100 protein-coding genes, 1 tRNA gene and 1 pseudogene (1 of these 102 running past the window's edge) are annotated in these 114137 nt (G+C 61.2%); 54 read left to right on the forward strand and 48 right to left on the reverse strand.

All coding sequences use genetic code 11. From position 1 onward, the window contains the following. Together DBR46_RS05785 and DBR46_RS05790 are read left to right on the forward strand one after the other, a co-directional pair. On the forward strand, positions 1 to 3997 hold a 3997-nt coding region (locus DBR46_RS05785; protein ID WP_124525379.1), incomplete at its 5' end, for a type I secretion C-terminal target domain-containing protein. Positions 3998 to 4121: 124 nt separating this feature from the next. Continuing rightward, positions 4122 to 4460 (forward strand): hypothetical protein, encoded by a 339-nt coding sequence (locus DBR46_RS05790; RefSeq protein ID WP_017738335.1) that lies wholly within the window; start codon positions 4122 to 4124, stop codon positions 4458 to 4460. A 56-nt stretch (positions 4461 to 4516) separates the two neighbouring features. On the opposite strand, the gene lapD is transcribed toward DBR46_RS05790, so the two are convergent. Continuing rightward, positions 4517 to 6463 carry a cyclic di-GMP receptor LapD gene (gene lapD / locus DBR46_RS05795; protein ID WP_124525380.1) on the reverse strand — a complete coding sequence of 649 codons (1947 nt, stop codon included), beginning with the start codon at positions 6461 to 6463 and terminating at the stop codon, positions 4517 to 4519. An 11-nt stretch (positions 6464 to 6474) separates the two neighbouring features. After that, positions 6475 to 7167: a cysteine protease LapG gene (lapG, locus tag DBR46_RS05800; RefSeq protein WP_124525381.1), complete on the reverse strand. Its 693-nt coding sequence runs from the start codon at positions 7165 to 7167 to the stop codon at positions 6475 to 6477. A gap of 291 nt (positions 7168 to 7458) precedes the next feature. Here lapG and bcsQ point away from each other — a divergent pair, with 291 nt between their 5' ends. Further along, entirely contained in the window at positions 7459 to 8418 is a 960-nt protein-coding gene (gene bcsQ, locus DBR46_RS05805; RefSeq protein ID WP_124525382.1) for a cellulose biosynthesis protein BcsQ, read from the forward strand. Positions 8419 to 8750: 332 nt separating this feature from the next. On the opposite strand, the gene DBR46_RS05810 is transcribed toward bcsQ, so the two are convergent. The 5 genes from DBR46_RS05810 to DBR46_RS05830 form a co-directional block, all read right to left on the reverse strand. Beyond that, the gene (locus DBR46_RS05810; protein WP_124525383.1) at positions 8751 to 9938 is read right to left on the reverse strand and encodes a methyltransferase; all 1188 of its coding nucleotides are present in this window, start codon (positions 9936 to 9938) and stop codon (positions 8751 to 8753) included. Beyond that, positions 9919 to 10608: an ABC transporter permease gene (locus DBR46_RS05815; protein WP_025999969.1), complete on the reverse strand. Its 690-nt coding sequence runs from the start codon at positions 10606 to 10608 to the stop codon at positions 9919 to 9921. Before DBR46_RS05815 ends, DBR46_RS05810 begins: the two co-directional genes overlap by 20 nt. Before the next feature lie 38 nt (positions 10609 to 10646). Beyond that, the gene (locus tag DBR46_RS05820) at positions 10647 to 11342 is read right to left on the reverse strand and encodes an ABC transporter permease (protein WP_124525384.1); all 696 of its coding nucleotides are present in this window, start codon (positions 11340 to 11342) and stop codon (positions 10647 to 10649) included. 72 nt (positions 11343 to 11414) lie between these two features. Next, the gene (locus DBR46_RS05825; protein WP_017738341.1) at positions 11415 to 12167 is read right to left on the reverse strand and encodes an ABC transporter substrate-binding protein; all 753 of its coding nucleotides are present in this window, start codon (positions 12165 to 12167) and stop codon (positions 11415 to 11417) included. Between the two features lie 13 nt (positions 12168 to 12180). Beyond that, a complete protein-coding gene (locus tag DBR46_RS05830; RefSeq protein WP_017738342.1) occupies positions 12181 to 12954 on the reverse strand; it encodes an ABC transporter ATP-binding protein in 774 nt (257 codons plus the stop codon). 553 nt (positions 12955 to 13507) lie between these two features. Between DBR46_RS05830 and gabP the strand changes: the two genes are divergently transcribed. Then, positions 13508 to 14899: a GABA permease gene (gene gabP / locus DBR46_RS05835; RefSeq protein ID WP_124525385.1), complete on the forward strand. Its 1392-nt coding sequence runs from the start codon at positions 13508 to 13510 to the stop codon at positions 14897 to 14899. Positions 14900 to 15019: 120 nt separating this feature from the next. On the opposite strand, the gene DBR46_RS05840 is transcribed toward gabP, so the two are convergent. Continuing rightward, positions 15020 to 15433 carry a hypothetical protein gene (locus DBR46_RS05840; protein WP_124525386.1) on the reverse strand — a complete coding sequence of 138 codons (414 nt, stop codon included), beginning with the start codon at positions 15431 to 15433 and terminating at the stop codon, positions 15020 to 15022. 19 nt (positions 15434 to 15452) lie between these two features. Further along, a complete protein-coding gene (locus tag DBR46_RS05845) occupies positions 15453 to 16418 on the reverse strand; it encodes an alpha/beta fold hydrolase (RefSeq protein ID WP_124525387.1) in 966 nt (321 codons plus the stop codon). Between the two features lie 180 nt (positions 16419 to 16598). On the opposite strand from DBR46_RS05845, the gene DBR46_RS05850 reads away from it, so the two are divergent. The 3 genes from DBR46_RS05850 (at position 16599) to DBR46_RS05860 (ending at position 19508) form a co-directional block, all read left to right on the forward strand. Beyond that, positions 16599 to 16793 carry an antitoxin gene (locus tag DBR46_RS05850; protein WP_124525388.1) on the forward strand — a complete coding sequence of 65 codons (195 nt, stop codon included), beginning with the start codon at positions 16599 to 16601 and terminating at the stop codon, positions 16791 to 16793. Between the two features lie 73 nt (positions 16794 to 16866). Continuing rightward, a complete protein-coding gene (locus DBR46_RS05855) occupies positions 16867 to 17832 on the forward strand; it encodes an arsenic resistance protein (protein WP_124525389.1) in 966 nt (321 codons plus the stop codon). 77 nt (positions 17833 to 17909) lie between these two features. Next, a complete protein-coding gene (locus DBR46_RS05860) occupies positions 17910 to 19508 on the forward strand; it encodes a glycosyltransferase family 39 protein (protein WP_124525390.1) in 1599 nt (532 codons plus the stop codon). A gap of 131 nt (positions 19509 to 19639) precedes the next feature. Here DBR46_RS05860 and DBR46_RS05865 read toward each other — a convergent pair. The 4 genes from DBR46_RS05865 to DBR46_RS05880 all read right to left on the reverse strand — a co-directional run bounded on the left by DBR46_RS05865 (position 19640) and on the right by DBR46_RS05880 (position 23374). Then, positions 19640 to 19715, reverse strand: a tRNA-Phe gene (locus DBR46_RS05865). Between the two features lie 103 nt (positions 19716 to 19818). Further along, positions 19819 to 20091, reverse strand: coding sequence for an oxidative damage protection protein (locus DBR46_RS05870; protein ID WP_017738350.1), 273 nt, complete (start codon positions 20089 to 20091; stop codon positions 19819 to 19821). Continuing rightward, on the reverse strand, positions 20088 to 21155 hold the full coding sequence (gene mutY / locus DBR46_RS05875) for an A/G-specific adenine glycosylase (protein WP_124525391.1): 1068 nt from the start codon (positions 21153 to 21155) through the stop codon (positions 20088 to 20090). Before mutY ends, DBR46_RS05870 begins: the two co-directional genes overlap by 4 nt. Beyond that, positions 21152 to 23374: an AsmA family protein gene (locus DBR46_RS05880; RefSeq protein ID WP_124525392.1), complete on the reverse strand. Its 2223-nt coding sequence runs from the start codon at positions 23372 to 23374 to the stop codon at positions 21152 to 21154. Before DBR46_RS05880 ends, mutY begins: the two co-directional genes overlap by 4 nt. A gap of 326 nt (positions 23375 to 23700) precedes the next feature. On the opposite strand from DBR46_RS05880, the gene DBR46_RS05885 reads away from it, so the two are divergent. The 7 genes from DBR46_RS05885 to DBR46_RS05915 all read left to right on the forward strand — a co-directional run bounded on the left by DBR46_RS05885 (position 23701) and on the right by DBR46_RS05915 (position 29389). Then, positions 23701 to 25362, forward strand: coding sequence for an OFA family MFS transporter (locus DBR46_RS05885; protein WP_017738353.1), 1662 nt, complete (start codon positions 23701 to 23703; stop codon positions 25360 to 25362). Between the two features lie 157 nt (positions 25363 to 25519). Next, a complete protein-coding gene (gene hisB, locus DBR46_RS05890; protein WP_003218037.1) occupies positions 25520 to 26113 on the forward strand; it encodes an imidazoleglycerol-phosphate dehydratase HisB in 594 nt (197 codons plus the stop codon). Next, entirely contained in the window at positions 26113 to 26751 is a 639-nt protein-coding gene (hisH, locus tag DBR46_RS05895) for an imidazole glycerol phosphate synthase subunit HisH (protein ID WP_124525393.1), read from the forward strand. Before hisB ends, hisH begins: the two co-directional genes overlap by 1 nt. Beyond that, the gene (locus DBR46_RS05900; RefSeq protein WP_124525394.1) at positions 26752 to 27009 is read left to right on the forward strand and encodes a DUF2164 domain-containing protein; all 258 of its coding nucleotides are present in this window, start codon (positions 26752 to 26754) and stop codon (positions 27007 to 27009) included. It abuts the gene before it with no gap. Between the two features lie 39 nt (positions 27010 to 27048). After that, positions 27049 to 27786, forward strand: coding sequence for a 1-(5-phosphoribosyl)-5-[(5-phosphoribosylamino)methylideneamino]imidazole-4-carboxamide isomerase (hisA, locus tag DBR46_RS05905; protein WP_078740239.1), 738 nt, complete (start codon positions 27049 to 27051; stop codon positions 27784 to 27786). A 9-nt stretch (positions 27787 to 27795) separates the two neighbouring features. After that, positions 27796 to 28566 carry an imidazole glycerol phosphate synthase subunit HisF gene (gene hisF / locus DBR46_RS05910; protein ID WP_003171107.1) on the forward strand — a complete coding sequence of 257 codons (771 nt, stop codon included), beginning with the start codon at positions 27796 to 27798 and terminating at the stop codon, positions 28564 to 28566. Positions 28567 to 28633: 67 nt separating this feature from the next. Further along, positions 28634 to 29389 (forward strand): ABC transporter substrate-binding protein, encoded by a 756-nt coding sequence (locus DBR46_RS05915; RefSeq protein ID WP_124525395.1) that lies wholly within the window; start codon positions 28634 to 28636, stop codon positions 29387 to 29389. On the opposite strand, the gene DBR46_RS05920 is transcribed toward DBR46_RS05915, so the two are convergent. The 5 genes from DBR46_RS05920 to DBR46_RS05940 all read right to left on the reverse strand — a co-directional run bounded on the left by DBR46_RS05920 (position 29342) and on the right by DBR46_RS05940 (position 35777). Beyond that, on the reverse strand, positions 29342 to 30631 hold the full coding sequence (locus DBR46_RS05920) for a Vps62-related protein (RefSeq protein ID WP_124525396.1): 1290 nt from the start codon (positions 30629 to 30631) through the stop codon (positions 29342 to 29344). The two genes, DBR46_RS05915 and DBR46_RS05920, sit on opposite strands and share 48 nt — an antisense overlap. Before the next feature lie 76 nt (positions 30632 to 30707). Beyond that, positions 30708 to 32291 (reverse strand): trypsin-like peptidase domain-containing protein, encoded by a 1584-nt coding sequence (locus DBR46_RS05925; protein WP_124525397.1) that lies wholly within the window; start codon positions 32289 to 32291, stop codon positions 30708 to 30710. A 65-nt stretch (positions 32292 to 32356) separates the two neighbouring features. Continuing rightward, positions 32357 to 33142: a divergent polysaccharide deacetylase family protein gene (locus tag DBR46_RS05930; protein WP_124525398.1), complete on the reverse strand. Its 786-nt coding sequence runs from the start codon at positions 33140 to 33142 to the stop codon at positions 32357 to 32359. Position 33143: 1 nt separating this feature from the next. Further along, complete coding sequence (locus DBR46_RS05935) at positions 33144 to 34451, reverse strand: S41 family peptidase (protein ID WP_124525399.1); 1308 nt, start codon at positions 34449 to 34451, stop codon at positions 33144 to 33146. A 30-nt stretch (positions 34452 to 34481) separates the two neighbouring features. After that, complete coding sequence (locus DBR46_RS05940) at positions 34482 to 35777, reverse strand: murein hydrolase activator EnvC (protein WP_124525400.1); 1296 nt, start codon at positions 35775 to 35777, stop codon at positions 34482 to 34484. Positions 35778 to 35994: 217 nt separating this feature from the next. Between DBR46_RS05940 and DBR46_RS05945 the strand changes: the two genes are divergently transcribed. Next, positions 35995 to 36585, forward strand: coding sequence for a PBECR2 nuclease fold domain-containing protein (locus tag DBR46_RS05945; RefSeq protein ID WP_256659239.1), 591 nt, complete (start codon positions 35995 to 35997; stop codon positions 36583 to 36585). 215 nt (positions 36586 to 36800) lie between these two features. Here DBR46_RS05945 and gpmI read toward each other — a convergent pair whose 3' ends face one another. Beyond that, positions 36801 to 38327, reverse strand: coding sequence for a 2,3-bisphosphoglycerate-independent phosphoglycerate mutase (gene gpmI, locus DBR46_RS05950; protein WP_124525401.1), 1527 nt, complete (start codon positions 38325 to 38327; stop codon positions 36801 to 36803). A gap of 151 nt (positions 38328 to 38478) precedes the next feature. On the opposite strand from gpmI, the gene DBR46_RS05955 reads away from it, so the two are divergent. The 3 genes from DBR46_RS05955 to secB are packed head-to-tail and all read left to right on the forward strand — an operon-like array spanning position 38479 to position 39659. Then, a complete protein-coding gene (locus tag DBR46_RS05955) occupies positions 38479 to 38892 on the forward strand; it encodes a rhodanese-like domain-containing protein (RefSeq protein ID WP_124525402.1) in 414 nt (137 codons plus the stop codon). A gap of 1 nt (position 38893) precedes the next feature. Further along, positions 38894 to 39145 carry a glutaredoxin 3 gene (gene grxC / locus DBR46_RS05960; protein WP_017734847.1) on the forward strand — a complete coding sequence of 84 codons (252 nt, stop codon included), beginning with the start codon at positions 38894 to 38896 and terminating at the stop codon, positions 39143 to 39145. A gap of 34 nt (positions 39146 to 39179) precedes the next feature. After that, a complete protein-coding gene (gene secB / locus DBR46_RS05965; protein ID WP_003171119.1) occupies positions 39180 to 39659 on the forward strand; it encodes a protein-export chaperone SecB in 480 nt (159 codons plus the stop codon). Positions 39660 to 39791: 132 nt separating this feature from the next. On the opposite strand, the gene DBR46_RS05970 is transcribed toward secB, so the two are convergent. Continuing rightward, the gene (locus DBR46_RS05970) at positions 39792 to 40247 is read right to left on the reverse strand and encodes a tRNA (cytidine(34)-2'-O)-methyltransferase (protein ID WP_003171120.1); all 456 of its coding nucleotides are present in this window, start codon (positions 40245 to 40247) and stop codon (positions 39792 to 39794) included. Between DBR46_RS05970 and DBR46_RS05975 the strand changes: the two genes are divergently transcribed. Continuing rightward, complete coding sequence (locus tag DBR46_RS05975) at positions 40246 to 40686, forward strand: hypothetical protein (protein ID WP_124525403.1); 441 nt, start codon at positions 40246 to 40248, stop codon at positions 40684 to 40686. The two genes, DBR46_RS05970 and DBR46_RS05975, sit on opposite strands and share 2 nt — an antisense overlap. A gap of 554 nt (positions 40687 to 41240) precedes the next feature. On the opposite strand, the gene ntrC is transcribed toward DBR46_RS05975, so the two are convergent. The 3 genes from ntrC to glnA form a co-directional block, all read right to left on the reverse strand. Then, positions 41241 to 42677 (reverse strand): nitrogen regulation protein NR(I), encoded by a 1437-nt coding sequence (gene ntrC, locus DBR46_RS05985; RefSeq protein ID WP_017734849.1) that lies wholly within the window; start codon positions 42675 to 42677, stop codon positions 41241 to 41243. Then, positions 42674 to 43759, reverse strand: coding sequence for a nitrogen regulation protein NR(II) (gene glnL / locus DBR46_RS05990; RefSeq protein WP_017734850.1), 1086 nt, complete (start codon positions 43757 to 43759; stop codon positions 42674 to 42676). Before glnL ends, ntrC begins: the two co-directional genes overlap by 4 nt. A 471-nt stretch (positions 43760 to 44230) precedes the next feature. Continuing rightward, a complete protein-coding gene (glnA, locus tag DBR46_RS05995) occupies positions 44231 to 45637 on the reverse strand; it encodes a glutamate--ammonia ligase (RefSeq protein WP_124525404.1) in 1407 nt (468 codons plus the stop codon). A 334-nt stretch (positions 45638 to 45971) separates the two neighbouring features. On the opposite strand from glnA, the gene thiI reads away from it, so the two are divergent. Then, positions 45972 to 47426: a tRNA uracil 4-sulfurtransferase ThiI gene (thiI, locus tag DBR46_RS06000; RefSeq protein ID WP_124525405.1), complete on the forward strand. Its 1455-nt coding sequence runs from the start codon at positions 45972 to 45974 to the stop codon at positions 47424 to 47426. A 139-nt stretch (positions 47427 to 47565) separates the two neighbouring features. Beyond that, positions 47566 to 49386: a translational GTPase TypA gene (typA, locus tag DBR46_RS06005; protein ID WP_124525406.1), complete on the forward strand. Its 1821-nt coding sequence runs from the start codon at positions 47566 to 47568 to the stop codon at positions 49384 to 49386. A 193-nt stretch (positions 49387 to 49579) separates the two neighbouring features. Here the strand turns inward: typA and DBR46_RS06010 are convergent, their stop codons facing one another. Then, complete coding sequence (locus tag DBR46_RS06010) at positions 49580 to 50014, reverse strand: YkgJ family cysteine cluster protein (RefSeq protein ID WP_017734855.1); 435 nt, start codon at positions 50012 to 50014, stop codon at positions 49580 to 49582. Between the two features lie 239 nt (positions 50015 to 50253). Between DBR46_RS06010 and DBR46_RS06015 the strand changes: the two genes are divergently transcribed. The 6 genes from DBR46_RS06015 (at position 50254) to DBR46_RS06040 (ending at position 59886) form a co-directional block, all read left to right on the forward strand. Further along, positions 50254 to 52704 (forward strand): glycogen/starch/alpha-glucan phosphorylase, encoded by a 2451-nt coding sequence (locus DBR46_RS06015; RefSeq protein WP_124525407.1) that lies wholly within the window; start codon positions 50254 to 50256, stop codon positions 52702 to 52704. 197 nt (positions 52705 to 52901) lie between these two features. Then, on the forward strand, positions 52902 to 56399 hold the full coding sequence (locus DBR46_RS06020; protein WP_124525408.1) for a DUF2339 domain-containing protein: 3498 nt from the start codon (positions 52902 to 52904) through the stop codon (positions 56397 to 56399). Beyond that, positions 56399 to 57748, forward strand: a complete 1350-nt coding sequence (locus DBR46_RS06025) for a DUF3999 domain-containing protein (RefSeq protein WP_124525409.1) — start codon at positions 56399 to 56401, stop codon at positions 57746 to 57748. The genes DBR46_RS06020 and DBR46_RS06025 overlap by 1 nt, the downstream gene beginning before the upstream one ends. 96 nt (positions 57749 to 57844) lie before the next feature. Beyond that, complete coding sequence (locus tag DBR46_RS06030; RefSeq protein ID WP_017734859.1) at positions 57845 to 58855, forward strand: class 1 fructose-bisphosphatase; 1011 nt, start codon at positions 57845 to 57847, stop codon at positions 58853 to 58855. Positions 58856 to 59031: 176 nt separating this feature from the next. Continuing rightward, positions 59032 to 59286, forward strand: a complete 255-nt coding sequence (locus DBR46_RS06035) for a hypothetical protein (RefSeq protein ID WP_017734861.1) — start codon at positions 59032 to 59034, stop codon at positions 59284 to 59286. Positions 59287 to 59316: 30 nt separating this feature from the next. After that, the gene (locus DBR46_RS06040) at positions 59317 to 59886 is read left to right on the forward strand and encodes a lipocalin family protein (RefSeq protein ID WP_017734862.1); all 570 of its coding nucleotides are present in this window, start codon (positions 59317 to 59319) and stop codon (positions 59884 to 59886) included. Between the two features lie 117 nt (positions 59887 to 60003). Here the strand turns inward: DBR46_RS06040 and DBR46_RS06045 are convergent, their stop codons facing one another. Further along, positions 60004 to 61368, reverse strand: coding sequence for a formimidoylglutamate deiminase (locus DBR46_RS06045; protein ID WP_124525410.1), 1365 nt, complete (start codon positions 61366 to 61368; stop codon positions 60004 to 60006). Between the two features lie 78 nt (positions 61369 to 61446). Between DBR46_RS06045 and hutC the strand changes: the two genes are divergently transcribed. The 23 genes and pseudogenes from hutC (at position 61447) to DBR46_RS06165 (ending at position 88246) form a co-directional block, all read left to right on the forward strand. Then, complete coding sequence (hutC, locus tag DBR46_RS06050; protein ID WP_170949823.1) at positions 61447 to 62226, forward strand: histidine utilization repressor; 780 nt, start codon at positions 61447 to 61449, stop codon at positions 62224 to 62226. Next, positions 62223 to 62783 (forward strand): HutD family protein, encoded by a 561-nt coding sequence (locus DBR46_RS06055; RefSeq protein WP_124525411.1) that lies wholly within the window; start codon positions 62223 to 62225, stop codon positions 62781 to 62783. Before hutC ends, DBR46_RS06055 begins: the two co-directional genes overlap by 4 nt. A gap of 16 nt (positions 62784 to 62799) precedes the next feature. Then, a complete protein-coding gene (locus tag DBR46_RS06060; RefSeq protein ID WP_124525412.1) occupies positions 62800 to 63027 on the forward strand; it encodes a hypothetical protein in 228 nt (75 codons plus the stop codon). Between the two features lie 160 nt (positions 63028 to 63187). Next, positions 63188 to 64858, forward strand: a complete 1671-nt coding sequence (gene hutU / locus DBR46_RS06065; RefSeq protein ID WP_124525413.1) for a urocanate hydratase — start codon at positions 63188 to 63190, stop codon at positions 64856 to 64858. Between the two features lie 158 nt (positions 64859 to 65016). After that, positions 65017 to 66462: a cytosine permease gene (locus DBR46_RS06075; RefSeq protein WP_124525415.1), complete on the forward strand. Its 1446-nt coding sequence runs from the start codon at positions 65017 to 65019 to the stop codon at positions 66460 to 66462. Positions 66463 to 66531: 69 nt separating this feature from the next. Continuing rightward, positions 66532 to 67497 carry an ABC transporter substrate-binding protein gene (locus DBR46_RS06080; protein ID WP_124525416.1) on the forward strand — a complete coding sequence of 322 codons (966 nt, stop codon included), beginning with the start codon at positions 66532 to 66534 and terminating at the stop codon, positions 67495 to 67497. Positions 67498 to 67569: 72 nt separating this feature from the next. Next, positions 67570 to 68421 (forward strand): proline/glycine betaine ABC transporter permease, encoded by an 852-nt coding sequence (locus tag DBR46_RS06085; protein ID WP_028615386.1) that lies wholly within the window; start codon positions 67570 to 67572, stop codon positions 68419 to 68421. After that, on the forward strand, positions 68418 to 69242 hold the full coding sequence (locus DBR46_RS06090; RefSeq protein WP_124525417.1) for a glycine betaine/L-proline ABC transporter ATP-binding protein: 825 nt from the start codon (positions 68418 to 68420) through the stop codon (positions 69240 to 69242). The genes DBR46_RS06085 and DBR46_RS06090 overlap by 4 nt, the downstream gene beginning before the upstream one ends. A 206-nt stretch (positions 69243 to 69448) precedes the next feature. Beyond that, positions 69449 to 70957, forward strand: a complete 1509-nt coding sequence (hutH, locus tag DBR46_RS06095) for a histidine ammonia-lyase (protein WP_124525418.1) — start codon at positions 69449 to 69451, stop codon at positions 70955 to 70957. Positions 70958 to 70990: 33 nt separating this feature from the next. Continuing rightward, a complete protein-coding gene (gene hutH, locus DBR46_RS06100) occupies positions 70991 to 72523 on the forward strand; it encodes a histidine ammonia-lyase (RefSeq protein WP_124525419.1) in 1533 nt (510 codons plus the stop codon). A 174-nt stretch (positions 72524 to 72697) separates the two neighbouring features. Continuing rightward, positions 72698 to 74104 carry an amino acid permease gene (locus tag DBR46_RS06105; protein WP_124525420.1) on the forward strand — a complete coding sequence of 469 codons (1407 nt, stop codon included), beginning with the start codon at positions 72698 to 72700 and terminating at the stop codon, positions 74102 to 74104. Between the two features lie 15 nt (positions 74105 to 74119). Beyond that, on the forward strand, positions 74120 to 75325 hold the full coding sequence (gene hutI, locus DBR46_RS06110; RefSeq protein ID WP_124525421.1) for an imidazolonepropionase: 1206 nt from the start codon (positions 74120 to 74122) through the stop codon (positions 75323 to 75325). Positions 75326 to 75336: 11 nt separating this feature from the next. Further along, positions 75337 to 76137 (forward strand): N-formylglutamate deformylase, encoded by an 801-nt coding sequence (gene hutG / locus DBR46_RS06115; protein ID WP_124525422.1) that lies wholly within the window; start codon positions 75337 to 75339, stop codon positions 76135 to 76137. Between the two features lie 198 nt (positions 76138 to 76335). Continuing rightward, positions 76336 to 77271 carry a choline ABC transporter substrate-binding protein gene (locus tag DBR46_RS06120; RefSeq protein ID WP_124525423.1) on the forward strand — a complete coding sequence of 312 codons (936 nt, stop codon included), beginning with the start codon at positions 76336 to 76338 and terminating at the stop codon, positions 77269 to 77271. Between the two features lie 136 nt (positions 77272 to 77407). Then, positions 77408 to 78337 (forward strand): alpha/beta hydrolase, encoded by a 930-nt coding sequence (locus DBR46_RS06125; protein WP_124525424.1) that lies wholly within the window; start codon positions 77408 to 77410, stop codon positions 78335 to 78337. A 103-nt stretch (positions 78338 to 78440) separates the two neighbouring features. Beyond that, a complete protein-coding gene (gene pip / locus DBR46_RS06130; RefSeq protein WP_124525425.1) occupies positions 78441 to 79412 on the forward strand; it encodes a prolyl aminopeptidase in 972 nt (323 codons plus the stop codon). Next, entirely contained in the window at positions 79409 to 79846 is a 438-nt protein-coding gene (dtd, locus tag DBR46_RS06135; RefSeq protein WP_017738823.1) for a D-aminoacyl-tRNA deacylase, read from the forward strand. The genes pip and dtd overlap by 4 nt, the downstream gene beginning before the upstream one ends. A gap of 267 nt (positions 79847 to 80113) precedes the next feature. Next, positions 80114 to 81850 (forward strand): glucan biosynthesis protein G, encoded by a 1737-nt coding sequence (locus DBR46_RS06140; protein WP_124525426.1) that lies wholly within the window; start codon positions 80114 to 80116, stop codon positions 81848 to 81850. Then, positions 81843 to 84451, forward strand: a pseudogene (gene mdoH / locus DBR46_RS06145) (glucans biosynthesis glucosyltransferase MdoH). Before DBR46_RS06140 ends, mdoH begins: the two are co-directional and overlap by 8 nt. 148 nt (positions 84452 to 84599) lie before the next feature. Continuing rightward, complete coding sequence (locus DBR46_RS06150; RefSeq protein ID WP_124525428.1) at positions 84600 to 85400, forward strand: transporter substrate-binding domain-containing protein; 801 nt, start codon at positions 84600 to 84602, stop codon at positions 85398 to 85400. 219 nt (positions 85401 to 85619) lie between these two features. Continuing rightward, entirely contained in the window at positions 85620 to 86417 is a 798-nt protein-coding gene (locus DBR46_RS06155; protein ID WP_026137058.1) for a transporter substrate-binding domain-containing protein, read from the forward strand. Positions 86418 to 86559: 142 nt separating this feature from the next. Beyond that, the gene (locus DBR46_RS06160; RefSeq protein ID WP_017738828.1) at positions 86560 to 87519 is read left to right on the forward strand and encodes an amino acid ABC transporter permease; all 960 of its coding nucleotides are present in this window, start codon (positions 86560 to 86562) and stop codon (positions 87517 to 87519) included. Continuing rightward, entirely contained in the window at positions 87512 to 88246 is a 735-nt protein-coding gene (locus DBR46_RS06165) for an amino acid ABC transporter ATP-binding protein (protein ID WP_017738829.1), read from the forward strand. The genes DBR46_RS06160 and DBR46_RS06165 overlap by 8 nt, the downstream gene beginning before the upstream one ends. Here the strand turns inward: DBR46_RS06165 and DBR46_RS06170 are convergent. The 11 genes from DBR46_RS06170 to ubiE all read right to left on the reverse strand — a co-directional run bounded on the left by DBR46_RS06170 (position 88241) and on the right by ubiE (position 98386). Beyond that, entirely contained in the window at positions 88241 to 90148 is a 1908-nt protein-coding gene (locus DBR46_RS06170; protein WP_124525429.1) for a methyl-accepting chemotaxis protein, read from the reverse strand. The genes DBR46_RS06165 and DBR46_RS06170 overlap by 6 nt on opposite strands. A gap of 106 nt (positions 90149 to 90254) precedes the next feature. Then, positions 90255 to 92171 carry a methyl-accepting chemotaxis protein gene (locus tag DBR46_RS06175; protein ID WP_124525430.1) on the reverse strand — a complete coding sequence of 639 codons (1917 nt, stop codon included), beginning with the start codon at positions 92169 to 92171 and terminating at the stop codon, positions 90255 to 90257. A 234-nt stretch (positions 92172 to 92405) separates the two neighbouring features. Further along, positions 92406 to 93113, reverse strand: coding sequence for a 16S rRNA (uracil(1498)-N(3))-methyltransferase (locus DBR46_RS06180; protein WP_124525431.1), 708 nt, complete (start codon positions 93111 to 93113; stop codon positions 92406 to 92408). Next, the gene (tatC, locus tag DBR46_RS06185) at positions 93110 to 93901 is read right to left on the reverse strand and encodes a twin-arginine translocase subunit TatC (RefSeq protein ID WP_124525432.1); all 792 of its coding nucleotides are present in this window, start codon (positions 93899 to 93901) and stop codon (positions 93110 to 93112) included. The genes DBR46_RS06180 and tatC overlap by 4 nt, the downstream gene beginning before the upstream one ends. Then, entirely contained in the window at positions 93898 to 94308 is a 411-nt protein-coding gene (gene tatB / locus DBR46_RS06190) for a Sec-independent protein translocase protein TatB (RefSeq protein ID WP_124525433.1), read from the reverse strand. Before tatB ends, tatC begins: the two co-directional genes overlap by 4 nt. 10 nt (positions 94309 to 94318) lie before the next feature. Further along, positions 94319 to 94597 carry a twin-arginine translocase TatA/TatE family subunit gene (locus DBR46_RS06195; protein ID WP_017738835.1) on the reverse strand — a complete coding sequence of 93 codons (279 nt, stop codon included), beginning with the start codon at positions 94595 to 94597 and terminating at the stop codon, positions 94319 to 94321. A 25-nt stretch (positions 94598 to 94622) separates the two neighbouring features. Then, entirely contained in the window at positions 94623 to 94955 is a 333-nt protein-coding gene (locus DBR46_RS06200) for a phosphoribosyl-ATP diphosphatase (RefSeq protein ID WP_003209299.1), read from the reverse strand. Between the two features lie 2 nt (positions 94956 to 94957). Next, positions 94958 to 95350 (reverse strand): phosphoribosyl-AMP cyclohydrolase, encoded by a 393-nt coding sequence (gene hisI / locus DBR46_RS06205; RefSeq protein WP_012721796.1) that lies wholly within the window; start codon positions 95348 to 95350, stop codon positions 94958 to 94960. A gap of 41 nt (positions 95351 to 95391) precedes the next feature. Beyond that, the gene (gene ubiB, locus DBR46_RS06210) at positions 95392 to 96996 is read right to left on the reverse strand and encodes a ubiquinone biosynthesis regulatory protein kinase UbiB (RefSeq protein ID WP_124525434.1); all 1605 of its coding nucleotides are present in this window, start codon (positions 96994 to 96996) and stop codon (positions 95392 to 95394) included. Next, the gene (locus DBR46_RS06215) at positions 96993 to 97616 is read right to left on the reverse strand and encodes an SCP2 domain-containing protein (protein ID WP_017738838.1); all 624 of its coding nucleotides are present in this window, start codon (positions 97614 to 97616) and stop codon (positions 96993 to 96995) included. Before DBR46_RS06215 ends, ubiB begins: the two co-directional genes overlap by 4 nt. After that, positions 97616 to 98386: a bifunctional demethylmenaquinone methyltransferase/2-methoxy-6-polyprenyl-1,4-benzoquinol methylase UbiE gene (gene ubiE / locus DBR46_RS06220; protein WP_017738839.1), complete on the reverse strand. Its 771-nt coding sequence runs from the start codon at positions 98384 to 98386 to the stop codon at positions 97616 to 97618. Before ubiE ends, DBR46_RS06215 begins: the two co-directional genes overlap by 1 nt. A 144-nt stretch (positions 98387 to 98530) precedes the next feature. Here ubiE and DBR46_RS06225 point away from each other — a divergent pair, with 144 nt between their 5' ends. The 3 genes from DBR46_RS06225 (at position 98531) to DBR46_RS06235 (ending at position 100296) form a co-directional block, all read left to right on the forward strand. Continuing rightward, positions 98531 to 98806, forward strand: coding sequence for a polyhydroxyalkanoic acid system family protein (locus tag DBR46_RS06225; RefSeq protein ID WP_124525435.1), 276 nt, complete (start codon positions 98531 to 98533; stop codon positions 98804 to 98806). Positions 98807 to 98910: 104 nt separating this feature from the next. Further along, positions 98911 to 99333: a phasin family protein gene (locus DBR46_RS06230; RefSeq protein WP_124525436.1), complete on the forward strand. Its 423-nt coding sequence runs from the start codon at positions 98911 to 98913 to the stop codon at positions 99331 to 99333. 12 nt (positions 99334 to 99345) lie between these two features. Further along, entirely contained in the window at positions 99346 to 100296 is a 951-nt protein-coding gene (locus DBR46_RS06235) for a phasin family protein (RefSeq protein WP_124525437.1), read from the forward strand. Positions 100297 to 100378: 82 nt separating this feature from the next. On the opposite strand, the gene DBR46_RS06240 is transcribed toward DBR46_RS06235, so the two are convergent. From DBR46_RS06240 to DBR46_RS06265, 6 genes are all read right to left on the reverse strand, one after another. Further along, positions 100379 to 100909, reverse strand: coding sequence for a fimbrial protein (locus DBR46_RS06240; RefSeq protein ID WP_124525438.1), 531 nt, complete (start codon positions 100907 to 100909; stop codon positions 100379 to 100381). A 15-nt stretch (positions 100910 to 100924) separates the two neighbouring features. After that, a complete protein-coding gene (locus DBR46_RS06245) occupies positions 100925 to 101863 on the reverse strand; it encodes a fimbrial protein (RefSeq protein ID WP_124525439.1) in 939 nt (312 codons plus the stop codon). Between the two features lie 65 nt (positions 101864 to 101928). Then, on the reverse strand, positions 101929 to 104394 hold the full coding sequence (locus DBR46_RS06250) for a fimbria/pilus outer membrane usher protein (protein WP_256659248.1): 2466 nt from the start codon (positions 104392 to 104394) through the stop codon (positions 101929 to 101931). Between the two features lie 241 nt (positions 104395 to 104635). After that, positions 104636 to 105403, reverse strand: coding sequence for a molecular chaperone (locus DBR46_RS06255; RefSeq protein ID WP_124525441.1), 768 nt, complete (start codon positions 105401 to 105403; stop codon positions 104636 to 104638). A gap of 8 nt (positions 105404 to 105411) precedes the next feature. Next, on the reverse strand, positions 105412 to 106188 hold the full coding sequence (locus DBR46_RS06260) for a molecular chaperone (protein ID WP_124525442.1): 777 nt from the start codon (positions 106186 to 106188) through the stop codon (positions 105412 to 105414). Positions 106189 to 106282: 94 nt separating this feature from the next. Beyond that, entirely contained in the window at positions 106283 to 106864 is a 582-nt protein-coding gene (locus tag DBR46_RS06265; RefSeq protein ID WP_124525443.1) for a fimbrial protein, read from the reverse strand. A 331-nt stretch (positions 106865 to 107195) separates the two neighbouring features. Between DBR46_RS06265 and DBR46_RS06270 the strand changes: the two genes are divergently transcribed. After that, positions 107196 to 107891 carry a response regulator transcription factor gene (locus DBR46_RS06270; protein WP_256659240.1) on the forward strand — a complete coding sequence of 232 codons (696 nt, stop codon included), beginning with the start codon at positions 107196 to 107198 and terminating at the stop codon, positions 107889 to 107891. 37 nt (positions 107892 to 107928) lie between these two features. Here DBR46_RS06270 and DBR46_RS06275 read toward each other — a convergent pair whose 3' ends face one another. The 6 genes from DBR46_RS06275 to hslU form a co-directional block, all read right to left on the reverse strand. Then, a complete protein-coding gene (locus DBR46_RS06275) occupies positions 107929 to 108549 on the reverse strand; it encodes a TetR/AcrR family transcriptional regulator (RefSeq protein WP_124525444.1) in 621 nt (206 codons plus the stop codon). Positions 108550 to 108576: 27 nt separating this feature from the next. Then, positions 108577 to 110259 carry a class II poly(R)-hydroxyalkanoic acid synthase gene (gene phaC / locus DBR46_RS06280; RefSeq protein WP_124525445.1) on the reverse strand — a complete coding sequence of 561 codons (1683 nt, stop codon included), beginning with the start codon at positions 110257 to 110259 and terminating at the stop codon, positions 108577 to 108579. 88 nt (positions 110260 to 110347) lie between these two features. Continuing rightward, complete coding sequence (gene phaZ / locus DBR46_RS06285) at positions 110348 to 111193, reverse strand: poly(3-hydroxyalkanoate) depolymerase (protein WP_017738853.1); 846 nt, start codon at positions 111191 to 111193, stop codon at positions 110348 to 110350. Between the two features lie 165 nt (positions 111194 to 111358). Beyond that, positions 111359 to 113038 (reverse strand): class II poly(R)-hydroxyalkanoic acid synthase, encoded by a 1680-nt coding sequence (gene phaC, locus DBR46_RS06295; RefSeq protein WP_124525447.1) that lies wholly within the window; start codon positions 113036 to 113038, stop codon positions 111359 to 111361. Between the two features lie 251 nt (positions 113039 to 113289). Then, positions 113290 to 113667 (reverse strand): gamma-butyrobetaine hydroxylase-like domain-containing protein, encoded by a 378-nt coding sequence (locus tag DBR46_RS06300; protein WP_017738855.1) that lies wholly within the window; start codon positions 113665 to 113667, stop codon positions 113290 to 113292. 148 nt (positions 113668 to 113815) lie between these two features. Next, positions 113816 to 114137 carry the end of an ATP-dependent protease ATPase subunit HslU gene (gene hslU, locus DBR46_RS06305; RefSeq protein WP_017738856.1) on the reverse strand. The gene runs 1016 nt beyond the window's last position, so 322 of the gene's 1338 nt are visible here — the last part of the coding sequence; the start codon falls outside the window, past its right edge; the stop codon is at positions 113816 to 113818.

The raw sequence follows: 114137 nt of genomic DNA on the forward strand, positions 1-114137 counted from the left end.
TACTGTCGCCGGTACCTTCGTTGCGAAAGACGAAGAAACTCCACGTGCCGGCCTGACCATCACCTTCACGGGCAACAGCAACGCGGCTGGCTACTACAGCATCTCCGGCAACAACGTAGTGCTGACCAAAGCAGGTGCTGACTTCGTCAACGCGGGCAACCAGCTGCCGAAGATCGACCTGACTGTCGCTGACCCAGAAGGCCTGAGCTCCAGCAACAACGCTCAGCCAGTGGTCAACCTGCACAACGACGTGCCAGTGATCACCATCACGCCGACCACCATTGTCGAAGACACTGCCAAGGTCGGTACCGTGGCCGGTACCTTCGTCGCGAAAGACGAAGAAACCCCACGCGATGGCCTGACCATCAGCTTCACGCCGGGCACCAACACGCAGGGCTACTACAGCATCTCCGGCAACAACGTTGTGCTGACCAAGGCAGGCGCGGACTTCGTCAACGCGGGCAACCAGCTGCCGAAGATCGACCTGACCGTCACCGACCCAGAAGGCCTGAACTCGCATAACGTTGCGCAGCCGACGGTGACCTTGGTCGACGACACCCCAACCGCCACCAACGGCTCCATCCAGAGCAACGAAGACACCCCGATCGAACTGACCTGGGCCACCTTCGGCGTCAAGGATGAGGACTCGGCGAACCCGAAAGTGGTGTTCACCGCGCTGCCTGCCGGTTCCATCGAGTACAACGTCAACGGCGTGTGGGTCAAACTCACCACGGCAGATCTGGCCAGCGCCACTTCGGCCGGCAAGGCCTTCAGCCAGGCGGACTTCGATAACCACAACGTGCGTTACAGCCCGGCGGAGAACGAATCCGGCGACAGCAGCTTCGGCGGCACCGGCGTGGGCAACAAGCAAGGTCACTACACCGAGCTGAAGTTCCAGGCCACCGACGGCAACACCAACAGCGAGACCAAAACCATCACCGTGGATATCCATCCGCTGGCGGATGCTGGGGTTGTGACGGTGACTCAGGCCGGCGCTGCGGCGCAGGGCCTGGTCATCCAGACCTGGACGGGTGGCAACTTGCCGACCGCGTTGGGCACCAACGGTAACGGCGTGGTCAAATCCGACGACCTGATCAAGGTCATCGACGCCAAAACCGCCGCCAGCGCTGTGTCCACCGGTGTGATCCACACCGTGGCCAACGACAATGTGACGGCCACCACCGCGACCAAGGTCTCGGGCCTGATCTACCTGGAAGCGGGCAAGAGCTACACCTTCACCGGGACTGCCGACGACAGCCTGGCAATCACCGTGGGCGGGAAGCTGGTTGCGACCGAAACCTGGAGCAGCGGCAGCGCGATTACCGGTTCGGCCTACACGCCGACCGAGTCGGGCTACTACACCCTCGACATCTACCACTACAACCAGGCTGGCGCAGGCAACTACAACGTCAATGTGTCGATCAACAACGCCCCGTCGGTGTCATTGGGCAGCAGCGGCATCCAGACCTACACCAGCATCGAGGCGTTGAAAGCCGCCGGTGCGGTGCTGGGCGACAGCCATGTGGTCAATGGCGAGGGTTACTACACCGGGTACGTCTACAACAGCGGCCTGGAAGACACTGTCATCAAGGTCAGCCCGATTACCGCCACGTTTGCCGATAACGACGGTTCGGAATTGCACAAGGTGGAAATCAGCGGCCTGCCGAAAGGCACCGTGATCACCGACGGCACCACTGGCCACACCTACACCTCGACCGGCACGGGCACGCTCTACGATGTCAGCACCTGGAACCTGAAAACCCTGACGGTCACACCGGTCAAGGATTCCACCGGTACCTTCGATCTGACCGTGAAGGCAACCTCCACCGAGCAGAGCACCGGTGAAACCGTGACGTCGAGCGGCAAGGTGAGCATCGTGATCACCCCGGTCAACGACGCACCCGTGCTGGACTTGAGCACTGCGGACGGCGCTCTCGCCACCGGCTACAGCACCTCGTACACCGAGCGTTCCGACGCTGGCGTGGCGATCACCGCCAGCGTAGGCATCGCCGACGTCGACAGCACGCAGATGCAAAGTGCGACCATCACCCTGAAAAACGCCAGCTCGGGCGATCAGCTCAGCTCCAGCCTGATTGCGGTGGGTGGTACTTACAAAGGCGTGACCTTGACCAGCGTCGGCACCGACGTCAGCGGCAAGATCGTGCTGACGCTCTCGGGCGCAGCGGATTCGGCCACTTACAAGGCGCTGCTGGAGTCGTTCCAGTACTCCAGCACCAGCAAGTACCCGACCACCGGTGATCGTCTCATCGACATCTCCGTGAAGGACAGCGCCGGTTCCGACAGCCTGAGTTCGTCGGTCGCCACCAGCACCATCACGGTCAAGCCGCAGGTTTACACCTTGAACCAGGAAGGCGGCGCGGGTGTCGATACCATCGACCTGGGTTCCAGCTCGGCGAACAACATTGTGGTCGGCGACAAAGGCGGTATCACCACGCCAGGTACCAACTACAACATTGCGTTCCTCGTCGACACCTCGGGCAGTATCGGTTCGAGCGCCATGAAGTCGATCAAAGACCAGCTCTCGAGCATCTTCGATACCTTGATTGCCAATGCCGCCACTAAAGATTCGGGCGTTGTGAAAGTGCTGCTGGTGGACTTCGACACCCGCGTCCAGTCTGAAGTCTCGGTCAACCTGGCCGACAAGACCGCCGCCAAGGCTGCCTTGCAGGCCGTGTTGAACCAGATGGTGTCCAATTCCAGCGACATGACCAACTACCAGGACGCGTTCAAAGCGGCCTCGGATTGGTTCAAGAGCAGCGACGCCACCAGCAACGCCGGTGCGAAAAACCTCACGTACTTCATCACCGACGGTTCGCCGAACGTGTACACCGACGTGCAGGGCAACCCGAACCTGAACAGCGGCCGGGGCTCGTCCGTTTACTTCGACAACGTCGTGAACAACTCCAATTACGTCCTGGGCCAGAGCGATTCGGTCTACGCCGTGATCAATGGCAGCTGGCGGGTGGTTGTCGATGGCAGCGGCAAGGTCTACTCCTACGACAGCCGTGGCTACTCGACCTATGAAGGCATGGTTGTGGCCAACAGCAATGGCGGCTTCGACGTTGCTGCGGTCTACCAGAGCTCCAATACCGCACTGGCAAACGCCAAGACGGCCTACAGCGACCTGGTCAACTCGGTGCCCGACAAAGTCGTGGTCGAGGCCATCGGCTTGGGTTCGAACATCGATAGCACCGTGCTCAAGCAGTTCGATACCGACAAGGTGGTTTCCACCATCGACACCGCGAAGCTGGCAGACGCCATCACCGGCCACACCGCCGATGCTGGCGCGGACAACGTGTCCGGTGGTTCGGGCAACGACATCCTGTTCGGTGACCTGATCAGCTACAAAGGTCAGGAAGGCAATGCGGCACTCAAGGCCTTTGCTGCCGAGAAGCTGTCCATTGCGGTTGATCAGCTGGACGATCGCACCTTGCACCAGTACATCACCGAGCACGTGCAGGACGTCGGGGCCTTGGCCAACGCGTCGAACATCTACGGTACCAACGATGGCGCCGACACCCTGCTGGGTGGCGCAGGCAACGACATCCTGTTCGGCCAGGGCGGCAACGACACCCTCAATGGCGGTGCCGGCAACGACATCCTGGTGGGCGGCAAGGGCAATGACGTGCTGACCGGCGGCGCAGGTGCCGATACCTTCGTCTGGCTCAAAGGCGATACCAACACCAGCGGTGGCTTTGATCGCATCACGGACTTCAAGCACAGCGAAGGCGACAAGCTGGACCTGTCTGACTTGCTGCAAGGCAATACCGACAGCAACTTGGATAAGTATCTGAAGCTGACCACCGACTCGACGGGCAACTCGACACTGAGCGTGAGCAGCAGCGGTTCGTTCACCACCAGTGGCGGTACGGCCGATGTGACGATCAAGGTCGATGGCGCGAACTGGGGCAACGGCAGCAGCGCGATCAACAACCTGATCGCCGGTGGCGACCTGACCGTCAAGCACCACGACTGATCACCACCGGGGCGGCAATCTTTCGGGATTGGCGCCCCAGTGGCATCGGCTTCGGGAAAATGTGTGTAATCTCTGTGGGCGTCGTGCGCGGCGCCTGCAGGGATTTTTTATTGGGAGAACGCTGATGTTCTACGTGCAACGCGATCAAAACAACGCTTTGGTACGCGTCGAGGCGCAGGCCTACGCGGAAGCCACCGAGACGCTACCGGCTGACCATCATGAGATCCAGGCGTGGTTTGCCGGCGATGAGATCGAAGACAGCCTCAAGCAGCTCAAGAACAGTGACCTTGAGATGATTCGAGTGCTGGACGACTTGATTCAGGTGCTGACATCCAAAGGCGTGATCCGCATCACCGACTTGCCGCCGGCAGCACAGGCCAAGTTTCTGGAGCGAACCCAGGCCCGGGCGGCGCTGGGCGGCTTGAGTGAACTGATCAATGACGATGAAACCGGCCTGATCTGAACACGCCACACCTCCTTCACGGCATCAGCGTCAAGGAGGCATGAGGGTTCGACGTTTTACTTCCAGGGCGCCGGTTCACCGACCAGTTGGCCTTGCACCCCTTCTATGCCCATCTCGCGGATTACCCGCAACTCACCCTCGGTTTCCACGCGCTCGGCAATCAACGGCAGATCAATGCTGTGGGCGGCCCGCTGGATGGCTTCGATAAAGATGCGCTTGTGGCTTTCCTGGTCAATGGCGCGGATGTAGCTGCCGTCGATCTTGAGGTAGGCCAGGCCCAGGTTCGCCAAGTTGCCGATCATGCTGAAACGCCCACCGAAACGTTGCAGGCCAAGGCTGTAGCCGAGGCTGCGCATGCGCCGCAGCATCACCTCAAGCTGGGTTTGCTCGGGCACTTGCTCTTCGCCGATTTCCAGGGTCAGGCGCGGCCCCAGCGCCGGGTGCTGGGCCAGTCGCTCGAAGATCTGCTCCATGGCCTGAGGGTCGTTCAACGTGGCGGCGGAGAGGTTCAGCGCCACTGACTGGTTGTGCTGGGCCAATTGCTTGATGAGCAGATCAAGCATCACTTGGTCGAGGCGCGCGGTCCAGCCGAAGCGTTCCAGCCACGGCAGGAAGTGACCCGCCGCGATGGTCTGGTCCTCGTTGTCGAGCAGGCGCGACAACACCTTGTAATGCAGCACGCGCTGGGTGTCGCTGCTGCTCACCACCGGCTGGAAGAACAGGCGGAAACGCCCCTGTTTCAGGGCGTTGTCGAGCAGGGTATGCCAGCTGTGCGGGTCATCGCTGACGGTGCCAGCGGTGTGGTGTTCCAGGCACACCCAGCTCTGGCCGCTGCTGGCTTCTGCCTGGGTCAGGGCCTGGTCGGCCAGTTTCAACAGGTCGGCCGAGGCGTCGCCGGGGTTGTAGGGCGCCAGGCCGATGTAGGCCACGGTGGGCATGTCGGTGGCGCCGGTTTCGTGCAGGCTTTGCAGGGTGGTTTCCAGTTCCTGGGCCAGTTGCAGCGCTTCGTCACGCACCAGGCCTGGCGCGAGCACTGCGAACTCACCGCCGCGGCTGCGGGTGATCAGGTTGTGGGTTTCCGGGTATTTGGCGCAGGTGCGCACCAGTTGCTGGCTGACGGCTTGCAGCAATTGGTCGGTGCGTTGCCCGCCGAGGCGCTGGTTGAGGCCGCCGAGGTCGTTGACGCGCAGCATCAGCAGGTAGCCGGAGCTGGGCTCTTCCAGGTTGCTGACGCGGGAGCTGAGCTGCATCTCGAAATAGCGCCGGTTGGCCAGGCCGGTCAGGCTGTCCTGGTAGGACTCCACACGCAGCTTCTCGCTGCGTTCGGTCTGCTCGTGGAACAGCGCCTTGAGCTTTTCCACCATCTGGTTCATGGCCTGCACCACGCGACGCAATTCCGGGGTGCGCGGCAGGTCGGGCAGGCTGAGGAATTCACGACGGGCAATCGCATGGGATTGCTCGACCATATAGTCCAGCGGCTTGAGCTGGCGGCGCAGCAACAAGGCCCCGAGGATGGCACTCGCCGCACCGCACAGCAGCAGCCAGCCGAGGCTGCCCAAAGCGCTCTGCCATAGTTTGGCCAGGGCGAACATCGGGTGGCTGACCACCTCCACGCGCGCCGCCTGCTGCCAGCCACGGCTGACGATGGCATCGCCGCCGGCCGGCGCAAGGCCGATCATCTTCACGAACCAGGCCGGCACGCCGTTGGCGTCGGGCTCGGCGGAGCGCTCAACCAACACCTGGTCATTGCTCAGGTCGATCACGCGGATGCTGGCGTAGTAGCCACTGTCAAAGATCGAGCTGACCATCAGCTCGGTCATCGCCGGGTCATCGATGTTCGGCGTCAGCGACAGCGCCAGTGCGGTGGCCGCGTCCTGGGCGTGGGAGCGCAGCTGGTTGACGTACTGGCTACGCGAGCTTTCCAGGCTGACCACGAAGCTACCGCTGAAGGCGACCACGAGAAACACACAGATAGCGATCAGCAATTGTTTGAACAGTGACATCGTAGCTCCTGTTAATTATCCGAACTGGCCGGAAACCCTTCGGCGGTCATTTTCTTCAAGACATCCTGCCAGCGCGACAGGCGCTTGGTGTCACCGACTTTCTTGTTGCCCGCAGCCCCGGTCAGCCACAGCCCTTCACCATTGAACGCGTAGACCGGCAGCAGGTCGGTGCGCTGGCTGGCGGGCAGGATCGGGTCCATCAGGCTGTCCAGGACCAACGGCATGGCTTCGGGGCTGGCGTAGTAGGTCAGCACCATGTGCGCACGGTTCTGGCGCAAGGCCTTGACGTAGGTAATGCGCAGCTTGTCGGCCGGAATGCCGAGGTTACGCAGGCTGAAGTATTTGGCGATGGCGTAGTCTTCGCAGTCACCGGCGCCTTTCCACAGGGATTGAATGGGGGTCGCCCAGTAATCAATCTCGTGCCACAGGTCGATATCTTCTTCGTACTTCATCTGCCGGTTGAAGAACAGGTTGACCACTTTGAGTTGCTCAAGCTCGCTGATTTGCTTTTGCGTCGACAGCAATTGTTGCCAGGCATCGATGCGTTGGCGGCCGGCTCCGAGCGGGCCATAGAGCGCCTCGGCACGGCGGCTGATCTGGTTGAAATCCCAATCGGCATGCAACTCGCCCAGCAGCCCGCCACCCAGCATCAGCGTGATGGCAAAACCGAACAGAATCCGGGGGATTTTAAAGCGTATCGCCACAGCTATACCCGAGCTTGCAGCCTGGAAGGTGCGGCAATGGTGCGGTGATAGCGGGCAAAAAACAATGGCACGGTGGAATCACGGGGCCATAAATAACGGGATTTAATCGTCATTAAATTGGCTATTTTCCGCTCGTCCGAAAGAACGCTGAGAATAACATCAAAATAATGACACTCCCTGATCTCTGTCACAAAATGGCCCAACGAAAGCGCCTACAAAAAGACTGCGGTAAGCCCCTTGTTTCTTGCCGACCTCCCACGTCTTTAAAAGCGCCGTGAAGGAGCTCCGGCCATGAGCCGCACTGATGATCTGTTTGCCCTGTTCGGCAAGGGCGTGTCCCGCGACCCTGAAGGGCGCAACGCTCGACTGCACTTTTTCGGCACCATCCCCTTCGATGATGGCACTCGCGTGAATGCGAAGGACGGTTCGCGCTTCAGCGCCAACACGCCTTATGCCTACGAACATTCCCTGCCTTTTGATGCGAACGCGCCGCACCCGACCGTGATGGCTGTGGTCTCCGTCAATGGTGGCGTTGGCCGCAGTACCCTGGTCACGGCCCTGAGCAGCGGCTTGCAGCGCCTGGGCGAGTCGGTGGTGGCATTGGACCTCGACCCGCAGAACGCCTTGCGCCAGCACTTTGGTGTGGGCCATGAGCTACCGGGCATCGGCCGTACCAGCCTGATCAATGGGCAATGGCAGAGCGTCTTGCAAACCGGGTTTGCCGGTTGCCAGGTGATGCCCTTTGGCGACACCGATGTACAGCAGCAGGAAAACCTCCAGCGCTGGCTCACACGTGAGCCGACGTGGCTGGCGCAGCGCCTGTCGGTGCTGGGCTTGAGCGAGCTCCAGACGGTGATCATCGATACCCCCGCAGGTAACAATGCGTACCTGCACCAAGCGTTGAACGTCGCCGACATTGTGCTGGTGGTGGTGCAGCCCGACGCCGCCTGCCTTGGCACGCTGGACCAGATGGAGGCCTTGTTGGCGCCCTACCGTGAGCGCCATCACCCGCCGCGTTGTCACTTCGTGATCAACCAGTTGGATGAACATTCGGCGTTCAGCCTGGACATGGTCGAAGCATTCAAGCTGCGCCTGGGCGAACAGCTGCTGGATGTCGTGCACCGCGACCTGTCCTTCAGCGAAGCCCTGGCCTTTGGTTCGGACCCGCTGGATAACGTGGGCCAGAGCCTCGCCAGCGACGATATCAACGAGCTTTGCCGTGCTCTGACCCGGCCAAAAAACGCACCCTGAGCCGAACTACAAAGCCTAGAACCTAACCTGTGGCGAGGGAGCAAGCTCCCTCGCCACAGTTACAGTGTTCGTCCTTGACTGGCGCCTTGAGCGGTCGCGTTATAGGCAGGATGCTAGATGCTTATGCACAATTGGTTGGTTGCTGCCGGGATTAAACAGCGATTTTGTGGATCTGTTCTCAACACGTCGCAACTACCTGTTTTGCGTGTGTTTTATTTTATGAACAAAAAATGATCAGCCTGGCTTTTGGCCTGTAACGCAGACGGCTACAGGCGCTGTAAAAAATTCATCAACAGAGTTATCCACAGGCTTGGGTGCGACAATTTTGCCCTTTAATCGCGCTCGGCGAGCACCATCAAGTTGCGCGGCGTCAACGTAGCGTCGCAGAAACTGCCCACCTCAATCCTGTAGCCGTTTTCGTGCAGGAACAGTGCCCGATCCAGCACCAGCCATAGCTCCAGCGGGCGCCGAAACAGACCACGCACCAATTCCAGGTTCCTGACCTCGGCCAGCCGCCGCCAACCGTGCGCCTCCAACGCCAGCCAATCCTGCCCGCCTGTGGATAACCCTTTGAGTGCCGCCAATTCCCGGCAGTAGTCGGCGAAGGGCTTATCCAGCCAGGCGCTGGGCAGTGATGGGGTGGGCAAGTAGTCGTCGCAGCCGCGCAGTTGCCGTTGCAGGTGATCGAAGCCCAGGCGCCGCGCCATGGAGATGTCGCGCTGGCGGCGCACGCGGGCGCCGGCAGTGACGGTTTCGCTGAGGGGCAGGCCAAGGTCATCGATCGACAACTGCAATGCCGACGCCTGGCCTGCGCTGGACAGGGCTTGATAACGCTCTGCGCCGATGCGGTTGTAGCAGCAGGGCGCCAGGGCCAGTTGTTTGCAGCCGGCGCTGCTGGCCAGTTGCAGCAAGCGCACGTGCAGGTCGCCGCAGGCGTGCAGGGCAACGGGCGTGTGCTCGGCGCTGAGCGCGACGTCGGCCATCACATCTTGCAGGCGGTGGGTCACGGGCAGGCCGTGGTGTTCGCTCAAGGCCTGGCCGGCGGCGATCAGTGCGGGGTCATATTCCAGGCAGGTCAGGTGTTGCCCGCTTTGCAGCAAGCGGCGGCCGAGGTGACCCTTGCCGGCGCACCAATCCAGCCAGTGCTTGGGTGTTTGCGCAAATCGCAGCGCCGCGCCGAAGGCTTCGATCTGTTGCCATTTGCGCCCGGGCACATCGACATTCAGGCGATGGCGAGCCGGTTCAAGGGGCATCGTCGGTAACTTATCCACAGCTCCGAGCGCCAACGCCTGGCTGGCCAGTTGTGGAAAAGGTGCGGGGGCGGGCAGGTCATGGGGATGGTTGTGGGCGGTTTCGGCGTCGGCCAACGAGCGTTGGCGCAGCCACTGGGAGAGCGCGGGGTGTTCGGCTTCCCAGGGCAGTTGCCGGTGAGTGAAGGGCCGTGGTCGCCACAGCCCTTGGTGTTCGATCAGGAAGGTATCCAGCGCTTTAAAGCGCGCTTCAACGTCCCTGGCACGCATCGACGCGCAGCCAGCGTTCCAGCAGCTTGAAGCCGCGCACCAGGATGTAGGCCATCAACAGGTAGAACAGCCCGGCGGCGAAGAAGATTTCCACCGGCAAGTAGGTGCGGGCAATGATGGTGCGGGCCATGCCGGTCAGCTCCAGCAAGGTCACGGTACTGGCCAGGGCGCTGGCCTTGAGCATCAGGATCACTTCGTTGCTGTACGCCGGCAGGCCGATGCGCGAGGCGCGTGGCAGGATGATGTAGAACAGCGTCTTCGGCTTGGACATGCCCAGGGCACGCGCGGCTTCGATCTCACCGGGCGGGATGGCCTGGATCGCGCCGCGCAGGATCTCGGCGATATAGGCGGCGGTGTGCAGGGTCATGGTAGCGGTGGCACACCAGAACGGATCACGCAGGTACGGCCACATGAAACTCTCCCGCACCGCATCGAACTGCGCAAGGCCGTAGTAGACCAGGAACAACTGCACCAGCAGCGGCGTACCACGGAAGAAGAAGATATAGGCGTAGGGCAGGGCACTCACGTACCAGCGCCGCGAGGAACGGGCGATACCCAGCGGAATCGCCAGCAGCAGGCCGGCGATCACGGCGATGGCCACCAGCTCCAGGGTCAGGATCGCGCCCTGGGCCAGCTTGGGCAGCCACTTGATGATCACGGCCCAGTTCAGGCCCAGATCGAAATGCGCCAGCCAGCTGTAGTCGCCGCTCATTGGGTGCTCCTTGCAAAGCCGCGGGCGGCGCGTTTTTCCAGGAAGTGCATGGCGGTCATCGCCAGGACAGTGAGGCCCAGGTACATGAAGGCCGCGACCATGAAGAAGGTGAAGGGCTGCTTGGTCACGGTTACGCCGATCTGCGCGTGGCGCATGATTTCTTCCAGGCCGATCACCGACACCAGCGCGGTGTCCTTCATCAGGATCATGAACAGGTTGCCCAGGCCCGGCAGGGCGATACGCCACATCTGCGGCATGATCAGGCGGGTGAAGATGCGAAACTTCGACAGGCCCAGTGCTACACCGGCTTCGCGGTGGCCCTTGGGAATGGCGAGGATCGCGCCACGGAACACTTCGGTGGCGTAGGCGCCAAAGCACAGGCCCAGGGCGATCACCCCGGCGGCAAAGGCGCTGAGGGACAGGTCGGGGTTGCCGAAGAACTCGCCCAGGGCACGCATCAGGTTGACCGTGCCGAAATAAATCAACAGTACCCACAGCAGTTCGGGAATGCCGCGAACGAGGGTCGAGTAAGTGCCGCCAAGCCATTGCAGCGGCTTGTACGGGGACGTCTTGGCCAGGGCGCCGGCCAGGCCGAGCACCAGCCCCAGGCACAGGGCCGTGAGCGCCAGTTTGACGGTCATCAGCGCGCCAGCGGCAAGCGCCGGGCCGAATCCGTAGAGATCGAAATTCATGGTGTTTTCATATCGCAAGGCATTGCTAAAAGCCGACGCGCTCAGCTGAGCGCGCCGGGCATACCGTTCAGATCATTCGATGCTGAAAGGGAAGTACTTGTCGTTGATCTTCTTGTAGGTGCCGTCTGCCTTGATCTCTGCCAGGGCTTTGTTCAGGCGCTCGCGCAGCGGGTCGCCCTTGCGAACGGCGATACCGATCTTGTCGCTTTCCACCACCGGGTCGCCCTTGAACTCGTAGGCGGAACCGTCTTTGCTCTTGAGCCATTCGTACTGCACGTACTTGTCGGCGAGCATGCCGTCGAGGCGCCCGGACGTCAGGTCGAGGTAGGCGTTTTCCTGGGTGTCGTAGAGCTTGGCGGTGGTGTCCGGCAACTCGTCTTCCAGGTACGTACCGGCCAGGGTCGCGCGTTGTGCACCGATGATCTTGCCCTTCAGGTAACCGGCGTCGGTCTTGAAGTCTTTGGTGGCTTTGGGTGCGATGAACTGCAGCTTGTTGGAGTAGTACGGGTCGGTGAAGTCGACGGCCTGCTTGCGTTCATCGGTGATGGACAGCGAGGACACCAGGAAGTCGAACTTCTTGGCGTTCAGGGCCGGGATGATGCCGTCCCAATCGGACACGTACACTTCGCACTTCTCGACTTTCATCTTGGCGCACAGGGCGTCGCCGATGTCCTTGTCGAAGCCCACGACATTGCCGCTGGCGTCTTTATTGTTGAAGGGCGGGTAGGCCGCTTCGATCCCCATTTTCAAGGTTTCTGCCATGGCCGTGGCGCTGAATGCCATCGAGACGGCGGCAGCCAGAAGGAATTTTTTATAGTTCTGCATGCATGTTGCTCCGTTAGCGGTTGCTGGACATGAATTGTTTGCAGCGCGCCGAAAGCGGGTTTTCAAACACCTGCTGTGGCGATCCTTGCTCTTCGACCAGGCCCTGGTGCAGGAACACCACTTCACTGGACACCTGACGGGCGAAGCCCATTTCATGAGTGACCAGCAGCATGGTGCGGCCTTCTTCGGCCAGTGCGCGGATCACATTAAGTACTTCCTGAACCATTTCCGGGTCAAGGGCCGATGTGGGCTCGTCGAACAGGATGACTTTAGGCTGCATCGCCAGGGTGCGCGCGATGGCGGCCCGTTGTTGTTGGCCACCGGACAATTGCGCGGGGTAGGCGTGGCGCTTGTCGCTGATGCCGACCTTGGCCAGCAGGGCTTCGGCCACCTCGATGGCTTCGGCCTTGCTCTGGCCGAGCACACGGCGAGGCGCCTCGATGATGTTGTCGAGGATGCTCATGTGCGGCCACAGGTTAAAGTTTTGAAACACAAAACCGATTTCGCTGCGCAGGCGGTTGATCTGCTTGCCGTCGGCGGCCATCAGCTCGCCGTTTTTCGCAGCCTTGAGCTTGAGCTCTTCGCCGGCGACCAGGATCTGGCCCTGGTGCGGGTTTTCCAGCAGGTTGATGCAGCGTAGGAACGTGGACTTGCCGGAACCGGAGGAACCCAGGATCGAGATCACATCGCCGTCGCGAGCGGTCAGCGAGATACCTTTGAGTACCTCCAGCTCACCATAGCGTTTATGCAAGTTGCGGATTTCAAGCGCGGGCGTGGCCTCGGCCATGTGCGGTCCTCATTGTGTTCGTTGCGTGCTTGCTGTTGGGCCGCCTTCCTGGCGAGGCGCCAAGCTAGCATAGCGTTTAGATGACAGCCAACAGCACTGCGGACGGTTAACAGGTGGTCTGCGGCAGGGTGTCGCATCGGCACAGTAGCGTGTCGCGCCATCTACAACCGAACAGACGTTTGAACCCGTAAACCGGCAGGCTTCGCGTAAAAAAGGGCGCGATGGTGCCAGCTTTGGCCGGGGGTTGGAAGGGTCAATGGGGCAAACGGTGCATATCAGCCCCGTTATGGCGCGTCACGTACTTTTTGTGTGTGTTTTTGGTGCGTGCTTTGGTTTAAAAGTGAGTCGCACGGTAACGCTATAGCGGAATTTCATTGTTCTCAATGAGTTGCGATGGCTGTTGAATTGTCCTACAGGCCGCGTCAATTGCGGACTTGTAACATTTTGGCGCAAATATTGCGTAAAAAATAAAGAACGCCCCGTTGGTTTCTTTTCACGAGAAAGAGCGCAGGCCGGGCGGACCGTTTTCGCAATTCCTCGCAAAGGTGTGTCAATGAGTAGTACGCAAAGCTCCAATGACCTCGAACAGGGGCTCAAACCGCGTCACGTCACCATGCTGTCGATTGCCGGCGTTATTGGCGCCGGTTTGTTTGTTGGCTCCGGCCACGCGATTGCTGCCGCCGGCCCTGCTGTGCTGCTGGCCTACGCCGCCGCCGGTACGCTGGTGGTATTGGTGATGCGTATGCTGGCCGAAATGGCCGTGGCGTCACCGGACACCGGTTCGTTCTCGACATACGCCGACCGCGCCATCGGTCACTGGGCCGGTTTCACCATCGGCTGGTTGTACTGGTGGTTCTGGGTCTTGGTGATCCCGCTGGAAGCCAACGCCGCCGCGACCATCCTGCACGCCTGGTTCCCGGATATCGCCATTTGGGCGTTTACGCTGGTGATCACCTTGCTGCTGACCGCGACCAACCTGTTCAGTGTGAAGAACTACGGCGAGTTCGAGTTCTGGTTTGCGCTGATCAAAGTCGTGGCCATCGTGGGCTTTGTGATCCTCGGCCTGGCCGCGATCTTCGGCTTCCTGCCGACCAGCCAGGTCAGCGGCGTTTCGCACCTGTTCGACACCCAAGGCTTCATGCCGAACGGCATGGGCGCGGTATTGGCCGCGATCCTTACCACCATGTTCTCCTTCATGGGCACCGAGATCGTCACCATCGCCGCCGCTGAATCGAAGAACCCTGGCCAGCAAATCACCAAGGCCACCAACTCGGTGATCTGGCGGATTGGTTTGTTCTACCTGCTGTCGATCTTCATTGTGGTGTCCTTGGTGCCATGGAACGATCCGACTCTGGCGGCCGTAGGTTCCTACCAGACCGTGCTGGAACGCATGGGCATCCCGAACGCCAAGATGATCGTTGATATTGTGGTCTTGGTTGCCGTGACCAGCTGCCTGAACTCGGCGCTGTACACCGCATCGCGCATGCTGTTCTCCCTGGGTCGTCGCGGTGACGCACCGGCTGTGGCCAAGCGTACCAACAAGAGCGGCACGCCTTACTGGGCGGTGATGCTGTCCACCGGCGCGGCGTTCCTCGCGGTGTTCGCCAACTATGTGGCTCCGGCTGCCGTGTTTGAATTCCTGCTGGCCAGCTCCGGCGCGATCGCGCTGCTGGTGTACCTGGTGATCGCGGTGTCGCAACTGCGTATGCGTCAGAAGCGTACGGCGGCGGGTGAGAAGATTGTCTTCAAGATGTGGCTGTTCCCGGGCCTGACCTACGCGGTGATGGTGTTCATCGTCGGTACGTTGACCATCATGCTGTTCCAGGAAGCGCATCGGGTCGAGATTATTGCGACTGGGGTGTTGAGCTTGCTGGTGGTGGCGGCGGGGTTGATGGTGTCCAGTCGTCGCAAGGCGCAGAGAGCGGGCGCCGCAGTACTTAGCTGACGGAATGCGTTAAAAAAATGTGGGAGCGGGCTTGCTCGCGAATACGGAGTGTCAGTCACTGAATCAGTTGGCTGATACACCGCATTCGCGAGCAAGCCCGCTCCCACATTTGGTTCTGTGTCAGTCTGCTGAGCTAGTCAGGGCCTGGGACGCTGCCAAGTAATCCGCCTGGAACTCTGGCGATTCAATCCACGCCAGCGCAACCGCTTCATCATCACTGTCCGTGGCCCACTGCCGATACTCGATCAGCGCCGCCAGGATAAAGTCGGTGGCTTCCTCTTCGCCTTCCTGCTCCAGCACCAGCGCCAGCAATGGGTGCGACAGGAACGCTGCGCACAATGCCTGCTGGCTGATCTCGCCCGCGGCGCGCATCTCGACGAACAGCTCGGTCAGATCCACTGACTCAAGGTCAATGCGACTGTCATCGCCGGCAAAGGCGTCCGGTTTGCTCGCGACGGCGCGCTGGGTGCGGTTTTGCTTGGCCTTGGTCTTTGCCCGTTGGGCGCGTTTTTGCTGCTTGTTTGGCGAGGCCATGGGTGTGACGTCCTAGGGTTCAGAGTGGGGTATTGAAGCGCAGCTTGGCGCAAATCCCAAGGGTATCTGTCGGTAATTGGCCGTTTCGCAGCCACGCCAATGCTATCGGCCACAATCGGTCCTGATACTCGCTGCGGAAAAAGGCGAAATGCCCGACCTGTTTCTCGCCGATGTCCTCAGGCGCAATCCGCAGATGGCTACGCTCGCTGTTGACGAAGTAGCCGAGTAGCCGCTCGATGGCTGACACGGTGCCGAATGGGTCATCGGTGAGGCTGATGGCCAGGAGTTGCGCCGTCACTCGGCTGAATGGCAGCTCACCCAGGTCTCGTCCGCTGGGCCGCGTTTCATAGTGGGGCGTCGGAGTGCTCCAGTCCCGCACCACGCCTGCTGGCGTGTCTTCCAGCCAGCCCAGGCGCTTGCCGGGGAAGTATCCGCAGAGGGCCGTTAGCAATGGCATCAGCACATGCCATTTGGCAACCATCTGCCAGCGCCCACGTGCTGCGTAGTCGCGCCAATAGGCAAACTGTGCACCGACGGTAACGATGCGCCGGATCACCGTGCCCGACGCGCCAAGGCCAGCCGCGCAGCCGCCGAAGCTGTGGCCCACCACGTCGATGGGTTGCCCGGGAAACTCCCGTTGGGCGCGCCGCAGGATCGCCTCGAAGTCCAGCGTGCCCCAATCCGACCAGGAAGCCTTGAAGCCGCGTAGCGAGCCACTGCGGGACTCGCCGATGCCACGGTAGTCGTAGGTGATGACGTCAAGGCCGTTGGCAAACAGGTAATCAGCGAAGCGCGAGTAATAGCGGCAACGCAGGGAGGTGGCGGCGTTGATGATGACGATGGGGCGGTCGAAGTCGGTACGCAGGTGGCGCCAGGTGAAGCCGCCGAGGAGGTGGTTGTCGGCGGTGGGTTCTTTGAATGGGGTGCTTTGACTTGGCGTGCGTGTCACGTCGGGCATTCGCGAAGAGGCGTCATTCAAATTCATTGAGGCTCTGCCTTTAATCGTTTTTATTTTTTTAGTAACAGTTGGCCAGTTTGCCAGTACTTGTCCTGCTTTTGGTGGGTTCACTAATCTCGGCGTTCACTGATGGAGCCATACATCCGAGAGGAACGACACCCGACCATGGACCGATTAGACTGGCAGGCACCCAACCCGGAGGTCTCTATGAGCATCCCACTTTCTCCCATCGTTTCAGAGTTTGAAACAGAAGAGCAGGCTGCCAGCTACGACCGTTGGTTTCGGGCCAAGGTGCAGGCATCCATTGATGATCCCCGTCCAAATATTCCGCATGAGCAGGTTATGGCTGAAGTCGAGAGAATGCTGGAGGAGAGGCGCGAGGCTCGCCGTACAGCTCGCTAAGCCGTTGTAAGGCTCGACCTTGCGGCAGTTGATGCATAGGCTTGTTGCCTTTGCGATCAGCTAGGGCGCTGTCATGACCCGCGACACCCTCGAACACCATCAGATCCCCCTCTACTTCGTCGCTGTCCTCCTAGCAGCCGGCTTGGGTCTGCTCGCGCCCCTATCGGCCAGCGGCCTGGGCATTCTGGTCACGCCCGCCATCGCCGTGCTGATGTACGCAATGTTCCTGCAAATTCCGTTTCTGGACCTGCGCCAAGGCTTGGGTAACAAGCGTTTCCTATCGGCCTTGCTGCTGGCCAACTTTATCTTGGTGCCGTTGCTGGTGTGGGCGTTGACCCGTGGCCTGGTGGAGCACCCGGCGTTGCTGGTGGGGGCGTTGCTGGTGTTGCTCACACCTTGCATCGACTATGTGGTGGTGTTTACCCATATCGGCAAGGGCGATTCGCGGTTGATGCTGGCGGCGACGCCGGTGTTGTTGCTGCTGCAGTTGGCGCTGTTGCCGGTGTACCTGGGGTTGATGCTGGGGGCGCATTCGGGTGTGGTGGTCGAGGCGGGGCCCTTTGTCGAGGCGTTCCTGATGTTGATTGTGCTGCCGATGATCCTGGCAATGCTGACCACCTCCCTGGCACGGCGGTCATCGGTGGTCAGTGCGTGGAACAACGCCTGGGCCTGGCTGCCGGTGCCGGGGATGGCGTTGGTGCTATTCGTGGTGATCGCGTCGCAAATCACCTCGGTGGTGCGTGATATCGGCCTGTTGGTGCCGGTGATCCCTGTGTATGTGGGCTTCCTAGTGTTGGCGCCGCTGATGGGCATGTTGGCCGCGCGCCTGTTCGCTCTGCCTGCGACGACGGCGCGCGCGGTGACGTTCAGCGCATCGACGCGCAACTCGTTGGTGGTACTGCCCTTGGCGCTGGCCCTGCCTGAGGATGTGCGCGGGTTGGCGGCGACGGTGGTGATCCTGCAAACCTTGATCGAGCTGGTGGGTGAATTGATCTACATCCGCCTGATCCCGGCGTTGGTGTGGCCCGCGCGGCGGTAAGTGTGTGTCTGTTCAGGCGCTATTCAGCAGGAGGGTCGGCAACATAGGTCGGCGCCCTTCACCTGACAGGTCAACCGATGGATCACCGCAACCGTTTTCGCCTGGAGTCCCTGGGCATTTTCCTGCTGGCCTTATTGCTGTTTACCTTGGGCATCTGGGACCAGCAGCCCCAGGGCTTTGACGGGCGCTGGGCGCTGTTCCTGCAAGAAATGTTTCGCCACGGTATAAGTTTTTTCCCGACGACCTATGGCCAGCCTTACGCGGACTATCCTGGCACCGCGACCTTCTTCAGTTTTGTAGTTGCCCGGCTGTTCGGTGCGCCCAATCACCTGGCGAATATCCTGCCCACAGCCCTGGCGTCCGCCGGGGTGGTTGCCTTGATCTATCGCCTGCTGGTCCCGTCGAGTCGCCAATGGGCGCTGCTGACGGTGCTGCTGACGCTGCTCACTGCGCAGTTGCTCGATAAGTCGCGCTCGGTGTGCCTGGATCAGATGGTGTCGCTGTTGTGTGTCGGTAGTTTCTACCTGCTGCACACGGGCGAGCGCCTGGGATCGCGGTGGCGCCAACTGGCAGTGTTCCCCTTGTTCATCCTCGGCTTTGCCATTCGCGGGCCGCTGGGGTTGATCGAGGTCTGTGGGGTGGTGTGCGTGTATTGGGCGTTGAGCCACCCCGGGCGGCGGGTCAGGCAGGTGCTGATCCACGGCGCGGTTGGCCTGCTGTTGTTGGCCGCGTGCTGGTGGCTGCTGGTGAAGCTGGCGCGGATCAGCGGTGGTGATGCCTTTGCCGACGAAGTGTTCAAGATGCAGGTCGGCGGGCGCCTCGATGAAAGTGGCGAGCCGTTCTACTTCTACTTCCAGTTGAGTGTGTACCGCTACTTCCCTGTAGTGCCGCTGGCGCTGGCGACGTTGATTGCGCTGCGCCATCGCTGGGCCGAGCGCTTTGTGAATGACGATGTGCAGTTGGTGGTGCGGCTCGGTGCTTGCGGCCTGATGATTTTGCTCGGGCTGTCGGTGCCGCACTTCAAGCGTGCTTATTACATATTGCCCATGGTGCCGCTGTTTGCTGCTGTCGCCGCCTATGGGCTGCTCCAGGCGCAAGGTTGGCTCGTTGGCGTGCGCAGGTGCTACGAAGGGCTTGTCGCGGCGCTACCGACGTTGTGCGTGGTTGTAGTCTTTGTCTGTCGGCATGGGTGGCAGAAGCACGGTTACTGGCCGGACGTTTCGTTGCCGCTGTTGATTGGCGCGTTGTTGATCCTGCAAGTGGCGGCAGTAATCGCCTGGCGTCGGCTGGTGTGGCTCAGTGCAATCGCCTTGGTCGCGCAATGGCTGGTGCTGGTGACTGTAGTGGATCGCTCCAAGGACCTGCAATTTGACACCCGCACCTTTGTTGGCCAGGTGGAGGCGCTGCGCGTCACGCAGCCGGGGCCACTGGTGTTTCTCAATCTGGGTCGTGACACCTGGGCGGTGCGCTACATGATGAACCTGGACCACGATGAGCAGCCGCTGTTTGTCAGTGCCTCCGAGGTAGAGCGGTTGGGCGCGTTGCCACGGCCTTCATGGGTGATCGTGGCGCGCAAGGAGACGGCGTTGCTGGCGGGGACGCCGCTGGAGCATCAGGCGCCGGTGTTCAGTGGGCGATTGAATGACAATCCGTTGATGGTGTTTTTGCTTAAGTGACGATGCAGTCTGCTTCAGGGTGATGGAGGTCACCCTGAAGCGACTCACTAAATCGCAGACAACAAAAAACCCGCACTAGGCGGGTTTCTTGTGTGTTTCAGATGATGTTTGCACCACCTAAAACTAATTAGTGGTGCCCAGAGACGGAATCGAACCGCCGACACGGGGATTTTCAATCCCCTGCTCTACCGACTGAGCTATCTGGGCAACGGGGCGCATTAAACGGGTTTTTCAGGGGGTCGTCAAGCAAGTTTTCAAAAAATATTTAATTATTACCGTCGCTTACGTGCCGACCCCGGTTTTTGATCAATTATTGAGCAGGCGGCACGTAGCCGTCGGCCTTGGCGTAATCCTCGCCGGAAAAGAACTTGTCCATTTCGCCCGCGAGGTATTTGCGATCTTCGGCGTTCATCATGTTCAGGCGTTTTTCGTTGATCAGCAGGGTCTGGTGTTTCAGCCAGTCGCCCCAGGCGTTGGCAGAGACGTGCTCGAAAATGTCCTGGCCCTTGGCGCCCGGATACGGAGGGCGTTCCAGGCCTGGCAGTTCTTCTTTGTACTTGCGGCACATTACGGTGCGGGTCATGACGACACTCCTGCATTCAAAACGTCGGCCGCGCGCTTCAGCAGTTTCTTGACCGGGGCGGCAAGGCCCAGGCGCGGCGGGGTGGCGAGGTTATACCAGAGCCAGTCGGCCTCGGCCACGTGATGGGCGGATTCCTCGACCTGCACCAGCCAGGGTTCGATGGCCAGCTGGAAGTGGCTGAAGGTATGGATCAGCCCCGGCAATGCCTGTTGCTTGCCCAGTTCCAGCGCGTGCTGGTGGGCGAGGTGTTCGAGGTCTTGCAGGTCGTCCAGCTCCGGCAAGCTCCACAGTCCACCCCATAGCCCCGTCGATGGGCGGCGATAAAGCAGGATTGCGCCCTCGGCGTTCGCCAGCATCGGCATCAGCGTGCGCTTCTGCGGGATGGTTTTGCGCGGCTTGGGGATTGGGTAACGCGTCTCCAGGCCGAGCATGTGGGCTTCGCAGCCTTTTTCCAGCGGGCACAACAGGCAGCTGGGTTTGCTGCGGGTGCAGAGGGTGGCGCCCATGTCCATCATCGCCTGGGTATAGGCGTTGACCCGATCATGGGGCGTGAAGCGCTCTGCGGTGGCCCACAGCTGCTTGGCCACCTTGGGTTCGCCCGGGTAGCCCTCTTGCGCGGTAAAACGCGCCAGCACGCGTTTGACGTTGCCGTCGAGGATCGGCGCCCGCAGGCCCATGCTCAGGCTCGCAATCGCGCCAGCGGTAGACAGGCCGATGCCCGGCAGCTCGGTGAGTTTTTCCACGTCCCGGGGAAACTCGCCGGCATAGTCGGCCACGACAATCTTCGCGGTCTTTTGCAGGTTGCGTGCGCGGGTGTAGTAACCCAGGCCGGTCCACAAGTGCAGCACTTCGTCTTCCGGTGCGGCGGCCAGGGCTTCGACCGTCGGCAGCGAGGCCATGAAACGGTCGAAGTAGTTGAGCACGGTGCTCACCTGGGTCTGTTGCAACATGATCTCCGAGACCCACACCCGGTACGGCGTGATGCCCTGTTGCCAGGGCAGGTCATGGCGACCGTGGCGGTCGTACCAGTCCAGCACCGCCGTTGAAAACTGCTCGTTTCTCATCGTTTGAACAGGCCTTTGAGCGCGTCTTTGAGCTGCGGGTTGACCTTGTCGAGCTTCTCTTCAAGTTTGTCGCTGAGCTTGTTGCCAGCCGCCTTGATCGCGACCTGGCCGAGGCCGTCCTTGTCCAGGCGGCAGGCCTTGGCGCCCAGTTCCAGCGGGCCACGGCAGCGCAACGGTACTTCGATGCCCTGGAAGTTACTGCCCACTTGGCAGGCCGGGTCTGGCACTGCGCGTTGGTCGCCTTCGACGAGAATGCCCACGCGGTAGTCCATGCCCAGCACACGCAGGTCGATATCACCATTGCCGTTGACCGTCAGGCCCGGGATACGCACTTTCAGGTCCGGGTTGCTGGCCACGCCGTTGCGGAAGGTCAGGTTGCCGCGCAGTTCCTGGAACGGCGTGTCCTTGCCTTGTGGCGTGCTGCTCAGGGTCTTGCGGTTGAGCAGGGCGATGCCGGTGCACAGCTGTTGCTCAAGGTTGGCGTTGAGCAGCATGCCGTTGTTGATCACAAAGCTGGCGGTGCCGTTGAGGCTGTCGATCAGGGCTTTCTGGCTGTTGCCGCGGCCGCTGAGGTTGCTGTCGAGGGTGATCTGGCCCTTCACCGGTGGCGTTTGCCCCTGGGCTTGCAGGATGCGTTCGACCGGCACTTGCTTGATCTGGCTTTGCAGCGCCAGCAGCGGGATATCCTGGCGTACGTCGAGGCTGCCGTTGGCCTGGAAGGTGCCGTTGTAGAGGCCGCCGCTCAAGGTGTTGAGTTTGAGTTGGCCGTCGATGCCGGTGGCTTTGAGCACGGCGTTCTGGATCGGCAGCTTGCTCAGGGTCAGTTGCCCGAAGGCCAGGTCGGCATCCACGTCCAATGTACGCAGGCGCGTCAGGGGCAGCAGCTTGTCGGTGCTCCACGCGGCCTTGGTGGGTGCGTCCGGCAGCGGCGTGGTGCCGCCGGCGGCCATGGCCCCGGCTTCGCTGTTCTGCACTTCGGCCTGGCGTGCGGCGGATGCGCCTTTGGCGGCTTCGGACTTGGCCGGCAAGTAGTTGTCGGCGTTGAAGGTGTCACCCTTGAGTTGCACGCGCAGCGACTGCTTGGCGAAGTCATCCACGGCTATGCGGCCGGTGAAGGTGCTGCCGTCGACCTTCAGGTTCAGGTCGTCCAGGGCCACGCGTGTGGGCGTGCCGCTGAGGCGGCTGACCAGCTCGACCTTGCTCAGGCTGCCCTCGGCCATCGGCGGCAACGGCTGGCCTACGCTGTCGAGGAACTTGGCCAGGTCAAACTGGGCGATGGACAGGGCGCCGCTCAGTTGCGGGGTCTTGTCGAGGTCGTTGACCTTCAGCTCGCCCAAGGCGCGCAATTGGTTGGCCGACAGCTTCAGGTTGGTCCATTCGGCGACGTTCGCCGCCAAATCCACCAGCAACTGCCCCTGTGTGGAGAAGGTCACGGTCTTGCCTTGCAGTGGCTCGCCGGTGGCTTCGCCGCTCAGGCGCATGTCTTCGAACTGGTAGCGCTTGAGCGCACGCTGGATGCGCAGGTTGCCGTTTAGCTCAGTCTTGACGCGCATCACCGGCTGGTTGCTGCCGAAAAATGCGGTGAGCTTCACGGGGATGCTCGCGCCGTCGTGGATCGCGCCGGAACTCAGCTGGATGCTTTCGGCGCTGAATTGCTTGCCGGTCTGCTCGTCGTTGTATTCGACGCGGGCGTTGTTGATGGTCAGGCTGTCGATGTCCAGGCGGATCGGCTGTGGCGGCTTCTCCGGCTTGGGCTCGGCAGCGGGCTCGGCCGGCGCAGAGGCTGGCGCGGTTGTCTCGGTGGACGCGACAGGCGCGTTCTTGCCGATATCTTCCCAGTTGCCATGGCCCTGCTTGTCGCGGTTGAGGCGCAGGTTCAGGCCTTCGACGCGCACGTCGCTCATCTGCACTTCGCGGCGCAGCAGCGGCAGCACGCGTACCGACAGGCCGAGCATTTGCAGGTCGGCGAACGGTTGCGTCGGGGTGGTCAGGGTGGCCACGCTGGCTTCGTGCAACTCAAGGCCGAGCCAGGGGAACAGGCTCCAGCCGATGTCGCCATTGAGCGTCAGCTCGATGTGGGCCTTGTCGCGGGCAATCTGGCGAATCTCGTCTTTATAGTCGTTGGGATCGAAGAGGTGGGTCAGGGCAAAGCCCAGCGCCACAATGATCAGCAACAGCCCGAGAAGTACCAGACCCAGGATTTTGCCGAACGCTTTCATGGGCGAGTCCTTGTATGTCGATTTCAAAATTTAGCCGCAGAGTATAACGCCCGTAACCGTACGTCAGTTCCCTCATCGTTACATTGTATCCAGGCCCAGCAAAACGGGATTTTGGCGTCAAACAAAACAGATATCCCGAAAAAGGTGATGTCAGTTTGGTTTTTCTGTCATCCACAGGTGCTAATCTTCGCCGGTTCGTCTGCCTTCTGCGACATAGCGTCGCGCTCAAATGGAGCTTTACTCAACAACAACGGCCAACGCTCTGCGTGCAAGGCCGAGGGAGAGAGCGCCTGACGAACACATACTAATAACTGGGGGAAACACCAATGAGCACTAGCACTGCGGCAGCTTCAACTGCCGCACAGCCTGCGTTCCTGTCCAAGGAGCGCATCATCGCCAAGCCCGGCTTCAACCGCTGGCTGGTTCCGCCGGCCGCGTTGGCCATCCACCTGTGCATCGGCATGGCCTACGGTTTCTCGGTGTTCTGGCTGCCGTTGTCGAAGGCGCTGGGCGTCACCAAGCCGCTGGCCTGTGCGCCAGACATGAGTTTTATCGCGCAAATCTTCTCGTCCCAATGTGACTGGCCCATCTCCATGCTGGGCTGGATCTACACCTTGTTCTTCATCTTCCTGGGCTGCTCGGCAGCGATCTGGGGCGGCTGGCTGGAACATGCCGGGCCACGCAAGGCTGGTGTTGTATCGGCGCTGTGCTGGTGTGGCGGCCTGTTGATCTCGGCATTGGGTATCTACACCCACCAGATCTGGCTGATGTGGATCGGCTCCGGGGTCATTGGCGGTATCGGCCTGGGCCTGGGTTACATCTCGCCCGTGTCGACCCTGATCAAGTGGTTCCCGGACAAGCGCGGCATGGCCACTGGCATGGCGATCATGGGCTTCGGCGGCGGCGCGATGGTTGGCGCCCCGCTGGCAGCGGCATTGATGGGCCACTTCGCCACGCCGGACAGCGTGGGGGTATGGCAGAGCTTCCTGGTGATGGCTGCGATTTACTTCGTGTTCATGATCGGTGGCGCCTTGTCCTACCGCGTACCGCCGACCGGCTGGAAGCCTGAGGGCTGGACCGCGCCGGCGAAAAAAGCCAGCAATGCGATGATTACCCACCGTCACGTGCATGTGAATGTGGCGTGGAAAACCCCGCAATTCCGCCTGGTGTGGCTGGTGCTGTGCCTGAACGTATCCGCCGGTATCGGTATCCTCGGCATGGCTTCGCCCCTGCTGCAGGAAGTGTTCGGCGGCAAGCTCCTGGGTGTGGATGTGCCGTTTGGCCAACTGGATGCCGGTCAACTGGCCTCTATCGCGGCGATCGCGGCGGGCTTTACCGGTCTGTTGAGCCTGTTCAACATCGGCGGCCGCTTCTTCTGGGCGTCGTTCTCGGACTACCTTGGCCGTAAAAACACCTACTTCGTGTTCTTCGCCCTGGGCTTTGCCCTGTATGCGCTGATCCCGAATCTGGGCCACCTGGGCAACGTGTCGCTGTTCGTGGCGGCGTTCTGCATCATCCTGTCGATGTACGGCGGTGGTTTTGCCACGGTTCCGGCTTACCTGGCCGACCTGTTCGGTACGCAGATGGTCGGTGCGATCCACGGTCGCCTGCTGACCGCCTGGGCAGCGGCGGGTGTATTGGGCCCGGTGTTGGTGAACTACCTGCGTGAGTATCAGCTGAGCATCGGCGTTGAACGCGCTGCGGCTTACGACATCACCCTGTACATCCTCGCCGGCCTGCTGGTGCTGGGCTTCATCTGCAACCTGCTGGTGCGTCCGGTGGCCGACAAGTACTTCATGACCGACGCCGAACTGGCCGCCGAACAGGCGCTGGGCCATGACAAAGGCGCCGACGCCAGCACTTCCCTGGAGTGGAAAGCTGCGCCAGGTACTGTGCCATTGGCGATTGCCGCCTGGTTGGTGGTGGGTATTCCGTTGGCGTGGGGTGTGTGGGTGACCCTGCAGAAGACGGCGGTACTGTTCCACTAAGTTGAATACAGGCAGGTGCCCCATCCTGGAGCACCTGCTTGTATGCACATGTCTATCCCCGACACTCCATCAGTCTTATCCCCTCCGATGTTTCTGTTTAGCGCCCGCGCCCCTATAATGGCTGCCTTTTTCGCCCAATGATTTTGCGGAGCTGGTGATGGCCGAACGTAAGGCGTCCGTCGAGCGCGACACTCTGGAAACCCAGATCAAAGCCTCGATCAACCTGGATGGCACCGGAAAGGCCCGATTTGATATCGGTGTACCTTTTCTTGAGCACATGCTGGACCAGATCGCCCGTCACGGGCTGATCGACCTGGATATCGTCAGCAAGGGCGACCTGCATATCGACGACCACCACACTGTGGAGGATGTCGGTATCACCCTCGGCCAGGCGTTTGCCAAGGCCATCGGCGACAAAAAAGGCATCCGTCGCTACGGCCACGCCTATGTCCCGCTGGACGAAGCGCTGTCGCGTGTGGTCATCGACTTCTCTGGCCGCCCAGGCCTGCAGATGCACGTGCCGTACACCCGCGCCACCGTGGGCGGCTTTGACGTCGACCTGTTCCAGGAATTTTTCCAGGGTTTCGTCAACCACGCCCTGGTCAGCCTGCACATCGACAACCTGCGTGGTACCAACACCCACCACCAGATCGAAACCGTGTTCAAGGCTTTCGGCCGCGCCCTGCGCATGGCCGTGGAGCTGGATGACCGCATGGCCGGGCAAATGCCCTCGACCAAGGGCGTCCTGTAATGCAGACGGTCGCGGTTATCGATTACGGCATGGGTAACCTGCACTCGGTGGCCAAGGCCCTCGAACACGTAGGTGCCGGCAAGGTGCTGATCACCAGCGATGCCAACGTGATTCGCGAAGCCGACCGGGTGGTATTCCCCGGCGTTGGCGCGATTCGCGATTGCATGGCCGAGATCCGCCGCCTGGGCTTTGACAGCCTGGTGCGCGAAGTCAGCCAGGATCGTCCGTTCCTCGGTATCTGCGTGGGCATGCAAGCCTTGCTCGACCGCAGTGAAGAGAACGACGGCGTGGACTGCATCGGCCTGTTTCCCGGCCAGGTGAAGTTCTTCGGCAAGGACTTGCACGAAGACGGCGCCCACCTGAAAGTCCCGCACATGGGCTGGAACGAAGTCAGCCAGACGGTGGATCACCCGCTGTGGCATGACATCCCGGACCTGGCGCGCTTCTACTTCGTGCACAGCTACTACATCGCCGCCGGCAACCCGGCCCAGGTGGTGGGCGGCGGGCACTACGGTGTCGATTTCGCCGCCGCGCTGGCCGAAGGTTCGCGCTTTGCCGTGCAGTTCCATCCGGAGAAGAGCCATACCCATGGCCTGCAATTGCTGCAGAACTTCGCCGCCTGGAACGGACGCTGGTAAATGGCCAAGAAGCCGAAGTTACCGCTCTTGAACCTCACGCCCGAACAGGAGAGTGAGGCTACCCTCAAGATCAAGCGGTTCATGGAAGATCGCTTCGAGCTGAAGCTGGGTTCGTTCGAGGTCGCCGAGATCCTTGAACTGTTCACCGCTGAAGTGGCGCCGCACTATTACAACCGGGCGATTTTCGATGCGCAGACGCTGCTCAAAGAGCGGTTCGAAAGCATCGAAAGCGACCTGTGGTCGCTTGAGAAACCCTGATTTCCCAAGCATTGCTGAATATCGAATAAGGTTTGCCAGATGCTGATTATCCCCGCTATCGATCTCAAGGACGGCGCCTGCGTACGTCTGCGTCAAGGCCGCATGGAAGACTCCACCGTGTTCTCCGATGACCCGGTGAGCATGGCTGCCAAATGGGTGGAAGGGGGCTGCCGTCGCCTGCATCTGGTGGACTTGAACGGCGCCTTCGAAGGCCAGCCGGTCAACGGCGAAGTGGTCACTGCGATCGCCAAGCGCTACCCGCACCTGCCGATCCAGATCGGTGGCGGTATCCGCTCCCTGGAAACCATCGAGCACTACGTCAAGGCCGGCGTGAGCTACGTGATCATTGGCACCAAGGCGGTCAAAGACCCGGCCTTCGTTGCCGAAGCCTGCCGCGCGTTCCCGGGCAAAGTGATCGTGGGCCTGGATGCTAAAGACGGTTTCGTCGCCACCGACGGCTGGGCTGAAATCAGCACCGTGCAGGTCATCGACCTGGCCAAGCAGTTCGAAGCCGACGGCGTGTCCGCCATCGTTTATACCGACATCGCCAAAGACGGCATGATGCAGGGCTGCAACGTGCCGTTCACCGCCGCGCTGGCCGCTGCGACCAAGATCCCGGTGATCGCTTCCGGCGGTATCCACAACCTGGGTGACATCAAGTCGCTGCTGGACGCCAAGGCCCCCGGCATCATCGGCGCCATCACCGGCCGCGCGATCTACGAAGGTACCCTGGACGTCGCCGAAGCCCAGGCTTACTGCGACGCCTACAACGGCTGAGGACTGACCATGGCGCTGGCCAAACGCATCATCCCTTGCCTGGACGTCGACAACGGTCGCGTGGTCAAGGGCGTCAAGTTCGAGAACATCCGCGACGCCGGTGACCCGGTGGAAATCGCCCGTCGCTACGATGAGCAAGGTGCCGACGAGATTACCTTTCTCGACATCACCGCCAGCGTCGACGGCCGCGACACCACGTTGCATACCGTCGAGCGCATGGCCAGCCAGGTGTTCATCCCGCTGACCGTGGGCGGTGGCGTGCGCACCGTGCAAGACATCCGCAACCTGCTCAACGCCGGCGCGGACAAGGTTTCCATCAACACCGCCGCCGTGTTCAACCCGGAGTTCGTCGGCGAAGCCGCGCAGCACTTCGGCTCGCAATGCATCGTGGTGGCCATCGACGCCAAGAAAGTCTCCGGCCCGGGCGAAACCCCGCGCTGGGAGATCTTCACCCACGGCGGTCGCAAGCCTACCGGCCTCGACGCGGTGGAGTGGGCGATGAAGATGGAAGGCCTGGGCGCCGGTGAAATCCTGCTGACCAGCATGGACCAGGACGGCATGAAGAACGGCTTCGACCTCGGCGTCACCCGTGCCATCAGCGACGCGCTGGGGATTCCGGTGATCGCTTCCGGCGGCGTCGGCAACCTGCAGCATTTGGCCGACGGCGTGATCGAAGGTCACGCCAGCGCGGTGCTGGCGGCGAGTATTTTCCACTTTGGCGAATACACCGTTCCTGAGGCAAAAGCCTACATGGCGGCGCGCGGTATCGTCGTTCGTTAAACGCTGCTGGACACCATGGCAAGTGCGCGGCACTCTCTGCGCTTGCCATGGATTCCGGTATCCCTTCATGTTCAAACAGCTGCTGCTCGCCCTCGCCAGTACGTCCATCCTGTTGACGGGCTCGGCCCGTGCCGAGGAACCGTCTGGCACCGCCCTGGTGCTGCTGACGGAAAACTTCCCGCCCTACAACATGGCGAAAAACGGCAAGAACTTCGCCAAGGAAGACAACATCGAAGGCATCGCCGTGGACATCGTGCGCGAAACCTTCAAGCGTGCCGGCATTTCCTACAACCTCACCCTGCGTTTTCCTTGGGAGCGAATCTACAAGCTCGCCCTGGAAAAACCCGGTTATGGCGTGTTCGTGATGGCGCGCCTGCCGGACCGAGAGGCCTTGTTCAAATGGGTCGGCCCCATCGGCCCGGACGACTGGGTGCTGTTGGCCAAGGCTGACAGCAAGATCCAATTGGCTGACCTTGAGCATGCACGCCGCTACAAGATTGGCGCCTACAAAGGCGATGCCATCGCCGAGACCCTGGAAAAACAGGGCCTCAACCCGGTGGTGGTATTGCGCGACCAGGACAACGCGCAAAAGCTGCTGGATGGCCAGATCGACCTGTGGGCCACCGGTGATCCAGCCGGGCGCTACCTGGCGCGCCAGGTGGGGGTGACAGGCCTGAAGACCGTGCTGCGCTTCAACAGTGCCCAGTTGTACCTGGCGCTCAACAAGCAGGTGCCGGATGAGGTGGTGACCAAGCTGCAAGCGGCGCTTGATCAGTTAAGGCGCGATGGGCACATCGACGAGATCATGGCTCGCTACCTCTAGTTCGGATGATGCCTGCGGGGGCTGTACCGCAGGTTCCTCGCTGTGTACCGGTTCATCGTGGGGAAACTCGCTCATGTAAACCTGATCACCGTTGGTGTAGGTGACGGTGGTCGAAACTTGGCCGCCGTCCTGGCGCAGCAAGCGGTATTCACTTTGAATCAGGTAGGCCGCGACAGCTTTTTTTGCCGGAACGTAGGTGATGATTTCCAAGGGAGATGAAACATTCCAGCCCTTGGCGGAACGCTGGGTATGCGTAAAGGCCGGGTCCAGGTTCGCTGAAAATTTCAATTCGAAATGGCGTGCGTTTGCGGACCAACTGCTGTGCAGCGAAACAGAAGAGGTGTGCGCAAGAGCGAGCGAGTGATTTCCGACCTCGCCTTTGAGTGCGGTCCAGGCATGCGGCTGTATGGTGGCGGTGGTGTTGTGTCCGAAGCCGGCGGGCAGGTGGCGGTCAGTACGTTCCAGGCGATAGATCGGCGAAGAATCCAGTTGCTCGACAGGACTCAGTTCCGGGTCTCTCACACAGAACCATGGCAATTGACAGACCTGCGGCGCCGCCGAGGTGGGTGTTACGGTGGGGCTTTCAAAGCCGGTGAGCGGTGGCGGGGGCGCAGGTTCACTCAGTTGCGTCGAGAGTGCCAGGCGCAGAGCGTAGGCCGGCAGAGTTGGCTTGGTGTAGCCTGCGATACCCGTGAAAGTGCCGGGGGCCAAGTTGATTTCTCCCGGTACGGCTTCTGGTGCGGCAATGGCCCAGGCACTGAAATCACTGGATGCCCCGCTGCCGGAATCACTCCAAATCAGCTCGGCGGGCTGCGCGCTTACCACCAGGTCGCTGCGCACACAGCGTGCGGCATTGCGCGATGGTTTTTCATAACCTACGCCACTCACCAGACCCATTGCGACATAGCCTTCAGGCGCCAATGGTTGCCAGATGGACAAGTCGGTCCGCGCGCCTGAGCCCGCGTCCCGCCATACCAGTTGGTAGTCATTCGGCGGGCGCAACGCAGTGCCATTTACCTTATTGGCATCACTGACGACTGCGACAATTTTGCGCTGGTTGATATTCAGATAGTTGCTCGTCGCGATGTCGCCCAAGGGGAAGAACTGGCCAAGGGCGTCGGAGGCGGTACTGGGGCGCCACAGGCTGACGGCGTTATACGCGCCAGACCCCTTGTCGTTCCACAGTGGCAGAAACTCGCAGGTGAAGCTGATGAGCAGGTCATTGAATTGCAGGGGATTCATCGGTGAACTCTCCAGAGGGTTGGAAGGCTCACTATCGACGACTCCAGGCCAGTACAAGCGGTAGCTATTTAAGGGGTCAACGAGGTTTCAGCAGATCGATCCGCAGGGTCGAGGGCTGGTCTGCCTGGTCGTATGCGTAAGTGCAGATCTTGATTGGCGTGGACCTGATGCTGATCAATTGGGCGAACTTTTCCCGCGCGGGGTCAGAGGCGTCATTGAGTGGGCGGACCAACTCGATGGGCTCGTCATCTTCATCGAGCAAGGGCTCGGGCGGGATCGACGAGAAGCCGGCAGGGCGCAAACAGTCGGTAGTGGCTGCGGGGCCATATTTATAGGTGTAACGATGCATGAACGGCGGGGCCAGATTCCAGATCACGGTGTAGGCGCCGAGACCGTATTTGTCGAGGCTGATGGTCAAGTCAGGCGTTCGCGCCGGGCCGGGTTCGGCGAGTTCGACCGCAAGGGTCAGGGCATTTCGCATCATGCCGTTGGTCACCGCTTGTTCGGCGGATGCCACACCGACAATGCACAGCATATGCATGCCGGTCTGTGGGCCAATTGCGTTGTTGATGTAGGCGTTTTCGGCGTTGATCGGTGAGCTGTAGTTCACCGGGTTTTCGCATTCAATGGCGCGTCGTGTGGTTTTGTAGCGGTAGAACGGGGTATTGGTGGTGAACGTCAAGTTCCAGCGGGGCACGATATCTTTGCTTTTGCCCCCTGGCTTCTTCACGAAGTACTGCTGGATCGGTTCCGGGTTTCTGAAGGTGATCGAGGTGATCGGGTAGAGGTCGCAGTATTCGTTGTCGGCGTTTAGCACCCCGCCGGCAAAGCACTGGTTGAGAAAAACCACGGGGCTGCCGTAGTTGGTGTCGGGATGCCAGGTGGGCTGCCCGTTGTTGATTTCGCAGGGTGCGTCCCGCTGGCATTTGCGCTCCTCGGGCTGGCCTGTGGTGCTGGTGCTGAGGATCCCGAACACCGTATTGGTGGCCCGGTCGAGCAGCGGCCCGCCAAAGCTGCCGCGTGCGATGCCTTGGCATTGGTTTTTCATGGTGACACGCCATACGAACGGTTGCTCCACCAGTTCCCGGGAGCTTTGCTGGACGCATGCCGAGAGGTGCAAGGTGTCCCATTCGGGAGCGGCCAGGGCGAGGATGTCATTGCCATCGGCGGGGACTTCATCGGCGAGTTTGAGTGGGGTAATCCCATCTTTGAGCAGGTCTGCTAACGGGGCCTGTAACTCGATAATCGCGAGGTCAACGCCTTGGCTGCTGCCCCATTTCAAGGTTTTCAGCGGGTAGGTCTTGATCGACTCCAGGGTGTCGTCGAAATAGTTGAAGCTGATGCTGCCCTTGATCGGCAGGTCTCTTTGCACCGCGCCATTTAGGCGATGCAGGCAATGGCTGCTGGTGAGTGCGTACGCCGGGCCGGACTTACCGCTGGCGTCACGGGTGTCCAGCAAGGTGGCCGTACACAGGGTCTGGGCTTCGTTGCGGATGCGGCCGACGCCGTTCCACTGCGCGTGTTCTTGGCGGGCATTGGTGAGCAGGCGCGCGGCGCTGGTGTTGACCAGGCCTTCGCCGAAGTCCTTGGGTGCGGCAATTAGCGCGCCTGGCAGGCTGCCAAGCAGCAGCCCGGAAAGGGCAATATGGGTGATGTTCATGGGGCGTCCTGAATCGTGAGGTGAAGGGCTCACTATTCAGGGTTGGCACAGGGCTCAAGCGGTACTTATCTAGCAGCGGGCCGGTAGGTGCCGTCCTTGCCATGCCCCGCCATCGCCTGGTTGCTGCGCACACTGATCATCAGCTTGATATCGATCCAATCCACACCCTGGGCCTTGAGCTTGGGCAGTTCGCGTTCCAGCACCGCGAGGGTTTGCGGATACGGGTGGCCGATCATCACTGCAGAGCCCTGCTTGTGGGCTAGCTTGATTGCGCTCTGCAACTGCGTGGTGATGGCTGCTTCAGTGCGCTCGTCATCGAGGAACACGTCCCGCGAGACGCTGGCCAGGCCGATCTTCTGCGCCTCGGCGGCGGCGACGGTCTGCGCGCTGGTGCGGCTATCCACAAAGAACTTGTTGCGCCGTTGCAGCTCGGCCATCAGCCAGGCCATGGCCGCGGGCTGAGCGGTCATGCGGCTGCCCATGTGGTTGTTGATGCCGGCGGTGTAGGGCACGGCCTTGAACGCGGCGTCCAGGCGCTTGCCGAGTTCTTCGATGGGCAGCTCGGGGTGCCAGGCGAACGGGCCGGTGGCCGGGTCCATGGGCATGTGCAGGATGACGATCTTGCCGGCCTTGTGCGCCTCGCGGGCGAATTCGGCGGCGTGGGGCGTGTCGGGCATGATCGCCGTGGTCACTGGCCCAGGCAGGGCCAGCACGCGACGATCCCGGGGCAGGTTTTGCCCAAGGTCGTCGATGATGAGGGTCAGGTAGGCTTTATGCGATTCGCTGGCCGGGGCCGCGTGAGCGACCCCGGCCAGGCTGCACAGCACAGCGATGATCAGGGCAAGACGCATATCAACGGCTGCGGGTGATGCTCAGGCCCTTGAGCAGGCTCAGCGCCTGGGCCAGTTGGTAGTCATCGTCCTGCGGCATCGGCTTGGCTTTGGCGCCGCTGCCGGTTGGCTGGTCGGCCCCACCGTTGCCATTGCCCAGGTGACCTTGCAGGTCCGCCTCTTTGTAGTACTCGCTGTCGGCCTCGTTGGTGATCTTGGCCTTGCGCACTTCGATGTCCGGCACGATGCCCTGGGCCTGGATCGAGCGACCGTTCGGCGTGTAGTACAGCGCGGTGGTGATCTTCAAGGCACGGTCGTTGTTCAGCGGCAGCACGGTTTGCACCGAGCCTTTGCCGAAACTGGTGGTGCCCATCAGCACGCCGCGCTTCTGGTCTTGCAGGGCGCCGGCGACGATTTCCGACGCCGAGGCGCTGCCGCCGTTGATCAGCACGGCCAATGGCACGTTTTCGCTGAGATCGTTGCCGGTGGCCGAGAAGCGCAGCTCGGAGTTGGCGATACGGCCCTTGGTGTACACGATCAGGCCCTTGGTGATGAAGTGATCGACCACTTCCACCGCCGCCTGCAACACGCCGCCCGGGTTGTTGCGCAGGTCAAGCACGATGCCGTTGAGCTTCTTGCCGTTGTCCTTGCGCAGCTTGGCCAGGGCCTTGGCCACTTCGTCGCCGGTCTTGACCTGGAACTGGGTGATGCGGATGTAGCCGTAGCCCGACTCCAGCAGCTGGCTCTTCACGCTCTTGACCACAATGGTCGCGCGGGTCAGCGTCACGTCGAACGGCGTGCCGCCATCGCGCACCAGGGTCAGGGTGATTTTCTGGCCGATCTTGCCGCGCATCTTGTCCACGGCTTCGGTCATGGTCTGGCCACGGGTTGGCTGGCCGTTGATCTTGACGATAAAGTCGCCGGCCTGGATGCCAGCCTTGGAAGCCGGGGTGTCGTCGATGGGCGAGACCACCTTGACGTTGCCATCTTCGGAGCCGACTTCAATGCCCAGGCCGCCGAACTCACCGCTGGTGCTTTCCTGCAGCTCGGCGAAATCTTCCGGGCCGAGGTAGGCGGAGTGCGGGTCAAGGTTGCTGAGCATGCCCTTGATGGCATTTTCCAGCAGGGTCTTGTCGTCTACAGGGTCGACATAAGCTGCCTTGATCCGGTCCATGACCTCGGCAAAGGTGCGCAGCTCGTCCAGCGGCAATGGCGCCTTGGTGGTCACTGCGGGTGCAGCCGGTGCGGTCGGTGCGGCGAAAGCCAGGGGCGCGCCGATCACCAGGGCGATGGTCAGGGCCAGCGAAGTGAGGCGGGACAAATGCAGCATGTCGAACGAACTCCTAATGTAGATGCGGCCCTATCCTTGGGAACGGCACCATTGTGCAGGATCGCTCGGGCGACCCTGCTGACGAATAGCGAAGTACAGCGCCGGGGTGTCCTGGCCACCACTGTTACCGACAGTGGAGATGGATTCACCGGCTTTTACAACATCACCTGCCGACTTGAGTAAAGTCTGATTGTGGCCGTAAAGGCTCAAATAGCCATTGCCGTGGTCCAAAATCACCAACAAACCGGCGCCCCGCAGCCAATCGGCAAACACCACACGGCCACCGTGGACGGCGTGGACCTGGCTGCCGGAAGAGGCGCTGATCATCACCCCGTCCCACTTGGCGCGGGTGTCATCGCCACGGGTTTCACCGAAGCGTGCCAGTAATCGACCATCAACTGGCCATGGAAGTTTGCCGCGGGCCGAAGCAAAAGGGCCGCCGAAGTTCTCGCCGGCGCTGGAAACCAGCGGGCCAGGGGCTGCATGCGCCGGTTTACGGGGCGCCGGGGCGTCCGTGGTGGCTGCCAGTTCGGCCTCACGCTGGCGCTTTTTTTCGGCTTCCTGCTGGGCGATCAGCGCTTTCTGGCGCGCTTCTTCAGCCTCACGTGCCTGGCGGGCCAGGGTTTCTTCGATGGTCTTGAGGACTTTGCCCAGGTCGGCCTGGTCCTGCTCGCGGGCCTGGAGCTTGGCGTCGCGGGCCTTCACGTCGTCATTGAGCTTGGCCAGGGCCTGTTGGCGTTCCTTGCGTACTTGTTCCAACTGATCGCGTTGGGTGTCGAGGGCGGTTTTCTGGTCGAGCAGCTGTGATTGCTGGTCGGCAATTTCCTGTTCGACGTTGGCCAACTGGCGCAGGGTTTCGTTGAAACCCTTCAGTTGCGCGAGACGCGCCTGGCTCAGGTAATCGTAATAGGTGAGGGTGCGCGCAAATTTTTCCGGGTTCTGCTGGTTCAGCAGCAGCTTGAGGTATTCCTGGCGACCACTCTGATAAGCGGCGCGGGCCTGGATGGCGATCAGGCGTTGCTGTTCAACGCGTGCGCCCTGGAGTTTTTTTTTCTCAGCGTCGAGTCGCTCCAGTTCCGACTCGCTCTTCTTTAATTCTTTTTGCAGCTCCTGGACCTGCTTCTCCAGCTTGCCCATCTCGGTTTCCGTACCGCGCAGGTCTTTCTGCACCCCGGATTTTTCTTCCTGGAGCTTGCCGAGCAGCTTTTTCAGCTCGGTAATGTCCTGACGCGTAGCGTCCAACTGTTGTTGGGTTTGTGCGCGCTCATCGGCAAACGCCGGTTGGAGCAGGCAGACAAGGGCAAGGGAAATCAAGGCGCGAAGCATAGAGGCGGGCGACACCAGGGAAAGGGACGGCCTAGTATGCCCGCCAACTGCTGCAAAAAAAACGCCCAATTCGGGCTGGGGGGCAAGTTGGGCGCCCTATGGCCGCAATATGCATTTGAATTTGGGTCGGCGCGTGGTGTGCCCTGGCCGACGAATGGTCGTTAATGTGTTGGTCCAGGTGAATGCCTGGGATTTGGTGCGGTAGAAACGCTTTGAAATGCTCCTGCTGCGCTGGTTTTTGCTCTCTGAGAATAGACTCTCGGGCCAATCAATCAGCGAGTCGGCGCGATGGGCAATGCCCGCTATTTATGAGTCAAAAGGCCAGCAAACCTGGCTTGATTACGGTTTGCCAGATTTGCGCAGCCTCGACAGGGCGCTTCGTTCCTGCCCGATTGAGGAGGTGGCTGCGGGCGAGGATGTTGCCGAAGCTGTTGAGGTCGTGGCTTCTAACTTGGGGCTCATTGACGCGGCGTGTTCCGAAGTTTGTATAACGTCTCCTTTGGGAGGGGTTCGGATTCGGCGTGCAACGCTGCGGCATATAGTTGAGAAGCGACAGGACGCGAGGGAGCGGTATGTCAGGGTTGCACTGGACACGCTGACGGGCCCCTTGGAAATTTGGCGTGTCGCGTACAGCGATGGTTCGGCTCGGCTGGCATTCATTGGTGCTTACGAGAGCAGGCGGCAAATGCTGGTTGTCGTGAATATCCAGGCTGGCAATGTGTTGTGGAATTTCATGCAGACCGATGCCAAGGCACTGAACAAGCATCGCCACGGCGAACTGCTATACCAGCGCTACCACCTTTTTTAGCAGGCAAAGAAAAGGGCAGCTCTCTCGAACTGCCCTAAGTTAACTGCTTGATATTCATATACACACCCTCAAGCGGGGGTGTGGAGGTCTCACCCTACGCTGATGTCCAACCATCAACGGGGTTCCTACGCCAGTTATTGCCGCTGGAGGCAACTGGTTTCGCGCTCGGGACCATTATTGGCGGGCAGACCGCTTTGAGCAACCCCTAAAGCGTTTCAGACCAGGATCGAAGTCCCAGTCATCTCAGCCGGCTTCTCCAGCCCCATCAGCTTCAGCATGGTCGGCGCCACATCTGCCAGTACGCCACCTTCACGCACTTTCAGATCACGCTTGCCGACATAGATGAACGGCACCGGCTCGGTGGTGTGGGCGGTGTGGGCCTGGCCGGTGGATTCATCCGACATCTGCTCGCAATTGCCGTGGTCAGCGGTGATCAGCGCTTCGCCGCCGACTTTTTCCAGCGCCTCGGCGATACGGCCGACGCATTCGTCCAGGCATTCCACGGCCTTGGTCGCGGCGGCGAGGTTGCCGCTGTGGCCGACCATGTCGCCGTTGGCGTAGTTGACCACGATCACGTCATAACGCTGGTGTTCGATGGCATCGACGATCTTGTCGGTGACTTCCGGCGCGCTCATTTCCGGTTGCAGGTCGTAGGTGGCGACTTTTGGCGACGGGATCAGGATGCGCTCTTCGCCTGGGAACGGTTCTTCACGACCGCCGGAGAAGAAGAAGGTCACGTGGGCGTATTTCTCGGTTTCGGCGATGCGCAGCTGGGTCTTGCCGTTTTTCGCCAGGTAGTCGCCCAGCACGTTTTCCAGGCTGCCCGGCGCGAACGCGGCAGGGGCCGGGATGCTGGCGGCGTATTGGGTCAGGCCGACGTAGTGGACTTTCGGCTGGCGCGCGCGTTCGAACTCGCTGAAACCGTCTTCGACAAACACACGGCTCAACTCGCGGGCGCGGTCGGCGCGGAAGTTCATGAAGATCACGGCGTCGCCGTCTTCCACTTTGACCGGCTCGCCGATGGTGGTGGCTTTGACGAACTCATCGCTCTCGCCGCGGGCATAGGCGGCTTCCAGGCCTTCCTGGGCAGTGGCGGCGTTGAATTCGGCCTGGCCGTCGACGATCAGGTTGTAGGCCTGGGACACGCGGTCCCAGCGGTTGTCGCGGTCCATGGCGAAATAGCGACCCACCAGGCTGGCGATGCGGCCTTTGCCCAGGGCGGCAAAGGTGGCGTCGAGCAGTTCGATGGACGATTGCGCGCTTTTCGGCGGGGTGTCACGGCCGTCGAGGAAGGCGTGCAGGTAGATCTTGTCGGCGCCGCGCTTGAAAGCCAGTTCGGCCATGGCGACCAGGTGGTCCTGATGGCTGTGTACGCCGCCATCGGACAACAGGCCCATGAAGTGCACGGCCTTGCCGGCAGCCACGGCTTTATCGACGGCGGCGCAGATGGTCGGGTTCTCGAAGAACTCGCCATCGCGGATCGCTTTGGTCACGCGAGTGAAGTCTTGATAGACCACTCGTCCGGCGCCGAGATTCATGTGGCCGACTTCCGAGTTGCCCATCTGGCCGTCCGGCAGGCCTACGTCCATGCCGGAGCCGGAGATCAGGCCGTTGGGCATCGTCGCGGTCAGGCGGTCGAGTACGGGCTTCCTGGCCGCGTATACCGCGTTGTCGTGGTGGCTTTCACTGTGTCCGAAGCCATCGAGAATTATCAGGACCAAAGGTTTAGGCGTAGTAGTCATAGATCCTCTCGTGGCGGTAATAAAGGAAGGCGATTGAAAAGGGAGTGGCAGTTTAAAGCGAAGTTCCGACCGCGTCACCGCTTTACGGGGGTTGGCCGCCCCTGACGGCTGTGTATACTTACCGCCATTTTAACGCCCTGGAACCTCCTTGATGGTTGATCACCTGATTGCATTTGCCACTGCCCACTATCTGCTCGTGGGTGCCTTCGTCATCCTGCTGGCGCTGCTGATCGCTCACGAGATGAGCCGTGGTGGCCGCAGCCTGAGCACGTCGGAGCTGACCGCGCTGGTCAACAAGGATGAGGCCGTTGTCGTGGACATCCGTCCGGCCAAGGATTTTGCCGCCGGCCATATCGTCGGTGCCCTGAATATTCCACAGGACAAGCTGATCGCGCGCCTGGCCGAGCTGGAAAAACACAAGGCCAAGACTATCATCCTGGTCGATGCCCAGGGCCAGCACGCCGGCACCCACGCCCGCGAAATGCTCAAGGCCGGTTTCACCGCCGCCAAACTGTCCGGCGGTATCGGCAGCTGGAAAGCCGATAACCTCCCGCTGGTGAAGTGATATGAGCCAGGTTGTCGTGTACTCCAGCGATTGGTGCCCTTACTGCATGCGGGCCAAGGCCTTGCTGGAGAAAAAGGGCGTTGCCTTCGAAGAAATCAAGGTCGATGGCAAACCCCAGGTGCGTGCCGAAATGGCCCAGAAGGCGGGGCGCACGTCCGTGCCGCAGATCTGGATCGGCGCCAAGCACATCGGTGGCTGCGACGACCTGTTTGCCCTGGAGCGCGCCGGCAAGCTCGATGCGCTGCTCGCCTAACCCCTAAAAGACCCCAAGATCACAAGGATCTGCGATGACTGACCAACAGAACACCGAAGCTGCGCAAGACCAAGGCCCACAGTTCTCGCTGCAGCGCATCTACGTGCGTGACCTGTCGTTCGAAGCGCCGAAAAGCCCGGCGATCTTCCGCCAGGAATGGACCCCAAGCGTTGCGCTGGACCTGAACACCCGTCAAAAGGCACTGGAAGGCGACTTCCACGAAGTCGTGCTGACCCTGTCGGTGACCGTGAAGAATGGCGAAGAAGTGGCCTTCATCGCTGAAGTGCAACAGGCCGGTATCTTCCTGATCCAGGGCCTGGACGAAGCGTCCATGAGCCACACCCTGGGCGCGTTCTGCCCGAACATCCTGTTCCCGTATGCCCGTGAGACCCTGGACAGCCTGGTCACCCGTGGCTCGTTCCCAGCGCTGATGCTGGCACCGGTGAACTTCGATGCCCTGTACGCGCAAGAGCTGCAGCGCATGCAACAGGAAGGTTCGTCGACCGTTCAGTAAGCGGTTCTGAACAGCGACACCGATCAAATGTGGGAGCGGGCTTGCTCGCGAATGCGGTATGTCAGTCGATATCTTCAGTGACTGGCACGCCGCTTTCGCGAGCAAGCCCGCTCCCACATTTTGTTTTGTGTGTTACTTGAAGCCCAGTTGGCGCCAGCCTTCGTAGACAGCGACGGCCACAGTGTTGGACAGGTTCAGGCTGCGGCACCCTTCACGCATCGGCAATCGCAAGCGATGGCCATCAGGCAAGGCATCCAGCACCTCGGCCGGTAGGCCGCGACTCTCGGGGCCAAACAGGAAGGCGTCGCCTTCGGCAAAGCTGGCATCATGAAACGGTCGCGAGCCCTTGGTGGTAAACGCGAACAGCCGTGGGTGCCCCAGGCTTTCCAGGCAGCTGGCCAGGTCGGCGTGGCGCTTGAGCGTGGCGTACTCGTGGTAGTCCAGCCCGGCGCGGCGCAGGCGCTTGTCGTCCATGTCGAAGCCCAAAGGCTCGATCAAATGCAGGTGGCAGCCACTGTTGGCGCACAGCCTGATAACGTTGCCGGTATTCGGCGGAATTTCTGGTTGAAAAAGGATGACGTGAAACATGCACGGCTCCGAAGGTAAAGATGCGCTGCATTCTACCCCCGAAGAGGACCCAAGACCGAAGCTAATGCCGAGGGTCATGGGCTCTTTGGCGATTGTCGGCATGATGGTGGGGCTGATGATCGGTCGCCTGACCACGGCGGACCCGGTGGAGCTGCAACAGCTTGATACGGCGGCGGATGGCGTGGTGGTGTGGTTCAACAGCGAACCCAAGCTGCACGGTGAACATATCGATGGCACCGTGGCGCTGCTGTTCGACGCCCAGGGCAAGGCGGCCAGTGGGCAGCTCAAGGTCAATGACAAGGATGTGAATTGGCGCATCCGCAAGACCGATGGCGGCCTGCTGCTGAACCTGGTGGCGGCTCGGCCGTTACGCGGGGAGTGGAAGGGCGAGAAGGCCGAGGGCCGCTGGCGGTTGGAGATCCATCTCCAGGAGCAATAAAAGAGGGAGTTCCCGGCCTGCCTGTACCAGGGCTCCCAAAACGGGCTGAAGCCGCAAGGGCTTCGGTGTTAAAGAGGGAATCCCCGGCCTGCCTGTACCAAGGTTCCCCAAAGCGGTGTGGAGCGCGACGCGGTTCGCATCAAGCACCCCGGGTGTAAAGAGGGGATTCTCGGCCTGCCTGTACCAAGGTCCCCGAAACTGGGTTGTACAAGGGTTATTGCAGGGCGCGTGCCAGAGTGGCCAGGTTGTGCAAAAAACTTTTTACAGAAAGCGCAAAGCCCCGGAATACGGGGCTTTGGTGTTTCCGGACTTCGAAGAGTTTTCAATCAGGCCGATACTCCAGGCCTTGAGTCGGTGCCCGATGCCGGTTCACGGTGCATTCAAGCGGTGCACAGTCTCCAAACCTTGTGCGGAACCAAATGTGGGAGCGGGCTTGCTCGCGAAAGCGGTGGGTCAGACAGAACATCTGTGCCTGATACACCGTATTCGCGAGCAAGCCCGCTCCCACACAAGCCCGCTCCCACATTGGATTTTCGGTGGAGGTTAGAGAGATGTCAGGCGTCGTCGCCCTCGTCATCATCGCCACCGTCGACCTTCATCCCCAATTCCTTGATCTTGCGCGTCAGGGTGTTACGCCCCCAACCCAGCAACACGGCAGCATCGCGACGGCGACCAGCGGTGTGCTTCAAGGCCGTCTCGATCATGATCCGCTCAAACGCCGGCACGGCGCTGTCCAGCAGGTTCGACTGGCCGCGAGCTAGCGCCTGGTCGGCCCACTGACGCAGCGCCTGCTCCCAGTTGGTCACTGGCGCCGAATCCTGCGGCAGGCTCAACAGCTCGGGCGGCAGGTCGCTGATGTGCACTTCGCGCCCGGACGCCATCACCGTGATCCAGCGGCAGGTGTTCTCCAGCTGGCGCACGTTGCCCGGCCATGGCAGGTTCTTCAGGTACTCCTCGGTCTCGCTTTTCAGCAGCTTCGGCTCCACGGCCAGCTCCTGGGCAGCGCGGCTGAGGAAGTGGCGGGCCAGGGTCGGGATGTCTTCGCGACGATCCGACATGCGCGGGATGTGGATGCGGATCACGTTGAGGCGGTGGAACAAGTCCTCACGGAACTTGCCCGCGTGTACCAGGGTTTCCAGGTTCTGGTGGGTCGCCGCGATGATGCGCACGTCGACCTTGACCGGCGTGTGCCCGCCGACGCGATAAAACTCGCCGTCCGCCAGTACGCGCAACAGGCGAGTCTGGGTGTCGGCCGGCATGTCGCCGATTTCATCGAGGAACAACGTGCCGCCGTCGGCCTGTTCAAAGCGCCCGCGCCGCAGGTTGGCCGCGCCGGTGAACGCACCTTTCTCGTGGCCGAACAGCTCGGATTCCATCAAGTCCTTGGGAATCGCCGCCATATTCAGCGCGATGAATGGCGAAGCAGCCCGGGGGCTGTGACGGTGCAGGGCGTGGGCCACCAACTCTTTACCGGTACCCGACTCGCCGTTGATCAGCACTGTGATGTTGGAGTGGCTCAAGCGTCCGATGGCGCGAAACACTTCCTGCATCGCCGGCGCTTCGCCGATGATTTCCGGGGTGCGGGTCAGGGCCGGTGGGGCTTCCTGGCTTTGCTGTTCCTGGGCGTGCTGGTTGGCGCGCTTGACCAGCGCCACCGCCTCGTCCACATCGAACGGCTTGGGCAGGTATTCAAACGCGCCGCCCTGGTAGGACGCGACAGCGCTGTCCAGGTCCGAGTGCGCCGTCATGATGATCACCGGCAGGCGCGGGTGCTGCTCGCGAATGCGTGCCAGCAGGTCCAGGCCGCTGGCGCCGGGCATGCGGATGTCGGAGATGATCACGTCGGGCTGCTGGCGCGCGAGGCGGCTCATTACGCCGTCGGCGCTGTCGAAGCTCTGCGTGGTCATGCCTTCCTGTTGCAAGGCTTTCTCGAGGACCCAGCGGATAGAACGGTCGTCATCGACGATCCAGACAGTTTCACTACGGCTCATGTCGATGGGGCTCCTTGTTCCAGTGGCAGAAAGATCGAGAACGTGGTGTGGCCAGGATGGCTCTCACATTCGATCAGACCCTGGTGCTGGCTGATGATGTTCTGGGTGATGGCCAGGCCGAGCCCGGTACCGTCCGGGCGGCCGCTGACCATGGGAAAGAAGATGGTTTCCTGAAGTTCCGCAGGAATGCCCGGGCCGTTGTCGATGATCTCGACCTTGGTCACCAGGCGATGGCGCACATGGCCGATGGTGAACTGGCGCAGGGCGCGGGTGCGCAGGCTGATGCGGCCCAGGCGCAATTCGTTCTGGCTGCTGATGGCTTGCATGGCGTTGCGCACGATATTGAGCACCGCCTGGATCATCTGCTCGCGGTCGATCAATACGTCGGGAATGCTCGGGTCGTAGTCGCGCACCAAGGTGATGCAACCCTGGCTTTCGGCCTCGACCAGCTGGCAAACACGCTCCAGCACCTCGTGCACGTTGGTCATCGCCAGCGACGGCAGCTTGTTGGAGCCGAGCATGCGGTCCACCAGGTTCCGCAGGCGGTCGGCTTCTTCGATGATGACGTTGGTGTAGTCCTTGAGGTTCTCGTCGGGCAACTCGCGGGCCAGCAGCTGCGCCGCGCCACGAATGCCGCCGAGCGGGTTCTTGATCTCATGGGCCAGGCCGCGCACCAGCATCTTGCTGGTCTCCTGCTTGGACAGCTGCGCTTCTTCCTTGGTGATGCGCAGCAGGCGGTCGCGGGGATGCACTTCAAGCAACAGCAGGGTCGTGCCGTTGCTGAGGATCGGGGTCACGGCGTAATCGACGGTCAGCGTCTGGCCGGTGAGGGCGGTGAGCATCGCTTCACGCTTGGTAAACGGGTGTGCCTGCTCCACCGCCTGGCGCAACGAGCTCAAGGCTTCGGCCGACTCGGTGAACAATTCGCTGATGAACTGCCCATGGCTGCGCTGGCCGCTGATGGCCAGGAGCATCTCCGCCGCCGGGTTCATGTACTCAAGACGCAGGTCGTCATTGAGCAGGATGGTCGCGGTGGTCAGGTTGTCGAGTAGCAAACGGTGCAGTGCATCGCTGATGGTCATCAGGACCTCTTTTGGAGCAAGGCGCGGGCTTGAGGCACACGCTGATACAAGGAAAATGCAAAAACCAAACCAAGGCTCCGAAAAGAAGCGTAAATGCCCTGGAATGGGGGTTTAGGGCGCGAATCTGTAGCGTTCTGCCAGCTTGCTCGGGAAGTTTCGAACCAAAATGGGCTGGCGGGTGGGAAGGGTGCGGCTTGTCGCACCAATATAGTGCGGTTTTGTGAAGCTTGTTCAGGAAGCTATAAATTCACTGGATGTACACAATTCAACTGTGGGAGCGGGCTTGCTCGCGAATACGGTGGGTCAGACAGAACATCTGTGCCTGATACACCGCATTCGCGAGCAAGCCCGCTCCCACATGTTTAATTGGATTCGCAGATTGGATGCGGCGTAAGCCCAAAATGTTGGGCAAAAAAAAGACCTCCCGAAGGAGGTCTTTTTTGTCACGCCACGTTAAGCGGCGCTACCGGATCAGCAGCTGTAGTACAGCTCGTATTCCAGTGGGTGTACGAAGGTGCGGACCTTGATTTCTTCTTCGCTTTTCAGGGCGATATAGGCATCGATAAAGTCGTCGCTGAACACGCCGCCTTTGGTCAGGAACGCACGGCCCTTGTCCAGCTCTTCCAGGGCTTCTTTCAGGCTGCCGCACACTTGTGGGATCTCTTTGGCCTCTTCAGGCGGCAGGTCGTACAAGTTTTTGTCGGCGGCGTCGCCTGGGTGGATCTTGTTCTGGATACCGTCCAGGCCAGCCATCAGCAGTGCTGCGAAAGCCAGGTATGGGTTGGCAGCCGGGTCCGGGAAACGTGCTTCGATACGACGGCCACGTGGGCTGTTGACGTAAGGAATACGGATCGAGGCGGAACGGTTACGGGCCGAGTAGGCCAGCATGACCGGCGCTTCGAAGCCTGGTACCAGACGCTTGTAGGAGTTGGTCGCCGGGTTGGTGAAGCCGTTCAGGGCCTTACCGTGCTTGATGATACCGCCGATGAAGTACAGGGCAGTTTCCGACAGGCCGGCATAACCTTCGCCAGCGAAGGTGTTCTTGCCATCTTTGGCGATGGACATGTGAACGTGCATGCCCGAACCGTTATCGCCGTACAGCGGCTTCGGCATGAAGGTCGCGGTGCGGCCGTAGGCGTCAGCAACGTTGTGGACAACGTATTTCAGGGTTTGAACTTCGTCGGCTTTCTTCACCAGGGTGTTGAACTTGACGCCGATTTCGTTCTGGCCAGCAGTTGCCACTTCGTGGTGGTGAACTTCAACGACCTGGCCCATTTCTTCCAGTGCGTTGCACATGGAGGTACGGATTTCGTGGTCGTGGTCGAACGGAGGTACTGGGAAGTAGCCGCCTTTGACGCCTGGACGGTGGCCTTTGTTGCCGCCTTCGATGTCTTGGTCGGACATCCACGAGCCTTGCTCGGAGAAGATCTTGAACATCGAACCGGAGATGTCGGACTTGAACTTCACTTCGTCGAAGATGAAGAACTCAGGCTCAGGACCGCAGAAAACGGTGTCACCGATACCGGTGGTCTTCAGGTATTCCTCGGCACGGTGGGCGATGGCGCGCGGGTCGCGATCGTAGCCTTGCATGGTCGAAGGTTCGATGATGTCGCAGACCAGGATCAGGGTCGGCTCTTCGGTGAACGGGTCCAGAACGGCAGAGTCGTCGTCCGGCAGCAGGATCATGTCGGAGGCTTCGATGCCTTTCCAGCCAGCGATGGAGGAACCGTCGAACATCTTGCCGACTTCGAAGAAGTCGTCTTCCAGCGCGTCACGAGCCGGCATGGTCACGTGGTGCTGAGTGCCTTTGGTGTCCGTGAAGCGCAGATCAATCCATTTAACGTCATGATCTTTGATGAGTTGAACCGACTTCGACATAGTGTCCTCCGGGTGGCTTCGGGCTGGGGTAGTGGAGTTAGCCCTTAGAATGTGGGTGATGCCGGCGCGGATAGTCCGCCATGGCAACCTGCCTCACAAGAGAGCAAATTGCATGCCAGTGCGCCAACATGGGTTTTCTGGTCCAAAAACGCCCCTATAAAGGTGCAAAGCGACAAAAGCCCGGAAATGGCGCACCGCAATGTGGCGTCAGCGCCCGAAAATGCACTGCTTTAGTGCGCGCGCAGTCCGATGCATATTAACTGGTTAAACCTTGAGCGATTTCCGCTATAATCCGCGCCCCCCTTTTTCAGCAGGCCCGGCGCGCGCTGTTTCCATGAAATTAATCGTTAAAGTCTTCCCCGAGATCACCATCAAAAGCCGACCGGTACGGACGCGTTTCATCCGTCAGTTGGCCAAGAACATCCGTGCCGTGCTCCGTGACCTGGACCCGGCTGTGGTGGTGAACGGCGTGTGGGACAACCTCGAGCTGGAAACCCGCATCACCGACGCCAAAGCCTTGAAGGACATGACCGAGCGCCTGAGCTGCATGCCGGGCATCGCGCATTTCCTGCAGGTGGATGAGTACCCGCTGGGCGACTTCGACGACATCACTGAGAAGTGCAAGCAGCACTTCGGCAGCGAGATCGAAGGCAAGATCTTTTCGGTGCGCTGCAAGCGCGCCGGCAAGCACACCTTCAGCTCCATGGACGTCGAGAAATACGTCGGCAGCAAGCTGCGTCGCGAGTGCGGCGCCGCCGGAATTTCCCTGAAAGCGCCGCAAATTGAAGTGCGCATGGAAATTCGCGACCAACGGTTGTTTGTCATCCACAGCCAGCACAACAGCATCGGCGGCTACCCGCTGGGCGCCTTGGAACAGACCCTGGTATTGATGTCCGGCGGTTTCGATTCCACGGTGGCGGCCTACCAGATCATGCGCCGCGGCCTGATGAGCCACTTCTGCTTCTTTAATCTGGGCGGGCGTGCACACGAATTGGGCGTGATGGAAGTCGCGCACTTTATCTGGAAGAAGTACGGCAGCTCCCAACGCGTGCTATTTGTAAGCGTACCGTTTGAGGAAGTGCTGGGAGAAATTCTCGGTAAAGTCGATAACAGTCATATGGGCGTGGTATTGAAGCGTATGATGTTGCGCGCTGCGTCGCGGATCGCCGATCAATTGCAGATCGACGCCCTGGTGACCGGTGAAGCCATCTCCCAGGTCTCCAGCCAAACGCTGCCGAACCTGTCGCTGATCGATTGCGTCACCGAGAAGCTGGTCTTGCGCCCGCTGATCGCCAGTCACAAGCAGGACATCATCGACCTGGCCGAAGAAATCGGCACGGCCGACTTTGCCAAGCACATGCCTGAATATTGCGGGGTCATCTCGGTGAACCCCAAGACCCACGCCAAGCGCAACCGCGTGGAGTACGAAGAACAACAGTTCGACATGGCCGTTCTGGAGCGTGCGCTCGAGAACGCCAAGCTGGTGCCGATCGATCGCGTGATCGACGAATTGGGCCAGGACATCAAGATCGAAGAAGTCAGCGAAGCCCTGGCCGGCCAGATCGTCATTGATATCCGTCACCCGGATGCCGCTGAAGATGAGCCGCTGGAAATCGCTGGCATCGACGTACAAACGCTGCCGTTTTATGCATTGAACGCGCGTTTCAAGGAACTGGATAACAGCCGTCAGTACCTGCTGTATTGCGACAAAGGCGTGATGAGTCGCCTGCATGCCCACCATTTGCTCAGTGAGGGGCATGCCAATGTGCGCGTTTATCGACCGAGCTAAGAGCCCGGGGCTGTTTGCCTGTGGCCTGCGTCACCGGCCCCCCGACTCTGCCGTCAAGCTGTAACGGCAAGGCCTGACTCTACTGTTAATCGCTGCCACGACCTGTCAGCACACCGAATCCTCTGATCGAGATACACAAGTGATCGAAAATCTACGTAACATCGCCATCATTGCTCACGTTGACCATGGTAAAACCACCCTGGTAGACAAACTCCTGCGTCAATCCGGCACCCTGGAGCGCAACGAGCTCAACGACGAGCGCGTGATGGACTCCAACGACCAGGAAAAAGAGCGCGGTATTACCATCCTGGCTAAAAACACCGCTATCAACTGGAACGGCTACCACATCAACATCGTGGACACCCCGGGCCACGCCGACTTCGGCGGCGAAGTAGAACGCGTAATGTCGATGGTCGACTCCGTTCTGCTGCTGGTTGATGCCCAAGACGGCCCTATGCCGCAAACCCGTTTCGTGACCAAGAAGGCTTTCGAAGCCGGCCTGCGTCCAATCGTGGTGATCAACAAGGTTGACCGTCCAGGCGCGCGTCCGGACTGGGTTCTGGACCAGATCTTCGACCTGTTCGACAACCTGGGTGCCACCGAAGAACAGCTGGACTTCAAAGTCGTCTACGCCTCGGCCCTGAACGGTATTGCCGGTCTGGACCACACCGACATGGCTGAAGACATGACCCCGCTGTACCAGTCGATCGTCGACAACGTACCAGCGCCGGCTGTTGACCGTGACGGTCCGTTCCAGATGCAAATTTCGGCACTGGACTACAACAGCTTCCTGGGCATTATCGGCGTTGGCCGTATCGCTCGTGGTCGCGTCAAGCCGAACACTCCGGTTGTGGCTATCGATGCTGACGGCAAGAAGCGTAACGGCCGTATCCTGAAGCTGATGGGTCACCACGGTCTGCACCGTGTAGACGTTGAAGAAGCTGCTGCCGGCGACATCGTGTGCATCAGCGGTATGGACTCGCTGTTCATCTCCGACACCCTGTGCGACCCGCTGAACGTTGAAGCGATGAAGCCGTTGACCGTTGACGAGCCAACCGTTTCCATGACCTTCCAGGTAAACGACTCGCCATTCTGCGGTAAAGAAGGCAAGTTCGTGACTTCCCGTAACATCAAGGAACGTCTGGACAAAGAGCTGCTGTACAACGTTGCACTGCGCGTTGAAGAAGGCGACTCGGCTGACAAGTTCAAAGTATCGGGCCGTGGCGAGCTGCACTTGTCCGTACTGATCGAAACCATGCGTCGCGAAGGCTTCGAAATGGGCGTTGGTCGTCCAGAAGTGATCATCCGCGTTGTTGACGGTAACAAGCACGAACCGTTCGAAAACGTCACCATCGACACCCCTGAAGAATCCCAGGGCAAGGTCATGGAAGAGATGGGCCTGCGTAAGGGCGACCTGACCAACATGGTGCCGGATGGCAAAGGCCGTGTACGTCTGGAATACAACATCCCTGCTCGTGGTCTGATCGGTTTCCGTAACCAGTTCCTGACCCTGACCAACGGTGCTGGCATCCTGACCTCGATCTTCGACCGTTACGACGTGATGAAGTCCGGTCAAATGTCCGGTCGTCAGAACGGCGTTCTGGTATCGGTAGAAACCGGCAAGGCGCTGACCTACTCCCTGGAAACCCTCCAGGCGCGTGGCAAGCTGTTCGTTGAACACGGTCAAGAGATCTACAACGGTCAGATCGTTGGTCTGAACAGCCGTGACACCGACATGGGCGTCAACCCAACCAAAGGCAAGAAGCTCGACAACATGCGTGCTTCGGGTAAAGACGAAACCATCGCTCTGGTTCCACCTGTTCGCTTCACCCTGGAACAGGCCCTGGAATTCATCCAGGACGACGAGCTGTGCGAAGTTACGCCTAAGTCGATCCGCCTGCGTAAGAAGATCCTGGACGAAGGCGAGCGTACCCGCGCTGCCAAGAAAGCCAAGAACTGAGTTAACTCAGGCTGAATGAAAAACGCCCCCGGTCGAAAGGCCGGGGGCGTTTTTTTGTGCCTGCAGTTTGTGTGTTGGCTCTGCTGGCCCCATCGCAGGCAAGCCAGCTCCCACCTTTGAATGTGTTCACAAATCAAAATGTGGGAGCTGGCTTGCCTGCGATGAGGCCCTAAAGGCCACTACAGAATCTGGATCAGAACTTATCGAGCGTCTTGAACTTGGTCTCGCGCACCACTTCCTTCGGCTTATACGCGCAATACCCCGGCCGCGGCCCGATCTTCGGGTGGTTGCGGCAGGTATCCGGGCGCTTGTCATAAATAGTGCAGAAGCGCGTCTTACGATCCAGGAACAGGCAGTCGTTGTTGCTCATGCGCTGCAGGGTAAAAATTTCGGACTTGGAATTGAAGCGCTCAACGATGCCTTCCTTCTGCAAGCGCTTGGCGATGTTCTTCGCCGGGTCGCCGAGTTCGAACTCATCGACGAGGCCAATGCGGATCAGGTCCTTGACCTTCACTTCGACCGGCAGCGTGCAGCAGCTGGACACGCAGCCACCGCACATGTGCGCGGAGTATTTCTGCCACGTTTCAAGACGGTCGAGTTCCGCGGCGGCGATCAGTTGAGGCTTCATCAGGGTTCCAAAAGGTGGGGCTGTATCCGGGCGCGCGATCATACCGGGATTGGTGATTTTTTGAACAATATTTTCTGGGTTTCAGCCAGAAGGCGCGCCTGAGCCAAAGCAGGCACGGCCAATGCATCAAAAACCAGCAAAGGTAAATGCGTTAAAAAAGTGCCGAACCAGAGCGGTCACCGTCTGTCAGACCGTCTAGGCTCTAGCAACTCCTTCTATCTCGCCCGAGGTCGCATCTGATGTCTCAGGAACCACTTGCACGAGAAGCAGAGGTAGCCGCATTCCGCGATGCCGTCTTGACCAAACTCACCTACGCGGTGGGCAAGGACCCGGATCACGCCTTCGACCACGACTGGTTCGAAGCCATTGCCCTGGCCGCGCGCGACCAGATGGTCGATCACTGGATGGACCACACGCGGCGCATCTACCGCAAAGGCCAGAAGCGGGTGTACTACCTCTCCCTGGAGTTCCTCATCGGCCGTCTGCTCTACGACAGCCTGAGCAACCTCGGCGTGCTGGAGATTGCCCGTGAAGCCCTGGCGGAGCTGGGCGTGGACCTTGAGCGCATCCGCCTGCTGGAGCCCGACGCCGCGCTCGGCAATGGTGGCCTGGGCCGTTTGGCGGCGTGCTTCATGGAAAGCATGTCGACCTTGGGCATTGCCGGCCACGGCTATGGCATCCGTTATGAACACGGCCTGTTCCGCCAGGCGATTGTCGATGGTTGGCAACAGGAACAGACCGAGCACTGGCTGGATTTCGGCAACCCGTGGGAGTTCGAACGGCCCGAAGTGGTGTACCCGATTGGCTTTGGCGGCAGCGTCGAAACCAAGCCTGACAGTTCCGGCAAGCTGATCCAGGAATGGACCCCCAACGAAACCGTGCGCGCCATCGCCTACGACACCCCGGTGGTCGGCTGGCGCGGTGCCAGCGTCAACACCCTGCGCCTGTGGCGTGCCCGCGCCGTGGAAGACCTGCACCTGGAACGCTTCAACGCCGGTGACCACCTCGGTGCCGTCGCCGAAGTGGCCCGCGCCGAAAGCATCTCCCGGGTGCTTTACCCGGCCGACAGCACCGAAGCGGGGCAGGAACTGCGCCTGCGCCAGGAATACTTCTTTGTCGCCGCCTCCCTGCAAGACCTTTTGCGCCGCCACAAGAACATGCACGGCTCCGTCCTCAGCCTGGGCGAACACGCCGCGATCCAACTCAACGACACTCACCCGTCCATCGCCGTGGCCGAATTGATGCGCCAGTTGGTGGACCTGCATGACATCGCCTGGGACGCGGCCTGGCAGGTCACCGTCGAAACCCTTTCCTACACCAACCACACCCTGCTGCCCGAAGCCTTGGAAACCTGGCCTGTCGGCTTGATGGAGCGCATGCTGCCCCGGCACATGCAGATCATCTACCTGATCAACGCCCAGCACATCGACTCGCTCCGCGCCAAAGGCATCCACGACTTTGACGTGCTGCGCGCCGTATCGCTGATCGAAGAAGACAATGGCCGCCGCGTGCGCATGGGCAACCTGGCGTTCCTCGGCTCCCATAGCGTCAACGGCGTGTCGGGTTTGCACACTCAGTTGATGCGCAGCACGGTGTTCTCCGAACTGCACAAGCTCTACCCCGAGCGCATCAACAACAAAACCAACGGCATCACCTTCCGCCGCTGGCTGTACCAGGCCAACCCCAAACTCACCGAGATGCTGGTGGAAGCCCTTGGCCCGGACATCCTCGACAAGCCCGAACAGCGCCTGATCGAGCTCGAACCGTTTGCCGACAAACCGGCGTTCCGCAAGGCCTTCGCCGAGCAACGCCTGCACAGTAAAAGGGCACTGGCCGAAATCATCCACGAACGCCTGGGCATTTCGGTCAACCCGGCGGCGATGTTTGACGTGCAGGTCAAGCGCATCCACGAATACAAGCGCCAACTGCTCAACCTGCTGCACACCGTGGCGCTGTACCAGGCGATCCGCGCCGAACCGGGCACCGACTGGGTGCCACGGGTGAAGATCTTCTCGGGCAAGGCGGCCGCCAGCTATCACCAGGCCAAGTTGATCATCAAGCTGACCAACGACATCGCCCGCACCGTCAACAACGACCCCACCGTGCGCGGCCTGCTCAAGGTGGTGTTCCTGCCCAACTACAACGTCAGCCTGGCGGAAAGCATCATTCCGGCGGCGGACTTGTCGGAGCAGATCTCCACCGCCGGCTTTGAAGCCTCGGGCACCAGCAACATGAAGTTCGGCCTCAACGGTGCGCTGACCATCGGCACCATGGACGGCGCCAACGTGGAGATGCACGAGCGCGTCGGTGCCGAGCACATGTTTATCTTCGGCCTCAGCGCGCAGCAGGTGGAAGCGCGTAAACATGCTGGCGAATTCAACGCCGGGCCCGATATTGCAGCGTCCCATCGCCTCAACGATGTGCTGCAAGCGATTCGTGGCGGGGTGTTCTCGCCGGATGATCCGGGGCGTTATGTGGGCTTGATCGACGGGTTGGTCGATTACGACCGCTTCCTGGTGTGTGCCGACTTCGATTCCTACTGGGACGCCCAGGCGCGGGTCGAAGCGCATTGGCACGATTCCAAGGCGTGGTGGCGTTCGGCGGTGCTCAATACGTCGCGGATGGGCTGGTTCAGTTCCGACCGGACCATCCGCGAGTACGCCACCGAGATCTGGAAAGCCCTCGACTAAACACCACGCTACCCTGTGGGAGCGGGCTAGTGTGGGAGCGGGCTTGCTCGCGAAGACGGCGTGTCAGGCAACTCATCTGCGCCTGACCCACCGCTTTCGCGAGCAAGCCCGCTCCCACATAAGCTCACACAAGCTCTGCTCCCACATTGCTCTTGCGTCGATATACTAGGCCTCGGTTTGCCTAGGGATTCTCGACCATGCAATGGATTTTCATGCTGATTGGCCTCGCGCTCGGCTGGACACTCGACGAGTCGTTCAGTGACGCCGGCATCGGTGCGCTGCTGGGCTTGGGTATTGGCCAGGCGATCCGCCTCACGCAACTGTCGGCCCAGGCAGACAAGCAGGCAACCCAGCTGGAAACCACGCAAAAGGCGCTGATCGCCCTCGGTGAACGCCTGCGGCAACTTGAAGTGCCCGCGCCACCAAGCAGTGTCATTGTCGAACCCCCGATCCCAGAACCAACCCCCGTAGCCAAGGCGCCCGAGCTTGTCTGGGAGCTGCCGGCCGAATTGGCACCCGTCGCCGTGGTTGCCGAAACGAGCCGGCCACTGCCGGAAGACGCCTGGGCCCCGACCCCACGCCCAGAAAAAGAACCGGCAATCCCCCGTGGCCCCAACCTGATCGAACGCGCCATCAGCGGCGCGCGCAATTGGTTGTTTGGTGGCAACACCGTGTTGCGTGTGGGCGTGGTGCTGTTGTTCCTCGGCCTGGCGTTTCTGCTGCGTTATGCCACCGAAGGCATGGTGGTGCCGATTGAGGTGCGCTACGCCGGTGTCGCCGCCGCGGCCATCGCCCTGTTGGGCCTGGGCTGGTGGCTGCGCCTGCGCAACAGCAACTACGGCTTGATGCTGCAAGGCACCGGGATCGCGGTGCTTTACCTCACGGTCTTCGCGGCGATGCGCCTGCATCCGCTGATCGATCCGGGGGCGGCGCTGGGTTTGCTGGTGGCGGTCACGGTGTTTTCGGCGATCCTGGCGATTACCCAGGATGCCTTGGGCCTGGCCTGCGCCGCCGCGCTCGGCGGCTTTGCGGCGCCGATCCTCACGTCCACCGGCGCCGGCAACCATGTGGCGTTGTTCAGCTACTTCGCCTTGCTCAACGCCGGCATCCTTGCCATTGCCTGGTTCAAGGCGTGGCGCCTGCTCAACCTGATCGGCTTCGTCGGCACCTTCGGCATCGGCTTCGCCTGGGGTATGCGCTCCTACACGCCGGAACTGCTGTGGAGCACCGAGCCGTTCCTGATCCTGTTTTTCCTGATGTACCTGGCCATCGGCCTGTTGTTTGCCCGGCGCAAGTTGCTGGAAATGGGTGACGCGCCTGAAGGCCGTGACGCGTTGCTGCGCTGGTCGGCTGCCAAGGGTGATTATGTCGACGGCAGCCTGCTCTTTGGCCCGCCGCTGGTGGGCTTTGGCTTGCAGTTCGCGCTGGTGCAGCACCTTGAGTTTGCCGCCGCGTTCAGTGCGCTCGGCCTGGGCATTATCTATATGGGGCTGGCGCGACTGCTCAGGGGTGGCCGCGCTTTGTTGTTGGCCGAAACCTGTCTGGCACTGGGTGTGATCTTTGCCAGCCTCGCGATCCCTTTGGGCCTCGATGCACGCTGGACCGCTGCCGCCTGGGCCGTGGAAGGCGCCGGGATCTTCTGGCTGGGCTTGCGCCAGCAGCGGCCATTGGCGCGGGCGTTCGGCTTGCTGCTGCAACTGGGCTCGGCGCTGGCCTTCCTCAGCGAGCTGCGCGTCGGCGAACACACTTTGCTCGATGGCGCACCGCTGGGCGCGCTGCTGCTTGGCGCGGCGCTGCTGTTCAGCTTCGATCAACTGCGCAAGGCCGCTCCCGAACAGGCGGCAGGCTGGGAGCGCAAAGGCGTTCCAGTGCTGGCATGCCTGGGTTTGAGCTTCTTGTATTTGCTGGAGCCGTTGCTGTTGCAGGCCCAAGGCACCGCTATCAGCTGGGCCCTCGCCGGGCTGCTGACGCTGTTTGTCGGCCTGCGCATCGGCTCGCGCACCTTCCTCTTCACCGCGTTTGCCGTGCAACTGTTGGGCGGCGCGTTGTTCCTGCTGCGCTTGCAAGGCGGTGAAGGCGCAGCGGTGTTCAGTGCGGGCTGGAGTGGTTTGCTCACCGCGTCGCTGATCGGCCTGGCCTTGATCGGCGGCATGCTGCTGGCGGCACGCGATGACATGGTGCGCGGTGATGTGCGCTTGCTGCGCGGGCTGTCGGTGGTGCTGCTGGCGGGTTTGGTGTTGATCAATCTTGCGGTGCTGTTTGTGCTGCCGTGGGAAAGCGCCAGCGGCGTGTGGGCGGCCAGTGGTCTGTTGATCATCTGGCTGAGCCTGTACCTGCAGCAGCGCGTCAGCTTTGTATTCGGCTTGCTGCTGCAATTGATCGGCGGCGGTTCATTCCTGCTGTCGGTGCCGGAACTGCTGGGGCCGTTGACCAGCGAAGGCTTGCGGCCACTGGCCCACAGCGGTTTCTGGACGCCGTTGGTGCTGGGCCTGGCCGCGCTGGTCGGCGCCTGGCGCTTGCAGCGTGAACCCCATGCGCCGGTGTTTGATGTGTTGAAACTGCAACGCCTGTCCGACCTGCTACTGGTGTGGGGCGCGGCGTGGTGGACGTTGGCGCTGGTCGGCGAAGTACTGCGTTTTGTCCCGCGCGAACTGCAAGGCGCGTTCCTGTTGGCGATCGCCGCCGTAAGCGTGGCGATCTGGACGCTGCTGGCCGCCCGCCTGAACTGGGCGGCGCTGGGCATGCTGTGCACCTTGTTGATGCCAGCGGCGGGCGTGGTGTTGCTGGCGTCTGCCCACGCCTATTACCACCCGGCAGCGCAGTTTGGCTGGCTGGCGTGGTTGGCGGTGTTCGCCGTGCATTTCATCTCGCTGCGGCGCTTGGCGGCGACCGTGCCCGGCAAGGTGTTGAGCGCGGCCCACGTGTTGGGCTGCTGGATGCTGATCGGCGTGCTGGCGCTGGAGCTGCGTTACGGCCTGTTGCTGCTGTCGGATCAGTACAACGCCTGGCGCTGGCTCGGCTGGGCGATTCTGCCCAGCCTGTACCTGGTGCTGGCCGCTGCGCCGCGCAACTGGCCGTGGCCGGTGGCGGCGTACCCACGGGAATACCGTGTGCTCGCCGCGCTGCCATTGGCGGTGCTGATGCTCGGTTGGTTCTGGTTGGCGAATATGTTCAGCGACGGCACGGCCGAGCCGCTGCCTTACGTGCCGCTACTCAATCCACTGGACCTGGGCCTGCTGTTTGCGCTGCTGGGCATCTACCTGTGGTCGCGCAGTGCCGCACCGGAGCGTGGGCCGCATGTGGAGTTGATCGCCCAGGGCGTGGCGGGCATTTCGCTGTTCGCATTCTTTACCGCGCTGGTCATGCGCGCTGCGCACCATTGGGGCGGTGTGCCGTTCCAGTTGGATGCGTTGCTCGAATCGATGCTGGTGCAGGCCGGCCTGTCGATCGTATGGACGCTGATCGCCCTCGGCCTGATGATCGGCGGCCACCTGCGCCATCGTCGCGAAGTGTGGCTGATCGGCGCGGCGCTAATTGCGCTGGTGGTGGCCAAGCTGTTTTTTGTCGAATTGAGCAACCGTGGCGGGCTGGCGCGGATCGTGTCGTTTATCGGCGTGGGCGGCTTGTTGCTGGTGGTGGGCTACTTTGCGCCGCTGCCGCCCAAGCGTGTGGGAACTGAGGGAGCATCGTCTTGATGGGCAAGCTGAGTCTGAGTGGGTTGGCGTTGTGGCTGCTGTGTTCGGCGGCCTACGCCCAGGAAACGCCGGCCGACTTCGCGGTCCAGGTGCCGCTGGCGGTGAGTGGCGCCGGCCCCTGGTATCGCCTGGAGTTGCCGTTGGCGGTGCAATTGCGCGCGCGGCAGGCCGATCTCAGCGACGTGCGGGTGTTCAGCGCCGCCGGGGAGGCGCAGGCCTACGCGCTGTCCCGCCAACCCGCGCAGCGCAGCGAAAGCCGCCATGTGGCGGATGTGAAGTGGTTCCCACTGTACGCCGCCGACACCCATGAAGCCTTGCCGGGCGTGGTGATGAAATCCACCAGCGAAGGCACGTTGCTGGAAATCCGCCCCTCCACGCCCCAGGCGCAGCAGGTGTTGCGCGGCTGGGTGCTGGATGCCAGCGCGATCAAGGCGCCGTTGCAGCAACTGAGCCTGGACTGGAGCCGTGAGCAAGAGGGTTTCCAGCGTTTCAGCATCGAGGCCAGCGATGATTTGCAACACTGGACACCGTGGGGCGACGGGCAAGTGGCGCGCCTGTCGTTTGCCGACGAGCGGGTCGAGCAGCATGACGTGAACCTGCCGGGGCGGTCGGCGCGTTACCTGCGCCTGGTGTGGCAAGGCCAGGCCGCGCCGCAGTTGACCTCGGCCAAGCTGGTCAGCGCCACTAGCAGCAGCCTGCCAATGCCGCTGGTGTGGTCGCAGCCGTTGGCGGGCACGCGGCTCAAGGCGGGCGAATACAGTTGGCAGTTGCCGACCGGGCTGAACATCGAGCGCTTGCGTGTCGCATTGAACCAGCCCAACACCTTGGCGCCCGTGACGCTGTCCGGGCGTCGCGACAGCCAGCAAGCCTGGCAACCGTTGAGCAACGGTTTGCTCTATCGCCTGGCCCAGAACGGCCAGGACGTGGTGCAGGATGAGTTGCCGCTGCCGGGGCAGGTGGTCACTGAGCTCAAGTTGCAGGTGGACGAACGCGGCGGCGGCCTGGGCGTCGAGGCGCCGGCCCTGCGCTTTGCGGTGCGCGCCACGCAGTTGGTGTTCCTGGCGCGGGGTGAGCCGCCGTTTACCCTGGCGCTGGGCAACGCGTCGGTGAAGGCGGCGAACCTGCCGTTGACCACGCTGATCCCGGACTACAGTGCCGAGCGCTTCAAGACGCTGGGGCAGGCGAAGGTAGCAGGGGAGGTGGTGGTCAAAACAGCCGCCGTTGCCGCTGCGCCTGAAGCCGGTGCCGACTGGAAGAAACTCGGCCTGTGGGCCGTGCTCCTGCTCGGTGTGGCGGCGCTGGGAGGCATGGCCTACAGTTTGTTGCGCAAGCCCCAGGCCAAACCGTGAACTCTATTGGCGTTAAATCCTCTGATTAGAGGAAATCAGCCCCGACTCGCGTTAAACTGCGCGGGTTTTTAAGCCCCCCATTCTCCGGAGCCTTACATGTCCCGCGTTACCTTGAGTCGCTATTTGATCGAGCAGACCCGCAGCAACAACACGCCTGCCGATCTGCGCTTCCTTATCGAAGTGGTGGCGCGTGCTTGCAAGGAAATCAGCCACGCCGTGTCCAAAGGCGCACTGGGTGGTGTCCTGGGCAGCATGGGCACTGAAAACGTGCAGGGCGAAGTGCAGAAGAAGCTCGACGTGATCTCCAACGAGATCCTGCTCGAAGCCAACGAATGGGGCGGTCACTTGGCCGGCATGGCGTCCGAAGAAATGGACAATGCCTACCAGATCCCGGGCAAATACCCGAAAGGCGCGTACCTGCTGGTGTTCGATCCACTGGACGGTTCGTCCAACATCGACATCAACGCCCCGGTTGGCACCATCTTCTCGGTACTGCGTTGCCCGAACGAATACCTGAGCCAGAACGAGCCGCTGAACGAGAAAGCGTTCCTGCAGCCAGGCACCCAACAGGTTGCTGCCGGCTACGCGATCTACGGCCCACAGACCATGTTGGTGCTGACCCTGGGCGACGGCGTCAAAGGCTTCACCCTGGACCGCGAAATGGGCAGCTTCGTGCTGACCCACGAAGACATCACCATTCCTGCCGCTACCCAGGAATTCGCGATCAACATGTCCAACCAGCGCCACTGGGAAGAGCCGGTGACCCGCTACGTTGGCGAGCTGATGGCGGGCGAAGAAGGCCCGTTGAAGAAAAACTTCAACATGCGCTGGGTGGCCGCAATGGTTGCCGACGTGCACCGTATCCTGACCCGTGGTGGCCTGTTCATGTACCCTCGCGACAGCCGCGAGCCGTCCAAACCGGGCAAGCTGCGCCTGATGTACGAAGCCAACCCGATGTCGTTCCTGGTTGAGCAAGCGGGCGGCGCGTCCACCGACGGCCACCAGCGTATCCTCGACATCCAGCCGGAAGGCCTGCACCAGCGTGTGGCGGTGTTCCTGGGTTCGAAGGAAGAAGTTGAGCGCGTGACGGCGTATCACAAGAAGTAAATTGCTGCGATAAGTGATCGGCAGTGTTGTGAGCCGGTTCACCCTAAAAGAAGCCCCGAAACGTTTCAGCGTTTTCGGGGCTTTTTTGTTTTTGCTCGTCGGGAACCAGAAACCCCTTTTCCCTTCTAAGCTTCTGGCAGACCCCCATGCTGCTTCGTCCCTCCAGGAGTTTTTCCATGTCGTTACGCCGTCTCGCCCTGCTGACTTTTTGCGTGCTGTTGGCCGCTTGCAGCAAGGTCAACCAAGAAAACTACGCAAAGCTGTCGGCTGGCATGGCCAAGGCCGAGGTGGAGTCGCTGTTGGGTAAGCCGACCGATTGTTCCGGCGCACTGGGCATGTCCAGCTGCACCTGGGGCGATAAAACCAGCTTTATCAGCGTGCAATATGCCGGTGACAAGGTTCTGATGTTTTCCGGGCAAGGCCTGAAGTAAACCGGGGCGCGAGCCTGCGGGAGAAGAAGAATGATGCGTTTTGTTTTATACCTTTGCGCCAGCCTGTTTTTGGCAGGCTGCGCCAGCCATTCTGGCGATGATCTGCAACCCAAGACCGCGAGCAACGTCAACCTCAAGCGTTACCAGGGCACCTGGTACGAGCTGGCGCGATTGCCGATGTACTTCCAGCGCAACTGCGCGCAGTCCGAAGCCCGTTACACCTTGTTGCCGGATGGCGACATGTCGGTGTTCAACCGCTGCCTGACGACTGAATGGAAGTGGGAAGAAGCCAAAGGCACCGCCACCCCGCAAGTGCCGGGCAAGACCGACAAGCTTTGGGTGGAATTCAACAATTGGTTCACGTCGTTGCTGCCGGGCGTCGCCAAGGGCGATTACTGGGTGTTGTATGTCAGCGATGACTACAAGACCGCCATTGTTGGCAGCCCGAGCCGGCGTTATATGTGGATCTTGTCGCGTACGCCGACGGTCAATGCGGACACCCGTGAAGATCTGCTGAGCAGGGCGCGACAGCAGGGGTATGACACCACGCGGTTGATCTGGCGTACGTCGGACAAGCAGATGGCGAAGACTTCGCAGTAACCCTGAATCAACGCGGATCAAAAATGTGGGAGCGGGCTTGCTCGCGAAAGCGGTATATCAGCACCAGATGCAGTGACTGACACACCGCTTTCGCGAGCAAGCCCGCTCCCACATGTTTTAACCGAGTAGGTCCTTCAGGACTTGGGTGAATGCGCGATTGCTGTCTTCTTCGCTGGCATGGTGCCCATCCCGTACCACCCACTTCCCGTTCACCAGCACATCCCGCACCTGCCGATCCCCGCCCGCGAATAACCAGCGGTTGAGAATCCCATCCTCGCTAGCCGTCGCCAGGTACGGATCATTGCCATCCAGCACAATCCAGTCTGCGCGTTTGCCCACTTCCAAGCGCCCAATCGGCTGGCCCAACGCCTGGGCACCACCGTCTAGGGCGGCGTCAAACAGCGTACGTCCGACCATCGGCTGGTCACTGCGATACAGACGATTGCGCCGTTGATCGCGCAAGCGCTGGCCATATTCCAGCCAACGCAATTCTTCCACCACGCTCAACGACACATGGCTGTCAGACCCAATCCCCATGCGCCCGCCCTGGGCCAGGAAATCCACCGCCGGGAAAATCCCATCACCCAGGTTCGCCTCGGTGGTCAGGCACAACCCCGCAATCGCCCGGCTCTTGGCCATGCGCGTGACTTCATGCGCATCGGCGTGGGTGGCATGCACCAGGCACCAGCGCTCATCCACTGCCACATTGTCATACAGCCATTGCAGCGGGCGTTTGCCGCTCCAGGCCAGGCAGTCGTCGACTTCCTTTTGTTGTTCGGCGATGTGGATATGCACCGGGCAGGCCTTGTCGCTGGCCGCCAGCACTGTGCTGATCTGTTGCGGTGTGACCGCGCGCAGGGAGTGGAAGCACAGGCCCAGCTGCTGCGCCGGTTGCGCGGCAAGGATCGGCTTGAGGCGCGCTTGCAGGTCCAGGTAGTTTTCGGTGCTGTTGATAAACCGGCGCTGGCCCTCGTTCGGCGCTTGCCCACCAAAACCTGAATGGGTGTAGAGCACCGGCAACAACGTCAAACCGATCCCGCTGCTGGCCGCCGCCTGGCTGATCTGCCGCGACAGCTCGGTGCGATCGGCATAGGGCTGGCCGCTGACGTCATGGTGCACGTAATGGAATTCGGCCACCGAGGTGTAGCCGGCCTTGAGCATCTCGATATACAGCTGGCGCGCGATCACCTGCAATTGGTCCGGGCTGATCTTGCCGACCATGCGGTACATCAGGTCGCGCCAGGTCCAGAAGCTGTCATTCGGGTTGCCCGCTACTTCGGCCAAACCGGCCATGGCGCGCTGGAAAGCATGGGAGTGCAGGTTCGGTATGCCCGCCAACACCGGGCCTCTCAGCAGCTCGGCGCCCTCTGCACTGGCGTTGGCCGCAACCTGTGTCAGCAGGCCATCGGCGCTGACTTCAAGACGTACATCATTGGCCCATCCATTAGGCAGCAGTGCGCGTTCGGCAAAGAAAGCGGACATGATCAAGGCACCCCGGTCGTGTGTTTATTTGTATATACATATACAGACGTTTGCCTGCTCGGTAAACTCCGGCAATCTATGCATCTTTTCCCCCTGCAAGGATTCCCTGTGCCGACTCCGCCTGCCAAGTCTTCGCTGGCTGCCCACATGGACGAAAGTCCGGCGCCCTTGTATGCCCGCGTCAAACAGATGATCAGCCAGCAGATTCTCAACGGCAACTGGCCGCCTCATTACCGCGTGCCGTCGGAGAGCGAGCTGGTCAGCCAACTGGGCTTCAGCCGCATGACCATCAACCGCGCCCTGCGCGAGCTCACCGCCGAAGGGTTGCTGGTGCGCATGCAAGGCGTCGGCACCTTTGTCGCCGAACCCAAGAGCCAGTCGGCGCTGTTCGAAGTGCACAACATTGCCGATGAGATCGCCTCCCGCGGTCATCGGCATACGTGCCAGGTTATCCACCTGGGCGAAGAGGCCGCCGGTTCCGAACGCGCCGTTGCTCTGGAAATGCGTGAAGGCGGGCGGGTGTTCCATTCGCTGATCGTGCACTTCGAAAACGATATTCCCGTGCAAATCGAAGACCGCTTCGTTAACGCCCTGGTCGCCCCGGAATACCTGCAACAGGATTTCACCCAGCAGACCCCTTACGCCTACTTGAACCAGGTTGCGCCGCTGACCGAAGGCGAGCACGTGGTGGAAGCCATCCTCGCCGACGCCGCTGAGTGCAAGCTGCTGCAAATCGAACCCACGGAGCCGTGCCTGTTGATTCGCCGCCGCACCTGGTCCGGTCGCCAACCGGTGACTGCCGCACGGTTGATCCACCCCGGTTCCCGTCACAGCCTGGAAGGACGTTTCAGTAAATGAGTGCAGTGAAAGTCTGGCGCGCCACTGACTACGTGCGCATGCCGTGGAAAAACGGCGGCGGCAGCACCGAAGAAATCACCCGTGACGCCGGCAGCGGCCTGGATGGTTTTGGCTGGCGCCTGTCGATTGCCGATATCGCTGAGTCGGGCGGGTTCTCCACCTTTGCCGGCTACCAGCGTTTGATCACCGTGATCCAGGGCGCGGGCATGGTGTTGACTGTGGATGGTGAGGAACAGCGCGGGTTGTTACCGCTGCAAGCGTTCGCGTTCAAGGGTGACAGCCAGGTGGCGTGTCGCTTGATCACCGGGCCGATTCGCGATTTCAACCTGATCTATTCGCCAGCGCGTTATCACGCGCGGTTGCAGTGGGTGGATGGCGAGCAGCGGATTTTCACTACGGCGCAGACGGTGTTGGTGTTCAGCGTGGCGGATGAAGTGAAAGTGTTGGGCGAGAAGCTCGGCCATCACGATTGCCTGCAAGTGGACGGTAACACTGGCTTGCTGGATATCTCCGTGGCTGGCCGCAGTTGCATCATCGAACTGACCGCGCGCGGTTAAAAATGTGGGAGCGGGCTTGCTCGCGAAAGCGGTGTATCAGTACCAGATGAGCTGGCTGACCTACCGCATTCGCGAGCAAGCCCGCTCCCACATTGGTTTTGTGGTGTTCACAAAACTTGTTTCCAACCCGCGCACCACTTTGTTACCGAACGCCCCAGCATGGCGCAAAGCCATGCCGACGCAACAAACATCCCCCGCGACAAAACTCCCTCGTAAGAAATTTCATCAACCCCCGAAGCCTTAATTTCCAAGGCTCGCACGCCCTTTCCCGAAAAATATCAACAGCCCCCTCCGCAAGTTGGCCGCTTGATTGCATATGCTTGTATGTACAAGTAAAGATGTGTGCGTAAGAGTCCACATCGCACCAATCAAGTATGCGCATCGATCGCTGAGGAGTCTGAGTTGTGACCAAGCCTACTAAATACCGTGACGTAGAAATCCGCGCCGCCCACGGTAACAAGCTCACCGCCAAAAGCTGGCTGACTGAAGCGCCGCTGCGCATGCTGATGAACAACCTCGACCCACAAGTGGCCGAGAACCCGAAAGAGCTGGTGGTGTACGGCGGTATCGGCCGTGCGGCGCGCAACTGGGAGTGCTACGACCAGATCGTCGAGAGCCTGACCAACCTGAACGACGACGAAACCCTGCTGGTGCAATCCGGCAAGCCGGTCGGCGTGTTCAAGACCCACAGCAATGCACCGCGCGTACTGATCGCCAACTCCAACCTGGTGCCGCACTGGGCCAGCTGGGAACACTTCAACGAACTGGATGCCAAGGGCCTGGCCATGTACGGCCAGATGACCGCCGGCAGCTGGATCTACATCGGCAGCCAGGGCATCGTCCAGGGCACCTACGAAACCTTCGTCGAAGCCGGTCGCCAACATTACAACAGCGACCTGACAGGGCGCTGGGTGCTCACCGCCGGTCTCGGCGGCATGGGCGGCGCGCAGCCATTGGCCGCCACCCTGGCCGGTGCATGCTCGCTGAACATTGAATGCCAGCAGGTCAGCATCGATTTCCGCCTGGCCAGCCGCTATGTCGATGAGCAAGCCACCGACCTCGACGACGCCCTGGCGCGCATCGCCAAGTACACCAAGGAAGGCAAGGCCATCTCCATCGCCCTGCTGGGTAACGCCGCCGAAATCCTGCCGGAGCTGGTCAAGCGCGGCGTGCGCCCGGACATGGTCACCGACCAGACCAGCGCCCACGACCCGCTCAACGGCTACCTGCCCGCCGGCTGGACCTGGGACGAATACCGTGCCCGTGCCAAGACCGAGCCTGCCGCTGTAATCAAGGCCGCCAAGCAGTCGATGGCCGTACACGTTAAAGCCATGCTGGATTTCCAAAAGCAAGGCATCCCAACCTTCGACTACGGCAACAACATCCGTCAGATGGCCCAGGAAGAAGGCGTGGAAAACGCCTTCGACTTCCCGGGTTTCGTCCCGGCCTACATCCGCCCGCTGTTCTGCCGTGGCATCGGCCCGTTCCGCTGGGCGGCGCTGTCCGGCGACCCGCAGGACATCTACAAGACCGACGCCAAAGTCAAAGAGCTGATCCCCGACGACGCCCACCTGCACAACTGGTTGGACATGGCGCGCGAGCGCATCAGCTTCCAGGGCCTGCCGGCGCGTATCTGCTGGGTTGGCCTGGGCCAGCGCGCCAAGCTCGGCCTGGCGTTCAACGAAATGGTCCGCAGCGGCGAGCTGTCGGCGCCGGTGGTCATCGGCCGTGACCACCTCGACTCCGGCTCGGTATCCAGCCCGAACCGTGAAACCGAAGCGATGCAGGACGGATCTGACGCCGTGTCCGACTGGCCACTGCTCAACGCCCTGCTCAACACCGCGAGCGGCGCGACCTGGGTTTCGCTGCACCACGGTGGCGGCGTTGGCATGGGCTTCTCCCAGCACTCCGGCATGGTGATCGTCTGCGACGGTACCGACGAAGCGGCGGAGCGCATTGCCCGCGTGCTGCACAACGACCCGGCGACCGGGGTGATGCGTCACGCCGATGCCGGTTACCAGATCGCCATCGACTGCGCCAAAGAGCAGGGTCTCAACCTCCCGATGATCAAGTAAGGCGATGTGGGAGCGGGCTTTTGTGGGAGCGGGCTTGCTCGCGAATACGGTGGGTCAGCTACAGATGCATTGACTGAAAGTCCGCTTTCGCGAGCAAGCCCGCTCCCACATTTGATCTGCGCTGATCTAGATAACAATCCACCAGAGGTTGAACCGACATGGCTGCAAATGACACCACCCCGTTGATCGAGAAACGTTCGATCGACTACATCCCGGAAGCGGAAAGACACGGTCGTCTATTTAGCCAGTTCACCCTGTGGATGGGCGCCAACCTGCAAATCACCGCGATTGTCACCGGGGCCTTGGCCGTGGTGTTGGGCGGTGATGTGTTCTGGTCGTTGATCGGTCTGTTCATCGGCCAGCTGCTGGGCGGTGGGGTCATGGCGTTGCATGCGGCGCAAGGGCCCAAGTTGGGCCTGCCGCAGATGATCTCCAGCCGGGTGCAGTTTGGTGTGTATGGCGCGGCGATTCCGATCGTGCTGGTGTGCCTGATGTACCTCGGGTTCACCGCGACGGGCACGGTGTTGTCCGGCCAGGCGCTAGGCCAGTTGTTTGGTGTCAGCGACAGTGTTGGCATCCTGATTTTCGCCAGTGTCATTGTGCTGGTGACGGTGCTCGGTTACCGGGTGATCCACTTCATCGGCCGCGTCGCCAGCGTCATTGGGGTGATTGCCTTTGTGTACCTGTTCAGCCGTCTGATGAGCCAGACCGACGTGGGTGCGCTCCTGCAAATCCGTCACTTCAGCTGGAGCAGTTTCCTGCTGGCGGTGTCGCTGGCGGCGTCCTGGCAGATCGCATTCGGCCCGTACGTGGCGGACTACTCGCGCTACTTGCCGAGCAGCACGTCGTCAGTGAAAACCTTCCTCGCGGCAGGCGCGGGTTCGGTGATCGGTGCCCAGGTGGCGATGGTGCTCGGCGTGTTTGCCGCGGCCATGTCCAACGGGCAATTCGCCGGTCATGAGGTGGCCTACATCGTCGGTTTGAGCGGTACGGGTGCTACGGCTGCGTTGCTGTACTTCAGCATCGCGTTTGGCAAGGTGACCATCTCTACGCTGAACTCCTACGGCAGCTTCATGTGCATCGCCACCATCGTCAGCGGTTTTCGCGGGCGTATGGAAGTCACGCGCATGCAGCGCCTGGTGTTCGTGCTGGCGATTGTCGGTACGGCGACCCTGATCGCGTTGCTCGGCCAGCACTCGTTCCTCGGTGCGTTCAAGTCGTTCATCTTGTTCCTGCTGGCGTTTTTCACGCCCTGGAGCGCGATCAACCTGGTGGACTACTACTGCATCACCCGCGACCGCTATGACGTGCCGGCGCTGGCCGATCCGAACGGTCGTTATGGCCGCTGGAACCTGCTGGGTATCAGCGTCTATGTGTTCGGTGTGTTGGTGCAGTTGCCGTTCATCTCCACCAAGTTCTACACCGGCCCTTTGGTGGCCGCCCTGGGCGATGTGGATATTTCCTGGATCATCGGCCTGGTACTGCCCGCCGCCCTGTACTACGTGTGTGCGAAAAAATGGCACGGCAGCGTGCCCGCTCAACTGATCCTGCCAACAGAGCAGGGCGCTGTACCAACAACAACCGGGCTGGCGGCACAAGCCTGATGGGACGTGGACAGGGCAGGATGCCTACTGACTGCCGTAATCCATTTCAAGATTGGGAGCGTCACAACAATGAAAATGCATAAAACCCTGATGGCTACCTTGCTTTCTGCAGGTTTGCTGGCCAGCGCTGGCGCTCAGGCGGCCGGCTGGTGCGAGTCCGGCAAACCGGTGAAATTCGCCGGCCTGAACTGGGAAAGCGGCATGTTGCTTACCGACATCCTGCAAACCGTGCTGGAAAAAGGCTACGACTGCAAAACCGATAGCCTGCCAGGCAATTCCATCACCATGGAAAACGCCCTGAGCAGCAATGACATCCAGGTGTTCGCCGAAGAATGGGTAGGCCGCAGCGAAGTCTGGAACAAGGCCGAGAAGGCCGGCAAAGTCGTCGGCGTTGGTGCGCCGGTGGTGGGTGCCATCGAAGGCTGGTACGTGCCGCGCTATGTGATCGAGGGCGATGCCAAACGCAAGCTGGAAGCCAAGGCGCCGGACCTGAAAACCATCGCCGACCTGGCCAAGTACGCCGCCGTGTTCAAGGACCAGGAAGAACCGTCCAAAGGCCGTTTCTACAACTGCCCGGCCGGTTGGACCTGTGAGCTGGACAACAGCGAAATGCTCAAGAGCTACGGCCTGGAAAGTTCCTACACCAACTTCCGCCCAGGCACCGGCCCGGCGCTGGATGCGGCGGTATTGTCGAGCTACAAGCGTGGCGAGCCGATCCTGTTCTACTACTGGTCGCCAACGCCGCTGATGGGCCAGGTCGATCTGGTCAAGCTGGAAGAAAAAGCCGGTGTGGATAAGAGCGTGACCATCAAGGTCGGCCTGTCCAAGACCTTCCACGAGCAAGCCCCGGAACTGGTGGCCGTGCTGGAAAAGGTCAACCTGCCGATCGACCTGCTGAACCAGAACCTGGGTCGCATGGCCAAGGAGCGAATTGAGTCGCCAAAACTGGCGAAAATTTTCCTCAAGGAACATCCTGAAGTCTGGCACGCATGGGTGAGCGACGACGCAGCCAAGAAAATCGACGCGGCCTTGTAGGTCAAGTGTGCCCGGCTACCCTGAGGGGTCGGCCGGGCGCCTGGCCACAACCCATTGGATCGAGAGCACGATATGTTTCCTGAGAGTTTTACGTTTTCCATCGCCGACTGGGTCAACGGTTGGGTGGACTCACTGGTCACCAACTACGGTGATGTGTTCCGGCACATTTCCGACACCCTGTTGTGGGCCATCGTTAACCTGGAAGGGCTGCTGCGCGCGGCGCCCTGGTGGCTGATGCTGGCCATCGTCGGCGGCGTCGCCTGGCACGCCACCCGCAAGGTGGTGACCACGGCGGTGATCGTCGGTTTGCTGTTCCTGGTGGGCGCGGTTGGCCTGTGGGACAAGCTGATGCAGACGCTGGCCTTGATGATGGTCGCCACGGTGATCTCGGTGCTGATCGGCATCCCGCTGGGCATCCTCTCGGCGCGCAGCAATCGCCTGCGTTCGGTGCTGATGCCGCTGCTGGACATCATGCAAACCATGCCGAGCTTCGTGTACCTGATCCCGGTGCTGATGCTGTTTGGCCTAGGCAAGGTCCCGGCGATTTTCGCCACGGTGATCTACGCCGCGCCGCCACTGATTCGCCTGACCGACCTGGGCATTCGCCAGGTGGACGGCGAAGTCATGGAAGCCATCAACGCCTTTGGTGCCAACCGCTGGCAGCAACTGTTCGGCGTGCAACTGCCGCTGGCGCTGCCAAGCATCATGGCCGGCATCAACCAGACGACCATGATGGCGCTGTCGATGGTGGTGATCGCCTCGATGATCGGTGCCCGCGGCTTGGGTGAAGACGTGTTGGTCGGCATCCAGACCCTCAACGTCGGGCGCGGCCTTGAGGCCGGCTTGGCGATCGTGATTCTCGCAGTGGTCATCGACCGCATTACCCAGGCCTATGGTCGTCCACGGCATGAGGCGAGCAAATGACTACTGTCAGCAAAATCGAAGTCAAAAACGTCTTCAAGATCTTCGGCGCCCGTTCCAAGGAAGCGCTGTCGCTGATCGGCCAGGGCAAGACCAAGGACCAGGTGCTGGCCGAGACCGGCTGTGTGGTCGGCGTGAACGACCTGTCCCTGAGCATCGGCACCGGTGAGATCTTTGTGATCATGGGCCTGTCGGGCTCCGGCAAGTCCACCCTGGTGCGCCACTTCAACCGCCTGATCGACCCCACCAGCGGCGCGATCCTGGTGGACGGCGAAGACATCCTGCAACTGGACATGGAAGCCCTGCGCCAATTCCGTCGGCACAAGATCAGCATGGTGTTCCAGAGCTTCGGCCTGTTGCCCCACAAGAGCGTGCTCGACAACGTCGCCTACGGCCTGAAAGTGCGCGGCGAAAGCAAGCAGGTGTGCGCCGAACGCGCGCTGCACTGGATCGAAACCGTGGGCCTCAAAGGCTACGAAAACAAATACCCGCACCAGCTCTCCGGTGGCATGCGCCAGCGCGTTGGCCTGGCCCGGGCATTGGCGGCTGACACCGACATCATCCTCATGGACGAAGCGTTCAGCGCCCTCGACCCGCTGATCCGCGCCGAGATGCAGGACCAGTTGCTGGAGCTGCAAAAGACCCTGCACAAGACCATCGTGTTCATCACCCACGACCTTGATGAAGCGGTGCGGATCGGCAACCGCATTGCGATCCTCAAGGACGGCAAGCTGATCCAGGTCGGCACGCCCCGCGAGATCCTGCATTCGCCGGCGGATGAGTATGTGGACCGGTTTGTTCAGCGGCGGGCGGCGGTGGTCTGAGCCAAAAGGTGTGGTGCGGCTGCTGGCCCTTTCGCGAGCAAGCCAGCTCCCACATTTGGAATGCATTCCCCTGTGGGAGCTGGCTTGCCTGCGATGAGGCCAGTGAAGCTGCACCAAAATTGAAGAAGGTATGAATCCCCCTGTGGGAGCGGGCTTGCTCGCGAAGAGGCCGGCAAAGCTACGCAAGAATTAACGAAGGTATGAAGATGTCCCAGCCAACCAAAATCATCATCGCCAACACCCCATTACGTTGGCAGGACGTGGTCGCCGTCGCTCGTCACGGCGCGGTCCTCGAGCTCTCGGGCCAAGCCTGGGCCCGCATCGACAATGCCCAGGCCATCGTGCAACGCATCGTCACCAGCGGCGAACGCGCCTACGGCGTGAACACCGGCCTGGGCGCGTTGTGCAATGTCTCGCTCAAGGGCGAGCAACTCAGCCAGCTGTCGCGCAACACCCTGCTGAGCCACGCCTGTGGCGTCGGCCCGGTGCTCAGCGACGAACAGACCCGCGCCATCATCTGCGCCGCTGTCATCAACTACAGCCACGGCAAATCCGGCCTGCACCCGCAGGTGGTGCATGCGTTGCTGGCGCTGCTCAACCACGGCATCACGCCGCAAGTACCGTCCCAGGGCTCGGTGGGTTACCTGACCCACATGGCCCACGTCGGCGTGGCCTTGTTGGGTGTGGGCAATGTGAGCTATCGCGGTCGGATCGTTACGGCGCAAGAGGCATTGAGTGCCGAAGGTTTGCAGCCGGTGGTGCTCGGCGCCAAGGACGGCCTGTGCCTGGTCAACGGCACGCCGTGCATGACCGGCCTGAGCTGCCTGGCCCTGGCCGATGCGCACCCTTTGCTGCAATGGGCCGACGTGATCGGCGCCATGAGTTTCGAGGCCCAGCGCGGCCAGATCGATGCGTTTGACGAAGAAATCATCGCCCTCAAGCCGCACCCGGGCATGCAGCACGTCGGTATCAACCTGCGTGCGCTGCTGGACGGCAGTGAAGTGATCGCCAGCAGCAAAGGCATCCGCACCCAGGATGCGTTGAGCATCCGCTCGATCCCGCAGATCCACGGTGCGGCCCGCGACCAGGTGGAACACGCCACGCGCCAGATCGAGACCGAACTCAACAGCGCCACCGACAACCCGCTGCTGCTCGGCACGCCGGACAGCTACCGCGTGGTGTCCCAGGCCAACCCGCACGGGCAATCGGTTGCCCTGGCGGCGGACCTGCTCGCCATCGCCATGGCCGAGATCGGCTCGGTGGCCGAACGCCGCCTGGACCGCTTGATCAACCCGCATGTCAGCGGCTTGCCGGCGTTCCTCGTCAGCAACCCCGGGGTCAACTCCGGGATGATGATCGTGCAGTACGTCGCCGCGTCCCTGTGTGGGCAAAACCGCCAACTGGCGCAACCGGCGGTGCTCGACAACTTCGTCACTTCGGGCCTGCAGGAAGACCACCTGAGCATGGGCACCAACGCCGCGCTCAAGCTGCACCAGGTGTTGGCCAACGTCACGCAGATCCTCGCCATCGAGTATTTGCTGGCGGCCCAGGCGTTCGAATTCCTGAAGGACCAGCGTTTCGGCGCCGGCACCGACCGCGCCTGGCGCTTGTTGCGCGAAGTGGTCCCCGCCTACGAACAAGACCGCTGGCTGGCGCCGGACATTGCCGCCGCCGCCCAGTTGCTCAAAGACACCGCGTTACCCAATTTGCACTGATCGTCAAAAGAACAATTCAAAAGGAGTAGGAATGTGACTGCGCTAAATCTGATTCCAGGCCAACTGAGCCTTGCCCAACTGCGGGCTATCTACCAGCAGCCGGTGACACTCAGTCTGGATGACAGCGCCACGGCGCAGATCGAAGCCAGTGTGGCCTGCGTGGAGCAAATTCTCGCCGAGAACCGCACCGCCTACGGCATCAACACCGGTTTCGGCCTGCTGGCCTCGACCCGCATCGCCAGTGAAGACCTGGAAAACCTCCAGCGTTCCCTGGTGCTGTCCCACGCCGCCGGCGTCGGCGAGCCCATCAGCGATGCGCTGGTGCGGCTGGTCATGGTGCTCAAGGTCAACAGCCTCAGCCGTGGTTTCTCCGGGATTCGTCGGCAGGTGATCGACGCGTTGATCGCGCTGATCAATGCCGAGGTGTACCCGCACATTCCGCTGAAAGGTTCGGTGGGTGCCTCCGGTGACTTGGCGCCGTTGGCGCATATGTCCCTGGTGCTGCTGGGCGAAGGCAAGGCGCGCTACAAGGGCGAATGGCTGGAAGCCACCGAGGCGCTGAAAGTCGCCGGCCTGACGCCGCTGACCCTCGCCGCCAAAGAAGGCCTGGCGCTGCTCAACGGCACCCAGGTCTCCACCGCCTACGCCTTGCGCGGCCTGTTTGAAGGTGAAGACCTGTTCGCCGGTGCCCTGGCGTGCGGCGCGCTCACCGTGGAAGCGGTGCTCGGTTCGCGCTCGCCATTCGACGCGCGTATTCACGCCGCTCGCGGCCAGCGCGGGCAGATCGACGCCGCCGCGGCCTATCGCGACCTGCTCGGCGAAAGCAGCCAGGTGTCGCAGTCGCACCAGAACTGCGACAAGGTACAAGACCCGTACTCCCTGCGTTGCCAGCCGCAAGTCATGGGCGCCTGCCTGACCCAGTTCCGCCAGGCTGCGGAAGTGCTGGTGGTCGAAGCCAACGCCGTGTCGGATAACCCGCTGGTATTTGCCGCCGAAGGCGACGTGATCTCCGGCGGTAACTTCCACGCCGAACCGGTGGCCATGGCCGCTGACAACATGGCCCTGGCCATCGCTGAAATCGGCTCCCTCAGCGAGCGCCGTATCTCGTTGATGATGGACAAACACATGTCCCAACTGCCGCCGTTCCTGGTGGGCAATGGCGGGGTCAACTCCGGTTTCATGATCGCCCAGGTGACCGCTGCCGCGCTCGCCAGCGAGAACAAGGCGCTGGCCCACCCCCATAGCGTGGACAGCCTGCCAACCTCCGCCAACCAGGAAGACCATGTGTCGATGGCCCCGGCGGCGGGCAAGCGCCTGTGGGAAATGGCCGAGAACACCCGTGGCGTGTTGGCGGTCGAGTGGCTTGCGGCCTGCCAGGGCCTGGACCTGCGTGAAGGCCTGAAAACCTCGTCGAAGTTGGAAAAGGCCCGCGGCATCCTGCGCGACAAAGTGGCGTTCTATGAGAAGGACCGTTTCTTCGCCCCGGACATCAACGCCGCCAGCGAGTTGCTTGCCAGCCGCTGCCTGAATGAACTGGTGCCGGCCAAATTGCTGCCGAGCCTGTAAACCAAAGGGCACTGAGTACTTTCTGTGGCGAGGGAGCTTGCTCCCGCTGGGCGGCGTAGCGGCCCCAAAAATCTGGGGAGCGCTGCGCACTCCAGCGGGAGCAAGCTCCCTCGCCACAGAGGTCCATTGCCTGGCTTTGAATTTTCTCAGGATAAAAATAATTAGGGACGAGAAATGCATCAGGAACAAGGTTTGAAACGCGGGCTAAGCGCCCGCCATATTCGCTTCATGGCACTGGGGTCGGCGATCGGCACCGGGCTTTTCTACGGCTCCGCCTCGGCCATCCAGATGGCCGGCCCCGCCGTGCTGCTGGCGTACCTGATCGGCGGCGCCGCAGTGTTCATGGTGATGCGCGCCCTTGGCGAGATGGCCGTGCACAACCCGGTGTCTGGCTCGTTCGGCCAGTACGCCAGCACCTACCTGGGCCCTATGGCCGGCTTTATCCTCGGCTGGACCTACGCGTTTGAAATGATCATCGTCTGCCTCGCCGACGTCACCGCGTTTGGCATCTACATGGGCTTCTGGTTTCCCGAAGTGGCGCGCTGGGTCTGGGTGCTGGGCATTGTGTTTTTGATCGGCGGCCTGAACCTGTGCAACGTCAAAGTGTTTGGCGAGATGGAGTTCTGGCTGTCGCTGCTCAAGGTCGGCGCCATTGTCGCGATGATCCTCGGCGGCTTCGGCATCATGCTGTTTGGTATCCACACGGCCGGTGAAACCCAGGCCAGCGGCCTCAGCAACCTGTGGGCCCACGGCGGCTTCATGCCCAACGGCATCGGCGGCCTGATCGCCTCGTTTGCCGTGGTGATGTTTGCTTTCGGCGGTATCGAGATCATCGGCATCACCGCCGGTGAAGCCAAGGACCCGCAACGCGTGATCCCCAAGGCGATCAACGCCGTGCCGCTGCGCATCCTGCTGTTCTACGTGCTGACCCTGTTTGTGCTGATGGCCATCTACCCGTGGCCGCAGATCGGCAGCCAGGGCAGCCCGTTCGTGCAGATCTTCAGCAACCTCGGCATCGGCTCGGCGGCGACCATCCTCAATATCGTGGTGATCTCGGCGGCCGTCTCGGCGATCAACAGCGATATCTTCGGCGCCGGCCGCATGATGTACGGCCTGGCCCAGCAAGGGCAGGCGCCCAAAGGCTTTGCGCAACTGTCCAAACAGGGCGTGCCGTGGATGACCGTGGTGGTGATGGCCGCCGCGCTGCTGGGCGGCGTGGTGCTCAACTACCTGATCCCGGAAAACGTATTCCTGCTGATCGCCTCGATTGCCACCTTCGCCACCGTGTGGGTGTGGCTGATGATCCTGTTTACCCAGGTCGCCATGCGCCGCTCGATGACCCGCGAGCAGGTGGCCGAGCTGAAATTCCCGGTACCGTTCTGGCCCTATGCGCCGGCGGCGGCCATCGTGTTCATGCTGTTTGTGTTTGGTGTGCTGGGTTACTTCCCGGACACCCAGGCGGCCTTGCTGGTCGGCGCCGTGTGGATCGTGCTGCTGGTGCTGGCCTACCTGCTGTGGGTCAAGCCCGCTGCCGGGCAAGCGGCCAAGGTCCATTACGACCCGGCTTTGTCTCATCGTTAATTTAGGGAGGCGTTGATGAAAACGCTTTGGCAACACTGCCACGTCGCAACCATGGCGGGCGGCAAGTATTCGATCATCGAGGATGCTGCCCTGGTCACCGCAGGTCAGCTCATCGAGTGGATCGGCCCCTTGGCCGAACTGCCCCAGGGTGACTATGCGCAGGTTCATGACCTGCAAGGCGCGTGGGTCACCCCCGGGCTGATCGACTGCCACACCCACACGGTGTTCGGTGGCAATCGCAGTGGCGAATTCGAGCAGCGCCTGGAAGGCGTGAGCTATGCCGACATCGCGGCCAAGGGCGGCGGGATTGCCAGCACCGTGCGCGCCACCCGCGCGGCGAGCGAAGATGAACTGTTCGAAAGCGCCCACAAACGCCTGCGCAGTTTGCTGCGCGACGGCGTGACCACGGTGGAGATCAAGTCCGGTTATGGCCTGGACCTGGCCAACGAACGCAAGATGCTGCGCGTGGCCCGTCGCCTGGGTGAAGCGCTGCCGGTCAGCGTGCGCGCCACATGCCTGGCCGCTCATGCGTTGCCGCCGGAGTACAAGGACCGCGCCGACGATTACATCGAACACATCTGCCAAGAGATGCTGCCAGCCCTGGCAGCCGAAGGGCTGGTGGACGCGGTGGACGCGTTCTGCGAATACCTGGCGTTTTCTACCGAGCAGGTCGAGCGCGTGTTCAAGGTCGCCCAGCACTTGGGCCTGCCGGTGAAACTGCACGCCGAGCAACTCTCGTCGCTGCACGGCTCCAGCCTGGCGGCGCGGTATCACGCGTTGTCGGCGGACCACCTGGAGTTCATGACCGAAGCAGACGCCATCGCCATGGCCGCCTCCGGCACCGTCGCCGTGTTGCTGCCGGGGGCGTTCTACTTCCTGCGCGAAACCCAGCTGCCGCCAATGGACGCCCTGCGCAAGCACGGCGTGAAGATCGCCATCGCCAGCGACCTCAACCCCGGCACCTCGCCGGCGTTGTCGGTGCGCCTGATGCTGAACATGGCCTGCACCTTGTTCCGCATGACCCCGGAAGAAGCCCTGGCCGGTGCCACGCAACATGCTGCGACGGCGCTGGGCATGGGCGACACCCACGGCTCCCTGGAAGTGGGCAAGGTCGCGGATTTTGTCGCCTGGCAGATTGATCGTCCCGCCGACCTGGCCTACTGGCTGGGCGGCGAACTGGATAAACGCGTCGTGCGCCACGGCGTCGATGTCACCGTCTGAGGAGTAGGGTTGTGGATAAGGTTCTGAACTTCAAACAAGGCCGGGTGCCGCTGCTGATCAGCATGCCCCACGCGGGTCTGCGCCTGACGCCTGCGGTCGAGGCCGGGTTGATCCCCGAGGCACAAAGCCTGCCGGACACCGACTGGCATATCCCCACGTTGTATGACTTTGCCGAGGCGCTGGGTGCCAGCACTTTGTCAGCCGAATACTCACGGTTTGTGATCGACCTGAACCGGCCATCCGACGACAAGCCGCTGTATGTCGGCGCCACCACCGGGCTGTATCCGGCCACGTTGTTCGACGGCGTGCCGTTGTTCCGTGAGGGGCTGGAGCCGAACGAGACAGAACGCGCCAGTTACTTGCAGAAGATTTGGGGCCCGTATCACCGCACGCTGCAGGAGGAACTGGCACGGCTCAAGGCCGAGTTCGGCTACGCGTTGCTGTTTGATGCGCACTCGATCCGCTCGGTGATCCCGCACCTGTTCGACGGCAAGCTGCCGGACTTCAACCTCGGCACCTTCAATGGCGCTGCCTGTGATCCCGAGTTGGCCAGCCAACTGGAAGCCATCTGCGCCGGGCATACGCAGTACAGCCATGTGTTGAACGGGCGCTTCAAGGGCGGGCATATCACCCGCCATTACGGCAACCCTGCGCAGGATATTCATGCGGTGCAGCTGGAGTTGTGCCAGAGCACCTATATGGAAGAGGTTGAGCCGTTTCGTTATCGGGCGGATCTGGCTGAGCCGACGCGGGTGGTGTTGAAGCAGTTGTTGGAAGGGGTGTTGGCCTGGGGGCAGAAGCGTTACGGCTGAAATCGCTTTCGCGAGCAAGCCCGCTCCCACAGTTGACTGCATTCCAGAGTTGGAACTCGGTCAAGTGTGGGAGCTGGCTTGCCTGCGATGACGGCCCCACAGTCGCCCCAGTGCAACTGCCGGTCGCCCCAGTTCGTGTTCACCCCGGCCCCACTGGTTAAGGTTGTTGAATAACAACAGCCGAGTGAGACCGCCCCCATGCAAAAAACCTTGTTGAGCCTCATCGGCGCCGCACTGTTCAGTGCACACGCCATGGCCGCCGAACCCGCTTCCTGCAAAAGCATCCGCATGGGTGTGGTCAGTTGGACCGACGTGGTCGCCACCTCCGGCATGGCCGACGTGCTGCTCAATGGCCTGGGCTACGACAGCAAGCAGACCAGCGCCGTGCAGCAGATCATCTTTGCCGGCATCCGCGACAAGCGCTTGGACATCTTCCTCGGCTACTGGAAACCGGCGATGGACAACAACATCGCGCCGTTCCTCGCCGCCAAACAGGTCAAGGTCTTTGATAAACCCAGCCTCGCCGATGCCCAGGCGACCCTGGCCGTGCCGCAATACGTGGCCGACGCGGGCTTGAAAACCTTTGCCGATATTGCTCGCTTCAAGGACAAGCTGGGCGGCAAGCTCTACGGCATCGAGCCCGGCAGCGGCGCGAACACCGATATCCAGAAAATGATCGACACCAACCGCTTCGGCCTTGGCGGCTTCAAGCTGGTGGCCTCCGGTGAGGCGGGCATGCTGGCGGCAGTGCAGCGTGCGGTGAACCGCAAGGAGTTCGTGGTATTTGTCGGTTGGACCCCGCACCCGATGAACATCAATATGAAAATGGCCTACCTCACCGGCAGTGAGGACGTGTTCGGCCCCGACGAAGGTCGCGCCACGGTGTCCACCGTCACCGCGCCGGACTTCGCCGAGCGCTGCCCCAATGCCAACCGCCTGCTGGAAAACCTCACCTACACGGCCGCCCAGGAGAGCCAGTTGATGGTGCCGATCATGGAACGCCAGTCGCCGCAGGATGTGGCCAGGCAGTGGTTGCGCGACCATCCCGAGGATTTGCAGCGCTGGCTGGCGGGAGTGACGGCGTTTGATGGCAAGGATGGCGTGGCGGCTGTACAGGCTAGCCTCAAACCCTGAAACACCACCTACCAATGTGGGAGCGGGCTTGCTCGCGAATGCGGAGTGTCAGTCACTAAATCTCTTACTGACCCACCGCATTCGCGAGCAAGCCCGCTCCCACATTTTAGATCTCCAGCGTTAGGGATATTTACTTATGTATCCAATTTCTCCGCAGCTTGCCGCCTTCGTCGCCAAGACCGAATCCTTCACCACCACCGATACCTCCCTGGCCAGCCTGCGCCAGAACTACAACCGCATGTGCCAGGCCTTCACCCCGCCACCGCCGCAAGGCCTGCTAATCGAAGATTTTTCCCTGGGCGGCGTAGCCGTGCGCAGTTACCGACCCACCACCCCCACCCCTCCCAACGGCTGGCCCTGCCTTCTATATATGCACGGCGGTGGCTGGGTGGTCGGCGGGCTGGATTCCCACGACTTCATCTGCTTTGAACTGGCCACTGCGCTGCAGGTGCTGGTGATCGCCATCGACTACCGCTTGGCCCCTGAGCACCCGTTCCCGGCGGCGTACGACGATTGCCGCAGCGTGTGGCAGGCGATCCAGGCGGGGCAGGGGCCGCATGCCATCAACCGCCAGCGCCTGGTGGTGGCGGGCGACAGTGCGGGGGGCAATCTGGCGGCGGCGTTATGCCTGGGGTTGCGTGACGACGGGCAGCCGTTGCCCTTGGCTCAAGCGCTGATCTACCCGGGGCTGGGCGGCCCGGCGGATTTACCGTCGCGGCGTGATTGCGCGGATGCGCCGTTGCTGAGTACGGCAGATACCTTCGATTACCTGGCGTTGTATCTGTCAGACGACGGGACATCCTCGGCCTACGCCAGGCCGTTGTTGGCTGAAACATTCAGCGGTTTACCCAAGGCCTTCATCGCCGTAGCCCAGTTCGACCCCTTGCGTGACGACGGCCGGCTGTACGCCGAACGCTTGCAGGCGGCCGGCGTCGACACGCTGCTGTATCCCGGCAAAGGCCTGGTGCACGGCTGCCTGCGGGCGCGGCGGCAGGTGGCGGAGGTGGATCAACTCTACGACTACTTGCTGCGCTACCTGAGGAGCGAAGGGCTGACACAGGTCTAAGCGCTCAAGGACATGCTCATTGCACAATTCGGGTTTATAGTGCCAGACGGCAAAATAAAAGACGTCCCCCCAGGGATGAACCCGACCCCTTACGGAGCGCGCAATGCAGACTTGGTTTCCACAGATCAAACCCTACGCCCGGCACGATCTGGCCGTCGATGACACGCACACCCTGTACGTCGACGAAAGTGGCTCCCCCGAAGGCTTGCCCGTCGTCTTCATCCACGGTGGCCCTGGTGCCGGTTGCGATGCCAACAGTCGCTGCTATTTCGATCCGAACCTGTATCACATTGTCACCTTCGACCAGCGTGGCTGCGGGCGCTCCACCCCGCGTGCGAGCCTGGAAAACAACACCACCTGGGACCTGGTCGCCGACCTTGAGCGCATCCGCGAACACCTGGGCATCGACAAATGGGTGCTGTTCGGCGGTTCCTGGGGCTCGACCCTGGCCCTGGCCTACGCGCAAACCCACCCCGAGCGTGTGCTTGGCCTGATCGTGCGCGGCATCTTCCTCGCCCGCCCGCAAGACATCGAATGGTTCTACCAGGCCGGTGCCAGCCGCCTGTTCCCGGATTACTGGCAGGATTACCTCGCGCCCATTCCTGCGGAGGAGCGCCACGACATGATCGCGGCCTACCACAAGCGCCTCACCGGCAACGACCAGATTGCCCAGATGCACGCGGCCAAGGCCTGGTCCGGCTGGGAAGGGCGCATGCTCGGCCTGTGCCCGAGCCCGCAGCATGTGGAGCGTTTCTCCGAGCCGCAGCGCGCGCTGTCGATTGCGCGGATCGAGTGCCACTACTTCACCAACAACTCCTTCCTGGAGCCCAACCAGCTGATTCGCGACATGCACAAGATCGCCCATCTGCCTGGCGTAATCATCCATGGCCGCTACGATATGATCTGCCCGTTGGATAACGCTTGGGAGCTGCATCAGGCGTGGCCCAACAGTGAATTGCAGGTGATTCGCGAGGCCGGGCATGCGGCATCCGAGCCCGGTATTACCGATGCGTTGGTGCGTGCGACCGGCGAGATGGCCCGGCGCCTGCTTGACCTGCCGCCCGAAGAAGCATGAAAGGTTTGTTACAAAGGGTGCGCGGCGCCCGGGTCGAAGTAGCTGGGGAAATTGTCGGGGCTATCGACCAGGGTTTGCTGGTGCTGGTGGCGGTCGAACCAGGCGATACGCCTGAGAGCGCCGACAAACTGTTGCACAAGCTGCTTAACTATCGGGTGTTCAGCGACGATGAGGGCAAGATGAACCTGTCGTTGAAGGACATCGACGGCGGTTTGCTGCTGGTATCGCAGTTCACCCTGGCAGCGGACACCAAGAGCGGGTTGCGGCCGAGCTTCTCCACGGCGGCCCCTCCGGCCTTGGGCGCGGCGCTTTTCGAGCATTTGCTGGTACAAGCGCAACAATTGCATGGCAAGGTGGGGTCGGGGCGTTTTGGTGCCGATATGCAGGTGCATTTGGTCAATGATGGCCCTGTGACCTTCCTGCTCCAGACATGAATGTATTAAAAACGACTTTTAATGCCTAAAAACGCAGGTTTTCACTACAAATACTTCGTTGCCCCTGATGCGTTGTCTCGCGGGCTACTAGATAATCGCGCGCTACGGGGATCAGCGTTGTTTGGTCCATTTTTGACTTAGGTAGAGACTTGTCCGACTGCCAATGGGGAATCATTTTGCCCCAGGGGAGTCGGAACAATGCTCGCCAACCTGGCATATAGATAGCTGGCCGTTGGTTTTTTGATCTGTTTTCGGCGAGGGTTGCTCGTGATTGTTAGTCCCTGTAATGCACCAAAATTGTCTGCCAAACGGTTACGAAACGCACTGGTGACGGGCTCTGCCCTGTTTTGCCTGTTCGGCGCGGGTCAACTGTGGGCATTCAGTCTGGATGATGTGTCGGCCAAGGCTAAAGAGCTGGCCGGGCAGAAATACGAAGCGCCGCGCAGCAATCTGCCGAACGAATTCCGCGAAATGAAATTCGCTGATTACCAGAAGATTCGTTTCCGCAACGAAAAAGCTGAGTGGGCCGATCAGAACACCCCATTCAAGCTGTCCTTCTATCACCAGGGTATGCACTTCGATACGCCGGTGAAAATCAACGAAGTCACGGCCGACAGCGTCAACGAAATCAAATATGACGCATCGCGTTTCGATTTCGGCGACATGAAGCTTGATCCAAAAGCCACCGAACAACTGGGTTATGCCGGTTTCCGTGTGCTGTACCCGATCAACAAGGCCGACAAGCAAGACGAAATCATGACCATGCTCGGCGCCAGCTACTTCCGCGTCGTCGGCAAGGGCCAGGCCTATGGCTTGTCCGCCCGTGGCATGGCGATCGACACCGCGTTGCCGTCCGGCGAAGAATTCCCGCGTTTCACCGAGTTCTGGATCGAGCGTCCGAAACCGGGTGAAAAACAGCTGGTGATCTTTGCCCTGCTGGATTCCCCGCGTGCGACCGGCGCCTATCGCCTGACCCTGCGTCCGGGCACCGACACCATTGTCGATGTGAAATCCCAGATGTACCTGCGCGACAAGGTCAGCAAGCTGGGCGTGGCCCCGCTGACGAGCATGTTCCTGTTCGGTGCGAACCAGCCGTCCAAGGTGCTCAACTACCGTCGTGAGCTGCACGATTCCAGCGGCCTGTCGATCCATGCCGGCAACGGCGAGTGGATCTGGCGCCCACTGAACAACCCTAAACACCTGTCGGTCAGCAACTTCACCGTCGAAAACCCGAAAGGTTTCGGCCTGCTGCAACGTGGCCGCGATTTCAGCCACTACGAAGACCTCGACGACAACTACGACAAGCGCCCAAGCGCCTGGATCGAGCCTGAAGGCGACTGGGGCAAGGGCTCCGTTGATCTGGTAGAGATCCCGACCGCCGACGAAACCAACGACAACATCGTTGCCTTCTGGAGCCCGGCCGAGCTGCCTAAACCGGGCGAGCCGCTGGACGTCGCCTACCGCCTGCATTGGACCATGGACGAAAAATCCCTGCACCCGGCCGACAGCGCCTGGGTCAAGCAGACCCTGCGTTCCACCGGTGACGTGAAGCAGTCCAACCTGATCCGTCAGCCGGACGGCAGCGTGGCCTATCTGGTGGACTTCGAGGGCCCGTCCCTCAAGGCGCTGCCGGCGGACGCCCCGGTGCGCAGCCAGGTGAGTGTTGGCGACAACGCTGAACTGGTTGAAAACAGCGTGCGCTACAACGAGCACACCAAAGGCTGGCGCCTGACCCTGCGCATGAAGATCAAAGACGCAGGCAAGCCGACCGAAATGCGTGCGGCCCTGGTGCAAGACATCGTCAAGCCTGAGCCTGAGAAGGATTCGAGCCACGTGCTCAAAGCCGACAAAGTGCTGGCCAAGCAACACGAGAAGCAGGCCAAGAAAGACGCAAAAGACGCGAAAGACAAGCAGCCAGAAGCTGCCCCAGCCACACCGGAGCCGATCAAGACCGAACAAGTCCTGACCGAGACCTGGAGCTATCAGTTGCCTGCCGATGAGTAATTCCCAAGCCACGCCAGAGACTCTGCAAGAGTACCTGGCGCACCTCCCGATGACTGCCGAGCAGCGCGCCGAGCTGGCGGGCTGCAAGTCTTTCAGCGAGTTGCATGAACGCTTGTCGTCGTCCACCTTCGACGCCCCGACCGACGCCGCCCAAGCGTCGGTGGGCCCTCGGTTGCTGCTCAACAGCGCCGAAGAGCTGCAAGACGCCGAAATGCTCGTGCTCGATGCCGAAGGTCGCGTGTGCCTGAAAGCCACGCCGCCGATTCGTCGGACCAAAGTGGTGCCCGAGCCTTGGCGCACCAACATCCTGGTGCGCGGCTGGCGCCGGATGACCGGTCGCACCAACCCGCCGAAGCCGCCGAAAGACGAACGTGTACTGCCGGCTGCGCGCTGGCGTACCGTGGGTTCGATCCGTCGCTACATCCTGCTGGTGTTGATGCTCGGCCAGACCATCGTTGCCGGCTGGTACATGAAAGGCATCATGCCGTACCAGGGTTGGTCGCTCGTCGACTTCGACGAAATCCGCAACCAGACCCTGCTGCAAACCGCCACCCAGGTCCTGCCTTACGCCCTGCAAACCAGCATCCTGATCATGTTCGGGATCTTGTTCTGCTGGGTCTCGGCCGGTTTCTGGACCGCGTTGATGGGCTTCCTGGAACTGCTGACCGGTCACGATAAATACCGCATCTCCGGTAAAAGTGCCGGTGACGAGCCGATTCCGAAGGACGCCCGCACCGCGCTGGTGATGCCGATCTGCAACGAAGACGTGCCCCGCGTATTCGCCGGCCTGCGCGCCACATTCGAATCGGTGGCCGCCACGGGCGACCTGGACCGCTTCGACTTCTTCGTGCTCAGCGACAGTAATGACGCCGACATCTGCATCGCCGAACAGCAAGCTTGGCTCGACGTGTGCCGTGAAGCCGGTGGTTTCGGCAAGATCTTCTATCGCCGCCGTCGCCGTCGCGTCAAACGCAAAAGCGGCAACCTCGACGACTTCTGCCGTCGCTGGGGCGGTGACTACAAGTACATGGTCGTTCTCGACGCCGACAGCGTGATGAGCGGCGAGTGCCTGACCAGTCTGGTGCGCCTGATGGAAGCCACGCCGGATGCCGGGATTATCCAGACCGCGCCGCGTGCGTCGGGCATGGACACCCTGTATGCGCGCATGCAGCAGTTCGCCACCCGCGTGTACGGCCCGCTGTTCACCGCTGGCCTGCACTTCTGGCAGCTGGGTGAATCCCACTACTGGGGTCACAACGCGATCATCCGCATGCAGCCGTTCATCGAGCACTGCGCCCTGGCGCCGTTGCCGGGCAAAGGCGCGTTCGCCGGTGCGATCCTCTCCCACGACTTCGTCGAAGCCGCGCTGATGCGCCGTGCCGGCTGGGGCGTGTGGATTGCCTATGATCTGCCGGGCAGCTACGAAGAACTGCCGCCGAACCTGCTGGACGAACTCAAGCGTGACCGTCGCTGGTGCCACGGTAACCTGATGAACTTCCGCCTGTTCCTGGTCAAAGGCATGCACCCGGTACACCGCGCGGTGTTCCTGACCGGCGTGATGTCGTACCTGTCGGCGCCGTTGTGGTTCTTCTTCCTGGTGTTGTCCACCGCGTTGTTGGCGGTAAACACCCTGATGGAGCCGCAGTACTTCATGGCCCCGCGCCAGTTGTACCCGCTGTGGCCGCAATGGCATCCAGACAAGGCGGTGGCGCTGTTCTCCACCACCATCGTGCTGCTGTTCCTGCCGAAGTTGCTGAGCATCATCCTGATCTGGGCCAAGGGCGCGAAAGAGTTCGGTGGCAAGTTCAAGGTGACCCTGTCGATGCTGCTGGAGATGCTGTTCTCCATGTTGCTGGCGCCGGTGCGGATGATCTTCCACACCCGTTTCGTCCTGGCCGCGTTCCTCGGCTGGGCTGCAACCTGGAACTCGCCGCAGCGTGACGACGACTCCACGCCGTGGAGCGAGGCGGTCAAGCGCCACGGTCCGCAAACCGTGCTGGGCTTCCTGTGGGCGCTGTTGGTGGTATGGCTGAACCCGAGCTTCCTGTGGTGGCTGGTGCCGATCGTCGGTTCGCTGATGCTGTCGATCCCGGTCTCGGTGATTTCCAGTCGGGTCAAGCTGGGCCTCAAGTCCCGCGACGAGAGCCTGTTCCTGATTCCTGAGGAATACAATCCGCCGCAGGCGCTGCTGTCCACCGAGAAGTACACCCACGAAAACCGTTGGCATGCACTCAACGACGGCTTTGTACGCGCCGTGGTCGACCCGCAGCAGAACGCCCTGGCGTGTGCCCTGGCGACTTCGCGTCACCGCGAAGCGGAGCCGATCGAGTACCTGCGCGCCGAGCGTGTGCGCCATGCGTTGAAAGTCGGCCCTGCCGGCCTCAACAACGGCGAGCGTGTGGCCTTGCTCAGTGACCCGGTCGCCCTGGCCCGCCTGCACGAGCAGGTCTGGAGCGAAGGGCATGCCGAGTGGCTGGGGGCGTGGCGTGAATCGATCAAGGCTGATCCGCACGCACCGTTGCTGCCGCTGCAACCGCAAGTCTCCCAGGCCCAGCCGGCCTGATTCAGACGCCCCCGGGGGTTCACTCCGGGGGCATTTGAAACGCTGGTCCTACAGCGTTTCGCGCTTCTTCCTGTTAGCGCTAACTCCTTGTTATTTCGAAACAAAAGACCCTTGATCGAGGCGTATTGCCGTGCCTGTGGCTGGGTTAGCATCGCCCCGCACATTTGATTCGTCACGGGGATATTCATGTTCAAGAGGTATTGTTCGGCGTTGCTGGTTGGCGCTGTCGCATTGATGGAGAGTGGCCCGCTGTTTGCCGGCGCCCTGGATGACGCGGTGCGGCGCGGCGTGCTCAAGGTGGGTACCACGCCCACCTATGTGCCCTTTGAAATGACCGACCGGCAGGGGCGTATCGTCGGCTTTGAAATCGACTTGCTCCACGCCATGAGCCGGGCCCTGGACGTTGAGCTGGAGTTGGTTGCGGTGCCCTACACGGAGCTGCTGCCGGGGCTGCTGGCGAAACGCTTCGACCTGATCGGTAGCGGCATGACCGTTACCCAGCAACGCAATCTCAAGCTGAATTTCAGCGATGCCTTCATGGTGGTGGGCCAGACCGTGTTGCTGCATCCCAGCCTGGCGGGCAAGGTCACCAGCATCGAAGAGCTGGATGAAGCGGGCTACCGGATTGCGGCCACCGAAGGCACCACCGGGGAGCTGGCGGCGCAACGCTTCCTGGGGGCGGCCCGGCTCAGCAGTTTCACCACGCCGGAAGAAGGCGTGCGGCAAGTGGTGGAGGGCAAGGCTGATGCGTTTGTCCACGACGCGCCCTATAACCTGATCGCCATCAGCCGACCAGAAAACGCCAGTCTGTTTGCCCTTGAACAACCCTTTACCTACGAGCCCCTGGCGTTCGGCCTGAAAAAGGGCGATTACGACAGCCTCAACTGGATCAATCACTTCCTCAATCAGGTGGCCCAGGACGGCACCTATGATCGGCTGCACGACAAGTGGTTCAAGGACACGGCCTGGATGGCAGACGTTGAGTGAAAGTCATAACTGCTTACATATCAGCCGATTGCCGAGCGCGGTCGCTGAAGCGTCTACCCCTGCGGTTCCCCCGGCGTTTGTGGGGCTTTTCTGACATACACCGACAACAAATACCCGTGAAACCTTTGTGACGGGCAGCGAGTGGGTTAAGATCGCACCCCGTTATGGTGCAGCCCTTTTGTGCGCCAACCTTATAAGAATCGTTCAGGGGACTTGATGATGAAAAAGTATCTTTCGATGCTGCTGCTCGGCGTCACCGCGCTGGTCGCGGCCAATGCGGCCCAGGCCGGCGCGATTGACGATGCGGTCAAGCGCGGTACGCTGAAAGTCGGCATGGACCCGACCTACATGCCATTCGAAATGACCGACAAGCGCGGTGAAATCATCGGCTTCGAAGTCGACATCCTCAAGGCCATGGCCAAGTCCATGGGCGTCAAGCTGGAGCTGGTGTCCACCGGTTACGACGGCATCATCCCGGCCTTCCTGACTGGCAAGTTCGACATGATCGGCAGCGGCATGACCCTGACCCAGGAGCGCAACCTGCGCCTGAACTTCAGCGAACCGTTCATCGTGGTCGGCCAGACCCTGCTGATCCGCAAGGACCTGGAAGGCACCATCAAGTCCTACAAAGACCTGAACGACGAGAAATACCGCCTGACCTCCAAGCTGGGCACCACCGGTGAGATGGTCGCCAAGAAGCTGATCTCCAAAGCCAAGTACCATGGCTATGACAATGAGCAAGAAGGCGTGCTGGACGTGGTCAACGGCAAGGCCGATGCCTTTGTGTATGACGCGCCGTACAACGTGGTCGCCGAGAAGAAAGTCGGTAACGGCAAGCTGGTGTTCCTCGAAGAACCGTTCACCTTCGAACCCCTGGCGTTTGGCCTGAAAAAAGGCGATTACGACAGCATCAATTTCATCAACAACTTCCTGCACCAGATCCGTAACGACGGCACCTACGATCGCATCCATGACAAGTGGTTCAAGAGCTCCGAGTGGCTCAAGGACATGGAATAAAGGTTTAGACCGAGTCGCGCCCTTCGCGAGCAAGCCCGCTCCCACATTTTGACCGCATTTTCATGTTGGAACTCGGTCAAGTGTGGGAGCGGGCTTGCTCGCGAAGACGGCCTGACAAGCAACACAAATCGCGGAATTTGAAATGAAACAGAAAAAAGCCCAATGGCCCTGGCACCTGCTGACCGTGGTCGTGCTGGTTGGCCTGGCCGGCGCCTTGTACTACGCCACCTCCTTGATGTCCTACGAGTGGCGCTGGAACCGCGTACCGCAGTACTTCGCCTACCAGGCTGAAACGTCCCAGCGCGCGGCGGATATTTCCACCGTGGTCGAGTTGGTGCGCAAAGGCGACGTTGCCGAAGTAACCCTGCGCAACGACGCGGGCGCCGAGCAAAAGCTGACCGTGGCCGATAACAGCCTGCAAGTGGCGCGCGGCGATGACGTGGCCGAAGGCGATGTGATCGGCGTGACCCGGCATTGGGCGTTGGGCCCGTTGATGTGGGGCTTGTGGACCACGCTGTGGCTATCGGTGGTGTCCGGCATCCTGGGGCTGGCGATTGGCTTGGCGACCGGTTTGTGCCGGCTGTCCAACAACCCCACTTTGCGCGATCTGTCGACGATCTACGTCGAACTGGTGCGCGGAACGCCGCTGTTGGTGCAGATTTTCATCTTCTATTTCTTTATCGGCACGGTGCTCAACCTGTCCCGGGAATTCGCCGGGATCGCCGCGCTGTCGCTGTTCACCGGTGCCTACGTGGCAGAGATCGTGCGCGCTGGCGTGCAGTCCATCACCCGTGGCCAGAACGAAGCCGCCCGCTCCCTGGGCCTGAGCGCCAGCCAGTCGATGCGCCATGTGGTGTTGCCGCAAGCGTTCAAGCGCGTACTGCCACCGTTGGCCGGGCAATTTATCAGCCTGGTGAAAGACACCTCGCTGGTCTCGGTGATCGCCATTACCGAACTGCTCAAAAGCGGCCGCGAAGTGATCACCACCTCGTTTTCGCCGTTTGAAATCCTGTTCTGCGTTGCAGGGTTGTACCTGTTGATCAACCTGCCGCTGTCGAAAATGGCCAGCCGGCTTGAGCGGAGGCTCGCGCAAAGTGATTGAAGTCCGCGATCTGGTAAAAGTCTTCGACACCCGTGGCCATGTGGTGCGCGCGGTGGACCACGTGACCACCCAGGTGGCCAAGGGCGAAGTGCTGGTGGTGATCGGCCCGTCGGGCTCCGGCAAGTCCACCTTCCTGCGCTGCCTCAATGGCCTGGAAGAGTTCGACTCGGGCTCGGTGAGCATCGACGGCCTGCAACTGGCCGACCCGAAGACCGACGTGAACGCCTATCGCCGCGAAGTCGGCATGGTGTTCCAGCACTTCAACCTGTTCCCCCACATGACCGTGCTGGAAAACCTCTGCCTGGCGCAAAAAGTCGTGCGCAAGCGCGGCAAGAAAGAGCGCGAGGCCAAGGCCCTGGCGTTGCTGGAAAAGGTCGGCATTGCGCAAAAGGCCAATGAGTTCCCGTCGCGCCTCTCTGGCGGCCAGCAGCAACGGGTCGCGATTGCCCGCGCGCTGGCCATGGAACCCAAGGTGATGCTGTTTGATGAGCCCACCTCGGCGCTGGACCCGGAAATGGTCGGCGAAGTGCTGGACGTGATGAAGACCCTGGCCCTGGAAGGCATGACCATGGTCTGCGTCACCCACGAAATGGGCTTTGCCCGTGAAGTGGCCGACCGGGTGTTGTTCTTCGATCACGGCAAACTGCTGGAAGACGCGGCTCCGGCCGAGTTCTTCGACGCGCCGAAAGACCCGCGTGCCCAGGCCTTCCTGCGTCAGGTTCTATAACCTGAACTTGCCCACCAGCGCCTGCAAGTCCACGCTCAATCGCGTCAACTGAACACTCGCCGCCGCCGTTTCTTCACTGGTGGCGGCGGTTTGTTCGGACACATCGCGCACCTTCAACACACTGCGATTGATCTCTTCGACCACCGCGCTTTGCTCCTCGGCCGCGGCGGCGATCTGCGGGTTCATTTCCTGGATGATCGATACGGTGCGGGCGATCTCGGCCAGTGCATCGCCGGCATCGCGGGTCAGGCTGACGCTGTTGTCGGTCAGGTTGCGACTGCTGTCCAGGCGGCTGGCCACCTGCCGCGTGCCGTTGTGCAGGCGCTGGATCAGGCCTTCGATTTCCTCGGCGGATTCCTGGGTGCGTTGGGCCAGGCTGCGAACCTCGTCGGCCACCACGGCGAAGCCTTCACCGGCACTGCCGGCACGTGCCGCCTCGATGGCGGCGTTCAGGGCCAGCAGGTTGGTTTGCTGGGACACCGACTTGATCACATCCAATACGCTGCCGATCTGCTCACTCTCTTGCTGCAACGCCGCCATCGCCTGGCTGGACAGCGCCATTTCGTTGGCCAACTGGCCGATCTGGTCAACCGCCCGCGCGACCACCTTGTCGCCAGCATCGGCCTGGCGGTCCGCCTCGGTAGCGGCGACGGAAGCCTGTTCGGCATGCCGCGCAACTTCCTGGGCCGTGGCGAGCATTTCGTTCATGGCGGTGGCGACCTGATCGGTTTCGTCTTTTTGCTTGTTGATCCCGTCGCGGGTCTGCTCAGTGACGCTGGATAGCTGCGTCGCTGCACTGGCAATCTGCCGGGCGCTGTCGCCGATACCGCTGATCAGGGTGCGCAGGTTGCCGGTCATTTGCCCGATGCTCTGTTGCAGCCTCCCCAGTTCGTCGCGGCGCTCTACGTGGATGTCGTGGCTCAGGTCGCCCTTGGCGATGCGATTGGCCGCCGCCAGGGTTTCGCGCAGGGGTACGGCAATCTGCCGGGCGATCCACCAGGCCGCCACGGCGCCCAGCAGCAGGGCGGCGGCGGTCACGCTGATGAGCAGCGTACGGGTGTGTTCGGCTTCCCGTTCGCGCTTCACCATCTGGCCCTGGCTGAGCAGGTCGCTGTGTTCCAGCAGCTCGTCGAGCTGGTGTTCAAAACGGTTCTGCACGGCTTCCGTGGTGAGCTGGATCTCTTTGAGTTTGAGCAGTTGTTCGCGGTAATTGGCCAGGTCGGTCTTGAGCAGTACGGCGTCTACCGGCAGTTGGGTGACTGCGGCCTGTGCGGCCTCCAGGACGGCGAGCGACTGGCTGACCTCATCGGCATAGGCATCCAGCGAGGACGCTGCCCAGGCAGGGCTCTGGGCGCGGTCTTCGGCCTGTTCCATGGTTTGGCGCAGTTTCTCGATGGCATCCAGGGCGTTCTGGTCGTTCTGGTCAGGCAATTCGCTAGCGACCTGGGCGAGCGTGTCGCTGGCCTGGAGGCTGATTTTCTTCAGCGGGCCACGGCTGCCTTCGCGCTGCTGGATCAGCGGGGGCAGTTCGGCGAGGGCACTCTTGAACCCCTCGACCAGGCGCAGACTGTCCTGCACGCGTTGCAGGTCTGCCGGGTCCTTGAGGTGGCTGGCGAGGTAAGCGAGGTGCTGTTCGACCTTGTCGATCCGGGCAGCGACTTTGCCCAGGCTGGCAGAGTCCGTCAGGGTGCGATACACGATACGGTCCGCGCGCATGCCCTCGGCGACAGCTGCCAGTTGCCCCAGGGCCGCGAGGTTGCTGGAGCGAAACAGCACGGCATTCAAGGCTTGCCAGCCGGTCACAGCGATGACGAGGCTAAGTATCAGGACTTGCCCGAAACCCAGGGCAAGCTTCAGGCGGACATTGACGTTGTCCAGCAAACGGGTCAGCCGAGGAAACATGATTAACCTCCGAATCTGAAAAAGCGTTTCGTAACAAGACAAACGCTAATTCGATTCGGAGTGATGCCGGGCTGATAACTACGTAGGAAATTTCACAAATGATTGGTTAGGTGCGGAAGCGTCCGACTAAGGTTTGTAGGTAAATACCCAGGCGAGCCAGCTCGGCACTGGACGCGGCGGTCTCTTCGCTGGCCGACGAGGTCTGCTCCGACACATCCCGGACGTTCAGCACGCTGCGGTTGATCTCTTCGGCCACGGCGCTTTGTTGCTCGGCGGCGGTGGCGATCTGCGAGTTCATCGCCTGGATCGTCGAGACGGTGCGGGTGATATTGCCCAGTGCGGCGCCGGCGCGGCGGGTCAGTTCGACACTGCTGTCGGTGAGGCCGCGGCTGTTGTCCATGATGGTCGCCACCTGCTGGGTGCCGCTTTGCAGGCCGACGATCAGCTCTTCGATCTCTTCGGTGGACTTCTGCGTGCGCTGGGCCAGGCTGCGCACTTCATCGGCCACCACCGCGAAGCCACGGCCGGCCTCACCGGCGCGGGCGGCTTCGATCGCGGCGTTGAGGGCCAGCAGGTTGGTTTGCTGGGCCACGGACTTGATCACATCGAGCACACTGCCGATCTTGTCGCTTTCGCGCTTGAGGTGGCCCATGGCCTCGGTGGAGTTGCCGACTTCGGTGGCCAGGCGTTCGATCTGGGCGATGGCTTCGCCGACCACCTTGTCGCCTTCGCGCGCCTGCTGGTCCGCAGCGACGGCGGCTTCGGAAGCTTCCTCGGCGTTGCGCGCCACTTCCTGCACGGTGGCGGCCATTTCATTCATGGCGGTGGCGACCTGGTCGGTCTCGACTTTCTGGCTGTTGACCCCGGCGCTGGTTTGTTCGGTCACGGCCGACAGTTGCTCGGCGGCGCTGGCGATCTGGGTGACGCCGTCGCTGATGCCGCCGATCAACTCGCGCAGGCCCACGGTCATGCTTTGCATGGCACGTTGCAGTTGGCCCAGTTCGTCCTGGCGTGCGGAGTCGAGGTTGTGGCTCAGGTCGCCGGAGGCCACGCGCTCGGCGACTTTGAGGGTCTGGTTCAGCGGGATGATGATCTGGCGGGTGATGGCCCACGCGGCGATCAGGCCGAAGACCAACGCCAGCACGGTGGCGAGCGCCAACAGTTGCTTGGCTTGTGCGGCATCGGTGTCGCGGACCACGGTCTGCGACGCGGTGAGTTTTTTGCTGCGGTCGAGCAGGATATCGCCCTGCTCGGCCATGATTTTCATCGCCGCTGCGGTGGCCACCTGGGAGTCGCGGTACTGGCTGACAGCCGCGCGGTAGGCTTGCAGCGAAACGCTGGCCTGTTGCAGGTTGGTCGAATATTGATCAGGGATTTGGCCGTTCAGGCTGGTGATTTTCTTCAGGGCGTTGTCGATGGCATCCAGCGCGGGCTGCTCGGCTTCGACCTTGCCGCTGTAGGTGTAGCCGCGCACCTGGAAGCGCGCCTGTTGAATCAGCTTGCTCAGGTCCACCACGCTGTTGAACTGGCTGACGCTGTCGCCTTGCAGCAGGGCTTTCTCGATCTCGCCGACCTTGACCACCGCGTTGTCGGCGGTGTCGCCCAGCTTGCTGCGCGCGTTTTCGCGGTTGGCGCCGGCTTGGACCATGGCCTCGAAGGCGCGGCGGTATTGATCGACGGCGACCAGTTGGTCGTCCACCAGGAGGTTGTCGGCGGGCTGATCGATCAGGCTGTCAGCGGTTTTCAGGCCAGCTTCCAGTTGCACCAACAGCGCGTTGACGGCGGTGGGGCCTTGTTCGCCACGGCGCATTTCGTAGTCCAGGCGCGCCAGGCGCAGGTCCTTGGTCAGCTCATTGAGGCTGGAGATGAAACCCAGCTTGTCACCACGGCTAATCACACCGCTCAGGCCGCTCCAGCCGGTGAAGGTGATCATGAGTGTGAGCAGTAATACCAGGCCAAAACCTACACCCAGCTTGGATTTGACGCTGACATTCCCCAGCTTTTCGGCTAACCAACGATACATGCTGCGAACTCCCCTGGAACAAGGCTTGGACTTATTCAGAGAGTATCGGCATGTGTCGGGGATTCTGTAGCGACGCAGGTCAAATGTGGGAGCGGGTTTGTGTGGGAGCGGGCTTGCTCGCGAATGCAGTGTGTCAGTCAAAGCTGTTCTAGCTGATCCACCGCCTTCGCGAGCAAGCCCGCTCCCACACAAGCCAGTTCCTACATTGGATTTGTGGTGTTGTTTGGGTGTGGGTCAGAAGAGGCGGGCGAGCAGGGCAGTCACGGCGGTTTCAACCCGAAGGATGCGCGCGCCCAGCTGTACCGGTTGCAGGCCAGCCTTGGCCAGCAGGTCCACTTCATAGGGAATCCAGCCACCTTCCGGGCCAATCGCAAGGGTCACCGGCTCATCCAGCCCGCGCGGGCACGGCGGGTAGTCACCGGGATGGCCGATCAAGCCCAGGGTGCCTGCGGCCATGGCCGGCAGGCGGTCTTCGACGAACGGCTTGAAGCGCTTCTCGATAATGATCTCGGGCAGCACCGTGTCCCGCGCCTGTTCCAGGCCGAGGATCAGTTGCTCGCGAATCGCCTCGGGCTCCAGGAACGGGGTCTGCCAGAAGCTTTTTTCCACACGATAACTGTTGAGCAGCACGACTTTGGGCACACCCATGGCCGCCACGGTTTGCAGGACCCGGCGCAGCATTTTCGGACGGGGCAGGGCCAGCAGCAGGGTCAGCGGCAGTTTTGCCGGGGGCGGCAGGTCGAAGCTGACTTGCAGCTCTGCTTCGCTGGCCTCCAGGCGCAGCAACTGGGCATTGCCCATCAGCCCGCCGATGCGGCCGACGCGCAGGCTGTCGCCTACAGCGGCGCGGTGGACTTCCTGCATGTGCACCAGGCGCCGGTCACGCAGCACCACACGGTCGGCTGCGATGAAATCGGCCTCCTCAAGCAGCAGCAGGTTCACGGCTGGGTCGCTGGCGGCTGGTCGTCGTCGGCAGGCTGGTCATCCGGGTGTTCGCCACGCTTGCTGATCAAGCCGCTGAACAGGATGCCGATCTCGAACAGCATCCACATCGGCACGGCCAGCAGGGTCTGGGAGAAGATGTCCGGCGGCGTGAGGATCATGCCGACCACAAAGCAGCCAATGATCACGTACGGGCGGATCTTCTTCAGGTACGCCACGTTGACCACGCCGATCCACACCAGCAGCACCACGGCCACAGGAATTTCGAAGGCTACGCCAAAGGCGAAGAACAGCGTCATCACGAAGTCGAGGTAGCTGGTGATGTCGGTCATCATTTCCACGCCGGCCGGGGTGGCGGCGGCGAAGAACTTGAAGATCAGCGGGAACACCAGGAAGTAGGCGAACGCCATGCCGGTATAGAACAGGCAGATGCTCGACACCAGCAACGGCACCGCGATGCGCTTCTCATGCTTGTACAGGCCCGGTGCGATAAAGCCCCAGATCTGATGCAGGATCACCGGGATCGCGAGGAACAGCGAGACCATCATCGTCAGCTTCAACGGTGTGAGGAACGGCGACGACACGTCGGTGGCGATCATCGTCGCGCCGGCCGGCAGGTACTGGCGCAGGGGCGTGGAGACGAATGTGTAGATCTGCTGGGTAAAGGCGAACAACCCGGCAAAGATGATGAAGATCGCCGCTACGCAACGCAGCAGGCGGGTACGCAGCTCGGTGAGGTGCGAGACCAGCGGCATATGCTGGTCGTTTTCCGGTTTATCAGCGCTCATGGGGCTCGCGGCGGCAATGTAGGGTCATGGGGGGCAGGCGCCGCGACGGGCGCCGGTGCTGGCTCGGTGGGCGCAACGGGCGTGGCTTCGGCAGCGGGTGCGGCGGGTGCAGGCGCGATGCTGTGTTCGGCCACAGGCTCGACCGGCTTGGCCGGCTCCTGTACCGGCGAGAGGATCTTGCGGGCCTCTTGCTCCAGCGACAGGATGTGTTCGTTGTGCAGCTGCCGGCGGATTTCGTCGGCGCCGATTTCCCGTTCAACTTCCTGTTTGATCGCGTTGAAACTGCGTTTCAGGCGCCCGATCCACAGGCCGGCCGTGCGTGCGGCACCGGGCAGGCGTTCCGGCCCCAGTACCAGCAGGGCCACGAGGCCGACGAGCAGCAGTTCAGAGAAGCTGATACCAAACATTAGTCAGTGCTCACGAGTCTTTGCGGGTCGGCTCTTCGACTTTCTCAGCCTGCACGTCGAAGGTACGACGCTCGGTGATCGGCTGGGCGGCCTGCGGATGCACAGGCTGCGCCGGTGGCACTGGGTTGGCGGCCGGGTCGGCAGGTTTTTCGTCGTCGTTCATGGCTTTGCGAAAGCCCTTGATCGATTCGCCTACGTCAGTACCGAGATTCTTGAGTTTCTTGGTGCCGAATACCAATACCACCACCACCAGAATGACGATCCAGTGTTTCCAGTCAAAAATACCCATGCTGCAAATCCTCAGTAAAAGTTATTCAGGCGGACGGGCGTGATGCCTTTTCGGCATGCCCGGACAAGCCGAAGCGACGGTCCAGTTCATCCAGCACGGCCTGCGGATGCTGCCCCAGTTGGGCGAGCATGACCAGGCTGTGGAACCAGAGGTCGGCGGTTTCGTAGATCACATCGCTGCAATCGCCGCTGATTTGCGCGTCCTTGGCGGCGATGATCGTCTCGACGGATTCTTCGCCGAGCTTTTCCAGGATCTTGTTCAGGCCCTTATGGTACAGGCTGGCGACATAGGAGCTGTCGGCGTCCGCGCCTTTGCGGTCTTCCAGCACCTGGGCCACGCGGTTCAGGGTATCGCTCATGTCTAATGTCCTGCGGAATAGATGGCGTGCGGGTCTTTGAGCACCGGTTCGACAACCTTCCACTCGCCGTTCTCGAACACGCGGTAGAAGCAGCTGTGACGGCCGGTGTGGCAGGCGATATCGCCGATCTGCTCGACCTTGAGGATCACCACGTCGGCGTCGCAGTCGATGCGCATCTCGTGCAGGGTCTGCACGTGCCCGGACTCTTCGCCCTTGCGCCACAGTTTGCCACGCGAACGTGACCAGTAAATGGCGCGCTGCTCAGTGGCGGTGAGGCTCAGGGCCTCGCGGTTCATCCAGGCCATCATCAGTACGCGCCCGGTCTTGTAGTCCTGGGCAATGGCCGGCACCAGGCCGTCACTGTCCCACTTGATCTCGTCCAGCCAGTCTTTCATGTTCGGCTCCGGCAATTTGCGACAGTGTATAACCGGATCGGCTATCGACGCACGATCAGATAAACACCCACGGCGACCATGATGCCAGCCGGCCAGTAGCCCAGCGCATTCAACGGCCCGCCGAGGGCGAGCACGATGCCGCCGGTCAGGTGCGCGGCGCCGAGCAGGCGCAGGAACCAGTCGTCCTTGCGTGTGTGCCACGGCGGCGCGGGGTCTTTGGCGTGGGGCTGGGACATGCGTTCCAGCAGGTCGCGGGTCATGTTGGCCAGGTGCGGCAGTTGCTCGACCTGGCTGTGCAGGTTGCCCAGCAGGGTTTTCGGGCTGACCCGCTCGCGCATCCAGCGTTCGAGGAACGGCTGGGCGGTGTTCCACAGGTCGAGGTCCGGGTACAGCTGGCGGCCCAGGCCTTCGATGTTCAGCAGGGTCTTTTGCAGCAGGACCAACTGCGGCTGTACTTCCATATTGAAGCGCCGCGCGGTCTGGAACAGGCGCATCAGCACCTGGCCGAAGGAAATATCTTTTAACGGTTTTTCGAAGATCGGCTCGCACACCGTGCGGATCGCGGCTTCGAATTCATTCAGCTTGGTTTCCGCCGGCACCCAGCCCGAATCGATGTGCAACTGCGCCACGCGGCGGTAGTCGCGCTTGAAGAAGGCGAACAGGTTGCGCGCCAGGTAATCCTGGTCTTGCGGCGTGAGGCTGCCGACGATGCCGCAGTCGATCGCGATGTATTGCGGGCTCCACGGGTTGACGGTGCTGACGAAGATGTTGCCGGGGTGCATGTCGGCATGGAAGAAGCTGTCGCGGAACACCTGGGTGAAGAAGATCTCCACGCCACGCTCGGCGAGCATTTTCATGTCGGTGCGCTGGTCGGCCAGGGTGGCGAGGTCGGTGACCTGCACGCCGTAGATGCGCTCCATCACCAGCACTTTCGGGCGGCACCAGTCCCAATACACCTGCGGCACATACAGCAGCGGTGAGCCTTCGAAGTTGCGCTTGAGCTGGCTGGCGTTGGCCGCTTCGCGCAGCAGGTCGAGTTCGTCGTAGATGGTTTTTTCGTAGTCGGCGACCACGTCCACCGGGTGCAGCAAGCGTGCGTCGGCGCTGAACCGCTCGGCGGCGCGGGCAAGGATGAACAGCCATGCCAGGTCCTGGCCGATGATCGGCTTGAGGCCCGGGCGGATGACCTTCACCACCACTTCTTCGCCGCTCTTGAGCTGCGCAGCGTGGACTTGTGCAACCGAGGCTGAAGCCAGCGGCTCGACGTCGAAGCGGCTGAACACCTCGCTGATCTTCTGGCCCAGCTGTTCTTCGATCAGCTTCATCGACTGCTGGGAATCGAACGGCGGCACGCGGTCTTGCAAGAGCATCAGCTCGTCGGCGATGTCTTCGGGCAGCAGGTCGCGGCGGGTCGAGAGGATCTGCCCGAACTTGATAAAGATCGGCCCCAGGTCCTGCAACGCCAGGCGCAGGCGCGCACCACGGCTCAGCTCCAGCTTTTTGCGCGGGAACCAGCGCCACGGCAGCACATAACGTACCGCCAGCAGGAACCACGGCAGGGGCAGGGCGAACAGCAGGTCATCGAGTTGGTAGCGGATTACGACGCGCTGGATACGAAACAAACGGCGGACGGCGAGCAGCTTCATGCGTTATCGCTTGGATCAAGGGAACGGCTCAGGCGCTCGAAGCGTGCCTCAAGGCGTTCCAGGTCGATTTTGGCCTTGTCGAGTTCACGAAAGCGCGCTTGCGCTTCCCGTTCTCCGACCAGGGTGCGCGATTCTTCGCTCAGGTATTCGGCAAGGTTCTGGTTGAGGCTGGCGAACCCTTGCTGGTACCAGCGCGAACGGCTGCGCAGGTGCCCGCTGATCAACTGGGTGGCCACGGGGCCGATCCAGCGTGACAGCTCGTATTCCCAGTCCAGTTCCAGGTCTTGCAGCACGGCGGCCAGGTCCATCAGCACCGAACTGTCGCCTTCCAGCTCGACTTCAGCGCTGTGCAGAATCGCCGTCTTGTTGCGGCTCAGGGCCAGGTGCAACAGGCTCGACGCCGGCGCACGCAGGGTGCAGTCGGCCTCGGCGGCCCAGGTGCTGGCGAGCAGCAGGCCTTCATCGCTGGGCAGGATAAACAGCTGCAAGGCGGGGCTGCGGCAGTCGACGGCAATCACTTTGCCGGTCAAGTGCGCGAGCCGCGCCAGGGCGGTGCTGTCCAGGCGCAGGACACGGTTGAGGCCGTGTTCGACGCTGGCGAGAAGGCCCTGGAACAGCATCAGGGCTTGATGCCGCGGTGCAGGGCAACGATGCCGGAGGTCATGTTGTGGTAGGTCACGCGGTCGAAACCGGCCTCTACCATCATCGACTTCAGGGTCTCCTGGTCGGGGTGCATGCGGATCGATTCGGCCAGGTAGCGGTAGCTCTCGGCGTCATTGGTGATCAGCTTGCCCATCAACGGCATGAAGGCGAAGGAATAGGTGTCGTAGACCTTGGACATGATCGCGTTGGTCGGCTTGGAGAACTCCAGCACCAACAGGCGGCCGCCCGGCTTGAGTACGCGCAGCATCGAGCGGATCGCGTCCTCTTTATGGGTCACGTTGCGCAGGCCGAAGGCGATGGTCACGCAGTCGAAATGGTTGTCGGGGAACGGCAGCTTTTCAGCGTCGGCCTGGACGAATTCGATATTGCCGGCCACGCCCTTGTCGAGCAGGCGGTCGCGACCGACCTTGAGCATCGAACCGTTGATGTCTGCCAGTACCACCTGGCCGGTGGGGCCGACGAGCTTGGAGAACTTGGCCGCCAGATCGCCCGTGCCGCCGGCGATGTCCAGCACGCGGTTGCCGGTGCGTACGCCGGACAGCTCGATGGTGAAGCGCTTCCACAGGCGGTGCATGCCGCCGGAGAGCACGTCGTTCATCAGGTCGTACTTGGCCGCAACGGAGTGGAACACCTCAGCGACTTTTTCCGCCTTTTGGCTTTCCGGGACGTTCTTGAAGCCGAAGTGAGTGGTGGGTTCGGCATCGCTGCCTTTGCGCTGATCAGTCATATCGCTGTCACCAAAAGAGAATGCGGCACATGATAATCCCCAAGGCCTGCTTTGTCTTGGCAAGGCTGAAGGTAAGATGGGTGGTCACCGAGACCTTTTGCCGCATCGAAGGTATCCAAACCGCTATAAAGAGGAGTCATTGCAATGGCCCGTATTACTGTTGAGCGTGCACATTCCCTGGGTAAAGAAGCCGCGCGGGCAAAGGCCGAGAAGTTGGCGCATAAACTCAAGGAGCAATATGGCCTGGAGCCATCGTGGTCTGGCGATACCTTGAACCTCAAGCGCTCGGGGGTTAAAGGCACGGTACTAGTGGCGGATGATTCGCTGCGTATTGATGTGGAGCTGGGCCTGTTGATGTCGGCCATGAGTGGCACTATCAAGTCCGAAATCGAGAAAGCGTTGGATAAAGCGCTGGCTTGATTGGCGTGTTCTAGGGTGCCGATTCTAATTTTTCCTCCTACTTTGTGCCCAAGCCCTCAACTCCTGCGGGCCGTTCCTCCACCCTATTCTGCGTGAGGTGCACCATGGCCAAAGTTATCTTGAAGAAAAAAGTCGACACCCAGACCACTGCCCTGAGCGACGTTAAAACCTACGCCCGCAAGATCTGGCTGGCAGGTCTTGGTGCCTATGCCAAGGTCGGAAGCGAGGGCAGCGAGTACTTCAAGGAACTCGTTAAGGCAGGTCAACATGTTGAAAGTAAAGGCAAAAAAGTTGCAGTTGAACAACTTGAGGCCGCCAACAGTCAGATTGACCAAGTAAAGAGCAATGTCTCCTCCGTCAAAGGTCTGGTAGAAGTTCAACTGGATAAAGTTGAAAAAGCTTTTGATACTCGTGTAGCAAGTGCCTTGAATCGAATCGGCATTGCGTCTAAACATGACGTGGAGACACTCTCTGCTAAGCTCGAAGAGCTGACGGCATTGCTCGAACGTGTCGCGCGTAAACACTAAGGAGACATCGGGATGGCTGTTCAAAAGAAACCTCAGAAAGAAGGCAGCTCGTGGGTCGGGAAAGTTGAAGAATATTCCCGCAAGATCTGGCTGGCTGGTTTAGGCGTTTACTCGAAGATCGACAGTGACGGCAGCAAACTCTTCGAGACATTGGTTAAAGACGGCGAGAAGGCCGAAAAAGTAGCCAATAGCGCAGTCGGTAAAAAAGTCACTGCGGCCAAAGCAACTGCCGGTTCGCGCATCAGCGATGCGAAGAAACAAGTGCTGGGTACTTGGGGTGAGCTTGAAGGGGCTCTGGACAAGCGCCTTAACAGCGCCATTTCGCGCCTGGGCGTGCCGAGCAAAGCTGAAGTCAAAGCGCTGCACAGCAAGGTCGATACCCTGACCAAGCAAATCGAAAAACTCACCGGCGCCAAAGTGGCTCCAGTGAAAACCGCCGCCGCCAAGCCTGCCGCTAAAACGGCGGCTGCCAAACCGGCTGCTAAAACCGCCGCCAAGCCCTTGGTGAAAGCCGCTGCCAAGCCAGCTGCAAAACCTGCGGCCAAGGCGCCGGCAAAAGCCGCAGCTAAACCTGCGGCCAAGCCATTGGCAAAAACGGCCGCAGCCAAACCTGCCGCCAAGCCTGCCGCTAAACCCGTAGCTGCTAAAGCGGCGGCCAAGCCAGCGGCTAAACCTGCTGTCAAAGCGGCGGCAAAACCTGCGGCGAAAACGGCGGCAGCCAAACCTGCGGCGAGGCCGGCAGCGGCTAAACCCGCCGCTAAACCCGCAGTGGCCAAGCCAGCAGTCAAACCTGCGGCGAAAAAACCGGCAGTCGCGAAAAAACCAGCAGCTCCTAAGCCCGCTGTTGTAGCCAAGCCTGCCGCTGCGCCGAGCGCTTCGACCGCCAACTCGGTGTCTGCACCGACGCCTGCGGCAACCCCGACTGCAACGCCGGCAACCCCGACGCCATCCAGTCAGTCCTGAGTTCTACACGGACACAAAAATGCCCGTCCTGCAGAGGCCGGGCATTTTTTGTTTGTGGCCAAGCGCTCGGCCCATGTGTGCGTCAGCTATAAGTGATTGAAATGGTGACAGTGCTGTCCACCGTTCCCTGAGCAAGGGGGGCCGTGTTTTTCTGGTACGCGGCCTCAACGCTCAGGACTGCCTGTTTGCTGGCTGTCGCTATTGTGCGGCTGCGCTGGCTGGGGGTGCCCATGGCGTACATCACCGTTTTTTCAGTGGGCGTCCCAGCCCTTATTCGCACGGCAACGCCCTTCGCCGTTCCCGTGCTGGCAAAAATCGCCGGTATGAGCGTATCGGGAGTGCCGGTAAACAGGAACGTTACATTCCGGATGTCCGATTCGCATTCGGCGGTGATGTCGAAGTCCGTTGCTCCAATGACGCTGATGTTATCGAAATCCGACACTTTGACCGTTGGTAGGGTGATGGTGCGATTCACGTCTTTGGCCGACAGGTTACACGTTCCAGCATTGATCTGGCCGGCAAAGCGTAACGTGCCTGTCGTGGCCGCTTGGGCAGCAGGAATGGCCAGGCTTGCACTGATTGCCAGCAGTAGGGGAAGGGGTCGGATGTTCATGGGTACTCCCAGGTTTTAGTTGTAAGTGATGTTGACGGTGGTGGTACTGGCCAGCGTGCCTTGGCTGACCGTGCCGTTCTTGTGATAAGCCGCGCTGAGCGGCAAGACTGCGCGATTGCCCGAGACGGCAAGCGTGCGAGTGCCATTGGTACTGATGGTCTGGGGAACGCCGTTGACGCGCGAGTACAGCCAGAGAGCCACGCCCCCGGCGGTGCCGGTATTGGCAAACAGCAAACTGTTGCCTGGGGCGGGCGTGCCGCTAAACCGAAAGGTGACATTGGAGGCGTCGGTGCAGGTGGCGGTCAGGTCGAAGTTGTGCACGCCTGCGGAAACCACGTCTTTCAAGTCGCCGACTTTTATCGGGGGCAGGGTGATGGTGCGATTGACGTCACCGGCTGCAAGGTCGCAAGTGGCTGCGGGCCTGACAAAACGTACAGGGCTGCCGAGTTGCAGGCGGAAACGCTCTGGCGCGATAACCCAGGTCTTTTCCCAGAACATGCCGCTCGGTACTGTCCCGGTGGTCACAGGGCCGATTTTGTAGAAGGTGGCCTCTGCTGAAGTGAAGCTGGGGATTTTTCCGTAAACCTGTTGGTAACCTTGGTTGTAAAGTGCGAAGGCGGCTGGTCCTCCGCCGGCCCACATCATCGTAATGCGCAAGCCTATGCCTGGAACCTCGGTGTGGTAGGCGCCCGTAGCCGGGTCTTGCAGGCGTGAATATCTTCCAAACACTCCGCTGTGGGTGGCAACGGTGCAATTTGCAAAGTAGGCGGGAGCCGTACCGCTGAAGACTTGGCGAGTGATGACACTCCCGACGGGAAGGCTGTCCGGGACCGTGATGTTCGCGGGCAGGTTCAGCGTGAACGTGTCATTTTGAAACCTGTCGCACCTCGCTTGGGCAGCGATCGGCATGCCCAGTGCAAGTAGTGTCGACGCGAGCAGGATGGGGTACTTCATCTTCATGTCCTGTAGTCAGAAAGAGGTTGTTGGGAGCCGTGGACGCGACGTGTGCGCCCGTCGGATCAGCCAGGTGTGTTGGCAGAGCACGTTCCAGCATCCAGATGGCGTAAACGCGGTGCAGCACCTCCCCCCTGATCCTTCTGCAGGCCGTATTGCAGGCGGCAAGATGCGTTGTCATTGCTGCCCCACTTGACGGTCAACAGCCCCTGATCCTTCGCAACGCGCACAAACGCCTTGCCGCCCTGACCGACAATGCCGACGCTGGCGCCGTCTTCATCAAACACATCCGACCCAAACGGCAGGGGGCTGCCGTCCTCGCGTAGCGCGCTGATCAAGATCGCCTGGCCGCTGACCGTGTCGAACTGCAGCTTCACCACAGACCCTGCTCGTGGTGCGACGTTTTGCGCGGCGGTCTTGAGTTCTACGTCGACGGACAGGTCCTTGGGGTCCAGCTCGACCACGTTCTGGCGATATGGCGTGAGATGGGGCACCACGGCGTAACCGCTCTTGCCGACTTGGGCGCCGTGGTTGCCGTTGATCCGCGCGCCTTGTGCGTCAGGGGCCTGGACGATGCCGATCGTGTCGCCCAGTTCCGGGGCGAAGGTCACGCCCCCTGCATGGGCGACGATGCCACCGGTCATGCCCATTGATATCGCGCGGTAGGTGTTGCTCTGGCCATAACCTGCGGATAGCACGCCATGGCTCGCCTGGTATTTCACGTCGGCGCTCACCGAGTTACCGCTGCCCTGGGTCCGGCTGCCCCCAACCCCGTAGGTGAATTGGCTGCGCTCGCCCATCGTGCCGCCAATGTTCACACGCTCGCCGTTGCTTTGATTACCGCGAAACGCCGTGGTGGTCAGGGTCGGCGAGCGAGCATCGCTGCCCAGTGGCAAGCTCAGGGTCAGCTCCACTTGCTTGTCGATCCTGTCGCTCAGCAAGTCCTTGGTGCGTTGGGCGCTGAGGGTGTAGTGCATGCCCCGCCAGCTACCGGTGTAGCCTGCGGTGAAGGTCAGGTTGCCGCTTGAGCGGTTCCAGTAGTTTTGCGATGAGCCGGTCAGGTACACCGAGCCGTTGCCCAGGCTTTGGTTGAGACTGATGTCCATCCGGTCGCGCAGGCGTGACAGGTTGTCCAGGTTGCGTCCGTCGATGGCGAGGTCGCGAACCCGTGCTGCGTCGGCGATGCTCAGGAAGCCTTCCGTGGAGTAGCGGTAGGCACCCAGGGCAAAGTGGGTTCCGGTGTCGGTGAAGTTCTTGCTGTAACGCAACTGCAGGCTTTGCCCATCCCGCGATCCGTGCCCTGGAATGACCGCCCTCGAAGTGGTCAGGTCAAGCGAAAGCGCCCCCACCGGGGTGTTGAACGCCGCGCCCAGCAATTGAGACAGATAGTCTTCCCCTATGACTGCACCGGTGTAGGCGGTCAGCAGGTTGTTGAGACCGTGCTGGTAAGTCGCCTGCGCCAGGGTAGGGGGATGGCGCAGGCCGATTTCATCCAGTACGCCGACACTCAATGAGTGCCGGCTGTAGCCTGCACGCAGCAGGTTGGCGTTGGCGGCGAACGGCACGATGAATTCGCGCTGGCGGCCATCGGCTTCAGTCACCGTGACGGTCAAGTCGCCACCGTAGCCGGTGGGAAACAGGTCGTTGAGCACGAATGGGCCGGGTGCCACAGACACTTCATCCAACAGTACGCCCCGCTGGCGCACGGTGACTCGTGCATTGGTCTCGGCGATGCCGCGCACCACGGGGGCAAAACCGGTCAGGGAGTCAGGCAGCATCCGGTCATCGCTGAACAGGCTGGCGCCGCGCAGGCGCACGCTGTCGAACAGTTCGCCCGGGGTGTAGATTTCGCCCAGCATCATTTGTGAACGCAGCGGGCTCAGTTCGCGCTGTACGTAGGTGCTGCTGCTTTGATAGCCCGAGCCGGTGACTGTCCGGCTGAAGCTGCCGTTGTGGCGCCAATGCCAGTCACCCAGGTTGAGGCCGGTGTTCAGGCCCAGGTAATGGGAGTTGATCGAGCGGCCGTTCGTGTGAGTGGCAAAGGTGTTGGCGTTGTAGCGCACGAACGCGGCATCGACCCCGCCGTCCCAATGCTTGGGGTCTACATAACCGCGGGCTTTGCGTGTCAGGTAGATTTGTGGAACCTGCAGGCTCAGGCGGTTCTCACCTGAATCGAACTGACTGGTGCTGCCTGGCAGGTAGGTGGACATCTCCTCGCAGCTGGCAAACGCCGGGACGGGTGCGTGGCCAGGTTCGACGGGCTGGTTTTGCGGGGCGTCCAGGTCGATGCCGAACCTGATCAGCGCATCCCGTTCCAGGCACATTTGTGCTGAACTCTTGCCTTCGACCGCGACGAAGGCCAGGGTCTCGCGCCCTATCCATTGGCCGTTGAGGTAGACGTCGGAGCGGTAACTGCCGGGCAACATAACGTTGCCCTGGCTGAACTTCGAGATGTCGACCTGCTGGCTGCCTGCGCGATCAGGAAAGAAGGCCGGGTTGAACTCGACATTCTCGACAGCGTGGGCGCCCATGGCACAGGTACCGCTGAGCAGTAACAGGCTGCGCGCGGCAAGTGCGGAACGATAACGTGTCGGAGGCCAGCGTCTTGAGCTGGCGAGCGTGTTCAAACTCATGTTTACCACTTCCAAAAAATAGGTACTGTGCGAATCTGGGCAATAGGAGGCCCTGCCCTGAAAAATGGGCATCAGCCGAACGTGTGCATGACGTGGGTTACGTACTTGGCAAGCTACGGTGTCAGGCGGGTCTCACCGGTCATGTCGACACCTTGGTGCTGTGGGAGACGGTTCCCCCAAAGTCATCGAGTGTCTGGAACTCGACAGTCGCCGCTTTGCCTGGCGGCGCCTTGAGACTCGGCAACTCAAAGCGGTTGCGGCCGCCAGGAGCAACCATGTTCTCGGCGCCTGAGGTGGCAGCCTTGCGTGCATGACGCTGTTGCGCCTCCAGCACTTCGATCTGATCGAATGTCACGTGGTAGGGGGTGGGGTTGAAGACTTCCAACACCTGGCCTTGCGCGCTCGACTCATGACGCCACTGCAGTTTTCCCGGAGCGGCTTCGACCCCATAGGGCAAGGCTGCCGGGCGGAAAAACAGCTTGATCCGGGAACGGAAGGCCACTTGCAATTGATTGCTCTGCTGGGCGTCTTGAGCCTGAGCGGGAATCTCCAGCAGGTTGAACCAGAACAGGCTCTCCTGTTTCGACGGCAAGTCCTCGCCCGTAAAGGCAAGTCGCACGACCTGCTGCTTGCCTGGCTCCATACGGAAGATCGGCGGTGTGGCGATAAACGGGATTCCGGTCGCGTCAGGCGTTGAGTGTTCGTCGCCGTTGTCCAGCCAGGCCTGGACCAGGACGGGTGCCTGGTTCTTGCTTTCAAGCCGTACCGTGACTTCCTTGTCGTTCTGCGGGTAGATAATCCGTGTGTTGTTGATGACGACGCTGGCATGGGCGGTAACTGTGCTGAACAGCGCGAGTGCCAAGGCGCCGAGCCTGGCTGTCAGGTGTGAAACGAGCGTGGCGTTCATGCAATAGGTCATCTTGCAATTGAAGGGGAAAGGCTTGCCGAGTGGCGCACACGTGCGCCGAAGTCGCTGACGGTGGTGAATTCGACTTTGGGTCTGCCACTGGGGCGGTCGCGCAATTGCGGCAGTGCAAACAATTTCACGTCGCCGGCAGGCATCAGCAGGCCGTCGTTGGGCTCTTTGCTGGGGGCTTTGCTGAACCGTTTTCCTTCGCTCAGCAGGTCAACCGCCGTGAGGGAAATATGGTAGGGCGTCGGGTTGGTGGCCTGCAGCGCATAGCCTTGCTCCTGGGCCACCAGTTTCCATTGCAGCTTCGCCGGGGCGCTGCCCACTGGATAGGGCAATGCCTTGGGGCGAAGGAACACACGCAAGCGGGTACGGAACGCCAGTTCGATCTGGTTGTTTTGTTCGGTCCCCGCGGTCATCGGGGGGACTTCCAGCACGTTCAACCAGTACAGGCTTTCGCGGTCTGTGGGGGACGGCTCGCCCGAGTAGCGCAGGCGCAACGCCTGCTGCTGCTGAGGCTCGATGCGAAAGATCGGCGGTGACAGGGTAAACGGTGTTTGTGCGGTCGCTGGTGTCGAGCGCACGTCACCCGTATCCAGCCAGGTTTGCACCAGCGCCGGGCGCTCACCTTTGTTTTCCAGGCGCACGACTACCTCTTGTTGCTCGGCCGGGAAGATCACCCGGGTACCATAAATAATCACCCCTGCATGGGCGCTAATCGCGTGTAGCGACAACGCCCCGACGGCAAGGGTGGCCAGCGCAAGGCGAGCCATTTTTTTCATAAGGTCGCAGGTCTCTTCGAATTCGGGGTGGGGCCTGCGCAACGGCGGCAGACCCGTTAGGTGCAAGGCCTGCCGATGCAGGCCAATGCGCCCCTTAATCGGCGTACACGACCATAAAGCCGACGCGCGTCTTGACCGTACCTTCGGTCGCCGGTGCTGTGGCGTACATCTGTGCGGCCAATGGGATAACGGCCTGGTTGTCTGCGATCACCACGCCTTCGGATTTTTCGGTGTAGACGTTGATCGGGGAGCCGTTACGGTTAGTGACTTCAACCTGTACGTTCTTGGCGTTGGCGGTGTCGTCAGGGTTGTCGTAGCCGTCGATGTTCAAGCGGCCGGTTGCCACGTCAATCGCTGGGCTGGTGGGGTCGAATGCCACCATTGCGGTGCGGCCGTTGGTGCAGCTGCCTTCGCCCGGTGCGCCGATGCGGATGGTGAAGCCAGTCAGGTTGGCGCGGTCGCCAGGTTTCGCCAGGCGTGCAGCCGAGACACCACCCAGGTTGACGTCTTTGACCACAGCCCCTGTACCCGGTGCCGAACCCTCAATGGTGCAGGTCGTGTCGTTGACCAGTCCGGCGAAGTTGATGGTGCCGTCATTGGCGGCATGGGCGGTTTGCGAGACGGCAGCGGCCAAGGCAAGGGCTGCGGCAATGCTGGAGAGAGCGTTGAATTTCATAATATTTCCAATCGTGAATTGTCGATGTTCTTCCGCCGCTTTATAAGTGCGGAACTTTCAGGTGCATAAGTGGCGGACAACGTAATGTCTCCGGGAACACTAAATGGGTCTGTAGAGAAGTAACGATATTGAGGTAGTGATTGTTCGAAATGTTCGATTTCGATTCAAATAAGTTGCATTGACAGTGCGCTGTAAGGGGCTGCTGTAAGATTAGTCTGAAAGAGTAAGCCTTATTATTTTTCTGTGTTGATCCCTGCGTGTAGCTGAGATATACCGTGCTCGCATAAAGGGAATTGTTTGTACTGAGTTGTACTCACCTGAGTGGTTTGCCATGCCTACTTCAATGTCCAAGATGTACACCGTCATGTTGCTGGATGATCATGAGATGGTTCGGCAAGGGATCGAGTTAGGCTTGGATAAGGAGGCCGATCTCGAAGTAATAGGCTCCTTTGGCACCGCCAGGGATTTGTTTGACGCGCTTGTCCGAACGTCAGCGGATGTGGTGGTCATGGACTTTACGCTGGGACCCTCGGACGTCGATGGCCTCAGCTTGATCCAATCCCTGAATCGACGATTCAAGCAGTGCAGGTTGCTTATTGTGTCTTCGCACTACACACCCGCTACCGTATCGCTGGCGTTGAGGGCGGGAAGTTGGGGGGTGTTGGGCAAGACGCAAAATCTCACTGAATTGATCACGGCAATTCGAACGGTTGCCCAAGGGCGGATCTACTTGCAGCCGTGTATGTTGCCGGGCCTTCAAGATGTACAAGCCATTGTTGATCGGGCAACTATAAGATCGAAAATCGAGCTTTCGGCGCCCCAGCGATTGAACGCCTGTCTCACACCCAAAGAACAGGAAGTATTGCGTTGTTTTCTTGATGGTATGTCCGTGAGCTCCATTGCGGCAAAGTTTTCGCGCAGCGCGAGTACCATCAGTACGCAAAAACAATCGGCGTATCGGAAATTGGGTATCAAGACCGACAGCGAGCTATTTAAGTTTACTCAGCAGTTTGGAAAGTTGGGATAAGGTCGTTTCTGTAGGACTATTCGAGTTGAGCAATAAATCAGATTGGATTATCCAGATAACGCAGGGCGAGCTGTTCGGTCGCTTGCCGCGCTGGCGATAACAGGTGCGGCGCCACCAGCATCATGATCTGGTAGACCACCACCTGCACCTCACCTTCACGGTCGAGAATCCGTTGGTAGTCCAGGGAAAACAGCAGGGTCATGGTGATCTGCTCCACCAGTTGCCCCAGCGCCTGGGTGCCGCTGACCAACTGCCCGGCAGCCTTCAACCGTGCGAGCAATGAGGCCAGGGTGCGCTTGAGTGCGGTGAGCAGGTTGCGAATGCCCTTGGCCAGCTTTGGCAGGCGCCCCGCCAGGTTCGACAGGTCCTGGAACAGAAAGCGGTAATGGGCCATGCGCTCGACGATCAGGTGCAGGAACAGCCAGTAATCCTGGGGTTCCAGTTGCGCGTCCGCCGGCGGGTCGAGCAGCGGTGCCAGCTCGTTTTGAAAGCGCTCGAACAGCCCGAGCACCAGCGGCTCCTTGCCATGGAAGTGGTAGTAGAGGTTGCCGGGGCTGATCCCCATTTCATTGGCCACCTCCATGGTGGATACGTTCGGCTCGCCCTTCTGGTTGAACAACTGCAGGGCACATTCAAGGATACGGTCGCGCGTCTTCATCCAGTCTTCTTAATCTGATCGTTGAGCTCAGCGCACCCGCACATATGTGCCTGGTGCCGCTTCCATCGGTGGGTAATTCTGGTTGCCCAGGGCGGTGAGGGTTTCGCGTTGCACGCCCGAGCGCTGCTGGATCCATTCCAGCCACTGCGGCCACCAACTGCCTTCGACGTGGTTGGCGTCGTAATACCAGGCGCGCGGGTCGCTGCTCAGCTTGGGGTTCTCGACGTAGTTGGCCTTGGGGTTGCCCGGTGGGTTGAGAATGCTCTGGATATGCCCGCTGTTGGACAGCACGAAGCGCTTGTCGCCGCCCAGCAATTGGGTGGAGCGATACACCGCGTCCCACGGCGTGATGTGGTCGTTGATCCCGGCCACGCTGAAGCTGTCCACCGTGACTTTCTGCAAGTCGATGGGCGTGCCACATACCTCCAGGCCCCCGGGATGGCTCAGCGGGTTGTGCTTGAAGAAGTCCAGCAGGTCGCCGTGCAGCGCGGCGGGCAGGCGCGTGTTGTCGTTGTTCCAGTACAGGATGTCGAAGGCCGGTGGCTCCTTGCCCAGCAGGTAGTTGTTGATCCAGTAGTTCCAGATCAGGTCGTTGGGGCGCATCCAGGCGAACACCTTGGCCATGTCGCGACCGTCCAGCACGCCTTGTTGGTAGGAGCGGCGCTTGGCGGCTTCCAGGGTTTGCTCATCAACGAACAGGGTAGCGGGGCTGTCGATCTGGCTGTCCAGCAGGCTCACCAGGTAGCTGGCACTGGAGATGCGCCGCAACTGGCGCTTGGCTTGCAGGTGGCCTTGCAGTGCGGCGATGGTCAGGCCGCCAGCGCAGGCGCCCATCAGGTTGACCTCGCGCGCGCCGGTGATCGCGCGGCACACGTTGAGCGCCTCTTCCAGCGCCGCGACGTAGGTGGACAGGCCCCACTCACGGTGACGCACATCCGGGTTGCGCCAGCTGACCATAAACGTCTGCAGCCCGTTTTTCAGGGCGTACTGCACAAAGCTGTTGGCCGGGCTCAGGTCGAAGATGTAGTACTTGTTGATTTGCGGCGGCACGATCAACAGTGGCTTGGCGTACTGCTTTTCGCTCATGGGCTTGTACTGGATCAGCTCCAGCAGTTCATTGCGAAACACCACCGAACCTGGGGTCGTCGCCACTGTCTTGCCGACTTCAAAGGCATGCTTGCTGACCTGGCGTGGCAGGCCGTTGTTGTGCAGCAGGTCTTCGACCAGGTGGGTCACGCCGCGCACCACGCTGTTGCCGCCGGAGTTGAGCAACTCTTTGATGGCCAGCGGGTTGAGCAGAGTGTTGGAAGGGGAGACGGCATCGTTGAGCAGGGAAAAGGCGAAGTGCGCACGGGCGCGGTCATCGGCGCTCAGGGAGCTGTCGTCGATCCAGTGGCGGGTTTGCTTCTGCCAGCTCAGGTAGGCCTGCAAGCTGCGCCGATACAGCGGGTTGAGCTTCCAGGTGGGGTCGACGAAGCGGCTGTCGTTGGGGTTGGGCTCGTGCACGGTTTCGCCCAGCAAAACGCGGCCCAGCTGACCACTCAACACCCAGGCATGGCGGGCCGTGTGCAGCGGGTTGCGCAAGCCGTGGGCGGCCACGCTGCGCAGGGTCGAGAGCAAGTCCCGACCGCGCAGGCCGGTGATCGCATTTTGCGCATTGATGAACGCGGCCGGGGTGGGCGCCGGGTTCGTCACGGGTCTTTCTCGCATGAGCCAACACTCCTTCGTCAAGCCATCAACAGGCACGCCAATTCAGAACCATAGTCGGTTCTTGGCAAGTTGCGCGGCGGTGTGGTCCTTACACGGCCGGTCGCGGATGAATCACCGCACGCATGCGCTCCTCCTCGAGAAATTTCATGATGATCGGCGCCACGGCTTCGGCCCGGGTGATCAGGAACAGGTGGCCGTCATCGATGATGTGCAACTGTGCGTTGGGAATGCGCCAGGCGAGCATGCGCATGTTGATCAGCGGGATCAGCGGGTCGTCGTCCCCCGCTAGCACCAGGGTCGGCTGGCGGATCTTGTGCAGCCAGTGGATGCTGGTCCAGCCCAGCCCGGCGAACAGTTGCCAGTAGTAACCGAGCTTGCCGGCCGAACGCACTTTGCTCGCGTGCTCGGCGGCGAGTTTCGAATCACGACGGAACGAGCCGCCGTAAATCATCGGCGCGATGCGCACCACGTGGGACGGTTGGATATAACGGCGCGGGCTGGCCATCAGCCATAGCACCTTCGGCTTGCCCGGTACCATCACCGCGCCTGCTGCCGTGGCTGCGAGGATCAGCTTCTTGCAGCGCTCCGGGTAGTCGTAGGCAAATTGCTGCGCCAGCGCGCCGCCCCACGAAACGCCCACCACACTGACTTGGCCGTAGTCGAGGTAATCGAGCATGCGCGCCGTCAGCTTGGCCAGGCCGGGAAAGCGGTAGGGTCGCTTGGGCGTCGACGAGCCGCCGACGCCCGGCACATCGAAGGCGATCACTTCCAGGTCCGGGTCCAGCGCCTGGACGAACGGAAACACCAACTCAAGGTTGGCGCCGATGCCATTGAAGATCAGCAGCGGCGTCAAGTGAGGCTTGCCCGGGCGCACCGCCGTGCGGATGGTCTGGCCATCCAGGTCGATGGTGCGGAAGATGAACGGTTGCGGCATGCTCAAGCCCTGTGAAGTGGTGCTGTTTATCTGTAGGAACTCGGTCCATGTGGGAGCTGGCTTGCCTGCGATGGCATTCCTCCAGTCAGCCCATCAGCTCACTGACCCACCGCTATCGCAGGCAAGCCAGCTCCCACACTGACTGCATTTCAGCCATACATCTGGTTATCGTTCGTGTACATAAGTGCCCGGCGCCGCTTCCGCTGCGGCGTAAGTCTTGTTGCCCAAACTCGTAGGTGCCTTCTTCAGCTTCCCGGCCCGCTCCGCCTGCCACGCCTGCCAATGCAACCACCAGGAATCGGTGTGCTTGGTGGCATTTTCCTGCCAGTCCAGCGGCTTCGCCGTCAGGCTGTCGCTGGTCTGGTAGCGCGCCTTGGGGTTGCCCGGTGGGTTGAGGATGCTCTGGATATGCCCGCTGCTGGACAGCACGAACTCGACCTTGCCACCAAACAGCTGCGCCGATTTGTAGCAAGACTGCCACGGCGTGATGTGGTCGTTGGTGCCGGCCAGTGAGTAGATATCCGCGGTGACTTGCTTGAGGTCGATGGGCGTGCCGCACACTTCCAGGGCGTTGGCGCGTACCAGCGGGTTGTTTTTGAACAGTTCGATCAGGTCGCCGTGGAACGCGGCTGGCAAGCGTGTGGTGTCGTTGTTCCAGAACAGGATGTCGAACACCGGCGGCTCGTTGCCCAGCAGGTAGTTGTTGACCCAGTAGTTCCAGATCAGGTCGTTGGGGCGCATCCAGGCGAACACCTTGGCCATGTCGCGGCCTTCGAGCACGCCGGCCTGGTAGGAATGGCGCTTGGCCGCTTCCAGGGTCTGCTCGTCGACGAACAGCGCGACTTGGGTGTCCAGGGTAGTGTCCAGCACGCTCACCAGCAGGGTCAGGGCGTTGACCTTCTTCTCCCCCAGCGCCGCGTAATGGCCGAGCAGGGCGGTGCAGGTGATGCCACCGGAGCAGGCGCCGAGCATGTTGATGTCTTTGCTGCCGGTGATCGCGGTGACCACATCCACCGCTTCCTTCAGCGCCTCGATATAGGTCGACAGCCCCCACTCGCGCTGCGCCTTGGTCGGGTTGCGCCAGCTGACGATAAAGGTCTGCTGGCCGTTGCGCAGGCAGAAACGCGCCAGGCTCTTATCCGGGCTCAGGTCGAATACGTAGAATTTGTTGATCTGCGGCGGCACTACCAACAGCGGGCGCTCGTGCACCTGTTCGGTGATCGGCTTGTACTGGATCAGCTCCAGCACGTCGTTGCGAAACACCACGGCGCCTTCGCTGGTGCCCAGGGTCTTGCCCACTTCAAAGGCGCCCATGTTGACCTGGCTCGGCATGCCGCCGTTGTGCACCATGTCCTTGGCCAGGTGGGACAAACCGTCCAGCAGGCTCTTGCCACCGGTTTCAAAGAAGCGTTTGACCGCCGCCGGGTTCGCCGCACTGTTGGTGGGCGCCATGGCTTCGGTCATCAGGTTGATCACGAAGTGGCCGCGGCTGATGTCCTGTTCCGACAGGTTGCTGTCGCCGATCCAGTCGTGCAGTTCCTTGCGCCACGCCAGGTAGGTTTGCAGGTAGCGCTTGTAGAGCGGGTTCTGGCTCCAGGCAGGGTCGTGGAAGCGACGGTCATCGCTTTCGGGCACCAGCTCGGATTTGCCGAACATCACGTTCTTCAATTCGACGCCGAAGTGGGCGACGTGCTTGACGCTGTGCAACGGTTGCTTGATGGCTTGGGTCAACACCATCTTCGCCGAGGCGAGTAAGTCCTTTTTCCGTAACGCGATGATCGGGTTGAGCCCCAGGGTGTTTTCCGAGGCCTGGCGTTTCAAGTCATCGTTGTTCTTGTTACTCATCTACGACGCTCCATTGTCCGAAAGACGAGTACCGGCTACCGCTCTGTGCACCAAGTTTCGATACACGACACAAGCCAGGTACTGCGACTCGGGTGACCGTTGATACCGCATCGTCAAATGCAGGGAACTTGCCAGTTCCATTGGTTACCCGAGTTTAATTTTTTTCGCAAGCGGGCCATTCGTTGGCCACGCGACAGGGCATTCAAGCAGATGAAATTAGAAAATGCCTTCTAAAGCGCAAGACCCCTGGGCTAGAGCATCAGCCGCACGACCGATTGGCTCGGGTCGCGGGTTTTGCCGGCGGCTTTGAGTTCGGCCAAATAATCGGCCCACAGCGCGTCCTGGCGTACGGCCAGTTGGTAGAGGTAGTCCCAGGTGAACAGTCCGCTGTCATGGCCATCGTCGAAGGTCAATTTGAGTGCGTACTGGCCGGCCGGTTCGATCTTGGTCAGGCGCACGTTGAGCTTGCCGAATTGCAGGATCGGTTTGCCGTGGCCCTGGACCTCGGCGGAAGGCGAGTGGGTGCGCAGCAGCTCGGCGGGGAGTTGGTAAACCTCGTCGGGGCCGTAGGTGAGGCCGAGGGTGTTGGAGGTTTTGTGCAGGTTTACGGCAGTAGGAAATTTGGTCATGGCGATAATCCTGAAGAAACCGGCTCAAAAAATGTGGGAGCGGGCTTGCTCGCGAATGCGGTGTGTCAGTCACACAAGTATTGACTGATACACCGCATTCGCGAGCAAGCCCGCTCCCACAATAAAGCAAAGCGGTTCTGCGTGAAGCTTACAGAATGTAGCGAGACAGATCTTCGTTCTGCGCCAATTCGCCCAAGTGGCTGTTGACGTAATCAGCGTCGATCTTGATCACTTCGCCATTCTGCGCTCCAGCCAGGTCGCCAGCGCTGAAGGACACTTCTTCCAGCAAACGCTCCAGCAACGTGTGCAAACGACGCGCACCGATGTTCTCGGTCTTCTCGTTGACCTGCCAGGCGATCTCCGCCAGGCGCTTGATGCCGTCCGGCTGGAACTCGATGCCCAAACCTTCGGTTTTCAGCAGCTCACGGTACTGCTCGGTAAGCGACGCATGGGGCTCGCTGAGGATGCGC

This window comes from Pseudomonas sp. KBW05, from assembly GCF_003852405.1.
In the GTDB taxonomy this organism is placed as follows: domain Bacteria; phylum Pseudomonadota; class Gammaproteobacteria; order Pseudomonadales; family Pseudomonadaceae; genus Aquipseudomonas.

What these genes read in the sequence shown, in the direction of transcription:
- DBR46_RS06080 (WP_124525416.1), top strand. Translation starts at nt 66,532, where the DNA reads ATGAAAATGCATAAAACCCTGATGGCTACCTTGCTTTCTGCAGGTTTG.
- hisB (WP_003218037.1), top strand. Translation starts at nt 25,520, where the DNA reads ATGGCCGAACGTAAGGCGTCCGTCGAGCGCGACACTCTGGAAACCCAG.
- DBR46_RS06085 (WP_028615386.1), top strand. Translation starts at nt 67,570, where the DNA reads ATGTTTCCTGAGAGTTTTACGTTTTCCATCGCCGACTGGGTCAACGGT.
- DBR46_RS06215 (WP_017738838.1), bottom strand. Translation starts at nt 97,616, where the DNA reads ATGCTGTTCCAGGGCCTTCTCGCCAGCGTCGAACACGGCCTCAACCGT.
- DBR46_RS05810 (WP_124525383.1), bottom strand. Translation starts at nt 9,938, where the DNA reads ATGCGTGCCAGGGACGTTGAAGCGCGCTTTAAAGCGCTGGATACCTTC.
- DBR46_RS06265 (WP_124525443.1), bottom strand. Translation starts at nt 106,864, where the DNA reads ATGAAATTCAACGCTCTCTCCAGCATTGCCGCAGCCCTTGCCTTGGCC.
- DBR46_RS06035 (WP_017734861.1), top strand. Translation starts at nt 59,032, where the DNA reads ATGTCGTTACGCCGTCTCGCCCTGCTGACTTTTTGCGTGCTGTTGGCC.
- DBR46_RS06040 (WP_017734862.1), top strand. Translation starts at nt 59,317, where the DNA reads ATGATGCGTTTTGTTTTATACCTTTGCGCCAGCCTGTTTTTGGCAGGC.
- DBR46_RS06230 (WP_124525436.1), top strand. Translation starts at nt 98,911, where the DNA reads ATGGCCAAAGTTATCTTGAAGAAAAAAGTCGACACCCAGACCACTGCC.
- DBR46_RS05940 (WP_124525400.1), bottom strand. Translation starts at nt 35,777, where the DNA reads ATGCTTCGCGCCTTGATTTCCCTTGCCCTTGTCTGCCTGCTCCAACCG.
- DBR46_RS05925 (WP_124525397.1), bottom strand. Translation starts at nt 32,291, where the DNA reads ATGAACATCACCCATATTGCCCTTTCCGGGCTGCTGCTTGGCAGCCTG.
- DBR46_RS05840 (WP_124525386.1), bottom strand. Translation starts at nt 15,433, where the DNA reads ATGGCCTCGCCAAACAAGCAGCAAAAACGCGCCCAACGGGCAAAGACC.
- pip (WP_124525425.1), top strand. Translation starts at nt 78,441, where the DNA reads ATGCAGACTTGGTTTCCACAGATCAAACCCTACGCCCGGCACGATCTG.
- DBR46_RS06260 (WP_124525442.1), bottom strand. Translation starts at nt 106,188, where the DNA reads ATGAAAAAAATGGCTCGCCTTGCGCTGGCCACCCTTGCCGTCGGGGCG.
- DBR46_RS05920 (WP_124525396.1), bottom strand. Translation starts at nt 30,631, where the DNA reads ATGAATCCCCTGCAATTCAATGACCTGCTCATCAGCTTCACCTGCGAG.
- DBR46_RS06175 (WP_124525430.1), bottom strand. Translation starts at nt 92,171, where the DNA reads ATGTATCGTTGGTTAGCCGAAAAGCTGGGGAATGTCAGCGTCAAATCC.
- DBR46_RS05790 (WP_017738335.1), top strand. Translation starts at nt 4,122, where the DNA reads ATGTTCTACGTGCAACGCGATCAAAACAACGCTTTGGTACGCGTCGAG.
- DBR46_RS05825 (WP_017738341.1), bottom strand. Translation starts at nt 12,167, where the DNA reads ATGCAGAACTATAAAAAATTCCTTCTGGCTGCCGCCGTCTCGATGGCA.
- DBR46_RS06010 (WP_017734855.1), bottom strand. Translation starts at nt 50,014, where the DNA reads ATGAAGCCTCAACTGATCGCCGCCGCGGAACTCGACCGTCTTGAAACG.
- DBR46_RS05945 (WP_256659239.1), top strand. Translation starts at nt 35,995, where the DNA reads ATGCTCCTGCTGCGCTGGTTTTTGCTCTCTGAGAATAGACTCTCGGGC.
- DBR46_RS06300 (WP_017738855.1), bottom strand. Translation starts at nt 113,667, where the DNA reads ATGACCAAATTTCCTACTGCCGTAAACCTGCACAAAACCTCCAACACC.
- DBR46_RS06200 (WP_003209299.1), bottom strand. Translation starts at nt 94,955, where the DNA reads ATGAGCGATACCCTGAACCGCGTGGCCCAGGTGCTGGAAGACCGCAAA.
- DBR46_RS05885 (WP_017738353.1), top strand. Translation starts at nt 23,701, where the DNA reads ATGAGCACTAGCACTGCGGCAGCTTCAACTGCCGCACAGCCTGCGTTC.
- hisI (WP_012721796.1), bottom strand. Translation starts at nt 95,350, where the DNA reads ATGAAAGACTGGCTGGACGAGATCAAGTGGGACAGTGACGGCCTGGTG.
- DBR46_RS06240 (WP_124525438.1), bottom strand. Translation starts at nt 100,909, where the DNA reads ATGAACATCCGACCCCTTCCCCTACTGCTGGCAATCAGTGCAAGCCTG.
- glnL (WP_017734850.1), bottom strand. Translation starts at nt 43,759, where the DNA reads ATGACCATCAGCGATGCACTGCACCGTTTGCTACTCGACAACCTGACC.
- DBR46_RS06160 (WP_017738828.1), top strand. Translation starts at nt 86,560, where the DNA reads ATGAAACAGAAAAAAGCCCAATGGCCCTGGCACCTGCTGACCGTGGTC.
- DBR46_RS06105 (WP_124525420.1), top strand. Translation starts at nt 72,698, where the DNA reads ATGCATCAGGAACAAGGTTTGAAACGCGGGCTAAGCGCCCGCCATATT.
- DBR46_RS06195 (WP_017738835.1), bottom strand. Translation starts at nt 94,597, where the DNA reads ATGGGTATTTTTGACTGGAAACACTGGATCGTCATTCTGGTGGTGGTG.
- DBR46_RS06120 (WP_124525423.1), top strand. Translation starts at nt 76,336, where the DNA reads ATGCAAAAAACCTTGTTGAGCCTCATCGGCGCCGCACTGTTCAGTGCA.
- ubiE (WP_017738839.1), bottom strand. Translation starts at nt 98,386, where the DNA reads ATGACTGATCAGCGCAAAGGCAGCGATGCCGAACCCACCACTCACTTC.
- secB (WP_003171119.1), top strand. Translation starts at nt 39,180, where the DNA reads ATGACTGACCAACAGAACACCGAAGCTGCGCAAGACCAAGGCCCACAG.
- tatB (WP_124525433.1), bottom strand. Translation starts at nt 94,308, where the DNA reads ATGTTTGGTATCAGCTTCTCTGAACTGCTGCTCGTCGGCCTCGTGGCC.
- DBR46_RS05930 (WP_124525398.1), bottom strand. Translation starts at nt 33,142, where the DNA reads ATGCGTCTTGCCCTGATCATCGCTGTGCTGTGCAGCCTGGCCGGGGTC.
- DBR46_RS05870 (WP_017738350.1), bottom strand. Translation starts at nt 20,091, where the DNA reads ATGACCCGCACCGTAATGTGCCGCAAGTACAAAGAAGAACTGCCAGGC.
- DBR46_RS05830 (WP_017738342.1), bottom strand. Translation starts at nt 12,954, where the DNA reads ATGGCCGAGGCCACGCCCGCGCTTGAAATCCGCAACTTGCATAAACGC.
- DBR46_RS06015 (WP_124525407.1), top strand. Translation starts at nt 50,254, where the DNA reads ATGTCTCAGGAACCACTTGCACGAGAAGCAGAGGTAGCCGCATTCCGC.
- DBR46_RS06235 (WP_124525437.1), top strand. Translation starts at nt 99,346, where the DNA reads ATGGCTGTTCAAAAGAAACCTCAGAAAGAAGGCAGCTCGTGGGTCGGG.
- DBR46_RS06275 (WP_124525444.1), bottom strand. Translation starts at nt 108,549, where the DNA reads ATGAAGACGCGCGACCGTATCCTTGAATGTGCCCTGCAGTTGTTCAAC.
- DBR46_RS05850 (WP_124525388.1), top strand. Translation starts at nt 16,599, where the DNA reads ATGAGCATCCCACTTTCTCCCATCGTTTCAGAGTTTGAAACAGAAGAG.
- DBR46_RS05955 (WP_124525402.1), top strand. Translation starts at nt 38,479, where the DNA reads ATGGTTGATCACCTGATTGCATTTGCCACTGCCCACTATCTGCTCGTG.
- grxC (WP_017734847.1), top strand. Translation starts at nt 38,894, where the DNA reads ATGAGCCAGGTTGTCGTGTACTCCAGCGATTGGTGCCCTTACTGCATG.
- DBR46_RS06155 (WP_026137058.1), top strand. Translation starts at nt 85,620, where the DNA reads ATGAAAAAGTATCTTTCGATGCTGCTGCTCGGCGTCACCGCGCTGGTC.
- mutY (WP_124525391.1), bottom strand. Translation starts at nt 21,155, where the DNA reads ATGAGAAACGAGCAGTTTTCAACGGCGGTGCTGGACTGGTACGACCGC.
- DBR46_RS05975 (WP_124525403.1), top strand. Translation starts at nt 40,246, where the DNA reads ATGCACGGCTCCGAAGGTAAAGATGCGCTGCATTCTACCCCCGAAGAG.
- DBR46_RS05860 (WP_124525390.1), top strand. Translation starts at nt 17,910, where the DNA reads ATGGATCACCGCAACCGTTTTCGCCTGGAGTCCCTGGGCATTTTCCTG.
- phaZ (WP_017738853.1), bottom strand. Translation starts at nt 111,193, where the DNA reads ATGCCGCAACCGTTCATCTTCCGCACCATCGACCTGGATGGCCAGACC.
- phaC (WP_124525447.1), bottom strand. Translation starts at nt 113,038, where the DNA reads ATGAGTAACAAGAACAACGATGACTTGAAACGCCAGGCCTCGGAAAAC.
- DBR46_RS05970 (WP_003171120.1), bottom strand. Translation starts at nt 40,247, where the DNA reads ATGTTTCACGTCATCCTTTTTCAACCAGAAATTCCGCCGAATACCGGC.
- lapD (WP_124525380.1), bottom strand. Translation starts at nt 6,463, where the DNA reads ATGTCACTGTTCAAACAATTGCTGATCGCTATCTGTGTGTTTCTCGTG.
- bcsQ (WP_124525382.1), top strand. Translation starts at nt 7,459, where the DNA reads ATGAGCCGCACTGATGATCTGTTTGCCCTGTTCGGCAAGGGCGTGTCC.
- hutC (WP_170949823.1), top strand. Translation starts at nt 61,447, where the DNA reads ATGCATCTTTTCCCCCTGCAAGGATTCCCTGTGCCGACTCCGCCTGCC.
- gabP (WP_124525385.1), top strand. Translation starts at nt 13,508, where the DNA reads ATGAGTAGTACGCAAAGCTCCAATGACCTCGAACAGGGGCTCAAACCG.
- DBR46_RS06020 (WP_124525408.1), top strand. Translation starts at nt 52,902, where the DNA reads ATGCAATGGATTTTCATGCTGATTGGCCTCGCGCTCGGCTGGACACTC.
- thiI (WP_124525405.1), top strand. Translation starts at nt 45,972, where the DNA reads ATGAAATTAATCGTTAAAGTCTTCCCCGAGATCACCATCAAAAGCCGA.
- DBR46_RS05845 (WP_124525387.1), bottom strand. Translation starts at nt 16,418, where the DNA reads ATGAATTTGAATGACGCCTCTTCGCGAATGCCCGACGTGACACGCACG.
- hisA (WP_078740239.1), top strand. Translation starts at nt 27,049, where the DNA reads ATGCTGATTATCCCCGCTATCGATCTCAAGGACGGCGCCTGCGTACGT.
- gpmI (WP_124525401.1), bottom strand. Translation starts at nt 38,327, where the DNA reads ATGACTACTACGCCTAAACCTTTGGTCCTGATAATTCTCGATGGCTTC.
- DBR46_RS05915 (WP_124525395.1), top strand. Translation starts at nt 28,634, where the DNA reads ATGTTCAAACAGCTGCTGCTCGCCCTCGCCAGTACGTCCATCCTGTTG.
- DBR46_RS06075 (WP_124525415.1), top strand. Translation starts at nt 65,017, where the DNA reads ATGGCTGCAAATGACACCACCCCGTTGATCGAGAAACGTTCGATCGAC.
- ubiB (WP_124525434.1), bottom strand. Translation starts at nt 96,996, where the DNA reads ATGAAGCTGCTCGCCGTCCGCCGTTTGTTTCGTATCCAGCGCGTCGTA.
- hisF (WP_003171107.1), top strand. Translation starts at nt 27,796, where the DNA reads ATGGCGCTGGCCAAACGCATCATCCCTTGCCTGGACGTCGACAACGGT.
- DBR46_RS05900 (WP_124525394.1), top strand. Translation starts at nt 26,752, where the DNA reads ATGGCCAAGAAGCCGAAGTTACCGCTCTTGAACCTCACGCCCGAACAG.
- hutI (WP_124525421.1), top strand. Translation starts at nt 74,120, where the DNA reads ATGAAAACGCTTTGGCAACACTGCCACGTCGCAACCATGGCGGGCGGC.
- glnA (WP_124525404.1), bottom strand. Translation starts at nt 45,637, where the DNA reads ATGTCGAAGTCGGTTCAACTCATCAAAGATCATGACGTTAAATGGATT.
- DBR46_RS05935 (WP_124525399.1), bottom strand. Translation starts at nt 34,451, where the DNA reads ATGCTGCATTTGTCCCGCCTCACTTCGCTGGCCCTGACCATCGCCCTG.
- DBR46_RS06250 (WP_256659248.1), bottom strand. Translation starts at nt 104,394, where the DNA reads ATGGGCGCCCACGCTGTCGAGAATGTCGAGTTCAACCCGGCCTTCTTT.
- hutH (WP_124525418.1), top strand. Translation starts at nt 69,449, where the DNA reads ATGTCCCAGCCAACCAAAATCATCATCGCCAACACCCCATTACGTTGG.
- DBR46_RS05880 (WP_124525392.1), bottom strand. Translation starts at nt 23,374, where the DNA reads ATGAAAGCGTTCGGCAAAATCCTGGGTCTGGTACTTCTCGGGCTGTTG.
- DBR46_RS06255 (WP_124525441.1), bottom strand. Translation starts at nt 105,403, where the DNA reads ATGAACGCCACGCTCGTTTCACACCTGACAGCCAGGCTCGGCGCCTTG.
- DBR46_RS06125 (WP_124525424.1), top strand. Translation starts at nt 77,408, where the DNA reads ATGTATCCAATTTCTCCGCAGCTTGCCGCCTTCGTCGCCAAGACCGAA.
- DBR46_RS06030 (WP_017734859.1), top strand. Translation starts at nt 57,845, where the DNA reads ATGTCCCGCGTTACCTTGAGTCGCTATTTGATCGAGCAGACCCGCAGC.
- DBR46_RS06225 (WP_124525435.1), top strand. Translation starts at nt 98,531, where the DNA reads ATGGCCCGTATTACTGTTGAGCGTGCACATTCCCTGGGTAAAGAAGCC.
- DBR46_RS06025 (WP_124525409.1), top strand. Translation starts at nt 56,399, where the DNA reads ATGGGCAAGCTGAGTCTGAGTGGGTTGGCGTTGTGGCTGCTGTGTTCG.
- hisH (WP_124525393.1), top strand. Translation starts at nt 26,113, where the DNA reads ATGCAGACGGTCGCGGTTATCGATTACGGCATGGGTAACCTGCACTCG.
- DBR46_RS06045 (WP_124525410.1), bottom strand. Translation starts at nt 61,368, where the DNA reads ATGTCCGCTTTCTTTGCCGAACGCGCACTGCTGCCTAATGGATGGGCC.
- DBR46_RS06245 (WP_124525439.1), bottom strand. Translation starts at nt 101,863, where the DNA reads ATGAAGTACCCCATCCTGCTCGCGTCGACACTACTTGCACTGGGCATG.
- DBR46_RS05855 (WP_124525389.1), top strand. Translation starts at nt 16,867, where the DNA reads ATGACCCGCGACACCCTCGAACACCATCAGATCCCCCTCTACTTCGTC.
- DBR46_RS05820 (WP_124525384.1), bottom strand. Translation starts at nt 11,342, where the DNA reads ATGAATTTCGATCTCTACGGATTCGGCCCGGCGCTTGCCGCTGGCGCG.
- DBR46_RS06150 (WP_124525428.1), top strand. Translation starts at nt 84,600, where the DNA reads ATGTTCAAGAGGTATTGTTCGGCGTTGCTGGTTGGCGCTGTCGCATTG.
- ntrC (WP_017734849.1), bottom strand. Translation starts at nt 42,677, where the DNA reads ATGAGCCGTAGTGAAACTGTCTGGATCGTCGATGACGACCGTTCTATC.
- DBR46_RS06170 (WP_124525429.1), bottom strand. Translation starts at nt 90,148, where the DNA reads ATGTTTCCTCGGCTGACCCGTTTGCTGGACAACGTCAATGTCCGCCTG.
- dtd (WP_017738823.1), top strand. Translation starts at nt 79,409, where the DNA reads ATGAAAGGTTTGTTACAAAGGGTGCGCGGCGCCCGGGTCGAAGTAGCT.
- DBR46_RS06055 (WP_124525411.1), top strand. Translation starts at nt 62,223, where the DNA reads ATGAGTGCAGTGAAAGTCTGGCGCGCCACTGACTACGTGCGCATGCCG.
- DBR46_RS06270 (WP_256659240.1), top strand. Translation starts at nt 107,196, where the DNA reads ATGCCTACTTCAATGTCCAAGATGTACACCGTCATGTTGCTGGATGAT.
- tatC (WP_124525432.1), bottom strand. Translation starts at nt 93,901, where the DNA reads ATGAGCGCTGATAAACCGGAAAACGACCAGCATATGCCGCTGGTCTCG.
- phaC (WP_124525445.1), bottom strand. Translation starts at nt 110,259, where the DNA reads ATGCGAGAAAGACCCGTGACGAACCCGGCGCCCACCCCGGCCGCGTTC.
- DBR46_RS06090 (WP_124525417.1), top strand. Translation starts at nt 68,418, where the DNA reads ATGACTACTGTCAGCAAAATCGAAGTCAAAAACGTCTTCAAGATCTTC.